An 81,067-nucleotide genomic window follows, 5' to 3' on the forward strand; every position below is an offset into this window, starting at 1 on the left:
GCTGCTGCATAGCGGCCGCGCGGCGTTCGGCGCTGCGGGCTACGCCCTTCGCGCCGCACGTCGCACAGAAGGATCAACTGAAACCACCGGCATCCGATTTCTGCACAACTTGACGCACACAACTCGATAAAACTTCCCAAGCCGCGATAACGGCACAACTCCGCGCGAAATTGAGCTCAGCGCGAGAACCTTCGGCTAGACGCGATGCGCGCAGCAAACTTAGTGGTTAAATATCGCGTGTCATCAGCCCTTTCCGCGCGACCCGTGCCCACCTTCGACCAACTCGCCGCCACCATCCGCGAGCGTTTCCCCGCCCTGAGCCCGCAGTTCCAGGCGGCCGCCGCCTTTCTGCTCGACAATCCCGACGAAGTCGCCGTCCTCTCGATGCGCAAGGTCGCCGAGCGCGCGCAGGTCCAGCCCGCCGCGATGGTCCGGCTTTCGCAGCAACTCGGCTTTCCCGGCTGGAACGAATTGCGCGAAATTTTCGTGAGTCGCGTGCGTACGCGTCCCGAGCCGCTGACCGCGCGCGCGCGTTCGCTCGTCAAAGGCGGATCGGACAATCAGTTGAGTCACGATCTCGCGCAGGCGCAGTCGCATAACCTCGATGTCACGCTGTCGCAGAATGCGGCCAATATCGTCGAGGCGGCGAAGGCGTTGCGCCGTGCGCCGCATGTGCATGTCGCGGGGTTTTGCTCGTGCTATCCGGTCGCGTTCGGCTTGTTGTACGGCTATCGGCTGTTTCGACCATCGGTGAGTCTGATCAACGGCGAAGCAGGCACGCTCGAAATGCAACTGCGCGGCATCGAGAAGAAGCATGCGACGGTCGTCGTCAGCTTCGCGCCCTATTCCGCCGAAGCCGTGCGCGTCGCGCAGGCGACCGTCGAGCGCGGCGGCAAGCTCATCGCGCTGACGGACAGCGCCGTGTCGCCGATCGCGCTGAACGCCGATCACACGCTGATCTTTTCGCACGATTCGCCGTCGTTCTTTCCGTCGCTCGTCGCGGCGTCGGCGCTGGCGGAAATGCTGGTCGCGCATCTGCTCGCGCTCGAAGGCAAGGATGCCGTCGCCTATCTCGAACAGGCTGAAGCCGCGCTGCACGCGCAAGGGGCTTACGCGGCAAGCTGAAAAATCGCACGTTGCCAAATATCACATGATTGACAACATATGTTGTTATCGGACTAAAATGGCGCATCGCGCGCCGTCGTGGGTCGCGCTCTTCGGAAAGGCTCAGACATGACCACGGTTTTTCATCGCGCGCCGCGCGCCAACTTGCCGGTCGCCGTGCGCGGCGATGGCATCGAAATCGTCGATTCGAACGGCAAGCGCTATATCGACGCCTGCGGCGGCGCGGCCGTGTCGTGCCTCGGCCACAGCCATCCGCGCGTGATCGAGGCGATCCAGCAGCAGGCCGCGCAATTGCCCTACGCACACACCTCGTTCTTCACCAGCGAACCCGCCGAAGCACTCGCCGATTTCCTCGTCGATGCCGCGCCGAAAGGCTTGGGCCACGTCTACTTCGTCTCCGGCGGCTCGGAAGCGATGGAAGCCGCGCTCAAACTCGCACGCCAGTATTTCGTCGAAAAAGGCGAACCGGCGCGACGGCATTTCATTGCGCGGCGTCAGAGCTATCACGGCAACACGCTCGGCGCGCTCGCCATCGGCGGCAATGCATGGCGGCGCGAACCGTTCCTGCCGATTCTGATCGAAGCGCATCACGTCTCGCCGTGCTTCGCGTATCGCGAGCAGCGCGCGGGCGAAACCGACGACGCCTTCGCGCAGCGTCTCGCCGACGAACTCGAAGCGAAGATCCTCGAACTCGGCGCGGAATCGGTGGCGGCGTTCGTCGCCGAAACCGTGGTCGGCGCGACCGCCGGCGCGGTGCCACCGGTGCGCGCGTACTTCCGCAAGATTCGCGCGGTGTGCGACAAATACGGCGTCTTGCTGATCCTCGATGAAGTCATGTCCGGCATGGGCCGCACCGGCCATCTGTTCGCCTGCGACGAAGACGGCGTCGCACCCGATATCCTCGCCATCGCGAAGGGTTTGGGCGCGGGCTATCAGGCGATCGGCGCGACGCTCGTGTCCGACGCGATCTACGACACCATCGTCGGCGGTTCGGGATTCTTCCAGCACGGTCACACGTATATCGGTCACGCGACGGCTTGCGCGGCCGCGCTGGCTGTGCAGAAGGTGATCGTCGAGGACGCGTTGCTCGACAACGTGAAGGCGCGCGGCGAGCAGTTGCGCGCGACGCTGCGCGAGCGGCACGCGGCGCATCCGCATATTGGCGATATTCGCGGGCGCGGGCTGTTCGTCGGCGTCGAACTGGTGCGGGATCGGGCGTCGAAGCAAGCGTTCGATCCGAAGCACAAGCTGCACGCCGTCATCAAGAGCGAAGCGATGAAGTTCGGCCTGATGGTGTATCCGATGGGCGGCACCGTCGACGGCAAAAACGGCGATCATGTGTTGCTCGCGCCGCCGTTCATCTGCACGAGCGCGCAGATCGAGACCATCGCCGAACGTCTGTCCGACGCGATCGACGGCGCGTTGAGCGTCATCGGCGCACGATAAAACCCGGAGCCCACCATGAGCCAACGACTTCCCGAATTCAAGATCGCCGATGCATCGCCGGAACAGAAAGCCGTGCTCGACGACATTCTCAAAGGCCCGCGCGGCAATCTGAACGGCCCGTTTCTCGGCTGGATTTTCAGTCCCGACCTGGCGCAGCACGCGCAGAAACTCGGCGCGTTTTGCCGCTACGAAACCGGTTTGCCGCTGCGTCTGTCGGAACTGGCGATTCTCGTGACGGCCGCGCGCTGGCGTTCGCAGGCGGAATGGCATATCCATCATCCGATCGCGCTGGCGGCGGGCGTGCCGGCCGACGCGGCCGAAGCCTTGCGCACCGGCGCCACGCCGCATTTCGACGATGCCGACGACGACCTGATCCATCGCTTCGCCACGCAGCTTTACGAAGACAAGCGCGTGTCCGACTCGACCTACGATGCCGCCGTGCAACGCTTCGGCCACGCCGTCGTGATCAATCTCGTCGGCCTGCTCGGCTACTACGCGCTCGTCGCGATGACGCTCAACACCTTCGAGATGCGCGCGCAAGGGCAAACGGCGTTGCCCTTCGCGGAATAACGGCGTGATCCGTTACTCGAACGCCTTGTCGTTCGGGCTCGCGTAGAGTTTCTGCATCGTCTCGTTCATCGGGAAATCGAAGTTGATGTGCTTCGGCGGTACGGGCTTCGTGAACCACTTGTCGTACATCGCCTTGATCTCGCCGCTCGTCATGACCTGAGTCATCGCGTCATCGACGAGCTTTTTGAATTCGGGATCGTTCTTGCGCATCATGAAGCCGTACGCTTCCGACGACTGCGGCGTGCCGACGATCACCCAATCCGCCGGATTCGCCGTCCACGTGCGCGCACCGGCAAGCAAGCACGTCGTCCATCATGTAGGCGACGGCGCGGCCCGTCTCCAGCGTCGCGCGCCCTTCGCCGTAATCCTTCGCGCTGATGATGCTCATGTTCATCTTCTTCTCCTCGTTCATCTTGCGGAGAATGCGCTCCGACGTCGTGCCCTGATTCGTCACGACGGTCTTGCCCGCGAGATCGGCGAAATCCTTCACGCCCGAGGTCTTCTTCGTCAGCAGACGCGTGGTGGCGACGAAGAACGTGTCGGAAACGCGACCTGATTCTGCCGCGCGGTGAGATTGGTCGTCACGCCGCACTCGAGATCGACGGTGCCGTTCTGCACCAGCGCGATGCGATTCTGCGACGTGACCGGAATGAAGCGCACGCGCAGATCGGGATGCTTCGTGCGCGCCTTCACGGCGTCGATCACCTTGTTGCAGAGATCCTGCGAGAAACCGATCACCTTGTTGTTCGCATCGACATATGAAAACGGCACCGACGTCTCGCGATGCCCGATGGCGATCAGATTCACGCCCTGAACCTTGGCGAGCGTGGTCTGGGCGTCCTGCGCGTGAACCGCGCCCACGACGAGCGCACCCGCCGCGAAGGCGAACAACGATTGGTGTTTCATGGTGATTCCCGGAGTGGTCGAAGGAGATTGATACACATGTTATCGTAAACAAAATAAAAACAACATCTGTAAACACCCTGACGGCCGGAAATCTCGCGATTTTTGCTTACAAATGTCACAGCTTGCGCGTGCACCGCGCGGCGCGGCGCGCGTTAAAGCAGGCAGGCACCTACCAGGAGTCGCTGCCATGAACGCCGTTCCCCAGATTCAAACGAAGCCGTCGCGTATCCATCCGCTGGTCGCGGGCGCCGCCGTGTCGATCATCCTCGCGTGCGGCACCGGCATCGCGGCCATGACAGGCTTGCTGCCGTCGTCGAAAGCCACGGCATCGGCGGTGACGGCATCGCCGCTGGTCGATTCGCAGGTCGCCAACGCGGGCGCGGTCGCATCGGCGCCGAAAGCCGTCGCTCAGCACGATGCGCCGCTGCCGCGCGCGGTGCGGGGGCATCACCTGAGCCCGGCCGTTACACGCAGCGTCGCGCAACCCGCTTATGGCGTGAACACAGTGACGAACCCAGCAGAAAACACCGCACCCGCTTACGATCCCTATGCGGGTCAGGTGACGGCCGTCAACGCCGTGCAATCCGCGCAGCCAACGACCGGCGTCGGCGCGATCGGCGGCGCGGTGGTCGGCGGGCTGGCGGGTACGCAGATCGGCAACGGGCGCGGCCGCACGGCGGCGACCATTCTTGGTGCGATCGGCGGCGGGCTGGCGGGCAACCAGATCTAGCATGTCGTGCACAAGACGACGACGTATCAGGTGCAGGTGCGCATGAACGACGGCAGCGTCCGCAGCTTCAACTACGAGGCCGCGCCAGCCGTGTCGGTGGGCGAACGGGTGCGCGTGTCCGGCGATTCGCTGACGCCGGCGTGAATTTCGCTGCGGAATCGCGTCCTGGCGGTCGCATTCCTGACTTAAGACAGCGCTAATTTTCGGATGCGATGATGCTTTCCATGCTCAACGCACCCCGCGTCCCGAGGCCATCGATTCAGCCGGACGCACCGTTTTTTCGGGAGACTTTTCCGTGAAGAAGAAATCGACGCAACACAAGGCCGGCCGCGCCGCGATGTCGCCGCTGCTGCGCGCGCTGACCTACAGCCGCGACGCGCGCGAACCGATGGTCAACGGCATGTTGATCCAGTGCTACACGGCGCTCGACGCGTTCCATCGCGGACACGGCTCGCAGGCGCTCTTCATGACGCTGTGCCGCCATCTGCTGGTCGCGGAGGAACTGTGTCAGCTGGGCCACGCGCCCGATTACGCCGACGACATCACCCGCGCGCACGAAGCGCTGGTCGGCGTCGATACGCGTCACACCGGCAACGACCAATGGACGCTCGACGCCAGCGACTACGCGCATCTTTGCGACGCGCTGACGATCCTCTCGGCGCAACTGGACGACGCATCGCTGGAGCATATCGCGCAGGCGGAAGCGCGCATGGTGACGCAATCGCTGATCGCGGCCAACATGCGATCGGGCCACAAGCCCGACGCGCGCGCGATGCACGAAGAACTGGCGTCGTCGATGCATTGAGCGAGTGTTGTTTTCTCGTCGCCCAGCGAAAAGAATGTTGGCAAGCGAACGGTACGACAATTCGGCTGCCGCGATACTCTTTTCACGCACGGGGGAAGCGCAGCACGCGCGAAGAGAGACCAAAAACAGGATGGGCGGCATTCGCCGAGCCGAGGGAAAAAGCACAGCGCAGTCTGACGCGGATGCGGTTACGCAATGCGGCGCACGCTTTTGCCAACGGCCTGGCGGGTAGCAGGCGGAACAGGCCAGCGCTCCACAATAGACGTTCAAAAGCCGGCATTCGCCGGCTTTTTCTTTTTATCACTCGCACGCCTCGCATCGACGCCACGCGCTACCGGTACGCCGCGAACACCGTTCGCGCGCATTCGGCGCACCATCGGCGCTGGGCATCGTGCGCATGGGCGCGCCATCGATGTCCGTAGGCGCATTGCCAAGCGTGAGGCGTCGTGGCATCGGTTTGCGCCTGCGTTTCGAGCGAGCCGCCGCGCACCTGCGCGATATCGCGCAGCCGCTTCGTTTCGTTCTCGCGCCGCTGCGATGCGCAATTCATGCAGCGAATGTTCTGCGCCTGATCGAGCGTATCGTCCCAGCGATGTCCGCGCCCGCAATCCCATAGCAGCGCGACGCCCTGAGCGTCGCCCAGCCCCGCGCGATCGCGAAAGCGCGCGGCCTCCTCCATCAATTTTTTTCTTTTGTCGTATCTCATCTCGCTCCTCAACCGCCTGATTCGTCAGCGCCCGCGACCGGCCCCCGTGTCGGAACGCGAAGTCGTCACAACAGTGCCGTCGGGCCCGAAATGCGCGTTGAACATCGCGTCGCGATTCACGCCGTCTTCGAGCCAGTGCCAGCTCCAGACGCGCTCCTTCTTGAGCGGGAATTCTGCGATCTGAGTCGGCTTGCCCAGCAGGCGGCGCACTTCGTCCATCGTCATGCCGAGCCGCACCTTGGCGATGTTCTGCGCGGTCAGCACCTGTGTCGCCGACACGAAGCGGCCGTTGCTGTCGAGATCGACAAACCAGGTCGTCGTACCCGCCGGGCCGCGCGGATATTCGAAGCGCTTCGAGCCGTCCGTGAAGGTGCGCTCGGTTTCGGGCTTGCCCATCTGATCGCGAATCTGCGCCTCGGTGGTTTCGCCGGGCTTCAGATCCTTGAGCAGCAGTTCGTCCGGCTTCACGGAGTTGAAGAACGCCTTGAGCTTGTTCATCGCTTCATCACTCTGCTGCTGGTCGCAGCCTGCAAGCAACGGCACCGCGAACGACACCGCGAGGCTCGCGGCGAGCACGATCTTTTTCATGTCCCTTTCCTTCGACGCATCGTTGCGCGATACGTCCGATCAGCCGCCCGCGCCGAGCAGCGGCACCGGATCGACCGCCGCGCCGGCCTTTCTGACTTCGAAGTGCAGCGCGGGCGTGCCGCTCGGGCCCGTGCCCATATCGGCGATCGTCGCGCCCTGCTTGACGCTGTCGCCTTCCTTCACCAGCAGCTTCTCGTTGTATGCGTAGGCGGTCAGGTAATCGTTCGGATGCTTCACGATGATCATCCGCCCGTACGAACGCAGCCCGCTACCCGCGTACACGACCTTGCCCGACGCCGCCGCCTTGACGGGCGCACCCACCTTCCCGGCGATATCGATACCCTTGTTGCCGCTCGCGCCGAACTTGCGCACGATGTCGCCGTGCACGGGCCACACGAAACTGCCCTTGCCCGCCGACGCGGTCGCGGCGGATTTCTGTTCGCTCTCGGCCGCTGCCGGCTTTTCGGCGGACTTCCCCGCGGGCTTTTTGGCCGGCGTTTCCGCGACCGATTTACCCGGCGTCGGCAACAACAGCGGCTGCGCCATCTTCGAACCGGACGCCGATGCACTCGCCGAAGCCAAAGCAGACGCCGCCGCCGACGACGCCACCGCGCTTCCCGGCGGCGCGACGCGCAGCACTTGCCCGACATTCACCTGCCTGCTTGCGGGAAGCGTATTCCACTTAGTCAGATCGTCCGGTTTCTGCTTGAACTGACGCGCGATGCCGTACAACGTATCGCCCGGCTTCACGCGATAGAAACCGGCCTCGACCGGCGCGGACGCCGCCGGCGATGCGGACATCGGCTCGAGCGGCGTCACCTGCGCGGGCGTCACGCCCGGCGCCGTGCCTTGCACGACCAGCTGCGCGCTTACCGCCGAACTTTCCACGATCGGAGCCGGCGTGCGGGGCGTCGAGGAGCATCCCGCCAACGTCGCCGCCATTGCCGCCGCCGTCGCTATTGCCGCGAGCTTGAGGCCCGCGATGGCCACGCCGGAACGCAAACCAAAATCACCTGTGCGATTCAACACCAACATTCCCATGCTTCCCGTTCTGGTCTTTTTTGCCTTCTCGCCGCGCGCCTGAAACCGGCTCGAGCACCGGACATTCACGCGCAGACACTCACCGCCACGCCGTACAGCGACGTGCCGCCGCATCGAAGTATGCCGCAACCCGACATCAGCAACATCGCCACGCTCGATGCCAGAACCGCGAGGCTCCGGCGAGCGGCCCATTGTCCCGGCGAGATCGCCCGGGACATTTTTTCGACAGCATAAAACATTACAAAATCCGACTAAACCGATGTGACTTCGACGATACAACCCGGCGCTTTGGCGTTCTAAATTTTTTCGCCCGCCAGCTTACGCGCAACGCACGGACCGGGCTTTCCCGTCCGTCTCGCTATGACAAACCTTGACAGAACGCGCGCCGCGCTTGGGCTACATTGAGCGCCGCCGAAAGCGGTTCCCACCGCATTTTCGCAGCGTTTATCTTTCATCAAGGTTCACAACATGCATATTCTGCAAAACGGCATTTTCCTCAGCCTGGTCATCGGCGGCGTGGCGGGCTGGCTCGCCGGGCTCATCATGAACGGCGCAGGCTTCGGCGTGCTGGTCGACATTCTCGTCGGCATCGTCGGCGGCGTGGTCGGCAACTGGCTGTTCGACATGATCCACTTCTCGTTCGGCGGCGGCATCTTCGGTTCGCTGCTTACCGCCGTCATCGGCGCAGTCGTGCTGATCTTCATTATCCGGCTGATTCGCCGCGGATTACACCGCGTCACGCGTCATCCAGACGACGAGGCCGTCGTGCGACGGCCTCTTTTCCCGCGTTCAATTCCCTCTTCGCGTCACGCCTTCGAACGGCGGCGCGTCATCTTCCACAGCGCGCCCAGCGCGATCGGCACCACGGCCGCGCCGATCCCCACCAGCACGATCACGTTCAGATATTGCTTGATGAACGGAATGTTGCCGAAGAAGTATCCGAGCAGCACCAGCAGCAATACCCAGATCAGCGCGCCCAGAATATTGAAGGTCTGAAAGCGGCCGTGATTCATCGCCGATGCACCCGCGACGAACGGCGCGAACGTGCGCACCACCGGCACGAAACGCGCGATCACGATGGTCTTGCCGCCGTGGCGTTCGTAGAAGTTATGCGTCTTCTGCAGCGCGGCGCGATCCAGAAAGCGCTCGAGCACGGGAATATTGGTGTCGAATACCTTCGGCCCGATTTTGCGGCCGATCCAGTAATTCACCGTATTGCCGACCACCGCCGCAACCAGCAGCAGCACGATCAGCGCACCGAGATCCATCTCATGACTGGCCGCGAACGCGCCGCCGATAAATAGCAGCGAATCGCCCGGCAAAAACGGCAGCACGACCAGTCCGGTTTCGCAGAACACGATCAGGAACAGGACCGCGTAGACCCATGCGCCGTAGTTCTGAATGAATACACCGAGCGACTTGTCGATGTGAAGAATGAGTCCCAGAAATTGCAGCAACGTGTCCAAAAGCTTTCCTCGAAGAATTAGGCCGGCCTTTCAGCAAACGGAATTGCCTTCGGCAAATAAAAAAGAGTCGCGCCATGATACCGAACCGACGCGTCGCGACGGTTAAAAACGGCGCATCCTGACGTCATCGTGCGGCGGGTTGGCGGACCAGTCGGCGCGACCGTCGCCCGGACGCGAATCGCTATAATTTCGATATGGCCGATCTCAACGAACCCACTGCCGGCGTGACCCGCGCTGACGCGACAGCCCCTTCGACAGCCGATTTCGTGCGCCGTTCGCGCGCCATCGCGCAACTGCCCGATCAGCTGATCAGCCAGATCGCGGCGGGCGAAGTGGTCGAACGGCCGGCGTCGGTCGTCAAGGAACTGCTGGAAAACGCGCTCGATGCGGGCGCGAAGACGCTGCGCATCACGCTGGACGAAGGCGGCGTGATGCGCATCGTGATCGCCGACGACGGCTGCGGCATTCCGCCGAACGAACTGCCGCTCGCGCTGCTGCGTCACGCGACCAGCAAAATCCGCTCGCTCGCCGATCTCGAAGCCGTCGCCACGCTCGGATTTCGCGGCGAGGCGATCGCGTCGATCGCGTCGGTCGCCGAGTTGTTCATCACGAGCCGCACCGACAACTGCCCGCACGCGACGCGCATCGACGCGCAGACCGGCGCGATCTCGCCCGCCGCCGGCACCGTCGGCACGACGATGGAAGTGCGCGAGCTGTACTTCAACACGCCCGCGCGCCGTAAATTCCTGAAGAGCGAGCAGACCGAACTCGGCCATTGTCTCGACGTGATCCGCCGCACGGCGCTGGCGCGCCCGGACGTCGCGATTTCGGTGATGCACAACGGCAAGGCCGTCGAACACTGGAACGCGACCGATCCGCAAACACGCGTCGCGAAGATTCTCGGCGAGGTGTTCGAGACTTCGCATCTGCCGCTCGACGAACGTGCTGGGCCGCTCGCCGTATATGGCTGCGCCGGTCTGCCGACCGCGAGCCGCGGCCGCGCCGATCAGCAGTATTTCTTCGTGAACGGCCGTTTCGTGCGCGACAAGTTGCTTACGCACGCCGTGCGCGCCGCGTACGAGGACGTGCTGCACGGCAATCGCTATCCCGCGTATGTGCTGTTTCTGGATCTGCCGCCCGAATCCGTCGATGTGAACGTGCATCCGTCGAAAATCGAAGTGCGTTTTCGCGATTCGCGCTCCATTCACCAGTATGTGTTTCATGCGGTGCAGCGGGCGTTGGCGCGGCATGCGGGGGCATCGCCGGAAACGACTTCTGGCCGACACGCGGCGCAATTGCAGCCGACCGGCGCAAGCTCGTTCAGCGCCAAGCCGTTCGCCGGCACGCCGGACGCGTTGCAGCTAAAGAGCGAAAACGGCACGAACTGGATGCGCCAGTCGCGCATGACGCAAGGCACGCTGCCCGTCGCGCAGCCGCTCGCCCTCTACGACGCCCTGTTCGGCCGCAAGGACACCGGCGCGGGCACGCCGAACGCGACGACGCATCTCGACGACCCGGCCATGGCGATCGCGGAACAGCCCGCGCCCGCATACAACGCGCCGCTCGAGCACGCCGACGAGCAGCCGCTGGGCTTTGCCATCGGGCAGATTCACGGCATTTACGTGCTCGCGCAGAACGCCCGCGGACTGGTGCTCGTCGATATGCACGCCGCGCACGAACGCATTCTCTACGAGCAGTTCAAGCACGCGCTCGCCGATCGCGCGATCGCCGTGCAGCCGCTGCTGATTCCCGTGTCGATGACGGCGGAACCGGTGGAAATCGGTATCGTCGAGGAAGAGCGCGCCACGCTCGATGCGCTCGGTTTCGATCTCGCGGTGCTGTCGCCGACGTCGATCGCGATCCGCGCCGTGCCCGCGCTGCTGAAGGACGCCGATCTGCAATCGCTCGCGCGCGCCGTGCTCGCCGATCTTCAGGCCTATGGCGGCTCGCGCGTGCTGACCGAGCGTCAACACGAACTGCTCGGCACGCTCGCCTGCCACAACGCGGTGCGCGCGAACCGGCGTCTCACGCTCGACGAAATGAACGCGCTGCTGCGTCAGATGGAGGCGACCGAACGCGCCGACCAGTGCAATCACGGCCGCCCGACCTGGTTCCAGCTCACGCTCGCGGACCTCGACCGGCTTTTCATGCGCGGACAATGAGTCAGCCGATGCTTCAGGTGGCGTGTTTGCTTGGCCCGACGGCATCGGGCAAGACGGCGGCCGCGCTGGCGTTCGCGGCGCGGCATCCGGTGGAGATCGTCAGCGTCGATTCGGCGCTGGTCTATCGCGAGATGGATATCGGCACGGCCAAGCCGAGCGCGGAAGAGCGCGCGGCGGCGCCGCATCATCTGATCGATGTCATCGATCCCGCGCAGTCGTATTCCGCCGCGCAATTTCGCGCCGATGCGCTGCGTCTGGTCGGCGAAATCGTCGCGCGCGGCAACGTGCCCTTGCTGGTCGGCGGCACGATGCTCTACTACAAGGCGCTGACGCAAGGCCTCAACGATCTCCCGACCGCCGATGCCGGCATCCGCGCGACGCTCGACGCCGACGCCGACGCCGCCCGCGATGGCTGGCCGGCGCTGCACGCACGGCTCGCATCGGTCGATCCGGCGACGGCCGCGCGGCTCGCGCCGAACGATTCGCAGCGGATTCAGCGCGCGCTCGAAATCTTCCTGCTGACCGGCCAGCCGATGTCGGCGCTGCTCGCCGCGCCGCGCGTCGCGTCTCCCGACGATGCGCCCTATCGCTTCGTGCCGATCGCGCTGGAACCGTCCGATCGGTCGGTGCTGCACGCGCGCATCGCGGCGCGCTTCGACGCGATGCTGGCGAACGGCTTCATCGACGAAGTGAAACGCCTACGCGCGCGCGGCGACCTCGATCTGTCGATGCCTTCGATGCGCTGCGTGGGCTATCGGCAAGCGTGGGAATATCTGGACGGCGCGTACCGCTACGACGAGATGCGCGACAAAGGCGTGTTCGCGACGCGGCAGTTGTGCAAGCGGCAATTGACGTGGTTGAGGGCGATGCCGGAGCGGGTGGTGGTGAATTGTTGCGCGGAGGAGGCGACGGAGCGGGTGGTGGGGGCGATGACTTCGCTGCTGACTTTAACTCGGAAACCAGCAGCAGTAATATAAAGAATAATTTCAATTTTTAGCCATTTCTGATTCTATTTTTTATGCCGCGTCGCTCGACCGCTGCTGACATGCTTCCCTCGCCCGCGTCCCGCGCGCTCGGCGCGCTCGGCGAAAATTTGCGTCTCGCCCGTAAGCGTCGGCGTGAAACGCTCGCCGACTTCGCGGAACGCATGCAGGTGTCCGTGCCGACGCTGCAGAAGATGGAGAAAGGCGATCCGACCGTGTCTATCGGCGTTTACGCGTCGGCGCTCTGGCTGATCGGCAGGGTTCAGTTTCTTGCGAGCATCGCCGATCCCGCGACTGACGAGACCGCGTTGATGCTGGAGTTGCACAATCTCTCCGGCAAGAAGAGCGGCAAATGAGCGACGAACTCCATGTCTGGTTTTACATGCCCGATGCGCTCGCTCCGCGCCTGTGTGGCACGCTTCGCCTGATCGGCGGACGCCGCTGTCTCTTCTCCTATGCGCGAAGCTGGCTCGACGACCGACAGGCAATCGAGCTATCGCCGGATCTTCCACTCCGTCCGGGCGAATTCGAGCCCGAGCAGGGACAGGAGCTTCATCCCATCTTCGACGATGCCGGACCGGACCGCTGGGGACGCCGCGTCATCGATGTCGCGTTCCGCCCCGTGCGCCGCTCGCCGATCGACTATCTCGCGCTCGCTGGCGAAGACCGCATCGGCGCGCTCGGGTTTTCGTGGTCCTCCGAGCGCTATGAGACGCCCGCCGATCAGGCGTTTCACGCAGCCGATCTCGACGCGTTGGCCAAGGCGGCCCATACCATCGAAGTGCACGATCCGATCGACGAACGTCTGCGCCGTCTGCTTCAACCCGGTCGCAGCGTCGGCGGCGCTCGGCCCAAGGCGATCATTCAGGACGAAGGGCGGATACTGGATTGCGAAGTTTCCCGCCGAGGGCGATGCCATCGATGTCAGCACGGTGGAGTACGCCTCGCTGCACCTCGCGCAGATATGCGGAATCGACGTGCCCGACTCGCGACTCGTCTCGATTCGCGGCAGAAACATGCTTCTCGTCGAGCGCTTCGATCGCACGCATTCGGGCCATCGACGACATCTCGCCAGCGGCAGAACGATGCTGATCGCCGAAAGCATCGACGTGGCCGCGGCAGCGTACGCGGATCTCGCGGAAATCGCGCGGCGCTACTCTGTACAGCCGCGAGAAGACAGCCGGCAGTTGTTTCGGCGGATGATCTTCAACATCCTGATGGAGAACACCGACGATCACGAGAAAAATCACGCCTTCCTCAACCACGACGGCAAATGGAAGCTGTCGCCCGCTTACGATCTTCAGCCTCAGATTCAGGGCATCGGCTATCAGCAATTGATCCTCGGCGTGCAAGCGCATGAACCGTCGATCGCCAACGCGTTATCGGAGGCGGGCCGCTTCATGTTGACGAGCAGCGAGGCGAATGCCGAAGTGGAACGGCTCATCGAAGTTCTGTCGCACTGGCCGAAAGCGTTCCGCGCGGCGGGCGTCAGCGAGCGTGACATCGAAACATGCCAGCGCTTCGTGCTGGTCGAACGGGAGCGTGACACGACATACGGAACGATGCCGGAATCGTCGATCGCACCGGACATGGCCGATGGGTACTACACCGGCGACGTCATTGCATTGCGAGCCAACACGGTGTTTCAGGATGCAGGCAACGGCGTAGTGATCGCTCACCCGCGTGCGGGCTTGAATCTGCCCGACGACGTCAAGATTGGAGCGAATTTGAACATCGCTTACAAGGACGGGCAATTGGTCACGATGCGTTCCGGCCGTAAGTCGCAGACCAAGACAAAACCAAAGTCACACTGATCCGCCCCAAAAAGCAAAAACCCCCGCCATCCGCGAGGGTTTTCGCTCATCGGCCGCTACAACCAGCCTCAAACCACCACCGTCTGCGCCTCTCCTGCCTGACTCTCGCGCACGACGCCAATCTGCCAGACCTGCTCGCCGGCCGCGGACAGCAAGCCCGTCGCCGCCTGCGCATCTTCGGCCGCGACGATCACCGCCATCCCGATGCCGCAATTGAACACGCGATGCATTTCCGCATCCGCGACGCCGCCGTGCTTCTGCAGCCACGCGAACAGCGGCGGCAGCGGCCACGCGCGATGATCCAGTTCCGCTGTCAGCCCTTCGCGCAGCACGCGCGGAATGTTCTCGACCAGCCCGCCGCCTGTGATGTGCGCCATGCCCTTCACCGTCACGGTCTGCATCGCCGACAGCAGCGGCTTCACGTAGATGCGCGTGGGCGCCATCAGCGCGTCCGCGAGCGAGCGGCCGTCGAAGTCCGCGTCGAGATCGGGATTCGCGCGCTCGATGATCTTGCGCACCAGCGAATACCCGTTCGAATGAATGCCGCTCGATGCCAGTCCGAGCACGACGTCGCCCGGCTTGATGGTCGAACCGTCGATGATCTTGCTCTTTTCCACCGCGCCGACCGCGAAGCCCGCGAGATCGTACTCGCCGTCCGGATACATGCCCGGCATTTCCGCCGTCTCGCCGCCGATCAGCGCGCAACCGGCCAGTTCGCAACCCGTCGCAATGCCCTTCACCACGTCCGCCGCCGTGTCGACGTCCAGCTTGCCGCAGGCGAAATAGTCGAGGAAGAACAACGGTTCCGCGCCCTGCACCAGAATGTCGTTGACGCTCATCGCGACCAGATCCTGGCCGACCGTGTCGTGACGGTTCAGCGTGAACGCGAGGCGCAGCTTGGTGCCGACGCCGTCCGTGCCGGACACGAGCACCGGCTCCTTGTACTTCTTCGGCACCTCGAACAGCGCGCCGAAGCCGCCGATGCCGCCCAGCACGCCATCCCGCAAGGTCTTTTTGGCAAACGGCTTGATGCGATCGACGAGCGCGTCACCCGCGTCGATGTCCACGCCCGCGTCGCGATACGACAAACCTTGGGCGTTGGAGGCGTTTTTCGGCTGATTCATGGGGGGAGTGCGAGAAGGTCGGTAAAATGTGATTTTACCCGATGACAGCCGGCCGGCTGCGTTCCCGCGATTCGCAAAATCGTCGAAAGCGCTTTTTTCGAGATCGGATGCGATCCGAAAAATGCCGTCGACGCCGATGCATGCGCCCGCCGGACGCCGCCCGGCGCGTGTTCGCGCGGCCAAACCGCCTGTTTTCGAGAAACACCCGACGTAACGCTTCGACGACATCTTTCCCGTGCAACGCCAACTGACGCTCGATCTCGGCACGCCGCCGCCCGCCACCTTCGACAATTTCTTCGCCACAGGCAATCACGAGCTCGTGACGCGCCTGCGCGAACTCGAAGGCGCGCTCGCGGCCGGCCCGCTCGCGGATCGCACGTTCTACGTGTGGGGCGAACCGGGCAGCGGGCGCAGTCATCTGCTGCATGCGCTGGTCCACGAATCGCACGGCGCGGCGCGGTTTCTGAGTCCGCAGAGCGCGCTGAATGCGTTCGGTTTCGATCCGCGCGTGACGCTGTATGCCGTCGACGACTGCGATCGCCTGTCCGCCGCGCAGCAGATCGCGCTGTTTAATCTCTTCAACGAAGTGCGCGCGACGCCCGCCGCCGCGCTGGTCGCCGCCGGCAATGCCGCGCCCATCGCGCTGGACGTGCGCGACGATCTGCGCACGCGGCTCGGCTGGGGACTGGTATTTCATCTGCAGCCGCTCACCGACGAATCGAAAGCCGCCGTGCTCAGGCACGCCGCGCACGAACGCGGCCTCGTGCTCGCCGACGACGTGCCGGACTATCTGCTGCGGCGCTATCGCCGCGACATGCCGAGCCTGATGGCGCTGCTCGACGAACTCGACCGCTTCTCGCTCGAAACCAAACGCGCGGTGAACACGAATCTGATCCGCGACGTACTCCAGACGCGCAGCCTGCCGTTTCCCGACGATCCCTACGCATCGCCGAACGATCTTTCCGGCGATCTGCTGACTCCCGGCAGCGGCTTTATTCCATCGGATAACGATCCGACCCGCTTCAAGTAAAATGCGCTCCCATGAACCTCGCCCTCTTTGATCTCGACCACACGCTCATCCCGACCGACAGCGACCACGAATGGGGTCGCTTCATGGTCAAGCTCGGCATCGTCGACGCGGATAGTTTCGCGCGCCAGAACGATGCCTTCTACGCCGACTACAAGGCGGGCGTGCTCGACATCAACGCGTATCTGCACGCCATGCTCGCGCCGCTGGCCCGATATTCGCGCGAACAACTGACGGACTGGCACGCGCAATACATGCGGGAGGTGATCAATCAGCGCATCGTGCCGGCGGCCGTTACGCTGGTGCGCGAGCATCAGGACAACGGCGATCTGTGCTGCCTCGTCACCGCGACCAATGCGTTCATCACCGCGCCGATCGCGGAAGCTTTCGGCATCGAGACGCTGATCGCGTGCGAGGTGGAAACCGTCGGCAACGAGCCGATGGGCGCGCTGACCGGCCGCCCGATGGGCACGCCGAGTTATCGCGAAGGCAAGATCGTGCGTGTGGAGCAATGGCTCGCGTCGCTCGGCAAGAGCATCAACGATTACAAGCACAGCTATTTCTACAGCGATTCCCATAACGACATTCCGCTGCTCGAGCGCGTGACCGATCCCGTCGCGACCAATCCCGACGACACGCTGCGCGCGCATGCGCAAGCCAAAGGTTGGCGCATTCTGAATCTTTTCGACACTCGTGATTAAAAAACTCATCCGCAAGCTGTTCGGACAAGAAAGCGCCGAGTCCGCCGAGGCGCCGGCGGCAACGCCCGAAGCCGAAGCAACGCCCGCACGCAAGGCGCCACGCAAGAAGACCGCCGCCGCTCCCCGTCGAGACCCGAACGTGCCGGTCATTCTGTCGTCGAACGTGCATGGCATCGATCCTTCGCTGATCTCGCGCAACGCGATCCGCGTCACCGATGGCCTGCAACAGGCGGGGCATCGCGCGTTCATCGTCGGCGGCGCGGTGCGCGATCTGCTGCTCGGCATTCCGCCGAAGGACTTCGACGTCGCGACCGACGCCACGCCCGATCAGGTGCAGAAGCTATTCCGGCGCGCGCGCATTATCGGGCGTCGTTTTCAGATCGTGCATGTGCAGTTCGGGCAGGAAATCATCGAGACGTCGACGTTCCGCGCGCTCGTCGATGCGCCCGCCGAACCGTCGCCGGAACCGCCGCGTCGTCTGAAGCGCGGCGAGCTCGACAGCCGCACGCACGCCGTCGACGCGAGCGGCCGCGTGCTGCGCGACAACGTCTGGGGCGAGCAGCACGAAGACGCCACGCGCCGCGATTTCACCATCAACGCGATGTACTACGATCCGGCCACGCAAACCGTGCTGGATTATCACGACGGCATGGCCGATGTCCGCGCGCGTCTGCTGCGCATGATCGGCGATCCGGCCACGCGTTATCGCGAAGACCCGGTGCGCATGCTGCGCGTGGCGCGTTTCGCGGCCAAGCTCGGCTTCGAGATCGACGACGCCACGCGCGCGCCGATCACCGAACTCGCCGATGCGCTGAACAGCGTGCCGGCCGCGCGTCTGTTCGACGAGATGTTGAAGCTGCTGCTGTCCGGCCACGCGCTCGCGTGTCTCACGCGTCTGCGTCAGGAAGGCTTGCATCACGGCGTATTGCCCTTGCTCGATGTCGTGCTCGAACAGCCGCACGGCGAGAAGTTCGTCACGCTCGCGCTGACCAGCACGGACGAACGCGTGCGCGCGGGCAAAGGCGTATCGCCGGGCTTTTTGTTCGCCACGCTCTTGTGGCACGACGTGCAGACGCGCTGGCAGCAATACACCGCGAACGGCGAGTATCCGGTGCCCGCGATTCATCGCGCGATGGACGACGTGCTCGACATGCAGACCGAGAAACTCGCCATCCACAAGCGTTACTCGTCGGATATGCGCGAGATCTGGGGCTTGCAGCAACGCCTCGAAAAACGCGGCCGCACCGCCTTCAAGGTGCTGGAACACCAAAGATTCAGAGCGGCGTATGATTTCCTGCTACTGCGTTGCGAATCGGGCGAGCTCGATGCGGAGATCGGTCAGTGGTGGACCGACTTCATCGACGGCGATCACGCGGCGCGCGAAGCGATGCTCACGCAAGGCGGCAAGGATCGCAATGCGCCGAAGAAGCGTCGTCGTCGCAGCAACGCCAAACGCAAGTCGGGCGATGGCGCGCCGGCCGAGCAACACGATGCGGGCGAAGCCGGCGAGTCGCACGATACGCACGATTCCGGCGCGCCGCACACACGCGAAGGCGCGGACAACGAGTAACGCGAGTTTTCGATACAGTAGCGGATAGCGGTTCACGTCTCGCCTGCGCACAGGTTGCTTTGCGTGCAAGCAAGCGCGCCGCCTTCCGCCTTCGATCACGCGTAGGACTTCTGCCATGACGATTGCTTATCTGGGACTGGGAGCGAATCTCGGCGATGCGCGCCAGACCCTGAAAGACGCCGTCGTGTGTCTCGCCCAACAGCACACGATCACGGTGCTCGCGAAATCCAGCGTCTATCGCACCGCGCCGATCGATTCCAGCGGTGACGATTATTTCAATTGCGTGGTGAAGCTCGAAACCACGCTGCCCGCGCGTTCGCTGCTGCGCCTGTGTCACATGATCGAGGAGCAGTTCGGGCGCGAGCGGCCGTATCGCAACGCGCCGCGCACGCTGGACCTCGACATCCTGTTGTACGGCGCGTCGAGCATCGATGAAATGGATCTCATCGTGCCGCATCCGCGCATGACGGAGCGCGCCTTCGTGCTGGTGCCGCTGATCGAACTCGAACCCGATCTGATCGTGCCGCAACGCGGCCGCGCCGATGCCTTTGTCGAGAGCGTCGCGGATCAGCGCATCGAGAAAGTCGCCGCCTGTCAGTGCATGGTGCACGGCACGCCCAAGACGGCAGAAGCCGCCGAAGCCACCTCAACCAAGAATAATTGCCGATGAGCGTTCCGCCACTCACCGTCACCGCGCCGCAGATGCGGCCGCCGCATCGATATATCGCGATCGAAGGACCGATCGGCGTCGGCAAGACCACGCTCGCGACGCTGCTCGCCGAACGCTGGTCGATGCGCACGCTGTTCGAACGTCCGCAGGACAATCCGTTTCTCGAACGCTTCTATCGCGATACCTCGCGCCACGCGCTCGCGACGCAACTGAGCTTCGCGCTGCAACGCGTGACGCAAACGCGCGAGGCCGCCGATCTGTTCGCCGCCGATACGCCGCTGATGGCCGACTTCATCACGCAGAAGAGCGAGGTCTTCGCGCGCCTCACGCTGGCCGACGACGAGTTCGCGTTGTATAGGGACATCGCGTCGCGGATCGGCACGAGCGGGCCCGCGCCGGATCTCGTGGTGTATCTTCAGGCGAGCCCCGAAGTGCTGTTCTCGCGTATCCAGAAGCGCGCGCTGCCGATGGAACTGCAAATTTCGGATTCGTATCTGCGCGCATTGACCGATGCCTACAACGATTTCTTCTATCACTACGACGGCGCGCCCGTGCTGACCGTGAACGCGGAAAATCTGAATCCGCTGGCATCGGAAGACGATCTCGCGCTGCTGGTCGAGCGTATCGAATCGATGCGCGGGCGCAAGGAATTCTTTGTCAAAGGCGTGTCGGTCTGACGCGCGCTTTTTTACCGAAACGATCATGACGTATCTGCAGGAAACGAATCGCTCGACGATCACCGTCCCCAAACTCCAGGCCATGCGCGAAGCGGGCGAACGCATCGCGATGCTCACCTGCTACGACGCGAGCTTCGCGGCGTTGCTCGATCGCGCGGGCGTCGACGTGATGCTGATCGGCGATTCGCTCGGCAACGTGCTGCAAGGGCACGGCACGACGCTGCCCGTGACACTCGACGATATCGCGTATCACACGGCGTCGGTCGCGCGCGGCAGCAAGAGCGCGCTGATCGTCGCGGACATGCCGTTCGGCACGCTCGGCTCGAAGGAAGAAACGTACGCGCACGCCGTCCGGCTGATGCGCGCGGGCGCGGCAATGGTGAAGATCGAAGGCGGCGAATGGCTCGCGGACACGGTGCGCTTTCTCGTGCAGCGTTCGATTCCCGTATGCGGCCATGTCGGACTGACGCCGCAATCGGTGCACGCGTTCGGCGGCTTCAAGGTGCAAGGCAAGTCGGAAGCGGCCGCCGAGCAGATGAAGCGCGATGCCGTCGCGTTGCAGGAAGCCGGTGCGCAACTGCTGGTGATCGAAGCGGTGCCGACGCTGCTCGCCCGCGAAGTCACGGCGAGCCTGGCGATTCCGACGATCGGCATCGGCGCGGGCATCGACTGTTCGGGACAAGTGCTGGTGCTGCACGACATGCTGGGCGTTTTCCCCGGTAAACGTCCGCGCTTCGTGAAGGATTTCATGCAGGGTCAGCCGAGTATTTTCGCGGCAGTCGAAGCCTTCGTGCACGCGGTGAAGGACGGCAGTTTCCCCGGACCCGAGCACACGTTCTGATCGTCTCCGGGCTTCGGGCAGTCGAAGGGCGCCAATCGGCGCCCTTTCGCTTTCTTGGCTTTCGCTTTCTTCGCTTAAGTGCGCGAACTGCGTTTTGTCGTACATACTGGTGAGCTTCTTGCGCTTACGCTTGGCGACAGTCACCCATAACAGAGAACAACCATGTGGCACGCCCTTCCCGATGAAACCCTTCGCGCCCAGCTCACGGTCGGCGCGCTCGTCGCATTCGGCGTGGCGCGCGTGGTCGCGGCGGCCATCGGCGCGCAGCGCGGCTGGCGTATCGCCACGGTGACGCAGTGGTTCCTCTGCGCGGCGTTCGTGTTCTGCCTGCCGCAGATTCTGCAGATCGTGTTCGCCGTCGATGTGCACACGGCTTATGTCGAACTGCAGGGGAAGATCGTCGGCTGCGCGCTCGGCTTGTTTTGCGCGCCGATCGTCAGTCATCGGATCGGGTACGAGTAAGTCCACGCGCACGATCGGAATTTTCGTATTGTCACCAGCGAGGTAGGCGCTCTATCGTCGAAGGTCGGCTTTCAATTCGAAAGAATTTGCACCGCGTTTAGTTCGGTATCCATAGCGTATGGAATCGGACCAACGGGTGAAAGCCGCGTCACTTTCGATTCCTGGAGTTGCCCATGTTTGGTGTTTCGAAGCAAGTGTGCAAGTTCGCGCTGATGCTTGCCGGTGCCGCCGTCATCGCGCCGGTCTCGGCCGCGCCCGATTGTTCGACGATGACCATGCCGGTCTATCAATCGGTCAATCCGCAGTCTCAGGCCAATCTGCTCACGCCGACATCGAGTGAAATCGACAGCGCGGCGCAGAGCTACGGTTTCACCGATAAGCGCGGCGTCGCGTTCCTGGCGGCATCGGGTCCGGCCAACGGGCTCGTGACGCTGTGGCGCATGTACCACCCCACAACGCACGACTTCTTCTGGACCACCAATCAGCAATCGGCGATCGCGGCGGGCTATCAACTGGACGGCGGCGGCTTCTTTGCATCGCCCGATAACGCGGCCGATTGCAACGTGCCGGTGTATCGCTTCATCCGAAACGGCATGCATCGCTATGCGGTCACGCCGGCCGACCAGTCGATGCTCAAAGCCGATGGCTGGATCAGCGAAGGCGTGATGTTCTGGGCGCGCGCCAACCCGAAGTTCAGCATCGCTGTGATGCCCGACACGCAGATGGAAATCGGCGTCGACGGCGGCGGTAAAGACGACAAACGCTTCGGCAATCGCACGCAGTTTCTGGTCGACGGCCACTACTCGCTGAACCTGCAATATGTGTTGCATAGCGGCAACGTCGTGAATTGGGGCGAGCGCGATACGCCCCAATACGACATGGCGAGCGAGGCGATCAAGCGGCTCGAACAGGTCAAACTGCCGTACTTGCTGAGCGTCGGCAACCACGATACGCGCGCCGTCTGCGCGGGCGGCTCCGCATGCCCCGGCGAAAAGACCTGGGAAACCGTGCGCCAATACCCAAACTTCAACGGCTATTTCAAAGGCCGGTTCAGCAACGGCAGCCTCGCCGGTCAATTCGCCTCGGGCGATCTGGCCAACGTCTACAGCACCTTCGAAGCAGGCGGTCTCAAGTGGCTGGTGGTATCGCTCGAACTGTGGCCGCGCGCAGACGCGCTGACCTGGGCCGATCAGATCATCAAGAGCATGCCGACGCGCAACGTGATCATCGTCACGCATTCATTTCTCAACAGCAGCGGCGCCATTCGTGCCGACAACGGCGGCTACGGCATCAGCAGCCCGCAGCAAATTTACAACACTGTGATCAAGAACAATCCGAATGTGCGCTTCGTGTTTTCGGGTCACGAAGGCGATGCGGCGCGCCGCGTCGTGTCGGCTGGAGGCAATAACGCCGTCGCCTATTTGCAGGCGTTCCACTCGACCACGACGAATCCCGTGCGGATCGTCGAAATCGATACGAGCGCGGACACGGCGACGAGCTACATCTGCGCGCCGTACACGAACCAGTGCTGGAATCAGTACTGGAGTCAGGACGTCAGCATGAAGTACGTGCGTTGAATGCGGCGGCTGGCGTCAGCCCATCATCGCCATGCCCGGCACGCTATGCGACAGCACCGATGCCGCCACGAACACGCCCGCCATCGACACGGCTTCGAGCCGCATCAGAGCGATGACCGCGTGGGCGTCGGCGGTCGAGCCGCTGCGTTGCAGCTTGGGCATGGCGCGCCAGCGGTTGATCGAGCCGATCGCCAGCGCGCCCATCACGAGCACGATCTTCACGACGAGCGCGTGACCCCACGTACTCGTCGTCAGCACCGACGCCGATCCGCCGATGCCCCGCCACGCGTTATATACGCCCGTCGCGATCACGAAGCCGATCGCGATCGTCGCCGCGCGCGACATGCCGGACACGATGCGCAAGAGGCTGGCGCGCGCGAGCGGCGCATCGAGCGCGGGCAATACGGCCAGCGCGCCCGCTATCACGAGGCCGCCCCACACGCCCGTCGCGAGCAGATGCACGGTCTGAACCGCTTCGGCGAAGGAAAACGCGCCGGCATCCGCCGCGTGACCGATCGCCGACTTGCCCGCCGCCGCGATCAGCGCGCCGACGAGCGCGAACATCATGCGCGACGACGTCATCGGGCCGCGCGCCGCCGCCGATGCCAGCAGCACACTGCCCGCCAGCGCCACCGACCAGCCGATGCCCGCATGCGTCGCCGTGCCGACGAGCCACAAGGACGCGCCGGCCTCGGCGATGGGCGAGCCGCTCATCGCCGCCGCCTGCAGCCACAGCGACACAAAATGACAAAACGCGAGCAGGATCGCCGCCAGAAACGTCGCGCGCGATGCCCGCCGCCACGCCCGCTGCGACGGCGAACTCGCCAGGAACGCCCGTTCATGGCACAGCCAGCCGTCGAGCAGCAACGCGCCGAGCGCGCACACAAGCGACATATCGCCCAGCGCGGCGAAGGCGATCTGCGCGAGATTGAGCGGATCGCCGGTCATGGCGTGCTATCCGGACCGGCGTCGGCGGGAATCGGGAGAAGAACCGTCATCGGGTGCGAAACATGCGCGTGTTCATGGCGGCGAAGTCTAAACGATGCGCTCACTCGCGGCATCTTCCGAATCGCCTTGATACTTTGGATCGCGCTTCCTAAGCTTGCGACACACGGGACGCAACGATCATCGCGATCGTCGGTTTTAGTCCAGCGTTTGTCGAAGAAGAACACGCCACCGCAGCGCAGCACAAACTGACGTGGCGGTCAAAGGCCGCGCGGCATATTGTCGCGACAAAGGCGCAAAACGCGTCGAACAAACACTTACAGATTGCATCAAATAGTCATCATCAGCCGACGATGATAGAATTCCGCGTCGCATCAGAGGCTCGTCGAGCCGCTGCGGCCGTGGTCCGCCACCCTCCGCCACTTTTGCGTGGCCGTGGTTCGCCACCTTCGCACCGAGCCGCACGAAGCTCGGCAGGACCCCGAATTTCATGGAGTGTCGCGTGTTTTCAAGACGCATTTTCCGTCCGCTGCTCGCTTTGGCACTGATCGGCAGCGCTGGCGCCTTCAGCGCGGCTCATGCACAAGCCCCGGCGCCGAATCAAATGATCGCGCCCGACACGATGGCCGCGCGCGTGCAGGGTTGCACGGCGTGTCACGGTGTTCATGGCGAAGGCACGGACAACGACTATTTCCCGCGTCTTGCCGGCAAACCTGCCGACTATCTTTACAACCAGCTCCAGAATTTCCGTGAAGGCCGGCGCAAATACCCGCCGATGAACTACCTCGTCACGTATCTCTCGGACGACTACCTTCACCAGATCGCGACGTACTTCTCGAATCAGCGTCCGCCGTATCCGCAGCCGGCCAAGTCGAACCAGTCGGCCACGACGCTCGCGCACGGCCAGCAGATCGTGCTGCACGGCGATGCATCGAAAAACATCCCCGCGTGCGCGGCCTGTCACGGCTCGGGTCTGACCGGCATGCAGCCGGCCATTCCGGGTCTCGTGGGCCTGCATTCGGATTACATCAGCGCGCAGGTCGGCGCATGGAAGTCGGGCACGCGTCACGCGAAGGCACCCGATTGCATGCAGCAGATCGCCTCGCGCCTGACCGACGACGACGTGACCGCCGTCGCCGCGTGGCTCTCCACGCAACAAGCACCCGTCAACCCGGTGCCCGCGCCCGCTGGCTCGTTGAAGATGCCGCTGACCTGCGGCAGCGAACCGCAATAAGGCGTCTGGAGCGACAACACAATGAAACGCAAGTCCCTGTTCGCACTTTCCTCGGCTGTCGTGGTGGCAGCCGTCGCAGCCGCCGCCGTCCTCTGGTCGGGCGGCGAAAACCTGCACTCGGGCGGCGCCGTCGCGGCGACGCCGGCCGACAAGGCCGCGCTCATCAAACAAGGTGAATACCTTGCGCGCGCCGGCGACTGTATCGCCTGCCACACGGTTCGCGGCGGCAAGCAATTCGCCGGCGGCCTGCCGATGGCTACGCCCTTCGGCACGATGTTCACGCCGAACATCACGCCGGACGATCAATACGGCATCGGCAAGTGGACCTCCGACGACTTCTATCGCGCGATGCACACCGGCCGTTCGAAAGACGGTTCGCTGCTTTATCCGGGCTTCCCGTTCACGAGTTACACGAAGGTTTCGCGCGCCGATTCGGACGCGATCTACGCGTATCTGCGCTCGGTCGCGCCGGTCTCGGAACCGAGCCGTCCGCATGAACTGCGTTTCCCGTTCAACAACCGCAACCTGCTGATCGGCTGGCGCACGCTGTTCTTCTCGGAAGGCGAGTACAAGGCTGATCCGACCAAGTCGGTCGAGTGGAACCGTGGCGCGTATCTGGTCGAAGGCCTCGGCCACTGCGGCATGTGCCACACCTCGATCAACGCGATGGGCGGCCCGGTCAGCTCGGCGGCCTTCGCCGGCGGCCTGATCCCGCTGCAGAACTGGTACGCGCCGTCGCTGACGTCGAACAAGGAAGCCGGCCTGGGCGACTGGGACATCAAGGACATCAACGATCTGCTGAAGACCGGCGTGTCGCAGCGTGGCGCGGTGTTCGGCCCGATGGCCGAAGTCGTCCACAACAGCTTGCAATACATGACCGACGCGGACATCAACGCGATCTCGACGTACCTGAAGTCGATCCCGCAGAAGAAGGAAGCGCCGGAATCGATCCAGCTGGAAACGTCCGAAAAGTTCGGCGGCGAACTGCTAACGATGGGCAAGAAGGTCTACACCGAGAACTGCGCGAAGTGCCACGCGGAAAACGGTCTGGGCAAGCCGCCGGCGTATCCGCCGCTGGCGAACAACCAGTCGATCCAGATGCCGTCGGCCGTCAACCCGATCCGCATGACGCTCAACGGCGGTTATCCGCCGAGCACGGAAGGCAACCCGATGCCGCACGGCATGCCGCCGTTCGCGCAAGCGCTGTCGGACACGGAAGTGGCGGCGGTCGTGACGTACATCCGTATGTCGTGGGGCAACCACGGCACGCCGGTGTCGCCGCAGCAAGTGAGCAACCTGCGTTCGGCGCCGCTCGACTGATGACTTTCTAGTCCATCGGCGGGACAGCGTACAATACGCGTCGGGGCGCAGCCTTCAAGTCGGGGCCGCGCCCCTTGTCTTTTGTGCCGCCGCGCGCCGAAGTATTAAGTTGTCGGTTCCCGCAGCCTGTCCTGGAAGGTCGTATGCATGTCGGTGAGCGCTTCAACAGCATCAGCCATCTGATCGGCGCGGTGCTGGCCGTCGCGGGCCTGGCGGCGCTCGTCACGATGGGCGCGCTCGATCGCGATCCGTACAAGATCGTGAGCTTCGCGATATACGGCGCGATGCTCTTTCTGCTGTATCTGATTTCGACGCTGTATCATTTAGCCCGCACGCCGCGCGTCAAGGCGATCCTGCAGAAGTGCGATCATTCGGCTATCTATCTGTTGATCGCCGGCAGCTATACACCCTTTACACTGGTGACCTTGCGCGGTCCGTGGGGCTGGTCGCTCTTCGGCGTGAGCTGGGGGCTCGCGGTCTTCGGCATCGTGCAGGAACTCACGCTCGGGCGCCGAACCCGCAGCGTTTCGATGGTGCTCTACGTGTTGATGGGCTGGCTCGCGCTCGTAGCCGTCCGTCCACTCGTGGTGGCGCTGCCGCCCGCAGGCACGGCATGGCTCGTGGCGGGCGGTGTGATCTACAGCGCCGGTATCTACTTTTTCATCAACGACGAGCGCATCCGGCACGGCCACGGTATCTGGCATCTGTTCGTGCTCGCAGGCAGTCTTTGTCAGTTCGTGAGCGTCGCGCGCTACGTCGCGTGAGCTTCCTGAATTCCGACATTGCACGCGCATCGTTCATGTCGATGCAACTTACAGCCAGCCGGCGTGTCTTGATAGCGCGTCGATTCTCGCGGTGATGCCAGGCGCCTGACACGCGCCGACAATGGCCGCCGCCCGATTATTTCCGAGCGTCGCGCGTGCAGGATTGCGACCGAATCCCGATTCGCCGTCGGCATCGCTGACATGCGCACCGCTCGCCAGAACGAATACGAACATCCTTTATGTCTTTTGATTCACTCGGCCTGTCCGAACCTCTGCTTCGCGCCGTCAACGAACTGGGCTACTCGAGCCCGACTCCGATTCAGCGCCAGGCCATTCCCGCCGTGCTCAAGGGCGGCGACCTGCTCGCCGGCGCGCAGACCGGCACCGGCAAGACCGCCGGCTTCACGCTGCCCATTCTTCAACGTCTCTCGCAACTCGCGCCGGCCGCGACCGCGAAGCGCCCGGTGCGCGCCCTGATCCTCACGCCGACGCGCGAACTCGCCGCGCAGGTCGAGGAAAGCGTGCGCGCCTACGGCAAGTATCTGAAGCTGAAGTCCACCGTGATGTTCGGCGGCGTCGGCATCAATCCGCAGATCGACGCGTTGAAGCGCGGCGTGGATATCGGCGTAGCGACGCCCGGCCGGCTGCTCGATCACATGCAGCAGCGGACCATCGATCTGTCTCAGCTCGAGATTCTCGTGCTCGACGAAGCCGATCGCATGCTGGACATGGGCTTTATCCACGACATCAAGCGCGTGCTGGCCAAGCTGCCGCCGAAGCGTCAGAACCTGCTGTTTTCGGCCACCTTCTCCGATGAAATCAAGGCGCTCGCCGACGGCCTGCTCGATTCGCCCGCGCTGATCGAAGTCGCGCGCCGCAACACGACGGCGGAAACGGTCGACCAGAAAATCTATCCGGTCGATCGCGATCGCAAGCGCGAACTGCTGACGCACCTGATCCGCGCCAACAACTGGTTTCAGGTGCTCGTCTTCACGCGTACCAAGCACGGCGCGAACCGTCTTGCCGAGCAACTGACGCGCGACGGCATCAGCGCGCTCGCGATCCACGGCAACAAGAGCCAGTCGGCGCGCACGCGTGCGCTCGCGGAGTTCAAGGATCAGACGCTGCAGGTGCTGGTCGCGACCGATATCGCGGCGCGCGGCATCGATATCGATCAACTGCCGCACGTCGTCAATTTCGATCTGCCGAACGTGCCGGAAGATTACGTGCATCGGATCGGCCGCACGGGCCGCGCGGGCGCGGAAGGCGAAGCGGTGTCGCTCGTTTGCGTCGACGAACATATTCTGCTGCGCGATATCGAGCGCCTGATCAAGCGTAAAATCGTGCGCGAAGTCGTGCCGGGTTTCGAGCCCGATCCGCACGCGAAGCCCGAGCCGATCCTGCGTCGCAGCGGGCAGCAGCAACGAGGCGCGCCGCGCGAAGGCGCACCGCGTCGTGACGGCGGTCAGGGTCAAGCGCGTCGCGAAGGCGAAGGCCGCCGCGAAGGCGAATCGCGACGCGACGGCGCGCCGAAGGGACAATCGCGCGATGCGCGCGCGAGTAACGGCGCATCCGGCAACGGTCAACCGTCGCGCGATGGCCGTGGTCACAAGCCCGCCGCCGCGAAGCCGAATCACGGCGCAGGCTCGGCGCCCCGCCGCTCCGGCGACGCATCGACGGCCGGCCACGCTGCCGCGCCGCGCGGCAAGGGCGGCAATCCGGGCGCGTTGCTCGGCGGCAAGCCGCGCATCGATGGCGCGCCTGCGCGTCGCGATCGCGTGCGTTCGGAGGAACGCGGGCGCTAAGCGCCGGTTGTCGTTTTAGGCTGGAATTGTTTCGATGTCGCCCGGATCGCTCTCGCAGTGATCCGGGCGATTGTTTTTGGGCGGCAACTTCAGGCGGCAGCGCGTGCCGCCTGCCTCAGCCATTCGATCTGATCGCGCCAGCGCGCGAGCACGTCGGGCTCATCGACGAGTTCGAAACGGATGCCGCTCGTCAGCCGCGCATAGCCGACGCGTTGCGCTTCGCCGCTTTCGATCGTGCCGACGAAGCACGCGACCGGCACGCCATCCATCATCACGCGACGCGTGCTCAACTGCACCTGATAAAAGCACTCGTCCGCGACGAACGAAAGCGTCGCGCGACCGCGCTCGGCAATCGCGTGCGCGGTGCGCGAGGTCGGCCAGAGCGCGAAGCACAAGGTCCGGGCACCGGGCGCGAGCAATTCGCCGGCGCTCAGCAGCGCGGTCCGAACGCGCCCGGCATCGTCGACGCCGTGCAGCGACGCGGTGAAACCGTCCGGTGCGGCCGACAACGTGCCGTCGAAGAGCGTGCGAAGCTCAAGCGGCCATTCGTCGAATGCCGTCTGCGAGGTCGAAGCTTGGGAATCGGTCATGAACTCACGATGCCGGAGCGCGCCCCGGCATCTCCTGATCGGGAAGCAATCAGCGGAAGAACAACTGCGTCATCTTGGCCAGCGGATATTGCACGCCGGGCAGAATCTTCGCCGGCAGATCGAGCGGCTTGAGCAGCATCTTGATGCATTGATCCGCCGACAGATTGCGCCGAACGAGCGCATTGACGCGCGCGGACAGTTGGCGATTGTAGTCGGCGTCCTGCGCGCGTTCGGGATATCGAATCGCGAACACATGACGCAACGCGATTTCAGAATCTTCGCTCTTGAGTTCGGCCACGCGCCGGATCAGGGCGCCGAGCACCGCGAACCGGCCATTGCCTTCGATCTTGTTCCACTTCTTGAAAAAGTGGAAAAAGTGCTTGTAGTGGCGCACTTCGTCGGTACGGATATTGTCGGTGATCTCCTTGAGCACCGGCTCGTCCGAACACTTGTTGATGGCGCGATACAGCGTGGCCGTACCCGTTTCCACGACGCAACGCGCCACCATTTCGAGCGCGCGCTTCTTCTCGAACGCCTCGTACGAGCACGTCTTCGAATATTCGTCGAAAAAATTCTTGAAGGCCGTGTCCCAGTCGAAGGTGGGCCACACATGATTGATGTAGGTCTTGAGCGCGAACCCGTGCTGCATTTCTTCGGGCTCCCACTCATTATTCAGCCATGCCGCGATCTCGGGATCGTCTTGAAAATAAGTGCTGAGATTGCTGGTGTAAAGATCGGTGCCGCTCTCGATAAACGAGCAGGCACACAACAACAGCAAAAGATCTTCGTTCGACGCCGCCTTTTGACGATCTATTCGATTGAGATCGATGTCTTCGATGCGCCAGGGCATCACATAAGTCCGATCTGCGTGCATGTATCGCGCTCCCTTGCTGGAATGAACGCGCCATCGGCCAAAAAGGACGGCCGAGGTTCAAAGGTGAAGCCGCGTGTGGTTCGATTCCAGCTTGCCTGTCAGCTTGGTTTCCTGTCCTTGGCGGCCTGTTAGACAATCTTAGCCGTCCCGCAACGAGTTTGCAGACATCAAGGGACAGACTTCCGCCGTGCGGCGCAGTTCCGTGCCCGGCAAATCTTTACGACTCGTCCAGACGGCTATCAGGCGCAGATCAGAGCAGGAATTGTGCCGTTGCTGCGGGCGCGCGTCGGCTCGTGCTCAAGCCATGCGTTGCGCACGCTTCATTCGCCACGCGACGATGACGAGCGACAGTACCGCTGCAAGCAACACGTAATCTCGGTGCGAGCTTGTCGCCGGTGACGTGGATGAACGTCTCGACGATGGTCGGCGCAAAGCCGCCGAACAGCGTCACGCCGAGCGCATAGCCGATGGACAGACCCGTCGAGCACACGCGCGTGGGAAAGATTTCGGACATGAGCGCGGGCATCGGACCGGAATATGCCGCCTTGAGAATGCCCGCGCCGGCTTGCAGCACGACGAGCGACGCGACGGTCGGATGCGTTTGCAGCCAGGCAAACATCGGATAAATCGTGACGCCCATCACAATCGACGTGCCGAGCATGATGCGGATACGCCCGAGCCTATCGGACAGCGCGCCCATCACCGGCGAAAAGATGAATTGCAATCCGCCATTGAGCACGACCACTGCGAACGATGCCGTGGCCGGCAGATGCAACTGCTTGACCGCGTACATCGGCATGTAGAGTTGCAGCACATACACGCCCACCGTCGACTGCGCGACGATGCCGATCGCCAGCAACAAATTGATCCATTGCTTCGAGAACGACACACCCGGCTCGGCGGTTTGCGGTTTGGCGCGGTTGGCGAGAAACTCCGGCGTTTCGTCCAGATGCGAGCGGATGTAATAGCCGACCGGCCCGATCAGCAGGCCGAACACGAACGGAATGCGCCAGCCCCAGCTTTCGAGTTGCGGTTGCGGAAGCCAGGCGCTGAGAATCGAGCCGAACGCCGCCGCCATGATCGCCGCGAGCCCTTGGCTGGCGAACTGCCAGCTCGCGTAGTACCCGCGTTTCGACGCGCTGTGCTCGACCATGAAGGCCGTCGCGCTGCCGAATTCGCCGCCGACGGCAAAGCCCTGAATCAGGCGCGCGAGCAGGATCAGCAACGGCGCGGCGATGCCGATCCGCTCGTAGGTCGGCATGATCGCCATCGTCAGCGTGCCGGGCGTCATCAGAAGGATCGCGACGGTCAGCGCTGCCTTGCGGCCTTTCCTGTCGCCGTAGACGCCCAGCACGATCGCCCCGAGCGGCCGCATGAAAAACGAGATGCCGAAGGTGCCGATGGCGAGCATCGTCGACAGCCATTCGTCGTGCGACGGGAAGAACGCCCGCGCGATCATCGACGCGAAGTAGCCGTAGACGAGGAAGTCGAACCATTCGAGCGCATTACCCACCGACGACGAAAACACGATGCGACGCACCATCGCCTTCGAAAGCGGTTGCGTGTGCGTCTCGTGCGCGGCCGAGCCGTGCGAAGTGTCCATGATATCTCCTGCTTTTTTCATATCGTCGCGCGTCGCGTGCCGTTTCGCGCGGACGTGCGTCGCCCGTTCGCTTGCGCCGTGGCAGCGAACTTGACGAAGATGTTAGGTCGAAGGCGAGCGCCGGATCAGCGCTCGCCGGATCGGTCGATCGGCCTCAGAAGCCGGCTGCGAGCCCGTCGCGCCGGCTGTCGCTCGCCGCGACGTAGCCGCGATCGGGATCGTTGCGGTCGAGTTTCCAGATGTACTGGCCCGAGCCGAAATCCATATACGGGTCGTCGATCGACTTGATCGTGTGGCCAAGTCCTTCCAGCGCGCGCGCCGTTTCCGGATCGAGCGTCGACTCGACGTCGATGGTGAAATCGCGGTTGACCTTCCAGCGCGGCGCATCGCACGCAGCCTGCGGCTGCTGGCCGTAGTCGAGCATCCGCACGATGGACTGCAAATGCCCTTGCGGCTGCATGTCGCCGCCCATCACGCCGAAGCTCATGACGGCTTCCTGCTTGCCGTCGACCTGCTGCGTCAGGAACGCCGGGATGATGGTGTGGAACGGGCGCTTGCCGCCTTCGACCACGTTGGCCGACTTCGGGTCCATCGAGAAGCCGCTGCCGCGGTTCTGCAGCGAAATGCCCATGTTCGGCACGACCACGCCCGAACCGAAGCCCATGTAATTCGACTGGATGAAGCTCACCATCATGCCGCGCTCGTCCGCCACCGACATGTAGATGGTACCGCCGGCCTTCGGCATGCCGAAATCGAACTGCGTGGCCTTCGACGGATCGATCAGTTTCGCGCGCTCGGTGAGATACGCGTCGTCGAGCATCTGCTCGGGCGTCACTTCCATCGAGCGCGGATCGGTGACGTAGCGGTAGACATCCGCGAATGCGAGTTTCATCGCCTCGATTTGCAGATGCTGAGACTCGATGCGATCGACCGTCAGCGTGTCGATGTCGAACTTGTCGAGAATGCCGAGCGCGATGAGCGCGGCGATGCCCTGCCCGTTCGGCGGAATCTCGTGCACCGTATGGCCACGATAATCCTTGCTGATCGGCTCAACCCAGTCCGCGCGATAGTTGCGCAGATCGTCCAGCGTCATCGCGCCGCCGCCTTCGCGCGAATAGGCCGCGATGCGCTCCGCGATTTCGCCTTCGTAGTAAGCGCGCGGGCCGTGCTTCGCGAGCAGGCGCAAGGTGTTGGCGTGACCGGGAAAGCGCACGAGTTCGCTGACTTCGGGCGCGCGGCCGCGCGGCATGAAGGTATCCGCGAAGCCCGGCTGATCTTTCAGTTCCGGCACGGCCGCCGCCCACTTGTACGCGACGATGCTCGCCACCGCATGGCCGCGCTCCGCGATCTCGATGGCCGGTTCCATGAGGTCCGCAAACGGCAGGCTGCCGAATTTGGCATGCAACGCTTCCCAACCCGCGATGACGCCGGGCACCGTCACCGAATCCCAGCCGCGCTTCGGCTGTTGCGCAAGACCGCCTTCCTCGCCGTACTTGCGACGGAAGTAATCGACATTCCACGCCGCCGGCGAAACGCCCGACGCATTCAACCCATGCAACTTTTTGCCGTCCCACACGAGCGCGAAGGCATCGCCGCCGAGACCGCACGACACCGGTTCGCCACGGTGATGGCGGCCGCCGCGATGGCCGCATCGACTGCATTGCCGCCCTTCCAGAGCATGCGCAGGCCGGCCTGAGCCGCGAGCGGGTGAGACGTGGACACGATGTTGCGTGCGAATACGGGCAGGCGCGGTGTCGGATACGGGTTTTGCCAGTTGAAGCGAGTCATGTATGAAGTCCGGAATGCGGGTGGTCGATGCCACCTCACGATGCGAAAAGGCTTGATGAAGCTGTCAGGCAAAACCGAAAGTTTGCATTGCGAGTCAAAGCTTAAACAAATTCATTTATTGTATGAATTGATGCAACGAAGGCATGAATAAGCCGCTGCTGAGTTTGTGTGCACTGCGGTAGGAACCTCAAGTAAATTCTGCAAACCTCCGGCCACATCTACCCGCCGTCCCGCGCTCGAAAAGTCAAAGTGAAAATTTTTCTCGCGCATTTGGCACTCGTCTGACGCTTGCCTACAATCCCAATTCCCGGCATTCGCAGCACAAAAATTCTGGCGTGTGCCCGGCAGTTTTCAGTATCCCCGTACAACGTTTCGAAGCTTAAAGATCCGGCTCACAAAGCCGGTTGCTTATGCCGTTCGGTCGTCATGGAGAACACGATGCTGAGTCCGCACGAATTTGCCACGCTGCTATTGGTTCAGGAAGCTCCGAATCAGGTCGAGATGGAACGCGAGGAACTCGACGCCTTGCTGGAACACCAACTCGTACAACTCGAAAATCTCGCCTCGGGACGGCAGCAATGGCGTCTCACCGAATCCGGCGATTCCACCGTCAAGGCTTTCAAGCGCTTCTCGTAGCAAATTCCGCAGGACTCCGGACGCGGCGCTCCAGCCGCGTTACGGCTTCACCCTCTACCCTATCCCGCACGCAAGGTCGGATCGACCGACGCACGCCAGGTAAGCGCCTGCGCACGCTGATCCAGGAAGAAATTGGCCCATGCACTTTGCGCATCCGGGCCGGGACTCGCCTTGTACGCACGGTATCGCTCGGCGATCGACGCCTGGAAGCCGCAAAAGCGCTCCTTCGACACGCCGCCGCGCTTTTGCGCGACATAGGCATCGAAAAACGCCGAGTAGACCGACTGCGCGTCCGCGCCGTAGTCGACCGGCGTGCTCGCGCACATCGACTGCAAGGCATCGAAGGACGGCGCGCCTAGCGAGCCGTCGAGATTCGGCGTGCCAACGCAGGCGGCCAGCGCGACCGCGCCGAACACGCCTGAAAGAATCAGAATCCACATTCGCATTGCATTCACCTGTGGTCGATTCGAGCCGCCAGTATCGGTCGATCCCAAAGTTCGCGCCACTCGGCCGAACGGCATAGGCCGAATGGCATCTTTTCGCGGACACGATGGAATCTGCCGATTTGCCTATGCCATTCGGCCAGGTTGTCCGCGATCCTCGCCTCCGATAGATTGTTTGCACAGGCGGACGGTCATCGTCCGAGCCATGCAGCCCACGCGTCTGTCCAACCGGAGAAGACCATGCAGGATCAGTACGTCCTGGCGCTCGACCAGGGCACCACCAGTTCTCGCGCCATGCTGTTCGACAGGAACGGCAATATCGTGTCGGTCGCGCAGAAGGAGTTTCAGCAGATTTATCCGCAGGCGGGCTGGGTCGAGCACGATCCGCAGGAAATCTGGTCGACGCAAGCGGGCGTGGCCGCCGAAGCCGTCACGCGCGCGGGCTTGCGGTCGACGTCGCTGGCGGCGGTCGGCATCACCAATCAGCGCGAAACGACCATCGTCTGGGACCGCGACACCGGCAAGCCCGTTTATAACGCGATCGTCTGGCAGGACCGGCGCACCGCGTCGATGTGCGACGGGTTCAAGGCGCGCGGGCTCGAAACGCTGGTCCGCGCGAAAACCGGCTTGCCGATCGACGCGTATTTTTCCGCGACGAAGATTCGCTGGATTCTCGACAACGTGGAAGGCGCGCGCGACAAGGCCCGGCAAGGACGGCTCGCATTCGGTACGGTCGATAGCTGGCTCGTGTGGAACTTCACGCAAGGCGCCATGCATATCACCGATGTCACCAACGCATCGCGGACCATGCTGTTCGATATCCACGCGCGCCGCTGGGACGACGAACTGCTGGAAGCTTTCGAGATTCCGCGCAGCATGCTGCCGGAAGTCCGCAGCTGTTCCGAGGTGTACGGAAAGACTCAGGGCACGGTGTTCGCCGCCGACGTGTCGCTCGCGTCCATTGCGGGCGATCAGCACGCCGCGCTGTTCGGACAGATGTGCACGGACGTCGGCATGGTCAAGAACACTTACGGCACCGGCTGTTTCCTCGTGATGAACACGGGCGATGCGCCGATCGAGTCGCGCAACAATCTCGTCACGACGATCGCATGGCAGATCGGCGACCGCGTGAACTACGCGCTCGAGGGCAGCATTTTCATCGCGGGCGCGGTCGTGCAATGGCTGCGCGACGGGCTTGGTCTGATTTGCCACGCCAGCGAAGTGGAAGCGCTCGCGCGCAGTGTCCCGCACAGCGACGGCGTCTATCTCGTGCCTGCGTTCGCGGGGCTGGGCGCGCCGCACTGGAATGCGCGCGCACGCGGCACACTGTTCGGCGTGACACGCGGCACGACGTCGGGGCATATCGCCCGGGCGGCGCTCGATTCGATCGCGTATCAGTCGCTCGACGTGCTGCGCGCGATGGAAGCCGACTCCGGTCTGCGAATCGCGCAATTGCGTGTCGATGGCGGCGCGTGCGCGAACGATCTGCTGATGCAGTTTCAGGCCGACATCCTCAGCGTCGATGCGGTGCGTCCGCGCATCGCGGAGACGACTGCTCTCGGCGCGGCGTATCTCGCGGGGCTGGCGGTGGGCTACTGGAAGGACATCGAAGAATTGAAGGCGCAATGGCAACTGGAAAAGCAGTTCGCGCCGTCGATGGCCGCGCCGGAAATCGACGCATCGCTGGCCGGCTGGAAACGCGCGGTGAACGCCGCGAAGGCCTGGGCGGACGCATAGCCGTGCGCAGCCCGCACCTATCAGGACATGACGTCCCCGAATTCCCCGCGCACACCCGCTTCGACAAACGCAGGCAGCTCATCCATATGCTTCATGATTCGCGTCACGCCCATGTCGCCCAACACCTGCGCATAACCGCCGGGAATGTGGCTCGCGCCCACGAACGCGACGGTTTTCATGCCCGCCGCGCGCGCGGCCGAGAGGCCCGCGATGCTGTCCTCGATCACCAGACAGCGCGCCGGATCGACGCCGAGCGCTTTCGCCGCGAAAAGGTACACGTCGGGAAACGGCTTCGGACGCTCGACCTGCTGCGCGCTGAAAACCCGCTCGCGCACGATTTCCTCCAGCCCCGCGCGACGAACCGACGCCTGAACCCGCTCCATCCGGCTATTCGACACGACCGCGACTAGCAAGCCGCATCGTTCGAGCGCCGCACGCACGCCCGCGATCGGCCCGACGGATTGTGCAAGCTCGCGCGACACGCGCGCCTCGATCGTTTCGACGAATTTCTACGGCATGACAATGCCGAAGCGGCTCTCCAGATCGGCGAGAAAGCGCGACGTCTGCTGGCCGAAGGCGGTTTTCACGACCGGTTCGAAGTCAATGCCGGGGAAAGTCTCCGTCAGGACCTCCAGCATGACGCGGTCGACGATGACTTCGCTGTCGACGAGCACGCCGTCGCAGTCGCAGATGAGGAGATCGATCATGATGTTTCGTATGACATGGAACCGTGATGATAAGCGCTCGCGAACTCGCCGCCGCCCGAGCATCGTGGAGAGCGTGGAAAACTGACGCCGGCGCTATAATATTGGGTTCAATTACAGTAAAAAGCGGTGCGGATCGGCAGAAATACGCGCTAAAGCGCCACCGTCCGCGGCGAATCCCTCAATCTCTTTTTTACGCCCCCAGATTAACCACTGTGACCGGCGACGATTCATGACCAAGAAAGTTTATGTAAAGACCTTCGGCTGCCAGATGAACGAGTATGACTCCGACAAAATGGTCGACGTGCTCGGCGCGGCGGAAGGACTCGTCAAGACGGACACGCCCGAAGACGCGGACGTCATTCTGTTCAATACGTGCTCGGTGCGCGAAAAGGCTCAGGAGAAGGTGTTCTCCGATCTCGGCCGCGTGCGCGAATTGAAAGAAGCAAACCCGAATCTGCTGATCGGCGTCGGCGGTTGTGTCGCGAGCCAGGAAGGCGCGTCGATCGTCTCGCGCGCGCCATATGTGGATATTGTGTTCGGTCCGCAGACGCTGCATCGGCTGCCCGCAATGATCGACAAACGCCGCGCCACGGGCCGCGCGCAAGTCGACATTTCGTTTCCGGAAATCGAGAAGTTCGATCATCTGCCGCCCGCGCGCGTCGATGGTCCGAGCGCGTTCGTGTCGATCATGGAAGGCTGCTCGAAATATTGCAGCTATTGCGTCGTGCCCTACACGCGCGGCGACGAGGTTTCGCGACCGCTCGACGACGTGCTGACCGAAATCGCCGGTCTCGCCGATCAGGGCGTGCGCGAAGTCACGCTGCTCGGCCAGAACGTGAATGCGTATCGCGGCGCGCTGACTGTCGGCTCGAGCGAAATCGCCGACTTTGCGACGCTGATCGAGTACGTCGCGGAAGTGCCGAGCATCGAGCGCATTCGTTATACGACTTCGCATCCGAAGGAATTCACGCAGCGTCTGATCGACACCTACGCGAAGGTGCCGAAGCTCGTCTCGCATCTGCATTTGCCGGTGCAGCACGGCTCCGACCGCATTCTGATGGCGATGAAGCGCGGCTATACCGTGCTCGAATACAAGTCGGTGATTCGCCGTCTGCGGGCGATTCGCCCGGATCTGTCGCTGTCGACGGACTTTATCGTCGGCTTCCCCGGCGAAACCGAAGACGATTTCGACAAGATGATGGCGCTCGTTGACGAGATGAGCTACGACACCAGCTTTTCGTTCATCTACAGTCCGCGTCCCGGCACGCCCGCCGCGAATCTGCACGACGACACGCCGCGCGAAGTGAAACTCAAGCGCCTGCAACATTTGCAGGCCACCATCGAGGAAAACGTGCAGCGCATCAGCGAGTCGATGGTCGGGAAGATCGAGCGCATTCTGGTCGAACGTCCGGCGCGCAAGGATCCGAACGAGCTCGCCGGGCGCACGCAGAACAATCGCGTCGTGAATTTCCCCGCGCCGGCGGCATCGCACGCGCGGCTGATCGGTCAGATGATCGACGTGAAGATCGTCCACGCGTATCCGCATTCGCTGCGCGGCGAGTTGGTGATGACGCCGGAAACGGCATCGCCCGCGCTCAATTAAAGGACACCCGGTTCACTTTGAAGAACGCACCCACGCAGCATCTGGAGTTCACCGCCCCGCGCGAAGACAACGCGCGGCTCGCCAACCTGTGCGGCCCGCTCGACGAAAACCTGCGCCAGATCGAGCAGGCGCTCGATGTCACGTTGTCGCGTCGCGGGCACAAGATCGCGATTCGCGGCCGAGGCGCAAAAGTGGCGCTGGCCGCGCTCGAAAACTTTTACAACCGCGCGCGCGACCCCATTTCCGTCGACGATATCCAGCTCGCGCTGGTGGAAGCGCGTCACGCCACGCGCCGCGCGCGCGATGCGCGTGAAGCCAACGGCGACGAAGCGCAGGTCGATCCGCGTTTTCGCGGCGATCCGGATCATCCGTTCGACGAACCGAGCGCAACGATCGATCTCGGCGAAGACGAAGACCACGGTCCGAAGCTCTACACGCGTCGCGCCGATCTGCGTGGCCGCACGCCGGCGCAGCGCGAATATCTGAAGCAGATCGTCGCGCACGACGTGACTTTCGGCATCGGGCAGGCAGGCACGGGCAAGACCTATCTCGCGGTGGCCTGCGCGGTCGATGCGCTCGAACGCGATCAGGTCAAGCGCATTGTGCTGACGCGCCCCGCCGTCGAAGCGGGCGAGCGTCTCGGTTTCCTGCCGGGCGATCTCGCGCAGAAGGTCGATCCGTATCTGCGTCCGCTGTACGACGCGCTTTACGATCTGCTCGGTTTCGACAAGACCGCGAAAATGTTCGAGCGCCAGATGATCGAAATCGCGCCGCTCGCCTACATGCGCGGCCGCACGCTGAATCACGCGTTCATCATTCTGGACGAGGCACAGAACACCACGCCCGAACAGATGAAAATGTTTTTGACGCGTATCGGCTTCGGCTCGAAAACGGTCGTCACGGGCGATACGACGCAGGTCGACTTGCCGCGCGGCCACAAAAGCGGGCTGATCGAAGCGCAGCATGTGCTGTCGGAAGTGCGCGGCATCGCGATCACGCATTTCACCTCGGCCGACGTGGTGCGGCATCCGCTGGTCGCGCGCATTGTCGAGGCTTACGACGCGCAATCGCAGAAAGACGCGGCGCTCGCCGAAGCGTCGTCGCGGGCAGCGCAGCAATCGCAGAAGCCGGAATGAAGCATCAGCTGAATCTCTCGTTGCAGTTTCCGGCGGCGAAGGCGTATCCGTCGCACAAGGCGATCGTGTCGCGTGCGACGGTGACGCGCTGGATCAAGGCGTCGCTGTTCGCGGATGCCGAGTTGACCGTCCGCTTCGTCGACGAGGATGAAGGGCGCGCGCTAAATCGCTCGTATCGTAAGAAAGATTACGCGACCAATGTGCTGACGTTCGCCTACGCGGAGTCCGAGGACGATCCGGTAACGGGCGATCTGATCCTCTGCTGCCCGGTTGTCGAGCGCGAGGCCAACGAGCAGGGCAAGCCGCTGGAGGCGCATTACGCGCATCTGATCGTGCACGGCACGCTGCACGCGCAGGGCTACGATCACGAAATCGAAAGCGAAGCGCAAGAGATGGAATCGATAGAGACGGATATCATGCAGTCTCTGGGCTTTTCCGATCCGTATGTGCCGGTCATCGACGATTGACGCATCGGCCGGAGCCCGATTCGATCCCCTGAACGCGCCGTGAACGACAAGTTGCCCGACCCCACGCCCGTCCCCGAACCCAACGACGCCGCCGACGCCGACACGCCGCCGGTCCTGCCCTGCACCGTCTACCCGCCGACGCTCGGCGATTCCGCCCTGCTGACGGACGACGAACTCGCCGCGTCGCGCGAAACCACGCTCGCTCGCTGGGACCGGAAATCGGACCTTTGGCTGTTCGGCTATGGATCGCTGATCTGGAACCCCGGCCTGCCGACGCTCGAAGCCGTGCGCGGCAAGGTGCACGGCTATCATCGCGGGATTTGTGGTCGCGGGTGAATCGCGGCACGCCGGAGCAGCCGGGACTCGTGCTCGCGCTGGATCGCGGCGGCTCGTGCACCGGCATGGCGTTCCGGCTAGCGGGCGACGGCGCGATTCCGCATCTCGAAGTGCTCTGGCGCCGCGAAATGGCGATGGCGTCGTATCGGCCCGCGTGGCTGCCATGCACGCTCGCGGACGGCCGGCGCGTCGATGCGCTCGCCTTCGTGATGCGGCGCGACGCGACGTCCTATACCGGCAAGCTGGCCGATCCCATCGTACGGACCGTGCTTGGCTGCGCGAGCGGGCGTTATGGCACCACGCTGAATTACGTCAGCCGAACGGTCGAGGCGCTGCGCGAGAGCGGCATGCCGGATCGGGCGCTGGAAGGCTTGCTCAGGCGATGCCGGGCGCAGGCCGCGAATGAATAAGCCCTCTGCCGTTCGGCCAATGCGCCGAGCCGGACACACTTCTCGCATATTTTTGGGCTAACGTACTTTCTCGACGATGCATAACAGCCCGCGAACTTCGCATATTGAGAAGTTCGCGTTTTGCGAATATGATCAGCTCTGGTCGGGGTGACACCATGAATAAGGCGCGATCGGTCAGGAAAGAACGGCAGGATGCGGGTGATTTCCAGAAAGGTGCTCGAGGCGTTTATTGAACAGCACCCCGCTGCGAGAAGTTCTCTTGTGACCTGGTATAGATTGGCGAGTCAGTGTCAGGCGGACGACCTGAGCGGTCTAAAAAAGACTTTCGGTTCGGTCGATTACGTCCCGCCGCAGTACTACGTCTTCGATTCCGGCGGCAACCATTTTCGTGTCATAGCCGCCATCCATTTCAACCGTCAAATGCTGTTCGTCCGACACGTATTCACGCACAGCGAGTATGACCACTGGACCCGAGCGAATCGACGCAAATGAAAGCTTCTAGCCATTCGGGCGATGTTTCCGAGTTCGCGAAGACCTGGTCGACGCTGCAAGATCAGGTGTTCCTGAAACCGATCCGCAGCGAGGACGACTATCGCAAGATGGTGGCGCTCGCGAACGAACTCGCCGATCACATCGAGGATGAGGAAAGCTCGCTCGCCGACCTGTTCGGCGTCGTCACCGATCTCATCGAAGTCTGGGAGTCGCATCATCCGGATTTGCCGAAGGCCGAGCCGAAAGACGTACTGCGCTATCTGCTCGACGCCCACGACCTGAAGCAGAAAGATCTCGCCGATATCGCCTCGCCCGCGCTCATCAGCGATATCCTCGCCGGCCGCCGCGCGATCAGCAAAGGCGTGGCGAAGGCGCTGGCCGAGCGCTTCGGCACCGATATCGGCGCGTTCATGTAATTGCAACGCATCGTGCTCCGATCAACCCCATCACCAGTCGATCCATGCGCGCCTCCCCACGCAGCCCGCATTTTGCCTTGGTGTATGCTTAACTTTCCGTCAAAACGCGCCCGGGAAATGCCGGGCGCTCCGCTATGAACGAACCCTATCCCAGTCGACGCCATTCCGAGAAACCCACCGAAAAGCGTTCGCTTCTCGAACGTCTGACCGATTTCATCTCGCACGAACCCGAATCGCGCGACGAACTGCTCGAAGTGCTGCAGGACGCCCACGAGCGCAATCTGCTCGACGCCGATTCGCTTTCGATGATCGAAGGCGTCTTCCAGGTGTCCGACCTTTGCGCGCGCGACATCATGATCCCGCGCGCGCAGATGGACGCCATCAACATCGCCGACACGCCGGCCGAGTTCATCCCTTTCGTGCTGGAAAAGGCGCACTCGCGCTATCCCGTGTACGAGGGCAATCGCGACAACATCATCGGCGTGCTGCTCGCGAAGGACCTGCTGCGCTATTACGCCGAAGAAGAATTCGACGTGTGCGGCATGCTGCGCCCGGCCGTGTTCATCCCCGAGTCCAAGCGGCTCAATGTGCTGCTGCACGACTTCCGCGTGAATCGCAATCACATCGCGATCGTCGTCGACGAGTACGGCGGCGTCGCGGGCCTGATCACGATCGAGGACGTGCTGGAGCAGATCGTCGGCGATATCGAGGACGAATACGACTTCGACGAAGAAGCCGGCAATATCATCGCGACGCCGGACGGCAAGTATCGGGTGCGCGCGCTGACGGGCATCGAACAGTTCAACGAACAATTCGGCACCGATTTCTCCGACAAGGAAGTCGATACCATCGGCGGACTCGTCACGCATCGCTTCGGACGCGTGCCGCATCGCGGCGAGAAAGTGCGTATCGACGATTTCGTGTTCGAAATCCTGCGTGGCGATGCGCGGCAAATTCATGTCCTGCTGGTGCGGCGCGCGCCGAATCTGCTGCAGCAGCAACATCATCGTATCGACGGTGACGACGAGGACGAACTGCGCGACTGACGCGCCGCACGCCCACGCCAGTACGACGGTGAAGCGCGCCCGCGTTTCACCGCATCGCAAGCCATCGCCGTGGACGCCGCCAATCCAGCGTCACTCGATCGCTTTATCCTTTCACTCCTCCCCTTCCCCGCCGACTGCCTGACCAATGGCCGATTCATCGTCTCTTTCCCGTCAACGCGACGTTTCCGCGACGTCCGCCTCGCCGCGCGCGCTGCCGTTCTGGCATTACCTCGTCGCGGCCGTGCTCGGCGCCGCGAACACGTTCTCTTTCGCGCCGACGCCGCACGGCGGCTGGCTCGAACTCGTGATCTTCACGCTGTTTTTTGCGTGGCTGTCGCGCACGCGCGGCTGGGCGAGCGCCGCCGCGACCGGCTGGGCATTCGGCTTCGGCAACTTCGTGACGGGCGTGTGGTGGCTCTACGTCAGCATGCACGATTACGGCGGGATGGCCGCGCCGCTCGCCGCCGCCGCGGTCGCGCTGTTCTCGCTCTATCTGGCGATCTATCCGGCACTCGCGAGCGCGGTGTGGTCGCTGGTCGCGGGCCGCGCGCGCTTCGGCGACGAAGACGCCGCCACCGCGCGCGATATCGACGCCGCGCCGCGCTTCGCGCCGACCTGGCACGGCGCGTTCGCCTTCGCGAGCGCGTGGGCGCTCGGCGAGTGGTTGCGTGGACTCGTCTTCACCGGCTTTCCGTGGCTCGCGAGCGGCTATGCGCAAGTCGACGGCCCGTTGTCCGGTTTCGGCTCGGTGGTCGGCGTGTACGGCGTCGCGTGGGTGCTCGCGCTGGTCGCGGCACTCATCGTGCAGGCTGTGTCCACGCGCGCGTTGATTCCGGCGGCGAAGGCGGTCGTGGTCGTCGTCGCGGGCATGCTGCTCTCGCTCGTGCAATGGACCACGCCCGCCAACGCGCCGCTCACCGTGCGGCTGCTGCAGGGAAATGTGAAGCAGGAGATGAAGTTCGAGCAGGCGGGAATCGATGAATCGCTGGCGCTGTACAAGCGGCTGATCACCGAAAAGCCGGCCGATCTGATCGTCACGCCCGAAACCGCGTTGCCCGTGCTGTCGGTGCAAGTGCCGCGCGATTTTGCCAAAGCGATGCGCGAGTTTTCCGATCGCACCGGTTCGTCGATCCTGTTCGGCGCGGTCGGCGTGACGCTGCTGCCGGACGGCCGCGCCGCCGATTACACCAACAGCCTGTTCGGCATGACGCCGGGCATCGCGGATATTTATCGCTACGACAAGCATCATCTGGTGCCGTTCGGCGAGTTCGTGCCGACGGGCTTCCACTGGTTCGTGCGGATGATGGGCATTCCGCTCGGCGATCTCTCGCGCGGCCCGATCGCGCAGAAGGCGTTCTTCGTGAAGAACCAGCCGATCGCCGTCGACATCTGCTACGAGGACATCTTCGGCGAGGAGATCGCGCGCACGATCCGCGATCAGGAAACGCCCGCCGGCATTCTGGTCAACTCGACGAATCTCGCGTGGTTCGGCAATACGATCGCGCTCGATCAACACTTGCAGATCGCGCGGATGCGCTCCATCGAAACCGGCCGTCCGATGCTGCGCGCCACCAACACCGGCATGACGGCGGTGATCGCGGCGAACGGCGATGTCGTGTCGAAGCTGCCGACCTTTACGACCGGATCGCTCGAAGCGCGCGTGCAGGGGACGTCGGGCAGGACGCCTTATGTGACGAGCGGGAATATGACGGTGATCGCGGTGTCGTTGTTGTTGCTGGCGTTCGGGTTTGCGTTTGCGCCAAGGCGGAAGCGGTAGTTTGCCAGGGAGAGCTAATTAGAAAGACAGGCAACATCGCGAAGGGTATTGCCTAACACGATTGGCTCTTCGTGGCCGCCCATTTCCGCAACTCATCCACGACGCGCTCTATCACCTCGCCCCAATTCCCCGGCACGCGCTGCCGGAACAACCGCGCCGACGGATACCACGGCGAGTCGTCGCGATCGCGAAGCCAGCGCCAACATCCGTCATGGCGCGACAAAATCCAAACGGGCATGTTCATCGCGCCAGCGAGATGCGCCGTCGACGTGTCGACGCTGATCACGAGATCGAGCGATGCAATGATAGCGGCCTTATCGGCGAAGTCGGTCACGTCTGGCATCGGATCGAACGGCCGCATGGCAGCCGGCAGTTCGGCGAGTTGCACGTTGGCCGCGTCACCCTTCTGCAAGCTGATGAACGTAATGCCGGGAATCGACAGTAGCGGCAAGAAGTCGACAGCGCGCATCGAACGGAGTCGATCCACTTCATTCAGTTGGGGCGACGATGCACGCGGATCGCCCGCCCACACCAGACCGACCTTCGGCGCACTCTCCGGAAGACGCCGTGGCCAGATCGCGACATCGCCCGGCAGCGGCGCAAGATACGGCATCGAGGAAGGAATCGAGTCGAACGTCGTTCCGAAGCAAAGCGGAAGACTCAAGGAGCAACACCAGTAGTCATGCGGCGCGATGCCGTCGTTCATGTCGACACACTGATCGACGCCCGACATGTTCGAGAACAGCCGAATCAGCGGACGCCAACAGACCAGCGTCACGCGTGCCGCGCCCCGCGCCTTGAGCAACGGAAAGTAGCGGCTGAACTGGATACCATCGCCCAGGCCCTGCTCGACGATCACGACAATTCGCTTGCCCTGCAACGACTCGCCCTGCCATTGCGGATACGTCAACTCCGGCAGTCGAATATCCTGATATGGCAACGTTGGATCGAGCCGCGATTCGTGAAGCTGCCAGCCTTCTTCACAGCGTCCCTGGCTCAGCAGCAACAAGGCCAGATGGAATCGCGCGTTGGCGTGGCGCCCGTCCGACGCGAGCGCCCGACGATACATCGCCTCGCTTTCCTCGAGCCTGTCTTGCGCCGACAGCACATTCGCCAGATTGCACAATAACGACGCTTCACCGGGCCGCAGCGCCACGGCCGCTCTCAATGCCGATTCCGCTTCGACCGGTCGAATCATCCTGAGCAACAGATTGCCAAGGTTGTTGTGTGCCTCGACGATTTCGGAATTGAGTGCAACCGCGTTTTTGTATGCCTCGATTGCGCCATCGAACGCATCTTGCCGCTCCAGCGCAAAACCCAATTTGAAACGGAGCCAGCCCAGATCGGGATGACGCTTCATAGCATCACGGCATGTTTGCTCGACGCGCCCCCATCGCGCAACTCTCCCGCGATTTCGATGAGTTTCCAGAGCGCCGTCTCGTCCTCCGGACGCAGACGAACGACATGCTCGTAGCACACCAGCGCATCGGCGGACGTTCCAGCGCCTCGAGCGCCTTGCCGCGATGCCGATGTGCATCGGCGTGATCGCCGGACAGTTCGATCGTCCGCGCCAGTTCGGCTTCTGCTTCCGCCCAGCGTTCCTGTCGCACGTACAGCAAGGACAGGTTGAATCGCGCTTCGACGGAGCTCGGCTGAATCTCGATTGCCCGGCGATACGCCGTCTGCGCTTCCTCATATTCGTTCAGGCGCGTAAGCAGATTGCCGAGGTTGCTCGGAATGCCGGCGTCGTACGGACGGGCGATCATGGCACGATGCCATAGCGCCCGCGCTTCATGAGGTCGATCGAGCTTGAGCGCGCAAATTGCAGCCAGATTCAGCACATCGGCGTGAGCGTCCGGCGCGTTTAAATCGGGCGCAAGCTCGGACAAGGCATGTTCGAACCGGCCCTCATGATAATGAGCGACCGCAGCGCTATAGCGGACTTGTGCAGCTTGCATGATTCGATGAATCCATCGCGACGGAAAGAACGTCGCGCATTCTGTCATCGGAAGCATACTCCGATCGTCAAAATGCATGGACGGCCCGATCCCGAACCACGCCCACCCCGCCAGCCGCCTCTCCCCGCGCCATACGCTAGAATGAGGGGTTTCAGCACCTCCGCCCTGCCTCGGAGCCGCGTCCGTCATCGCTCGAGAAGACACACGCGCTCCGGTCCGCATTCAAGGCCATCATGCTTACTTTCCAGCAAATCATTCTGACGCTGCAGTCCTACTGGAACGAAAAGGGCTGTGCCCTCCTCCAGCCGATCGACATGGAAGTCGGCGCGGGCACTTCGCACGTCCACACGTTCCTGCGCGCAATCGGTCCCGAGCCGTGGCGCGCCGCCTATGTCCAGCCGTCGCGCCGCCCGAAGGACGGCCGTTACGGCGAGAACCCGAACCGTCTGCAGCATTACTACCAGTATCAGGTCGTGCTCAAGCCCGCGCCTGAGAACATCCTCGATCTGTATCTCGGCTCGCTCGAAGCGCTCGGCTTCGACCTGAAGCAGAACGACGTGCGCTTCGTCGAAGACGACTGGGAAAATCCGACGCTCGGCGCGTGGGGTCTCGGCTGGGAAGTGTGGCTGAACGGCATGGAAGTGACGCAGTTCACGTACTTCCAGCAGGCGGGCGGTCTCGACTGCAAACCGGTGCTCGGCGAAATCACCTACGGTCTCGAACGTCTCGCGATGTATCTGCAAAAGGTCGAGAACGTCTACGACCTGATCTGGACCGAGTGGGAAGAAAACGGCCCGAACGGCAAGGTGCTGCGCCGGCTGACCTATGGCGACGTCTATCACCAGAACGAAGTCGAACAGTCGACATACAACTTCGAACACGCCAACGTCGATCTGCTCTTCACCTTCTTCAAGAGCTACGAAGAAGAAGCGAAGAAGATGATCGACGCGAAGCTCGCGCTGCCCGCCTACGAACTCGTGCTCAAGGCCGGCCACACGTTCAATCTGCTCGATGCGCGCGGCGCGATCTCCGTGACGGAGCGTGCGGCGTATATCGGCCGCATTCGCACGTTGTCGCGGCTCGTCGCGCAGACTTACTACGAATCGCGCGAAGCGCTCGGCTTCCCGATGCTCGGCAATCCGGTCAAGGGCGATCGCGATCTCGTCACCGCTCAGGAAGAAGCCGCGCGTCCCGCATGGGCGCCGCCGCTCAAGCCGGAAAGCACGCCGCCCGGCGAACGCAGCAACAACGAACAGGTTTGACGAGGCCCGATAGAACAATGACGCAATCCACCCATGCATCGCTCCTCGTCGAGCTTCTGACCGAAGAATTGCCGCCGAAGGCGCTCGCGCGTCTCGGCACCGCTTTCGCCGATGGCATCGTCGAGCGTCTGGCCGCGCGCGATCTGATCGACGGCGCGCCCGCCTTCGAAAAGTACGCGACGCCGCGCCGCTTCGCCGTGCTCATCAAAAACGTGCGCGATGTCGCGCCGGAAAAGCAGGTGCGCGAAAAAGTGCTGCCCGTTTCCGTCGCGCTCGACAAGGAAGGCAAGCCCACGCCACCGCTCGCCAAGAAGCTCGCTGCGCTCGGTTTCCCCGACTTTCCGCTCGAAGAACTGGAACGCGCGCAGGACGGCAAGGCCGAAGCCTTCTTCCTGCGTTACGCAGCACCGGGCGCGATGCTCGCCGAAGGTCTGCAAGCTGCGCTCGACGAAACGCTCGCCAAGCTGCCCATTCCGAAGGTCATGACGTATCAGCGTCCGGACGGCACCAGCGTGCAGTTCGTGCGTCCGGTGCAGCGTCTGATCGCCATGCACGGCCGCACTGTCGTGCCGGTCAGCGCGCTCGGCGTCGATTCGGGCGATACCACCGTCGGCCATCGTTTCATGTCGGAAGGCTTTATCGCGATTGCGAACGCCGATGACTACGCCGACACGCTGCGCGACAAGGGTCGCGTCGTCGCGAATTTCGACGATCGCCGCGAATCGATCCGCACGCAACTGCAGGCGTTCGCGGGCGAAGATCGCGTCGTGATGCCCGAATCGCTGCTGGACGAAGTGAACGCGCTGGTCGAATGGCCGGTCGTCTACGAATGCCGCTTCGACGAGGAATTCCTGCAAGTGCCGCAGGAATGTCTGATCCTCACGATGCAGACCAACCAGAAATATTTCGCACTGACCGATCAGAACGGCAAGCTGCGTTCGCGCTTCCTGATCGTGTCGAATATCGATACGAAGACGCCGGGCGAGATCGTCGAAGGCAATCAGCGCGTGGTGCGTCCGCGTCTCGCCGATGCGAAGTTCTTCTTCACGCAGGACAAGAAGAAGCGCCTCGAAGATCGCGTGCCGCTGCTCGCGAACGTCGTCTATCACAACAAGCTCGGCTCAGCCTTGCAACGCGTCGAGCGTCTCGAAGCGCTCGCGGGCGAAATCGCGCCGATGGTCGGCGTCGATGCCGCGCTCACGCGCCGCGCCGCGCGTCTCGCGAAGGCCGATTTGCTGACCGACATGGTCGGCGAGTTCCCCGAACTGCAAGGCACGATGGGCACGTACTACGCGCGTCACGACGGCGAGCCGGAAGACGTCGCGCTCGCGTGCTCCGAGCACTATCAGCCGCGCTTCTCGGGCGACGACACACCGTCGACCGGCGTCGGCGCGGCGGTCGCGCTCGCGGACAAGCTGGAAACGATCGTCGGCATCTGGGGCATCGGCCTGTCGCCGACGGGCGAAAAAGATCCGTTCGCGTTGCGCCGTCACGCGCTCGGCGTGCTGCGCATCCTGCTGGAAAAGAAGCTGCCGGTCGATCTGCGCGAACTCGTCGCGGCGGCGCAGCGTCAGTTTGCGAACGTCCCGCAAGTCGCGGATTCGCAGGAAGCCGTGTACGCGTTCTTCATGGATCGCCTGCGCGGTCTGCTGCGCGAACGCGGTTTCGAAGCGAACGATATCGAAGCCGTGCTGAGCCTGAACCCGACGCGTCTCGACGATATCGTCGCGCGCCTCGACGCGGTGCGCGAATTCGCGACGCTGCCGGAAGCGGCGGCGCTTGCGGCGGCGAACAAGCGTATTTCGAATATCCTAAAGAAGTCGGAGCAAGGCGCGCCTGCATCGGTGAACAAGGAATTGCTCGTCGAAGCCACCGAGAAAAACCTGTACGCGCAGATCGAAGCCGTCACGCCGCGCGTGCAGAGCACGCTCGCCGCACGCAATTACACGGAAGCGCTCACGGCACTGGCCGCGTTGCGCGAGTCCGTCGACACCTTCTTCAACGACGTGATGGTGAACGCCGAGGATCCCGCGCTGCGCAACAATCGTCTCGCGCTGCTCAATGCATTGCATCAGCAGATGAACTGCGTCGCGGATATCTCCAAGCTCGCCGCATAAAAGCGAACTCATGGTCACGAACAGAAAACTCGTCATCCTCGATCGCGACGGCGTCATCAACGTCGATTCCGATGCGTTCATCAAGTCGCCGGACGAATGGGTCGCCATTCCCGGCAGTCTCGAAGCCATCGCGCGGCTGAATCAGGCGAGCTATCGCGTGGCCATCGCGTCGAATCAATCGGGCATCGGGCGCGGTCTGTTTGACATGGCCGCGTTGAACGCGATGCATCAGAAGATGAATCGCGCGGTGGCCGCCGTGGGCGGTCGCATCGACGCGGTGTTCTTCTGTCCGCATACGGCCGAGGATCAATGCGAATGCCGCAAGCCGCGGCCCGCCATGTTGCAGCAGATCATCGACCGTTTCGAGATCGATCCGGAAGATACGCCGGTCGTCGGCGATTCGCTGCGCGATCTGCAGGCGGGCGCGGCGCTCGGTTTTCCCGCGCATCTCGTGCTCACCGGCAAAGGCGAAAAAACCCTCGCGGAAGGCAATCTGCCCGAAGGCACCGTCGTGCATAAAGACCTGCGCGCGTTCGCACTCAACTTCCTCGCGCGACAACACGACTGACCGCGAGCCCGACCGACACCATGCGCTTCATCCGTTCGTTGCTGTTGATGTTTTATTTCGTCGTGTACACGGTACCGTACGCGATCGCCTGTTTTATCGCGTTTCCGTTCATGCGCGCTGACAAGCGCTACTGGATGGCGGCAGGCTGGTGCAAGTCGACCATCGTCGTGTTGCGGCATCTGATCGGCATCCGTTACACGATTCAGGGCATGGAGAATCTGCCGAATGGTCCGGCGGTGCTGTTGTCGAAGCATCAATCGGCCTGGGAAACGCTGGCGTTTCCCGCGCTGATGCCGCGGCCGCTCTGCTATGTCTTCAAGCGCGAACTGCTCTACGTGCCGTTCTTCGGCTGGGCGCTCGGTCTCTTGAAGATGGTGCACATCGACCGCAAGCAAGGCCGCGATGCGTTCGTTTCCGTCACGCGTCAGGGCCGCGCGCGCATGGACGAAGGCGCGTGGGTCATCATGTTTCCCGAAGGCACGCGCACGCGCGTGGGCACGCAGGGCAAGTATAAGACGGGTGGCGCGCGCTTTGCGGTTGCGACCGGCGCGCCCGTCGTGCCGATCGCGCACAACGCGGGTCATGTGTGGCCGCGTAATTCGTTCATCAAATATCCGGGTATAGTCACGGTGTCGATCGGCACGCCGATCGAGACTGCCGGCCGCACGCCCGAGGAAGTGAACGCGCTCGTCGAGCAGTGGATCGAAGCCGAAATGCGTCGCATCGATCCACGCGCTTACGGCGCGCCGAACACATCACCGGGCCGGGCCGACGCGGCGAGCGCGAGTCGCTGATGCGGGGAGTTTCGCTGTCCGCATCGATCGATGTAGCGAGCTAGCGCGTGCCGTACTCGTTCTTCTCGTCATTCCTGCGCCGTGAGCGCAAAGCCGAACCGATGCAGAAGCCTCCTTCGCGGCAGCGTCCCGCCGTCGCGCTCGACAATTCGCAACTCGATCTTCCGTTCGAGCATGCGCCGGTGTTCTCCTCGCCCGCCCCGCTGCGCGGCGACGTGCCGCCGACCGAGCCCGCCGCGCCGCCTTCGCCCGTATCGAAACCGCTGCCCGACGGCACGCGTCAGCGGCGCATCGTGCTGGGCGCACGCGCGCTCGATTACCGGCTGAAGCGTTCGTCGCGACGCACCATCGGCTTTTGCATCGACGGAACGGGTTTGTCGATCACCGCGCCGCGCTGGGTGACGATCGCCGATATCGAAAGCGCCATCGGCGACAAACAGAACTGGATTTTCCGCAAGCTGACCAAATGGCAGACGCGCGTCGAGCAGCGCGCGCTGCCGCGCATCGAGTGGAAGGAAGGCGCGGAGTTTCCGTTTCTCGGCAAGACCATTCGCGTGTCGCTGGCGGGCGCGAGCACGCTTTCCTTCGATCAACAAACGAACGTGCTGTCGCTGCCGCTGCCCGCGCTCGCCGATGCGCAGCAGATCAAGGATCGCGTTCAAGGCTGGCTGCAATCGAAAGCGAAGCGCATTTTCGGCGAGCGGCTAGTGGTCTATGCGCAAAAGCTCGGCGTGGAGTTCCGTTCGCACGCGCTGTCGTCGGCGGCGACGCGTTGGGGCAGTTGTTCGAGCGACGGCAAGATTCGCCTGAACTGGCGGCTGATCCATTTTCCGATGTCGATCATCGATTACGTGGTCGCGCATGAGCTCGCGCATCTGCGCGAGATGAATCACAGCCCGCGTTTCTGGCAGACGGTCGAGTCCATCTTCCCCGAGTTCCGCGAAGCGCGGCACACGCTCAAGCATCATCCGCCCGACTTGCTGCCGGCGCTCTGAACGCAGCGTCAGCGCGCGAAAAGCGCGAACGGTACAATTTTGGGCACGACCACCCGCGACACCGCCGCGCGGGCGCTTCATACAAAAGGCCCCCTCATGCGACTCCTCCACACCATGCTGCGCGTCGGCGACCTGCAGCGCTCCATCGATTTCTACACGCGCATTCTCGGCATGAAAGTGCTGCGTCAAAGCGAAAACACCGAGTACAAATACACGCTCGCCTTCGTCGGCTACGGCCCGGAAAGCGAGAACAGCGTGCTCGAACTGACCTACAACTGGGGTACCGAAAAGTACGATCTGGGCACGGCGTACGGTCATATCGCGCTGGAAGTCGACGACGCCGCCGACGCCTGCGAACGCATTCGTCAGGCCGGCGGCAAGGTCACGCGCGAAGCGGGTCCGGTCAAGGGCGGCACGACGGTGATCGCCTTCGTCGAAGATCCGGACGGCTACAAGGTCGAACTGATCGAAAAGCATTCGTGATCCGCTGAACGCATCCTCCGCGCGCCGCACGTTCGATGCGGCGCGCAAACACCTTCCATCGACTGCGGTTTTCTCGTCACGCCGCGCTTTCGCTGGCATAATCGACGCTCCAAATCAGTGCATCGCCGATGGGTGAGCGCATCACGTCATCGGTATCCTTCGTCGATTCCGCCGAGACCGATCGCCCACGATGAGCACCCTCGCCCTGCGCCGCGCCCCCGACACCACCGCCGTCGTCGCGATGATCCTGCTATGCGGCGCGTGGGGCTTTCAGCAAGTCGCCATCAAGGAAGCGAATGCGTCGATTCCGCCGATTTTGCAAGCCGGCATTCGCTCGCTGATCGCGACATTGCTCGTATGGATCTGGACGCGCACGCGCGGCATCGCGCTGTTTCAACGCGACGACACGCTGCCCGCCGGGCTGATGGCCGGTGTGCTGTTCGGCGGCGAAATCGCCTGCATTTTCTTCGGCCTGAGTCTCACGACCGCGACGCGCATGGCCGTGTTTCTGTACACCGCGCCGTGTTTTACCGCGCTCGGGCTGCACTGGTTCGTCGCGGGCGAGCGTCTGTCGCGCGTGCAGTGGAGCGGCATCGTGCTGGCGTTTTGCGGCATCGCGCTCGCCTTCGCCGATGGCTTTCTGCAAGGCAGCGCCGCATCGTCGACCTGGCAAGGCGTCGCGAGCGATGCGCTCGGCGTGCTCGCCGGCCTGCTGTGGGGCTCGACGACGGTGCTGGTGCGCGGCTCGTCGCTGGCACATGCGAGCGCGAGCAAGACGCTGTTCTATCAACTGGCGGTATCGGCGGTATTGCTGCTCGCGCTGGCGGCGGGCGCGGGTCAGACGCATATCGACGCGCTGCCGCCGCTCGCGCTCGCCAGCCTCGCGTATCAGGCGATCGTCGTCGCGTTTATCAGCTATCTGATGTGGTTCTGGCTGCTCACGCGCTATATGGCGTCGCGGCTGTCGGTGTTTTCGTTTCTCACGCCGATCTTCGGTGTGACCTTCGGCGTGCTGTTGCTCGGCGAGGCGTTCTCGGCGCGCTTCATGATCGCCGCCGCAATGGTGCTGGCGGGCATCGCGCTGGTCAATCGTCCGACGCGCACGGCTGCTTCGGCCTGAACGCCGACGCCGTTATTCCGGCGCGGTCACGCGGATCGTGATGGTATCGCCGCTGATTTTGCCACCAACGTCGCCGCCCATTTCGTCGCGCTCGTGCCGCGCGTGCGTCGGGTCGAGCGGAATCGATTCGACGGGATAACCGTGCTTCTCCCACGCGTCCAGCCCGCCCTTCAGCGGACGCACATGCCGGAAGCCTTTCGCGTGCAGACGCCGCGCGATAGGCTTCGCCGTCGCCTCGTTCGGGCACACGCAATACACGACGACCTCGTGCTCCGACAACAACTGATCGACGCGATCCGGCGAATCGAGATCGAGCGCCACCGCGCCCTTGATCCGATACGGCTCCTCGCGGCGAATCTCGGCGGGACGCGCATCGTAGATGACGGGCGGCGAGTCGGAACGCATCATCGCGTCGAGTTGATCGGGCGTGATGCGATGGGTCGCGAGCCACTGCCGGAACTGCACGCGGCGAATCCATCGATATAAAACGAAGCCGATGCACGCCAGCACGAGCACATCGACGACCGTCGCGCCGTTCGCGCGCACGAGCGCGAACAGACGGCCGATCTGCTCCTGAAGCGCCGCGCCTCCGAGCATCCACGCGCTCGCCCACGCGGTCGCGCCGATCAGGTCCCACAGCACGAAGACGCGCACTTCGATCTGCGTCGTGCCGAGCAGCGGCGCGGACACGGGTCCCAAGCCCGGCACGAATTTCGACAACGCAAGCAGCGGCACGCCGAAACGCTCGAACCAGGCGCGCGCGGTGCGCAAGGTCGAATCGATCGATAGCGAAAAGCGCACAAGGGAATTGAGAAATTGCCGTCCGTACAGACGCCCGGCCGCGAACCACAATGAATCCGCGATCAGCACGGCGAGGACGGCGGCGAGCAGCATCTGCCAGAACGGCACCGTGCCCTGCGCGATCAATGTGCCGGCGAGGATCAGCATCGGCGCGGCGGGCACCGGCACGCCCAGCTGCGTCGCGAGCACGCTGACGAACACGGCCCACGCGCCCCACGACGAGGCCAGCGAAGTCGGGACGTGCGGCATTGCTTTCCTTGATGAGCCTGACGGGTTTCGAAGACGGGTGGACAACGCAGGACGTGCCGCGCCGGACATCAGAGATTACACTGGATCGATATCGGCAGCAGCGGCGGCCACCGTTGCACGATTCGCCGTCTTGTGAACGCGCGCCGTCTGCCGGACTCCAACGAAAACAGACCGACGCGTGCGTTATCCGGGAGATTCGCGTGACACCCACCGTTCAGCCTTTCTACGACCTCAACACCGGCACGATGACCACGTGGTCTACGAGCGCGCGGGTTCGGCCGCCGCCGTGGTCGATCCACGATCCGAAGGCCGCGCGCACGTCCACGCAGTCCGCCGATGCCGTCATCGCGTTCGTGCGCGAGCAGCGTTTGTCCGTCGAGTGGATTCTGGAGACGCATGCGCACGCGGATCATCTGTCGGCGGCGCCGTATTTGCGGCGCGAGCTCGGCGGCAAGATCGCCATCGGCGAATCGATTCGCACGGTGCAGGGCGTGTTCAAGAAGATCTTCGATCTGGAACCGGAATTCCGCCTCGACGGCTCGCAGTTCGATCATCTGTTCGCGGATGGCGAAGCGTTCCGCATCGGCGCATTCGATGCGTCCGCGATCTACGTGCCGGGCCACACGCCCGCCGACATGGCCTACCGCATCGGCGATGCGCTGTTCGTCGGCGATACGCTGTTCATGCCCGATCTCGGCACCGCGCGCTGCGATTTCCCCGGCGGCGACGCCCGCGCGACGTATCGCTCGATTCAGCGCCTGCTCGCACTCGATCCCGACACGCGCGTCTTCGTCTGCCACGATTACCCGCCCGACACGCGCGGCCCGCAATGGCAAAGTTCGGTGCGCGAGCAACGCGCGCAGAATGTTCACGTGGGCGGCGGCAAGAGCGAGGACGAATTCGTCGCGATGCGCGAAGCCCGCGACGCGACGCTCGGCGTGCCGACGCTGATCCTTCCGGCGATTCAGGTGAATATCCGCGCGGGACAGTTTCCCGATGCAGCGGGCAACGGCACGACCTTCCTCAAGATTCCGCTGAACTCGATCTAGGCTTCGATGCGTTTGCGCGTCACGCCGAGCAGATCGGACATCGCGCGGCGGGCGGCTTCGGCATCGCGCGCGACGATGGCGTCGAACACCGCCGTATGCTCCGCCAGCGACGCGTTGAACACATCGGCGCGCTTCGCGTTCAGACGCAATTGCGCCTCCAGCGTGCGATCGATCAGCGTGCCGAGCGGAATCAGCAATTCGTTGCTGCACGCCGCCAGCACGCACAGATGGAAGTCGAGATCGGCGCGCACCCATTCGTCGACGTTCTGCGCCGCGGCTATCGCGGCATGCGCTTTCGTCAGACGCTCGCGTGTGGCGGTTTCGTGGTTATCGGCCGCGAGCGCCGCCGCGTAAGGCTCGATCATCTCGCGCATTTCCTGAAGCTTGAGCGCGAAGTGCATCGGCGCGGCGACGCTCGAATACCATTCGAGCACATCGCCATCGAGCAGATTCCACGCGTCTTTGGTGCGCACGCGCGTGCCGACCTTGGGCCGCGATTCGATCAGCCCTTTCGATGTCAGCGTGCGCAACGCCTCGCGCAGCACCGTGCGGCTGACGCCGAAGCGCTCCATCAATTCGGCTTCGCGGGGAAGCGGCGTTTGCGGCGCAAAGTCGCCGCGCAAAATGGCGGTGCCGAGTTCGTAGGCCACGCGGCCGTGCAGATCGCGAAGGATGGCGGTCTCCTGAGTTGATTCGGCACGATTATCAGCCATCGACCTGTCGATCCGAAAGGCGGCTGTTACTTCAAATAATACTATTAATAGCACTAGATATCGCGTCTGCTAGTATGAGCGTTCCTGTCAGGAGACATCGCATGAAAATCACGAAACTCGAAACTTTCATCGTTCCGCCGCGCTGGTGCTTCCTCAAGATCGAAACCGACGAGGACATCACGGGCTGGGGCGAACCCGTCGTGGAAGGCCGCGCGCATACGGTCGCCGCCGCCGTCGACGAACTCGCGGATTACCTCGTCGGCAAAGATCCGCGTCATATCGAAGATCTCTGGCAGGTGATGTACCGCGCCGGCTTCTATCGCGGCGGCCCGATCGGCATGAGCGCGATCGCGGGCGTCGATCAGGCGTTGTGGGACATTCTCGGCAAGTTCCACGGCGTGCCGGTGCATGCGCTGCTCGGCGGCCAGGTGCGCGACAAGATCAAGGTGTATTCGTGGATCGGCGGCGACCGTCCGAGCGATGTCGCGAACAACGCGCGCGCCGTGGTCGATCGCGGCTTCAAGGCCGTGAAGATGAACGGCTCGGAAGAGCTGCAGATCATCGATACCTTCGACAAGGTGCAGGGCGTGATCGACAACGTGCGCGCGGTGCGCGAGGCGGTCGGTCCGAACGTGGGCATCGGCGTGGACTTTCATGGCCGCGTGCACAAGCCGATGGCGAAGGTGCTCGCGAAAGAGCTCGATCCGTTCAAGCTGATGTTCATCGAAGAGCCGGTGCTGTCGGAGAACGTCGAAGCGCTGCGCGATATCGTCAATCAGACCAGCACGCCGATCGCGCTTGGCGAACGGCTGTATTCGCGCTGGGATTTCAAGCACATTCTGGCGGGCGGTTACGTCGATATCATTCAGCCGGACGCATCGCATGCGGGCGGTCTGACCGAATGCCGCAAGATCGCGACGATGGCCGAAGCCTACGACGTCGCGCTGGCGCTGCACTGCCCGCTCGGCCCGATCGCGCTCGCGACGTGTCTGCAAATCGACGCGGTGAGCTACAACGCGTTCATTCAGGAGCAGAGCCTCGGCATCCACTACAACAAGGGCAACGATCTTCTCGATTACATCAGGAATCCTGAAGTCTTCAAGTACGACGACGGCATGGTGTCGATCCCGCAAGGGCCGGGACTGGGTATCGAAGTGAACGAGGAGAAAGTGCGCGAGATGGCGAAGGTCGGGCATCGCTGGCGCAATCCCGTGTGGCGGCACGCGGACGGCAGCGTCGCCGAATGGTGATGCACGCGTGAATCGTGCGAGGGCGGTTCGGCCGCCCTCGACTTGCGGTATCGAAACTGCGCTATGCGCTCGCGCCGCCCGGGCCCGCGACGCCCGACCAGATCTTCTTCGACAGCATCATTTTGCCTTTCGGGCCGTTGTCGTTGATGACCTCGCAGCGCATCACGCCCTGCCGCTGGAAGAAGTAGTTATCCTGATTCGAGAACAGCCAGTCGCCCGCATGCATATGCTCGCGGATGATATCGTGCCCGGCCGGCGTGAACTTCTGATTGGCGAGCAACAAGTCGATTTCGCCCTGCGTGACTTCGTGCGAAACGGGAAAGCCGTAACTGTTCCAGAACGAGCCGTCGATGTTGTACACGTTCATCTTCGACGGACGCACGCCAGCCAGATAATCCGCTTTCGGCACCAGTTCATGGATGAAGACGTTGTTGCCCGACGTAAAGCCGTCGAGCCGCACGCGTCCGTTCGCATCCGTGACCCCGAGCCGTGTGATGCCGTCGAGCCTGCGGTCCGGATTGGTCGGGTCCGTGAAATTGAGCCACGCATCCGTGCCGAGAAACAGCACGCCTTCCTTGCGCCCTTTTCCGCCGCTGAACTGCTTTTCGATCTCCACGCACACCGATTTGTTGAACCCGACCACCGTCAGAATCGTGTCGCTCAACGCAATCGTGAAAGGCACGGCGCCATCCGAGTCGTCGAGCGGCGCCGTGCTTCTGCCGTCGATTTCGGCCGTAAAGTCCCAGCCGTTTCGCCGCGTGTATCGTAGCGAACCGTCGTCGTTGCGGCCGATCACGAATTCGTACAGCCAGTAATCGCCGGGCGCGAGCGCAAGCTCCAGTTGATCCGCGCCGACGACCAGTAGCACGCCGCCGATCAGTTTGCTGACATCGACCGTGCCGTCCGAGTTGGCCAGATCGCTGTAGTGCGTGCCGGCGGGAACCACGCCGAATGCATACTAAATCGTGTCGGCTGGATCGCAGCAGCCTTTCGGGTCCCAATTCTGCGATCCCGTCAATATTTGCTTCGTCATCCTGAATACTCATTGCCTGGTTTGAACCATCGTCTTCGCTTGAGCAATTGCTTCGGTTGAGTGACTGCCGATTTCCTGACTGAGCCGATGGCCAACCGCGGCCGTCGCGCTCCGAGCGATTAAAGGTCAAAACGCCGGGCGCGTCCACGGTATTCCGGGCGATGCGACACGATGCCGCCACAACAATCGAGATTCGCAGCGGAGATGGTCGGCTCGCGTCAGCGCTGCAAGAACATACGCTGCAAAAAGCCGTGGGGATAATGGAAAAGCAGGAATGACTTAGATGCGAACGAGCCGCGCTTTCACGCCGCCGCGCAACGCGTTGCTGATCATCAGGTCTTCAGCGCGATCGAGATCGTGCGATGTCAGCGCGCGCGTTTGCGCATCGAGTGCTTCGATCAGCACGGCGCGCATGACGCCTGGCAGCACGCCCGCGTCGATGGGCGGCGTGAACCACGCGCCATCGAGCTTGACGAACACGCTCGAACGGCCGCCTTCGGTGAGTTCGCCGCGCTCGTTGGTGAACAGCATGTCGAACGCGCCTGCGGCTTCGGCGGCTTTCCACGCGCGATCGTAGTCCGCGCGACGCGTGGTCTTGTGTCTGAGCAACGGATCGCTCGAAGTCTGTGCTTCGAAACCGTGCTCGGACGCGAGCAACACATCGACGCTATCGGACGACAACGGCGCGAGCGGTGCGCTCGTGATCGCGATGCGTCCGTCCTTGTTCAGCGCGACGCGGATTCTGTGCGCCTGGCCGGTCGCGAGTGTCGCGCCATGCTGCGCGATCAGCTTATCGAGAGCGGATTCATCGAACGCGAAACCGAGATACGCCGCGCTCGATTTCAAGCGCGCAACGTGACGCGCGTAGTGGCGCACGCCTTCATCGCACGTGGCGTAACACGTCTCGAATAGCTCGATGCCCGGATCCGCGCCGGTCAGAAAACGCGCCTTCAAGCGACACTCCTCGTATTCGTCCGCCGCGACGCTATCGAGCACGATGCCCGCGCCGATCCCGAGCTCGCCGCGCGCGCCCGATGCATCGATTACCAGCGTGCGAATCGCGACCGACAGACAGAAGTCGCCGCTCGCATCGAGCCAGCCGATCGCGCCGGTGTACAAACCGCGCGGCGTGGTTTCGAGCGCGTCGATCAGTTGCATCGTCCGATACTTCGGCGCGCCGGTGATCGAACCGCACGGGAACAACGCGCGCACGATATCCGCGAACGACGTGCCGGACATCACGCGCGCCTCGATCGTCGACGTCAACTGCCACACCGACGCATACGCCTCGACCGAAAACAGCGCCGGCACTTTCACCGAACCGGTCGCCGCGACGCGCGACATGTCGTTGCGCAGCAAGTCGACGATCATCACGTTTTCGGCGCGGTTCTTCGGATCGTCGTGCAGCGCTTGTGGATCGGTCTCGCGCGGCGCGGTGCCTTTCATCGGCCGCGCGCGCAACACGTCGCCGTGCTTTTCGACGAACAACTCCGGCGAACACGACACGACGGCGCGCCCGTCCGGCAACGCGATAAACGCGCCATAGCGCACCGCCTGCCGTTCCCGCAAGCGCCGATACAGCGCGACCGGCGCGCCGAACACATCGAAATTCAGCCGATACGTGTAGTTGATCTGATACGACTCGCCTTCGCGCAACGCGTCCTGCACTTGCGCGATGGCGCGATCGAACGCATCGCGCGTGACGCTAGGTTCGATGCCGGCGATGCCGGCGATGCCAGCGATGCCCGCCGCCTCGTTCGTCGCGTCCTGCGATGCGAGCCACGCGCTCGCTTCGTCGTGCGACAACAGCGCGCAATCGCGGAACATCAGCACGCGAAACACCTGGTCGCCGCCGCGTCCGATCGTGTCAAATTGCAGATTGCGCCCGAACTCGTAATCCGCGACGACAACTGCATGCAGTCCGTCTTGCAGATCGCGCGCGATTTCATCGCAGACGCGATCCAGCCCGGACGCGCCAAAGCACACCCGTTCGCGCACGAATCCGGTGTACAAACGACTCGACCGCCTTTCGGCGGTCGAGTTGCAATCGTCGAGCAGCGCGACAATCGCGCCGCGTGCTTCGGTTTTCATCGTCATGCCCGCACGACGTCGAACAACGACCGCATCAATCGAAGAAGCTCTTCACGCGGTCGAACCAGCTCATGCTTTGCGGACTATGCCGCGCGCCGCCTTCCGACAAGGACTTCTCGAATTGCTTGAGCAGTTCGCGCTGATTGTCGGTGAGCTTGACCGGCGTTTCCACCTGCACATGCACATACAGATCGCCCGGAATGCTGGAACGCAAACCCTTGATGCCCTTGCCGCGCAGACGGAACGTCTTGCCCGACTGCGTGCCTTCCGGCACCGTGAAGCTCGCGCGGCCCGCCAGCGTCGGCACTTCGATTTCGCCGCCGAGCGCCGCCGTGGTGAACGGAATCGGCATCTGGCAATGCAGATCGTCGCCGTCGCGTTCGAAGACCGAATGCTGCTTGATGTGGATTTCCACGTACAAGTCGCCGCTCGGACCGCCGTTGATGCCCGGCTCGCCGTTGCCAGCCGAACGGATCCGCATGCCGTCGTCGATGCCCGCCGGAATCTTCACTTCCAGCGTCTTGGTTTCCTTCACCTTGCCCTGACCGTGGCAGTTCGTGCACGGATCGGGAACGTAGGTGCCGGTGCCGTGGCACTTCGGACACGTTTGCTGAATGCTGAAAAAGCCCTGCGACATGCGCACCTGGCCCTGACCGTGACACGTCGGGCAGGTTTCGGGCTTGGTGCCGGGCTTCGCGCCCGAGCCTTTACAGACGCCGCAGTTCACCCAGCTCGGCACGCGGATTTGCGTGTCGTAGCCGTGCGCGGCCTGCTCCAGCGTGATTTCCATGCTGTAGCGCAAGTCCGCGCCGCGATACACCTGCGGGCCGCCGCGTCCGCCGCGACCGGCGCCGGCGCCCGCTCCGGCCGCCTGACCGAAGATGTCGCCGAAGATGTCGCCGAATGCATCGGCGAAACCGCCAAAGCCCTGTGCGCCCGCGCCCGCCATGTTCGGATCGACGCCCGCATGACCGTATTGGTCATAAGCGGCGCGCTTCTGCTGGTCGGAGAGCATTTCGTAGGCCTCTTTGACCTCCTTGAAACTCTCTTCCGCCTTCTTGTTGTCCGGATTGCGGTCAGGGTGATACTTCATCGCGAGCTTGCGATACGCCTTCTTGATCTCGTCGTCGCTCGCGTTTTTCGCGACGCCCAGAACCTCGTAGTAATCCCGTTTCGCCATGTCGGTTCGATGCCGCCGCGCTTGAGCGCAAGCGGTTCCTGTCAGATGCGACGAGTCGAATGACCCGTGCTGATACCTCGTGCGTCACGCCCGAAGATGCTGTCGAACATAACGCCTCAAAAAAACAACGTGCCCGGGGAGCCGTCAGGCTCGCCAGGCGCGTTCCACGTCAGACGCGTCCGCGTCCCGGTAAAAAACCGAGGGCGCGCGAAAGTTGCCCTTCGCGCGCCCGCCGGCTTAGTCCTTCTTCACTTCCTTGAAGTCGGCGTCGACGACATCGTCGTGCTGCTGGCTAGCGCCCGCTTCCGCCGATGCACCCGCGCCCGCCGCACCCGCAGCCGCGCCTTGCTGTGCCGCCATGTCGACGTACATCTTCTCGCCGAGCTTTTGCGACACTTGCGACAGCGCTTCGATCTTGCCTTCCAGCGTGGCCTTGTCCGATCCGTTGTCCTTCAACGCATCTTCCAGTTCCTTCAACGCCGCTTCGATCTTTTCCTTCTCGTCCGCGTCCACCTTGTCGCCGTATTCGGCGACGGCCTTCTTCGTGCTGTGAACCAGTGCGTCGCCCTGGTTGCGCGCGTCGGCCAGCTCACGCAGCTTGTGATCCTCTTCCGCGTTCGCTTCGGCGTCCTTCACCATCTTTTCGATTTCGGCGTCCGTCAGGCCCGAGTTCGCCTTGATGGTGATCTTGTTTTCCTTGCCGGTCGCCTTGTCCTTCGCGCCGACGTGCAGAATGCCGTTCGCGTCGATGTCGAAGGTCACTTCGATCTGCGGCATGCCGCGCGGTGCGGGCGGAATGCCTTCGAGGTTGAACTCGCCGAGCAGCTTGTTGCCCGACGCCATTTCGCGCTCGCCCTGGAACACCTTGATCGTCACGGCCAACTGATTGTCGTCCGCCGTCGAATACACTTGCGAGTGCTTCGTCGGGATCGTGGTGTTCTTGTTGATCATCTTCGTCATCACGCCGCCGAGCGTCTCGATACCGAGCGAAAGCGGCGTCACGTCCAGCAGCAGCACGTCCTTGCGGTCGCCCGACAGCACCTGACCTTGAATCGCGGCGCCGACTGCAACGGCTTCGTCCGGGTTCACGTCACGGCGCGGGTCCTTGCCGAAGAACTCCTTCACCTTTTCCTGCACCTTCGGCATACGCGTCATGCCGCCGACGAGAATCACGTCGTCGATGTCGCCGACCTTCACGCCCGCATCCTTGATGGCGGTGCGGCACGGTTCGATCGTGCGGTCGACCAGTTCCTCGACCAGCGCTTCGAGCTTGGCGCGCGTGAACTTGAGGTTCAAGTGCTTCGGGCCCGATGCGTCCGCCGTGATGTACGGCAGGTTGATGTCGGTCTGAGCCGTCGACGACAGTTCGATCTTGGCCTTTTCAGCGGCTTCCTTCAGGCGTTGCAGCGCGAGCACGTCCTTCGACAGATCGACGCCCTGCTCCTTCTTGAACTCACCGATGATGTAATCGATGATGCGCTGGTCGAAGTCTTCGCCGCCGAGGAACGTATCGCCGTTGGTCGAGAGCACTTCGAACTGCATTTCGCCGTCGACGTCCGCGATTTCGATGATCGAAATGTCGAAAGTGCCGCCGCCCAGGTCGAACACGGCGATCTTGCGGTCGCCCTTTTCGGCCTTGTCGAGACCGAACGCCAGCGCTGCCGCCGTCGGCTCGTTGATGATGCGCTTGACTTCCAGACCGGCGATGCGGCCCGCGTCCTTGGTTGCCTGACGCTGGCTGTCGTTGAAGTACGCCGGAACCGTGATGACGGCGTCCGTCACCGGCTCGCCGAGGTAGTCTTCAGCGGTCTTCTTCATCTTGCGCAGCACTTCGGCCGACACTTGCGACGGCGCGAGCTTTTCGCCGTGCGCTTCGACCCATGCATCGCCGTTGTCGTGCTTGACGATCTTGTAGGGCATCAGGCCGATGTCCTTCTGCACTTCCTTCTCTTCGAAACGGCGGCCGATCAGGCGCTTGACCGCGTACAGCGTGTTGCGCGGGTTGGTGACCGACTGACGCTTCGCCGGCGCGCCGACGAGAATTTCGTTGTCGTCCATGTACGCGATGATCGACGGCGTGGTGCGCGCGCCTTCAGCGTTTTCGATGACCTTGACCTGATTGCCTTCCATCAGCGCCACGCACGAGTTCGTGGTGCCGAGGTCGATACCGATGATTTTGCCCATTTGTTATCACTCTCCTAACTTTTGATCGCAGTGGCGTTGCGGCGGGATTGCGCCGGCTGGTGCCGCCGAGTTACCGGGCCGAACGCCCAAAATTCATATCTGTCTGCAAGATAAGAACGCCGCTTTCGTTTTCAAGACCCTGAACACGATGCGTGTCTATATCTTTTTTGCATCAGGCGTGGCGTTTTTTGCGCCAAACACCTCAAATTCGCGCGATATCGATCTTTTCGCGCGCCGCCGCGACGGCTGCTTCGAACTGCGCGAGGCCATGCCAGCCGGTCGCCCGGCCCAGACGCCTGCCGCGATGGAAGAAGAACCACGTCGGCACGCCGTGCAGCACGAAGCGGCGCGCCAGTTCGCGCTGTTCGTAGACGTTGCTGTGGAACCACTTCAGATTCAACGCGCGGATTTCGTCGGGCTTCGCGAGCATCGCCTTCTTGGCGACTTCGCAGTTGAAGCAGTCGAGGCCCCAGAAAAACACCACGGCCAGTTCGTCCCCCGCCGACGCCAGCGCGGCGTCGAAACCAGCGGCGTCGAGTTCCTGCATGTCGAAGACGCCGAAAGCGGTCGAATCGACGGGAACCTGGCTCATGATGCGTTCGTGAACCTTGGCGTCGGCCTTACTTCGGCGCGGCGACGGTCACCAGCGCCGGACGCAGCACGCGATCGGCGATGACGTAACCCTTCTGCAGCACCGTGACGATCGTGTTGGCATCCTGCTCCGCCGGCACCATCGATATGGCCTGATGGCGATGCGGGTCAAACTTCTCGCCGACCGGATTCAGGGCGACGACGCGGCCCTTTTCCAGCGCGCCGGTCAACTGGCGCAGCGTCAGTTCGACGCCCTCGCGCACCTTGGCCAGATCCGACGACTGATCGGCCAACGCCGCTTCCAAGCTGTCGAGCACGGGCAGAAGGTTTTCCGCAAAGTTTTCGATGGCGAATTTATGCGCCTTCGATACGTCTTCCTGACTGCGGCGACGCACGTTTTCGGTTTCCGCCTTGGCGCGCAGGAAGTCCTCCTGAAGCTGGACGATCTTGGCTTGCGCGTCGGCGAGCGCGGCTTCGGCCGGATGCGCGCCTTGCGCGTCATCCGCCGCGGCGGCGGCCTGAGTCGGGTCTGCGGCCTGGCGCGCGGTCTCGTCGGCGGGCGTCGGGTTCTGGCTCGCTGAATTGTCTTGCGTGTTTTCCATGTCGCTGAATATCTGCTGAAGGTGAAATCGGATGCGAAGTGCAATCCGGACGGTCGGACGCGTCAGCCTGGATTCTGGCAGCGCGCGACGTCGAACTCTGCGTTTTATCGCACTAGGCGCGGAAATATGGGCGGCGATGCGGTTTTCAAGCTTTCCGGAGCAATTTTTCGGACGATATCGGCCGCCGGACGATTGACCTTGACGTCAACCGGCCTATCCGCCGGATGGCCACAAAATGGCTGCATTTGAACGCTAAAACAATCAGTAACTAGCAACTTGCCGCAGTGCGAAAATTCAGATTGAGGGAATCGACGCGCCCGCCTACACTTCGAACAAGTGTCGCAGGAACAGGTTAACCCTAATCTTACGAAACTTCACACCTCCCAGTCTTTGCCCGTTTCCTGAGCCGGCCCCGCGCCGGATTCGCCCATTTCCGGGGGTAGCATGAAACTGACTATTGCCATTGGAGTGGTCGCCCTGGTACTGGTTGCGGGAACGACCACCATCTGCGCTTCGGGCGCCGTCACGGACAACAACTCCGAGTACGGCGGCATTCACGCGACCATCGAGGCGTTCGTCAATCCAGACCCGAAAGCTTGTCGATGACGCGCCGGTCGCGTTTCGTCGGCCTGCCCTGCATTGGCCGCCGGTTCGCGGAAGTTCTTGCGGCGCTCGGTTTCGGCCGTGCGCCTGGCGCGGCCTTCCGCCGTTTCCGCATAAAGCGTCTGCGCCACCGGCGCGGGCCCGCGCACGTCGCACAGGCCCAGCACTTCGACTTGCCAGACGACCCGCTCGATATCGATCTCCACGAGATCGCCCACGCGCACGTCCTTCGACGGCTTCACGTTCGCGCCGCCGATCTTCACGCGGCCTTTTTCGACCGCATCGCTCGCAAGCGACCGCGTCTTGAAGAAACGCGCCACCCACAACCATTTATCGATGCGCAAACGCGCGCCGGGTTCCGTCGAAATCTTGTAGTTCATGCGTCAAAGCTTCAAAAATGCGTCACGCGACCGCCGACAGCGGCTGCGGCACCTGCACTGGCCAGCCCTGCAAGTGCTGCGCCGCGATCTCGCCGAGCGCCTTGATCCAGGCCGGCGATGCGTTCAGGCAGGGAATGCGGTGGAAATGCTTGCCGCCCGCCTTCAAAAATTCGTCGCGCACCTCGATGCCGATTTCCTCGATCGTCTCCAGACAATCCGCCGTGAAGCCCGGGCAAAACACGTCCACGCGCGACACCCCACCCGCGCCGAGTTCGGCGAGCGTGGGCGCGGTATAAGGCTGAAGCCACTCCGCGCGGCCGAATCGCGACTGGAACGTCACGCGGCATTCGACCGGCGTGAGGCCGAGCGCCGACGCCAGCAACGCGCCGGTCTGCTGACATTGATCGTGATACGGATCGCCGAGGTCCATCGTGCGCTTCGGCACGCCATGGAAGCTCAGCACGAGCTTGTCGCCGGCGGCAAAATCCGGCGCGCCGTGATGCCGCCAGTAATCGCGCACCTGTTCCGCGAGCGCGCCAATATACGCCGGATGATCCGCGTAATGCCGAATGGTGCGGATTTCGGGCTGATTGCGCACACGCTTGAGCGCGGCGAAGGCGTCGTCGAATGCGGTGGCGGTCGTGGACGACGAATACTGCGGGTACATCGGCACGATCAGAATGCGGTCCGCGCCTTCGAGCTTCAGCTGATTCAGCATGGTGCCGATGCCCGGCGTGCCGTAACGCATCGCGTATTCGACGATCACCTGATAGTCGTTCGCCGCGAACAGCCGCCGCAAGCCGTCGACCTGCCGCTCTGTATACACACGCAAGGGCGAGCCTTCGGCCATCCACACCTGCGCATACTTCTTCGCCGATGCTCGGCTGCGAAACGGCAAGATTGCGCCGCGCAGAATGATCTGCCAAACGAGCGCCGGGATTTCGACCACGCGCGGGTCGGATAGGAACTGCGCGAGATATTTGCGGACCGCTCGCGGCGTGGGCGCGTCCGGCGTGCCGAGATTGATCAGCAGCACCGCGACACGATGCGAAGCGCTAGGCTGCGAAGGCAACTCGAGGTCGAAACGCATAGGGAATGGCCGCGATAAAGGTCGTCGTAAAGTTGAAACCCATTATAGCGGCGCGTTCCGAAGCGCATCACTAGCCGAATGGCCTAGTCGGATGCGGGTTTTACGGCTCGGCCTATGACGAATGGCCGAATAGCGGCGCGCGCGGCGCCGGCGCAAGATGTCACTGTTGACTGAGCGACATCGACAGCAGGCGCGCGGTGATATCGACGATGGGAATCACGCGGTTGTAGGCCATGCGCGTCGGGCCGATCACCCCGAGCGTGCCGACGATCTTGCCGTTCACTTCATACGGCGCGGTGACGACGCTCATTTCCTCGATCGGCACGAGATTCGATTCGCCGCCAATAAAAATTTGCACGCCCTGAGCGTGACTCGACACATCCAGCAATTGCAGGAGGTTGGTCTTTTGATCGAACAAATCGAACAGTTTGCGCAGCCGCGCCATGTCGGACGAGAGGTCCGCCACTTCGAGCAGGTTGCGCTCGCCGGAAATCAGCACGGTGTCGTTGGGATCGGTCTCGGCCGTGCTCGCGACGACGGCCGCGTGCATCAGCGTGGTCATGTCGCCGCGCAGTTGATCGATTTCCTCGCGCAGTCGGCGGCGTACCTCGTCGAAGGACAGGCCCGCGAAATGCGCGTTGATATAGTTCGACGCCTCGATGAGTTGCGCAGGCGAATAATCGCGCTGCGTCGCGACGATACGGTTCTGCACGTCGCCCTCGGGCGTGACGATGATCAGCAGAATGCGCTTGTCCGACAGCCGCATGAACTCGATCTGCTTGAACATGTGACTGCGGCGCGGCGTGAGAATGACCCCGGCGAACGACGACAGACTGGACAGCACGCTGGCGGCGGCCGCGACGATCTTCTGCGGCTCCTCGCCCTGCAGACGCGTCTTGACGGCGGTGGTCATCGCCTCGTCCTGCGGCACTTCGACGGTCAGCATGGTGTCGACGAACAGCCGGTAGCCGCGCGGCGTGGGAATGCGCCCCGCCGACGTGTGCGGACTGGCAACCAGCCCGAGGTCTTCGAGATCCGACATGACGTTACGGATCGTCGCGGGACTCAGCTCCAGGCCGGAGTGGCGTGATAACGTGCGCGAACCGACCGGCTGACCTTCGGCGATGTAGCGCTCGATCAACGTCTTCAGGAGGGTTTGTGCACGTGGGTCTAGCATGGGCAAATTCTAGCGCAAGGGATTGTCACGCGGCGCACCGCACGGCGGCGCGCGACGCGCCAACACATTCGGGACCGGCTCATGCACTGTTCAATGTTTGCTCCATTCTAACGACAAACCGTGCGTCTGCTCCGCGCGCCTGCCAACCGAACGCCGTACATGACTCTGTTATGACGTGCGGGCGCCGCGCACACGGTTCTTTTCGCCTTGTACCTATGGTGTAATGCCGGCATGGAAATTGGACAGTTCAAGACCGTCGCCCTCGTGGGACGCACCAACACGCCCGGCATCGAGACGCCGTTGCGATCGCTCGCCGATCTGATCGCGAAGCAAGGCTTCGAAGTCGTCTTCGAGGCGGGCACCGCGAAAGACGTCGGCGTGACGGAATACCCGGCGCTTTCGATCGCCGAAATCGGCGCGCGCGCGGACGTTGCCGTCGTGCTCGGCGGCGACGGCACGATGCTCGGCGTCGGCCGGCAGCTCGCGCCGTACAAGACGCCGCTCATCGGCGTGAATCACGGGCGGCTCGGCTTCATCACCGATATTCCGCTCACGGACATGCGCGAACTCGTGCCGCAGATGCTGGCCGGCCAGTTCGAGCGCGAGGAGCGCAGCCTGCTGGAGGCGCGCATCGTCCGTAACGACAAGCCGATCTACCACGCGCTCGCGTTCAACGACGTCGTAGTGAATCGAAGCGGCTTCTCGGGCATGGCGGAACTGCGCGTGTCGGTCGACGGCCACTTCATGTACAACCAGCGTTCGGACGGTCTGATCGTCGCGACGCCGACCGGCTCGACCGCGTACGCGTTGTCGTCGTCGGGGCCGATTCTGCATCCGCAGTTGCAGGGCTTCGTGCTGGTGCCGATCGCGCCGCACTCGCTGTCGAATCGACCGATCGTGCTGCCGGACGATTCCAAGGTCGTCATCCAGATCATCGGCGGGCGAGATGTGAACGTGAATTTCGACATGCAGTCGTTCACCGCTGTCGAGCTGAACGATTCGATCGAAGTGCGGCGCTCGCGGCATACCGTGCCGGTGCTGCATCCGGTCGGCTACAGCAGTTTCGCCACGCTGCGCAAGAAGCTGCACTGGAACGAGCATCCGTCGCAGGACGCCGTCTGATCCGCCCGACCCCCTTCCCCGAAGCGTCCATGCTCCGTCATCTGTCCATTCGAGACTTCGTCATCGTCGCCACGCTGGATATCGAGTTCGATTCCGGCTTCACGGTTTTTTCGGGTGAAACCGGCGCGGGCAAGTCGATTCTCATCGACGCCCTCGCCCTCACGCTCGGGGCGCGCGCCGACGCCAGCGTGATCCGCACCGGCGAATCGCGCGCCGATATCATCGCCGAATTCGATGCCTATCCGCAAGTCGCGCGCTGGCTGGAAGAACACGCGCTCGGTCAGGACGGCGACGTGGTGATGCTGCGCCGCGTGATCGACGCAGGCGGGCGCTCGCGGGCGTTCATCAACGGCACGCCCGCGACGCTCACGCAGTTGCGCGAAGTGGGCGAGATGCTCGTCGATATCCACGGCCAGCACGCGCATCAGTTATTGATGCGTCCGGACGCGCAGCGCGAACTGTTCGATACGCATGCCGGTTTGACCGATAGCGCCGCCGGCGTGAATCGCGCGTGGCGGGCGTGGCGCGATGCGCAGCACGCCATCGACGAAGCGCAAAGCCGCGATCGCGAATTGCAACTGGAGCGCGAGCGTCTTGCCTGGCAGTTGAGCGAATTCGACAAGCTCGCGTCGCAACCGGGCGAATGGGAAGAAGTGAGCGCGGAGCATCATCGGTTGTCGCATTCGGCGAGTCTGATCGACGACGTGCAAGGCGCGCTCGGCGCCTTGTCCGAATCCGACGACGCGATGATCTCGCAGCTCGGCTCGATCATCTCGAAGCTGCGCGGTCTCGCCGATATCGATCCCGAACTGAACGATGCGCTCGCCGCGCTCGAACCGGCGGAAATCCAGTTGCAGGAAGCGTCGTATTCGCTGTCGCACTATGCGCAGCGGCTGGAACTCGATCCGGACCGGCTCGCGCAGGTCGAAAAGCGCATGGAACAGTTGCATTCGACGGCGCGCAAATTCCGCCTTCTGCCGGAAACGCTGCCGGAGGAACACGAGGCGCGTCGCCGTCAACTGGCCGAACTCGATGCTGCCGCGGACCTCGATGCGCTGAACGCGGCTGTCGAAAAAGCCAAAGGCGCGTACTTCGATCAGGCGAAGGTGTTGTCGAAGGCGCGCGCCAAGGCGGCAAAGGCGTTGTCGAAAGCCGTCACCGAAGGCATGCAGGAGTTGTCGATGGCGGGCGGCAGCTTCGACGTCGCGCTCGTGCCGCTCGCCGATGGCGGCGCGAACGGGCTGGAGCAGATCGAATTCCGCGTTGCGGGTCACGCAGGCGTGGCGCTCAGGCCGCTCGCGAAAGTTGCATCGGGCGGCGAACTGGCGCGGATCAGTCTCGCGCTCGCCGTGATCGCCAGCGCCGCGAGCCCGACACCGACGCTGATCTTCGACGAAGTGGACACGGGTATCGGCGGTGGCGTGGCGGAAGTGGTCGGGCGTCTGCTGCATCAGCTCGGACGCGATCGCCAAGTGCTGTGCGTCACGCACTTGCCGCAAGTCGCGGCGCGCGGCGATCAGCACTTCCAGGTCGCGAAGTCATCGGACGATGCGGGCGGCACGGTCAGCACCGTCACCGCATTGAGCCGTGCCAAGCGCGTCGAGGAAGTGGCGCGCATGCTCGGCGGGCTGGAGATTACCGCGACCACGCGCAAGCATGCGAAGGAGATGTTGGCGGCGTGACGTGGATCAACCCACCGAAAACACCCGCTCCCACAACGCCGTCACCAGCTCCCGCTCGCGCACCTGATCGGGCTGAACCCGCGCCTTCTCCATCCCGTCCAGCCGCAGCGTGTGCTGCAGCTTGCGGTAATGCCGGTACACCGCGCCGATTGCATCCGCCTCTTCTTCCGCGATCAGCCCGCTCTTCGCCGCGATCTTCAGCAGCGTGATATTCCCCGCGTTCCGTACGAACTCGCGATGCTCCCGCGAATGCAGCAGCACCCAGTACTGCACGATGAACTCGATATCGACCATCCCGCCGCGATCGTGCTTCAGATCGAACAGATCGCTGCGATTCGGATGCCCCGTATAGACGCGTTCACGCATCGCGACGATCTCGCGCGCCAGCGCCGCCGCATCGCGTTCCATCACGAGCACATCGGCGCGGATGGCTTCGAACTGCGCGCCGATCTCCGCATCGCCGGCGCAGAAACGCGCGCGCGACAGCGCCTGATACTCCCACACCCAAGCCGTATTCGCCGACGCGCTGCTCTCGCGAATCTGGTACTGACGGAACGAATCGAGACTCGTCACCAGCATCCCCGATTCGCCGTTCGGACGCAGACGCAAGTCGACGTCGAACAGCGTGCCCGCGCCGGTCGCGGCCGTGAGCCAGGTGATCAGACGGCGCGTGAAGGTCGTGTAGATATCGGATGCATCGGGATGCGGATCGTCGAAGAGGAAAATCAGATCGAGGTCGGACGCGTAACCCAGTTCCTTGCCGCCGAGCTTGCCGTACGCGATCACCGAGAAACGCGCCACGTCCTGATGGCGCTTCGGGAACTGCTTCCACACGGTCCGCACGGTGACGTCGAGCACGGCATCGGCGAGTTCGGACAGGCGATCGCTGACATGCTCGACCGTGAGATGCCCAGCGAGATCGATCAGCAGAATGCGGAACACTTCGGCCTGATGCGCGTGCCGCAGCAAATCCATCTGATGTTCCGCGTCCTCGGTGACATCGAGGCGATGAGTCAGCGAACGCTTGAACGCTTCCCAGTCGAACGGGCTGGCGATGGCTTCGTCGTCGAGCAATTCGTCGAGCAATTGCGGATGGCGGATCAGATAGCCCGACGCCCAGCGCGAGCCCGACAACACCGACAACACGCGCTCCAGCGCCGCCGGATATTCCGTCAGCAGCGCGAGATACGCGCCGCGCCGCCCGACCGCTTCGAGCAGATCGAACAGGCGCGCGATGGTCTCGCCGCGCCGCGCCGCGTCGATCGACTGCGCGGCTTCGAGCGCGCGCTGCGCGACCACGTCGAAGCGCTCGCGGTTCGGCTCCGGCAAGCTCGCGTAGCGCGACGAATTCCACACGCCGGTCAGGCGCGCGCGCGCCGGCGCCGGGTCCGCGAAGCCGAGTTCGACGAGCCGCGCGCTCAAGTCGTCCTGAGCGGAATCGTCGGCGAGCGCGCTGCTCCAGATCTGCGATGCCGCCGAATCGTCGGCGACGCCGCAGCCGTTTTCGCCGCCGATCTTGTCCGCGAAAATCTCGTCGAACTGTTGCTCGACGAACTCGCGATGCGCGTCCAGCGTTTCCATCAGGGCCGCGTAGTCGGCAAAGCCGAGCGACTTCACGAGCAGCGCGCGCTCGTCATCGGCGACGGGCATCGCGTGCGTCTGCGCATCGTTGCGATATTGCAGCCGATGCTCGATCGTGCGCAAAAACAGATAAGCCGCGTGCAGCGCATCGCACACGGAACGCGCGAGCAGACCGTGCACGGCGGCGCGTTCGAGCACGGCGAGCGTCGGCCGCACGCGAAAATCCGCTGCCTGCCCGCCGCGAATCAACTGAAATACCTGCGCGCTGAACTCGATTTCGCGAATACCGCCGCGCCCGAGCTTGATGTCGTCGGCCTTGTCGGGTCGCATGCTGACGCGCCGCCGCGCTTCCTGCCGAATCTGCTGATGCAGCGAACGAATCGCCGAAATCACGCCGTAGTCGAGATAGCGCCGATAGATAAACGGCGTCGCGATCGCTTCGAGCTGCTTGACGAGTCGCTGCGCCGAGTCGCTCGCGGTCTCCGACACGATGCGCCCCTTGATCCACGCATAGCGCTCCCACTCGCGGCCCTGCACGTAGAAATACTCTTCGAGCATGCCGAGGCTGCACACCAGCGGACCCGAATCGCCGTTCGGCCGCAGCCGCATGTCGACGCGGAACACGTAACCGTCCTGCGTGATTTCGGCGAGCGCGCCGATCAGCCGGCGTCCGAGACGTGTGAAGAATTCCTGCGTCGTGAGCGGCGAGCGTTTGCCGCCCGCGGTCTCGCCATCGTCTTCGTAGACGAAGATCAGATCGATATCCGACGACGCATTCAGCTCGCGCCCGCCCAGCTTCCCCATCCCGACGACACCGAGCGTCAGCCGTTCGCCTTCGGGCCCGCGCGGCTCGCCGAAGATCGCTTCGAGGTCGGCGGACAACACCGCGATGGCGCGCTGGATCGTCACTTCGGCGAGATCGGTCATCGCGCCGGTGACCTCGGCTACACTCGCGGACCCGGCGAGGTCGCGTTCCATCACCGTGCAGAACACTTCGGTGCGCAAACGGCGCAGCGCGGTCTTGAGCGTGGCTTCGTCGAGCGCGCCGGCCGTCACGCACTGCGCGCAGTGTTCGTCGAGACGCGCTTCGATCCACGCGCGCGTGACCGGCGCCTCGCGCCATTGCGCGACGTTCGTCGCCAGTTCGGGACGCGCCGAGTAAGCGCGCGCTGCATAGTTGGAATAGTCGGAACTGAGGAGAGTCGTATCAGTCATGAAAGGTTGGGCTCGCACATTGCTCAATGTCGCTGCTCGATGTCCAGTGTCCCCGCGCAAACCGCCGTCACGCTTTTGACACCGTGTTACATTGCAACGTCAATCACACAAAACTACCATATCGCCCGAACGCCGCAGCATGTCCGACAGCAGACGATCCGTCGACCCGACCGAAGTTGGACAAGCCAAGCCCAGCGGCAACGCCGAGCGCGTCCTGTCGCGTGTCCTGAAAATCCTGCTCGTCATCGCCGCCGTGATTTACTTCGCGGTGGCGGGCATTTATATCGTGCTGCGCTTCGTCGTGCTGCCGCAAGCCGATGCGTTTCGTCCGCGCATCGAGCAGATGGTGTCGTCGAAGATTCACGCGCAGCTGCATATCGGCCGCATTTCCACGCGATGGTCGGGACTCCAGCCGACGCTCGATATCGACAATCTGCGTATCGATGCCGCCGACGGTTCGCCCGGACTCGCCGTGCCGCACGCGAGCGCGCGCGTCGCGTGGTCGTCGCTGTTGCATCTTCAGCCGCGCCTCGCCGATCTCACCGTCGATGGTCCCGATGTGATCATCGCGCGCGATACGCACGGGCAGATCAGCGTCGCGGGCGTGCCGATTCCGGCGCATCGTTCGAACTCGAATGCGTTCACGTCGTGGCTGCTCGGGCAGCAACATATCGTGCTGCGCGACGGCACGCTGCGCTGGCGCGATGCCCAGCACGCCGCGCCCGAAGTCGCGTTCAAACGCCTGCAACTCGCGATCGAAAACGACGGCACGCGGCATCGGCTCGCCTTGAAAGCGCCCGCCGACGGCGATCTGCTGCACGGCCCGCTCGACTTTCGCGCGGACTTCCGCCACGAGCCCTTCACCGCGATGGGCGCGCCCGCCAACTGGACCGGCCGTCTCTATCTGTCCACCGGCCCGCTCGATCTGCCGACCCTCGCGCGCTATGTGAAGCTGCCGTTCACGATGTACGGCGGACGCGTCGATAACCGCATCTGGCTCGACTTCGCGCGCGGGCAATTGCAGAGCGCGTCCGGTCAACTGACGGGCGCGGATGTCGGCCTGCGCGTGCGCGCGACGCAGCCGCGTCTCGACATGCCGGTCGCGCACATGAACTGGACGATCGGTCACCAGGAAGGCACGTACACGCTGTCGCTGTCCGATGTCTACGCCGAACTCGGCCAGCCGCCCGCCGCCGATGGCACGCCCGTATCACGTCTGCTGGCCTCGCATACGCTGGAAGGCGTGTATCGGCCGGCCGCCGTCGGCAAGGGCCAAATGTTCCGCGTGTCGGGCGATCGCGTCGACCTCGGCATTCTCGCGGACTTTCTGCGCGCGCTGCCGTTGCCGTCGCGCGTGCTCAACGAACTGGTGCGCTACAACCCGCACGGCCAGATCGCCGACTATACGATCTACACCGAACGCGCCGCGCCGAAGACCGACGAGGAAGCACAACGTCAGCGCGAAAAAGGCGACGTGCCGCTGCTGCATTACGCGTTCAAGGGCAAGCTCGAAGGCATCAGCGTGCAGGCGCAGGAGCCGCCGCCGGGACTCACGATCAACAATCATCCGCGGCCGGGCATTCCGGGCATCGAGAATCTGTGGGGTTCGGTCGATGCCAACGAAGCGAAGGGTTCCATCGATATCGACACGAAGAACGCGGCCGTTACGATTCCCGGTGCCTTCGACGATCCGCGCCTGACCTTCGATTCGATCCAGGGTCACGCGAGCTGGACCGTCGCCGATGCGATCGCGCCCGGCCAGTTGCGCCGCGCCTTCACGATCCAGCTCGATACGCTGCGCGTGAAGAACGCCGACACCGAAGCCGAAGCGACCGCGACATACTGGAACCAGGGCTCGGGACGCGGCAATCTCGATCTGAAGGCGAATATCGATCATCTGAAGGTGACGAGCCTCGTGCGCTATCTGCCGACGAGCCTCAACGAGCGCGTGCGGACCTATATCGGCCACGCGTTGCAGGCGGGCACGGCGCGTCACGGCACGATCGAAGTGCACGGCGATCTCACCAAATTCCCGTACTCGAAATTCCCCGACGCGGGTCAGTTCAAAATCGTCGCGCCGTTCACGGGCGGCCGATTCGATCCGACGCCCTTCCCGCCGCGCAAGATGATGAACGGCACGCCGCAAATCTGGCCGGGCTTCGACGGCATCGACGGCACGTTTCATCTGGCGCAGAACAAGCTCGGCTTCGATATCCAGCGCGGACACTATCGCGGCGTGCGCGTATCGACGGTGACGGGACGTATCGACGATCTCGGCAATCGCGAAGGCAAGCTGTGGATCGACGGCCGCGCGCACGGGCCGCTCGCCGACATGCTGCATTACGTCGACGAGAGCTCGCTCGGCATCATGGCCAAGCATGCGACGCGCAAGATCGACACGAAGGGCGACGCCGCGCTGGCGCTCACGCTCGGCATTCCGCGTTACCGGCCGCCCGCGCCGCTGTCGCCGATCAAGACCGACTACAAAGGCTCGCTCACCTTCGCCGACGACGAAATCCGCTACGGCAATCTGCCGCCGCTCACGCATCTGCACGGCCGCGCGGATTTCGCCGAAAAAACCGTCACGCTCGATGCCCTCACCGCGCAACTGCTCGGCGGCGACGTGCGCGCGAAAGGCGGCGTGAAGCCCGACGGCAGCTATACCTTCGATGTCAACGGCCGCGTCGGCGCGGATCTGGCTCAGCGGCTCGAGGCGCGCATCACGCCGCAGACCAAGGCGTTCCTGCAACGCATCACCGGGACCGCGCCGTATGAACTGCATGTGCATGGCATCAAAAAGGCGCTGCCAGTCGTGCAGGCCAGTTCGGATCTGACCGGCATCGGCTTCGATCTGCCCGCGCCGTTTGGCAAGGCGCAAGGCGAGCCGATGCCCTTTTCGTTCACCTTCAAACCCTTGCCGCAAGGTTCCGACGATCCCAACGCGCCGAACGATCAGGACAATCTGCACGACGCGCGTCTGACGCTCGGCCCGTTGCAGGCGCATTACCTGTTGCAGCAGATCGGGCAGGCGCGCGTCAATGTCGATCCGCAAAATCCCGCGCAGCCGATGGACCTGCGCGCGCGCCTGAAGGTCGTGCGCGGCGCGATCGCGGTGAACAAGCCGGCGGATTTGCCGTCGCAAGGCGTGGCGGCCGTCGTCGATCTGAACGAGCTCGATGCCGACGCGTGGCGCAAGGTGTTCGCCTATATCAGCGCCGACGCGCAAGCCCAGTCGCCCGCCGCCGACGTCAATGCGCCGCGTCCGCCGATCCCGGAGACCGTGCGCCAGTTCCTGCCCAAACGCGCCGCGATCCACTTCACGACGCTCAAGCTCGCCAATCGCCGCTGGGAAAACGTCGCGATCGGCGCGACCGAAACCGATCGAAAGTGGCAGGCGAACGTGGCATCGAATCAGGTGTCGGGCTATCTCGCGTGGACGCCGGGACCGACGCCGCAAAGTCCCGGCGCATTGCAGGCGCGTTTCGCCAAGGTCGTGATTCCCGAGAAAACCGAGGACGATCTGCTCGGCCGGGTGGTGCGCAAGCCGCCGCGCAACATGCCGTCGATCGATCTGATCGTCAACGAACTGGTGTATCGCAACCGCGATCTGGGCCGCCTCGAAGTCGACGCGCACAACGATTTCGTCACCGACGATCCGGTCTGGACGCTCGACAAGTTCGAACTCGCCAACGACGACGCGACGCTCTCCGCCAACGCGACCTGGCGCGATCTGCCGGGCGCGACCGTGATGCGCGCCGCCCAGCAGGAAACCATGCCCTACGACACCGACGACGACATTCCGCGCCGCACGTCGCTCGATTTCAAACTCGACGTGAAGAACGGCGGCCAGTTGATGGATCTCTTCGGCCTGCCGCGCACGGTCAAGGGCGGCAGCGGCACGGTGACGGGCCACGCGGGCTGGAACGGCGGCCCGACCAATATCGACATGACGACGCTCGACGGCAACGCCGATGTCGAGCTCAAACACGGGCAGATTCTGCGCGCCCCGGGCGCGGCGAAGTGGCTCGGCATTTTCAGCCTGCGCAGCCTCGCGAATCTGCTGACGCTGCATTTCGAGGATGTGGTCGGCAAGGGGTTGCCGTTCGAGAAGATCACCGGCCACGCGAAGATCGACAACGGCATCGGCCGCACCGACGACTTCACGATGATCACCTCGCCCGCGCGCGTGCGGATGCAAGGCCTCGTCGATCTGCCGAAGCAGACGCAGGATCTGAACGTGAAGGTGATCCCGACCGTCGGCGCGGGGACGCTCGCGATCGGCGCGGCGGTAATCAATCCGCTGCTCGGACTCGGCGCGCTCGCGGCCGATGTCGCGCTGTCGAAGTCGATCCAGAAGGCCTTCGAAATCGACTATTCGATCACCGGTTCGTGGCAAAAACCGGTCGTCCAGCGACTGCACGGCGATCAGGGTAAGATCGAAACACCTGCCGCCACGCCTATTCCGTCAGTGGCTCAATAAAAGCGTCGTGGCCGGACTCCGCCCTATTTTCGTCACCTTTTTGCAATCTCAGCGAGAAACATGAGCGAAAAATCGAGCGAAAGCGCGTCGGCCGCGCCGTTTCAGGTCGCCGCGCTGCAAATGGTCAGCACGCCGGATCGCGATCGCAATCTGGCCGACGCCGGACGGCTGATCGCCGAAGCCGCGCGCGGCGGCGCGCAACTCGTGCTGCTCCCCGAATACTTCTGCTTCATGGGCTACAAGGACACCGACAAGCTCGCCATCCGCGAGATGCCCGGCGACGGCCCGATCCAGCGCTTTCTCTCCGACGCCGCGCGCGAACATCGCGTGTGGATCATCGGCGGGACGCTGCCGTTGCAGTCGCCGGAAGCGAATCGCGTGCTCAACACGACGCTCGTGTTCGATCCGGCGGGCAAGCAGATCGCGCGTTACGACAAGATTCATCTGTTCAATTTCGAGCGCGGCGAGGAATCGTTCGACGAAGCGCGCACCATTTGTCCCGGCAGCGACGTGCAGACCTTCGATGCGCCGTTCGGACGCGTCGGTTTGTCGGTCTGCTACGACCTGCGTTTTCCGGAGTTGTATCGCAAGCTCGGCGATTGCGCGCTGATGGTCGTGCCGTCCGCGTTCACGTACACGACCGGCCGCGCGCACTGGGAGACGCTGCTCAAGGCGCGCGCCGTCGAGAATCAGTGCTACGTGCTGGCGGCGGCGCAAGGCGGCACGCACGAGAATGGCCGCAAGACGTGGGGCCACAGCATGCTGATCAATCCGTGGGGCGAAATTGTCGCCGTGAAGGACGAAGGCGCGGGCGTCGTGGCGGGCGGCATCGATTTGCAACGCATCGCGGCCGTGCGGGCGAGTTTGCCGGCGTATCGGCATCGCGTTATCGGCTGACGGCTTGAAGTGGCCGCTTGTGCGCCGCACATGGCGACATCGCGCCAGAGATTAGAATAATCCGAACTATGACCCCGAACTTTGCAACAGGCACCGCATGAACATCATCGAACCCGGTATTCGTAATCTGGTCACGGCGAAGGACGTGCTGCTGACGCCCTACGGACTCGACGAAGGACTCATCACGCGCACGCTCGCGGATATCTTCACGCATCGCGTCGATTACGCCGATCTGTATTTTCAGTCCACCCGCAGCGAGACGTGGAGTCTCGAGGAAGGCATCGTCAAGTCGGGCAGCTTCAGCATCGATCAGGGCGTCGGCGTGCGCGCCGTGTCCGGCGAGCGCACGGCGTTCGCCTATTCCGACGACCTGTCGGCCAAATCGATCCGTCAGGCCGCGCTCGCCACGCGCGCGATCGCCAAATCCGGCGGCGGCAAGCACAAGATCAAACCGGCGAGCACGCTGACCGGCGTGTCGGGCCGCGATCTGTATCTGCCCGCCGATCCGCTCAATTCGCTCGATGCCAACGCCAAGGTGAAGCTGCTCGAACGCGTCGAGCAGATGGCGCGCGGCAAGGACCCGCGCATCTCGCAGGTGATGGCCGGCATGGCCGCCGAATATGACGTCGTGCTGGTCGCGCGCAGCGACGGCGCACTCGCGGCGGACGTGCGTCCGCTGG

The 81,067-nt window shown here is 63.4% G+C and carries 69 protein-coding genes and 9 pseudogenes; 48 read left to right on the forward strand and 30 right to left on the reverse strand.

Going from position 1 to position 81,067, the window contains the following annotated elements:
* Positions 1 to 264: 264 nt before the first annotated feature.
* From BVER_RS01845 to BVER_RS01855, 3 genes are all read left to right on the forward strand, one after another.
* On the forward strand, positions 265 to 1,125 hold the full coding sequence (locus tag BVER_RS01845; protein ID WP_050451840.1) for a MurR/RpiR family transcriptional regulator: 861 nt from the start codon (positions 265 to 267) through the stop codon (positions 1,123 to 1,125).
* Positions 1,126 to 1,233: 108 nt separating this feature from the next.
* Positions 1,234 to 2,571: an aspartate aminotransferase family protein gene (locus tag BVER_RS01850; RefSeq protein WP_050451841.1), complete on the forward strand. Its 1,338-nt coding sequence runs from the start codon at positions 1,234 to 1,236 to the stop codon at positions 2,569 to 2,571.
* Positions 2,572 to 2,586: 15 nt separating this feature from the next.
* A complete protein-coding gene (locus BVER_RS01855) occupies positions 2,587 to 3,141 on the forward strand; it encodes a carboxymuconolactone decarboxylase family protein (protein ID WP_050451842.1) in 555 nt (184 codons plus the stop codon).
* Positions 3,142 to 3,153: 12 nt separating this feature from the next.
* Here the strand turns inward: BVER_RS01855 and BVER_RS01860 are convergent.
* Positions 3,154 to 4,047, reverse strand: a pseudogene (locus BVER_RS01860) (glutamate/aspartate ABC transporter substrate-binding protein).
* Between the two features lie 187 nt (positions 4,048 to 4,234).
* Between BVER_RS01860 and BVER_RS01865 the strand changes: the two are divergent.
* Positions 4,235 to 4,921: pseudogene (locus BVER_RS01865) on the forward strand (glycine zipper 2TM domain-containing protein).
* 151 nt (positions 4,922 to 5,072) lie between these two features.
* Entirely contained in the window at positions 5,073 to 5,582 is a 510-nt protein-coding gene (locus tag BVER_RS01870; protein WP_083452004.1) for a hypothetical protein, read from the forward strand.
* A gap of 331 nt (positions 5,583 to 5,913) precedes the next feature.
* Here BVER_RS01870 and BVER_RS01875 read toward each other — a convergent pair whose 3' ends face one another.
* From BVER_RS01875 to BVER_RS01885, 3 genes are read right to left on the reverse strand one after another with little or no spacing between them, the layout of a single operon-like run.
* Positions 5,914 to 6,261: a hypothetical protein gene (locus BVER_RS01875; protein WP_232316334.1), complete on the reverse strand. Its 348-nt coding sequence runs from the start codon at positions 6,259 to 6,261 to the stop codon at positions 5,914 to 5,916.
* 51 nt (positions 6,262 to 6,312) lie between these two features.
* A complete protein-coding gene (locus BVER_RS01880; RefSeq protein ID WP_050451844.1) occupies positions 6,313 to 6,876 on the reverse strand; it encodes an outer membrane protein assembly factor BamE in 564 nt (187 codons plus the stop codon).
* Between the two features lie 39 nt (positions 6,877 to 6,915).
* Positions 6,916 to 7,764 (reverse strand): peptidoglycan DD-metalloendopeptidase family protein, encoded by an 849-nt coding sequence (locus BVER_RS01885; RefSeq protein WP_232316335.1) that lies wholly within the window; start codon positions 7,762 to 7,764, stop codon positions 6,916 to 6,918.
* A gap of 13 nt (positions 7,765 to 7,777) precedes the next feature.
* Between BVER_RS01885 and BVER_RS32205 the strand changes: the two genes are divergently transcribed.
* Positions 7,778 to 7,960 (forward strand): hypothetical protein, encoded by a 183-nt coding sequence (locus BVER_RS32205; RefSeq protein ID WP_198155120.1) that lies wholly within the window; start codon positions 7,778 to 7,780, stop codon positions 7,958 to 7,960.
* Positions 7,961 to 7,982: 22 nt separating this feature from the next.
* On the opposite strand, the gene BVER_RS32210 is transcribed toward BVER_RS32205, so the two are convergent.
* The gene (locus BVER_RS32210; protein WP_198155118.1) at positions 7,983 to 8,135 is read right to left on the reverse strand and encodes a hypothetical protein; all 153 of its coding nucleotides are present in this window, start codon (positions 8,133 to 8,135) and stop codon (positions 7,983 to 7,985) included.
* 226 nt (positions 8,136 to 8,361) lie between these two features.
* Complete coding sequence (locus tag BVER_RS33225) at positions 8,362 to 8,550, reverse strand: hypothetical protein (RefSeq protein WP_232316337.1); 189 nt, start codon at positions 8,548 to 8,550, stop codon at positions 8,362 to 8,364.
* On the opposite strand from BVER_RS33225, the pseudogene BVER_RS29750 reads away from it, so the two are divergent.
* Positions 8,461 to 8,643 (forward strand): annotated as a pseudogene (locus BVER_RS29750) (GlsB/YeaQ/YmgE family stress response membrane protein); the annotation flags it as partial. The gene BVER_RS33225 and the pseudogene BVER_RS29750 overlap by 90 nt on opposite strands.
* A gap of 80 nt (positions 8,644 to 8,723) precedes the next feature.
* On the opposite strand, the gene BVER_RS01895 reads toward BVER_RS29750, so the two are convergent.
* Positions 8,724 to 9,383 carry a DedA family protein gene (locus BVER_RS01895; protein ID WP_050451850.1) on the reverse strand — a complete coding sequence of 220 codons (660 nt, stop codon included), beginning with the start codon at positions 9,381 to 9,383 and terminating at the stop codon, positions 8,724 to 8,726.
* Between the two features lie 194 nt (positions 9,384 to 9,577).
* Here BVER_RS01895 and mutL point away from each other — a divergent pair, with 194 nt between their 5' ends.
* The 5 genes and pseudogenes from mutL (at position 9,578) to BVER_RS29755 (ending at position 14,342) form a co-directional block, all read left to right on the forward strand.
* Positions 9,578 to 11,545, forward strand: coding sequence for a DNA mismatch repair endonuclease MutL (mutL, locus tag BVER_RS01900; protein ID WP_050451851.1), 1,968 nt, complete (start codon positions 9,578 to 9,580; stop codon positions 11,543 to 11,545).
* The gene (gene miaA, locus BVER_RS01905; protein WP_050451853.1) at positions 11,542 to 12,522 is read left to right on the forward strand and encodes a tRNA (adenosine(37)-N6)-dimethylallyltransferase MiaA; all 981 of its coding nucleotides are present in this window, start codon (positions 11,542 to 11,544) and stop codon (positions 12,520 to 12,522) included. Before mutL ends, miaA begins: the two co-directional genes overlap by 4 nt.
* Positions 12,523 to 12,590: 68 nt before the next feature.
* Positions 12,591 to 12,884, forward strand: coding sequence for a helix-turn-helix domain-containing protein (locus BVER_RS01910; protein ID WP_050451906.1), 294 nt, complete (start codon positions 12,591 to 12,593; stop codon positions 12,882 to 12,884).
* 26 nt (positions 12,885 to 12,910) lie between these two features.
* Positions 12,911 to 13,156: pseudogene (locus BVER_RS33230) on the forward strand (HipA N-terminal domain-containing protein); the annotation flags it as partial.
* Positions 13,157 to 13,235: 79 nt separating this feature from the next.
* Positions 13,236 to 14,342 (forward strand): type II toxin-antitoxin system HipA family toxin, encoded by a 1,107-nt coding sequence (locus BVER_RS29755; RefSeq protein WP_232316336.1) that lies wholly within the window; start codon positions 13,236 to 13,238, stop codon positions 14,340 to 14,342.
* A 68-nt stretch (positions 14,343 to 14,410) separates the two neighbouring features.
* Here the strand turns inward: BVER_RS29755 and purM are convergent, their stop codons facing one another.
* Positions 14,411 to 15,466 carry a phosphoribosylformylglycinamidine cyclo-ligase gene (gene purM / locus BVER_RS01925; RefSeq protein ID WP_050451907.1) on the reverse strand — a complete coding sequence of 352 codons (1,056 nt, stop codon included), beginning with the start codon at positions 15,464 to 15,466 and terminating at the stop codon, positions 14,411 to 14,413.
* Between the two features lie 235 nt (positions 15,467 to 15,701).
* Here purM and hda point away from each other — a divergent pair, with 235 nt between their 5' ends.
* The 8 genes from hda (at position 15,702) to BVER_RS01965 (ending at position 22,991) form a co-directional block, all read left to right on the forward strand.
* Complete coding sequence (gene hda, locus BVER_RS01930; RefSeq protein WP_050451856.1) at positions 15,702 to 16,496, forward strand: DnaA regulatory inactivator Hda; 795 nt, start codon at positions 15,702 to 15,704, stop codon at positions 16,494 to 16,496.
* A gap of 11 nt (positions 16,497 to 16,507) precedes the next feature.
* The gene (locus tag BVER_RS01935) at positions 16,508 to 17,194 is read left to right on the forward strand and encodes a histidinol-phosphatase (RefSeq protein WP_050451857.1); all 687 of its coding nucleotides are present in this window, start codon (positions 16,508 to 16,510) and stop codon (positions 17,192 to 17,194) included.
* Positions 17,187 to 18,764 carry a polynucleotide adenylyltransferase PcnB gene (pcnB, locus tag BVER_RS01940; protein WP_050451858.1) on the forward strand — a complete coding sequence of 526 codons (1,578 nt, stop codon included), beginning with the start codon at positions 17,187 to 17,189 and terminating at the stop codon, positions 18,762 to 18,764. The genes BVER_RS01935 and pcnB overlap by 8 nt, the downstream gene beginning before the upstream one ends.
* Before the next feature lie 115 nt (positions 18,765 to 18,879).
* Complete coding sequence (gene folK, locus BVER_RS01945) at positions 18,880 to 19,434, forward strand: 2-amino-4-hydroxy-6-hydroxymethyldihydropteridine diphosphokinase (protein ID WP_050451859.1); 555 nt, start codon at positions 18,880 to 18,882, stop codon at positions 19,432 to 19,434.
* Positions 19,431 to 20,111 (forward strand): deoxynucleoside kinase, encoded by a 681-nt coding sequence (locus BVER_RS01950; protein WP_050451860.1) that lies wholly within the window; start codon positions 19,431 to 19,433, stop codon positions 20,109 to 20,111. Before folK ends, BVER_RS01950 begins: the two co-directional genes overlap by 4 nt.
* Positions 20,112 to 20,136: 25 nt before the next feature.
* Positions 20,137 to 20,952, forward strand: coding sequence for a 3-methyl-2-oxobutanoate hydroxymethyltransferase (panB, locus tag BVER_RS01955; protein ID WP_050451861.1), 816 nt, complete (start codon positions 20,137 to 20,139; stop codon positions 20,950 to 20,952).
* A 162-nt stretch (positions 20,953 to 21,114) separates the two neighbouring features.
* Entirely contained in the window at positions 21,115 to 21,414 is a 300-nt protein-coding gene (locus BVER_RS01960) for a hypothetical protein (RefSeq protein ID WP_050451862.1), read from the forward strand.
* A gap of 173 nt (positions 21,415 to 21,587) precedes the next feature.
* Positions 21,588 to 22,991 (forward strand): metallophosphoesterase, encoded by a 1,404-nt coding sequence (locus BVER_RS01965; RefSeq protein WP_050451863.1) that lies wholly within the window; start codon positions 21,588 to 21,590, stop codon positions 22,989 to 22,991.
* Positions 22,992 to 23,006: 15 nt separating this feature from the next.
* Here BVER_RS01965 and BVER_RS01970 read toward each other — a convergent pair whose 3' ends face one another.
* Positions 23,007 to 23,939 (reverse strand): CopD family protein, encoded by a 933-nt coding sequence (locus BVER_RS01970; RefSeq protein ID WP_050451864.1) that lies wholly within the window; start codon positions 23,937 to 23,939, stop codon positions 23,007 to 23,009.
* Between the two features lie 487 nt (positions 23,940 to 24,426).
* Here BVER_RS01970 and BVER_RS01975 point away from each other — a divergent pair, with 487 nt between their 5' ends.
* The 3 genes from BVER_RS01975 (at position 24,427) to trhA (ending at position 27,254) form a co-directional block, all read left to right on the forward strand.
* Entirely contained in the window at positions 24,427 to 25,170 is a 744-nt protein-coding gene (locus BVER_RS01975) for a c-type cytochrome (RefSeq protein ID WP_050451865.1), read from the forward strand.
* A gap of 21 nt (positions 25,171 to 25,191) precedes the next feature.
* Positions 25,192 to 26,490: a c-type cytochrome gene (locus BVER_RS01980; protein ID WP_050451866.1), complete on the forward strand. Its 1,299-nt coding sequence runs from the start codon at positions 25,192 to 25,194 to the stop codon at positions 26,488 to 26,490.
* Positions 26,491 to 26,633: 143 nt separating this feature from the next.
* Positions 26,634 to 27,254: a PAQR family membrane homeostasis protein TrhA gene (gene trhA / locus BVER_RS01985; protein ID WP_050451867.1), complete on the forward strand. Its 621-nt coding sequence runs from the start codon at positions 26,634 to 26,636 to the stop codon at positions 27,252 to 27,254.
* Positions 27,255 to 27,302: 48 nt separating this feature from the next.
* Here the strand turns inward: trhA and BVER_RS01990 are convergent, their stop codons facing one another.
* Positions 27,303 to 27,488: a hypothetical protein gene (locus BVER_RS01990; RefSeq protein ID WP_050451868.1), complete on the reverse strand. Its 186-nt coding sequence runs from the start codon at positions 27,486 to 27,488 to the stop codon at positions 27,303 to 27,305.
* Between the two features lie 5 nt (positions 27,489 to 27,493).
* Between BVER_RS01990 and BVER_RS01995 the strand changes: the two genes are divergently transcribed.
* On the forward strand, positions 27,494 to 29,059 hold the full coding sequence (locus BVER_RS01995; RefSeq protein WP_050451869.1) for a DEAD/DEAH box helicase: 1,566 nt from the start codon (positions 27,494 to 27,496) through the stop codon (positions 29,057 to 29,059).
* Between the two features lie 89 nt (positions 29,060 to 29,148).
* Here the strand turns inward: BVER_RS01995 and BVER_RS02000 are convergent, their stop codons facing one another.
* From BVER_RS02000 to BVER_RS02015, 4 genes and pseudogenes are all read right to left on the reverse strand, one after another.
* Positions 29,149 to 29,649 (reverse strand): hypothetical protein, encoded by a 501-nt coding sequence (locus tag BVER_RS02000; protein WP_050451870.1) that lies wholly within the window; start codon positions 29,647 to 29,649, stop codon positions 29,149 to 29,151.
* 49 nt (positions 29,650 to 29,698) lie between these two features.
* Positions 29,699 to 30,523, reverse strand: coding sequence for a ferritin-like domain-containing protein (locus tag BVER_RS02005; RefSeq protein WP_050451871.1), 825 nt, complete (start codon positions 30,521 to 30,523; stop codon positions 29,699 to 29,701).
* Positions 30,524 to 30,820: 297 nt separating this feature from the next.
* A pseudogene (locus BVER_RS02010) lies at positions 30,821 to 32,126 on the reverse strand (MFS transporter).
* Positions 32,127 to 32,280: 154 nt separating this feature from the next.
* Positions 32,281 to 33,914, reverse strand: a pseudogene (locus tag BVER_RS02015) (gamma-glutamyltransferase family protein).
* A gap of 438 nt (positions 33,915 to 34,352) precedes the next feature.
* On the opposite strand from BVER_RS02015, the gene BVER_RS02020 reads away from it, so the two are divergent.
* Positions 34,353 to 34,550, forward strand: a complete 198-nt coding sequence (locus BVER_RS02020) for a hypothetical protein (RefSeq protein ID WP_050451908.1) — start codon at positions 34,353 to 34,355, stop codon at positions 34,548 to 34,550.
* Between the two features lie 59 nt (positions 34,551 to 34,609).
* On the opposite strand, the gene BVER_RS02025 is transcribed toward BVER_RS02020, so the two are convergent.
* Complete coding sequence (locus tag BVER_RS02025) at positions 34,610 to 34,996, reverse strand: hypothetical protein (RefSeq protein ID WP_370444167.1); 387 nt, start codon at positions 34,994 to 34,996, stop codon at positions 34,610 to 34,612.
* Between the two features lie 237 nt (positions 34,997 to 35,233).
* Here BVER_RS02025 and glpK point away from each other — a divergent pair, with 237 nt between their 5' ends.
* The gene (gene glpK / locus BVER_RS02030) at positions 35,234 to 36,730 is read left to right on the forward strand and encodes a glycerol kinase GlpK (protein ID WP_050451873.1); all 1,497 of its coding nucleotides are present in this window, start codon (positions 35,234 to 35,236) and stop codon (positions 36,728 to 36,730) included.
* A 20-nt stretch (positions 36,731 to 36,750) separates the two neighbouring features.
* Here the strand turns inward: glpK and BVER_RS02035 are convergent.
* A pseudogene (locus BVER_RS02035) lies at positions 36,751 to 37,437 on the reverse strand (HAD family hydrolase).
* A 229-nt stretch (positions 37,438 to 37,666) separates the two neighbouring features.
* Between BVER_RS02035 and miaB the strand changes: the two are divergent.
* From miaB to lnt, 8 genes and pseudogenes are all read left to right on the forward strand, one after another.
* Positions 37,667 to 39,040, forward strand: a complete 1,374-nt coding sequence (miaB, locus tag BVER_RS02040; protein WP_050451874.1) for a tRNA (N6-isopentenyl adenosine(37)-C2)-methylthiotransferase MiaB — start codon at positions 37,667 to 37,669, stop codon at positions 39,038 to 39,040.
* 17 nt (positions 39,041 to 39,057) lie between these two features.
* Positions 39,058 to 40,176: a PhoH family protein gene (locus tag BVER_RS02045; protein ID WP_050451875.1), complete on the forward strand. Its 1,119-nt coding sequence runs from the start codon at positions 39,058 to 39,060 to the stop codon at positions 40,174 to 40,176.
* Positions 40,173 to 40,643 carry an rRNA maturation RNase YbeY gene (gene ybeY / locus BVER_RS02050; RefSeq protein WP_050451876.1) on the forward strand — a complete coding sequence of 157 codons (471 nt, stop codon included), beginning with the start codon at positions 40,173 to 40,175 and terminating at the stop codon, positions 40,641 to 40,643. Before BVER_RS02045 ends, ybeY begins: the two co-directional genes overlap by 4 nt.
* Positions 40,644 to 40,757: 114 nt before the next feature.
* Positions 40,758 to 41,389 (forward strand): annotated as a pseudogene (locus BVER_RS02055) (gamma-glutamylcyclotransferase).
* A gap of 192 nt (positions 41,390 to 41,581) precedes the next feature.
* On the forward strand, positions 41,582 to 41,881 hold the full coding sequence (locus BVER_RS02060; RefSeq protein ID WP_050451877.1) for a type II toxin-antitoxin system HigB family toxin: 300 nt from the start codon (positions 41,582 to 41,584) through the stop codon (positions 41,879 to 41,881).
* Complete coding sequence (locus tag BVER_RS02065) at positions 41,878 to 42,297, forward strand: helix-turn-helix domain-containing protein (RefSeq protein WP_050451878.1); 420 nt, start codon at positions 41,878 to 41,880, stop codon at positions 42,295 to 42,297. Before BVER_RS02060 ends, BVER_RS02065 begins: the two co-directional genes overlap by 4 nt.
* A gap of 134 nt (positions 42,298 to 42,431) precedes the next feature.
* Complete coding sequence (locus BVER_RS02070; RefSeq protein WP_050451879.1) at positions 42,432 to 43,343, forward strand: CorC family transporter; 912 nt, start codon at positions 42,432 to 42,434, stop codon at positions 43,341 to 43,343.
* A gap of 145 nt (positions 43,344 to 43,488) precedes the next feature.
* On the forward strand, positions 43,489 to 45,120 hold the full coding sequence (gene lnt, locus BVER_RS02075; RefSeq protein ID WP_050451880.1) for an apolipoprotein N-acyltransferase: 1,632 nt from the start codon (positions 43,489 to 43,491) through the stop codon (positions 45,118 to 45,120).
* Between the two features lie 52 nt (positions 45,121 to 45,172).
* On the opposite strand, the gene BVER_RS02080 is transcribed toward lnt, so the two are convergent.
* Positions 45,173 to 46,480 carry a tetratricopeptide repeat-containing glycosyltransferase family protein gene (locus tag BVER_RS02080; protein WP_050451881.1) on the reverse strand — a complete coding sequence of 436 codons (1,308 nt, stop codon included), beginning with the start codon at positions 46,478 to 46,480 and terminating at the stop codon, positions 45,173 to 45,175.
* A gap of 4 nt (positions 46,481 to 46,484) precedes the next feature.
* Positions 46,485 to 47,009 (reverse strand): tetratricopeptide repeat protein, encoded by a 525-nt coding sequence (locus BVER_RS32215; RefSeq protein WP_198155119.1) that lies wholly within the window; start codon positions 47,007 to 47,009, stop codon positions 46,485 to 46,487.
* 302 nt (positions 47,010 to 47,311) lie between these two features.
* On the opposite strand from BVER_RS32215, the gene glyQ reads away from it, so the two are divergent.
* The 7 genes from glyQ (at position 47,312) to BVER_RS02120 (ending at position 54,417) form a co-directional block, all read left to right on the forward strand.
* Entirely contained in the window at positions 47,312 to 48,340 is a 1,029-nt protein-coding gene (glyQ, locus tag BVER_RS02090; protein WP_083452007.1) for a glycine--tRNA ligase subunit alpha, read from the forward strand.
* Positions 48,341 to 48,357: 17 nt separating this feature from the next.
* Positions 48,358 to 50,457 (forward strand): glycine--tRNA ligase subunit beta, encoded by a 2,100-nt coding sequence (glyS, locus tag BVER_RS02095; protein ID WP_050451883.1) that lies wholly within the window; start codon positions 48,358 to 48,360, stop codon positions 50,455 to 50,457.
* 10 nt (positions 50,458 to 50,467) lie between these two features.
* Entirely contained in the window at positions 50,468 to 51,025 is a 558-nt protein-coding gene (gmhB, locus tag BVER_RS02100; protein WP_050451884.1) for a D-glycero-beta-D-manno-heptose 1,7-bisphosphate 7-phosphatase, read from the forward strand.
* A 20-nt stretch (positions 51,026 to 51,045) separates the two neighbouring features.
* A complete protein-coding gene (locus BVER_RS02105; protein WP_050451885.1) occupies positions 51,046 to 51,819 on the forward strand; it encodes a lysophospholipid acyltransferase family protein in 774 nt (257 codons plus the stop codon).
* Between the two features lie 101 nt (positions 51,820 to 51,920).
* On the forward strand, positions 51,921 to 52,814 hold the full coding sequence (locus BVER_RS02110) for a M48 family metallopeptidase (protein ID WP_050451909.1): 894 nt from the start codon (positions 51,921 to 51,923) through the stop codon (positions 52,812 to 52,814).
* A 96-nt stretch (positions 52,815 to 52,910) separates the two neighbouring features.
* Entirely contained in the window at positions 52,911 to 53,297 is a 387-nt protein-coding gene (gloA, locus tag BVER_RS02115) for a lactoylglutathione lyase (protein WP_050451886.1), read from the forward strand.
* Positions 53,298 to 53,487: 190 nt separating this feature from the next.
* Positions 53,488 to 54,417: a DMT family transporter gene (locus BVER_RS02120; protein ID WP_050451887.1), complete on the forward strand. Its 930-nt coding sequence runs from the start codon at positions 53,488 to 53,490 to the stop codon at positions 54,415 to 54,417.
* Between the two features lie 12 nt (positions 54,418 to 54,429).
* Here BVER_RS02120 and BVER_RS02125 read toward each other — a convergent pair whose 3' ends face one another.
* Positions 54,430 to 55,467 (reverse strand): DedA family protein/thiosulfate sulfurtransferase GlpE, encoded by a 1,038-nt coding sequence (locus tag BVER_RS02125; RefSeq protein WP_050451888.1) that lies wholly within the window; start codon positions 55,465 to 55,467, stop codon positions 54,430 to 54,432.
* A gap of 200 nt (positions 55,468 to 55,667) precedes the next feature.
* On the opposite strand from BVER_RS02125, the gene BVER_RS02130 reads away from it, so the two are divergent.
* Positions 55,668 to 56,516 (forward strand): MBL fold metallo-hydrolase, encoded by an 849-nt coding sequence (locus tag BVER_RS02130; protein WP_157055897.1) that lies wholly within the window; start codon positions 55,668 to 55,670, stop codon positions 56,514 to 56,516.
* On the opposite strand, the gene BVER_RS02135 is transcribed toward BVER_RS02130, so the two are convergent.
* A complete protein-coding gene (locus BVER_RS02135) occupies positions 56,513 to 57,229 on the reverse strand; it encodes a FadR/GntR family transcriptional regulator (protein ID WP_050451890.1) in 717 nt (238 codons plus the stop codon). The two genes, BVER_RS02130 and BVER_RS02135, sit on opposite strands and share 4 nt — an antisense overlap.
* A 101-nt stretch (positions 57,230 to 57,330) precedes the next feature.
* Here BVER_RS02135 and dgoD point away from each other — a divergent pair, with 101 nt between their 5' ends.
* On the forward strand, positions 57,331 to 58,479 hold the full coding sequence (dgoD, locus tag BVER_RS02140; RefSeq protein ID WP_050451891.1) for a galactonate dehydratase: 1,149 nt from the start codon (positions 57,331 to 57,333) through the stop codon (positions 58,477 to 58,479).
* A 61-nt stretch (positions 58,480 to 58,540) separates the two neighbouring features.
* Here the strand turns inward: dgoD and BVER_RS02145 are convergent, their stop codons facing one another.
* From BVER_RS02145 to hrcA, 9 genes and pseudogenes are all read right to left on the reverse strand, one after another.
* On the reverse strand, positions 58,541 to 59,425 hold the full coding sequence (locus tag BVER_RS02145; protein ID WP_050451892.1) for a hypothetical protein: 885 nt from the start codon (positions 59,423 to 59,425) through the stop codon (positions 58,541 to 58,543).
* A 366-nt stretch (positions 59,426 to 59,791) separates the two neighbouring features.
* Complete coding sequence (pabB, locus tag BVER_RS02150; RefSeq protein ID WP_050451910.1) at positions 59,792 to 61,603, reverse strand: aminodeoxychorismate synthase component I; 1,812 nt, start codon at positions 61,601 to 61,603, stop codon at positions 59,792 to 59,794.
* Positions 61,604 to 61,637: 34 nt separating this feature from the next.
* Positions 61,638 to 62,783: a molecular chaperone DnaJ gene (gene dnaJ / locus BVER_RS02155; protein WP_050451893.1), complete on the reverse strand. Its 1,146-nt coding sequence runs from the start codon at positions 62,781 to 62,783 to the stop codon at positions 61,638 to 61,640.
* Positions 62,784 to 63,020: 237 nt separating this feature from the next.
* Positions 63,021 to 64,967 (reverse strand): molecular chaperone DnaK, encoded by a 1,947-nt coding sequence (gene dnaK / locus BVER_RS02160; RefSeq protein WP_050451894.1) that lies wholly within the window; start codon positions 64,965 to 64,967, stop codon positions 63,021 to 63,023.
* A 202-nt stretch (positions 64,968 to 65,169) separates the two neighbouring features.
* Positions 65,170 to 65,559: a thioredoxin family protein gene (locus BVER_RS02165; protein WP_050451895.1), complete on the reverse strand. Its 390-nt coding sequence runs from the start codon at positions 65,557 to 65,559 to the stop codon at positions 65,170 to 65,172.
* Positions 65,560 to 65,587: 28 nt separating this feature from the next.
* Positions 65,588 to 66,160: a nucleotide exchange factor GrpE gene (gene grpE / locus BVER_RS02170; protein ID WP_050451896.1), complete on the reverse strand. Its 573-nt coding sequence runs from the start codon at positions 66,158 to 66,160 to the stop codon at positions 65,588 to 65,590.
* Positions 66,161 to 66,737: 577 nt separating this feature from the next.
* A pseudogene (locus tag BVER_RS02180) lies at positions 66,738 to 67,143 on the reverse strand (RNA-binding S4 domain-containing protein).
* A 22-nt stretch (positions 67,144 to 67,165) separates the two neighbouring features.
* Positions 67,166 to 68,233 (reverse strand): ferrochelatase, encoded by a 1,068-nt coding sequence (gene hemH, locus BVER_RS02185; RefSeq protein WP_050451898.1) that lies wholly within the window; start codon positions 68,231 to 68,233, stop codon positions 67,166 to 67,168.
* A 160-nt stretch (positions 68,234 to 68,393) separates the two neighbouring features.
* Complete coding sequence (gene hrcA / locus BVER_RS02190) at positions 68,394 to 69,410, reverse strand: heat-inducible transcriptional repressor HrcA (protein WP_050451899.1); 1,017 nt, start codon at positions 69,408 to 69,410, stop codon at positions 68,394 to 68,396.
* A gap of 231 nt (positions 69,411 to 69,641) precedes the next feature.
* Here hrcA and BVER_RS02195 point away from each other — a divergent pair, with 231 nt between their 5' ends.
* Positions 69,642 to 70,532, forward strand: a complete 891-nt coding sequence (locus tag BVER_RS02195; protein ID WP_050451900.1) for an NAD kinase — start codon at positions 69,642 to 69,644, stop codon at positions 70,530 to 70,532.
* Between the two features lie 29 nt (positions 70,533 to 70,561).
* Entirely contained in the window at positions 70,562 to 72,214 is a 1,653-nt protein-coding gene (gene recN / locus BVER_RS02200) for a DNA repair protein RecN (protein WP_050451901.1), read from the forward strand.
* A gap of 6 nt (positions 72,215 to 72,220) precedes the next feature.
* Here the strand turns inward: recN and glnE are convergent, their stop codons facing one another.
* Positions 72,221 to 75,010, reverse strand: coding sequence for a bifunctional [glutamate--ammonia ligase]-adenylyl-L-tyrosine phosphorylase/[glutamate--ammonia-ligase] adenylyltransferase (gene glnE, locus BVER_RS02205; RefSeq protein WP_050451902.1), 2,790 nt, complete (start codon positions 75,008 to 75,010; stop codon positions 72,221 to 72,223).
* Between the two features lie 139 nt (positions 75,011 to 75,149).
* Between glnE and BVER_RS02210 the strand changes: the two genes are divergently transcribed.
* The 3 genes from BVER_RS02210 to BVER_RS02220 all read left to right on the forward strand — a co-directional run.
* Positions 75,150 to 79,490 carry a YhdP family protein gene (locus tag BVER_RS02210; RefSeq protein WP_050451903.1) on the forward strand — a complete coding sequence of 1,447 codons (4,341 nt, stop codon included), beginning with the start codon at positions 75,150 to 75,152 and terminating at the stop codon, positions 79,488 to 79,490.
* A 60-nt stretch (positions 79,491 to 79,550) separates the two neighbouring features.
* The gene (locus BVER_RS02215) at positions 79,551 to 80,387 is read left to right on the forward strand and encodes a carbon-nitrogen hydrolase family protein (protein ID WP_050451904.1); all 837 of its coding nucleotides are present in this window, start codon (positions 79,551 to 79,553) and stop codon (positions 80,385 to 80,387) included.
* A 97-nt stretch (positions 80,388 to 80,484) separates the two neighbouring features.
* Positions 80,485 to 81,067, forward strand: a 583-nt coding sequence (locus BVER_RS02220) for a PmbA/TldA family metallopeptidase (RefSeq protein WP_332309056.1), incomplete at its 3' end; no start/stop codon positions are given.

It is taken from the genome of Candidatus Burkholderia verschuerenii, from assembly GCF_001189365.1.
GTDB lineage: Bacteria > Pseudomonadota > Gammaproteobacteria > Burkholderiales > Burkholderiaceae > Caballeronia > Caballeronia verschuerenii.

Coding starts and splice junctions, on each gene's coding strand:
- BVER_RS02195 (WP_050451900.1), top strand. CDS start 69,642: ATGGAAATTGGACAGTTCAAGACCGTCGCCCTCGTGGGACGCACCAAC.
- BVER_RS01980 (WP_050451866.1), top strand. CDS start 25,192: ATGAAACGCAAGTCCCTGTTCGCACTTTCCTCGGCTGTCGTGGTGGCA.
- BVER_RS01875 (WP_232316334.1), bottom strand. CDS start 6,261: ATGGAGGAGGCCGCGCGCTTTCGCGATCGCGCGGGGCTGGGCGACGCT.
- trhA (WP_050451867.1), top strand. CDS start 26,634: ATGCATGTCGGTGAGCGCTTCAACAGCATCAGCCATCTGATCGGCGCG.
- gloA (WP_050451886.1), top strand. CDS start 52,911: ATGCGACTCCTCCACACCATGCTGCGCGTCGGCGACCTGCAGCGCTCC.
- BVER_RS29755 (WP_232316336.1), top strand. CDS start 13,236: ATGAGACGCCCGCCGATCAGGCGTTTCACGCAGCCGATCTCGACGCGT.
- hemH (WP_050451898.1), bottom strand. CDS start 68,233: ATGCGTTTCGACCTCGAGTTGCCTTCGCAGCCTAGCGCTTCGCATCGT.
- BVER_RS01975 (WP_050451865.1), top strand. CDS start 24,427: ATGGAGTGTCGCGTGTTTTCAAGACGCATTTTCCGTCCGCTGCTCGCT.
- gmhB (WP_050451884.1), top strand. CDS start 50,468: ATGGTCACGAACAGAAAACTCGTCATCCTCGATCGCGACGGCGTCATC.
- BVER_RS01990 (WP_050451868.1), bottom strand. CDS start 27,488: ATGTTCGTATTCGTTCTGGCGAGCGGTGCGCATGTCAGCGATGCCGAC.
- folK (WP_050451859.1), top strand. CDS start 18,880: ATGACGATTGCTTATCTGGGACTGGGAGCGAATCTCGGCGATGCGCGC.
- BVER_RS02060 (WP_050451877.1), top strand. CDS start 41,582: ATGCGGGTGATTTCCAGAAAGGTGCTCGAGGCGTTTATTGAACAGCAC.
- grpE (WP_050451896.1), bottom strand. CDS start 66,160: ATGGAAAACACGCAAGACAATTCAGCGAGCCAGAACCCGACGCCCGCC.
- dnaK (WP_050451894.1), bottom strand. CDS start 64,967: ATGGGCAAAATCATCGGTATCGACCTCGGCACCACGAACTCGTGCGTG.
- BVER_RS02165 (WP_050451895.1), bottom strand. CDS start 65,559: ATGAGCCAGGTTCCCGTCGATTCGACCGCTTTCGGCGTCTTCGACATG.
- glpK (WP_050451873.1), top strand. CDS start 35,234: ATGCAGGATCAGTACGTCCTGGCGCTCGACCAGGGCACCACCAGTTCT.
- BVER_RS01855 (WP_050451842.1), top strand. CDS start 2,587: ATGAGCCAACGACTTCCCGAATTCAAGATCGCCGATGCATCGCCGGAA.
- BVER_RS02065 (WP_050451878.1), top strand. CDS start 41,878: ATGAAAGCTTCTAGCCATTCGGGCGATGTTTCCGAGTTCGCGAAGACC.
- BVER_RS02105 (WP_050451885.1), top strand. CDS start 51,046: ATGCGCTTCATCCGTTCGTTGCTGTTGATGTTTTATTTCGTCGTGTAC.
- recN (WP_050451901.1), top strand. CDS start 70,562: ATGCTCCGTCATCTGTCCATTCGAGACTTCGTCATCGTCGCCACGCTG.
- BVER_RS02215 (WP_050451904.1), top strand. CDS start 79,551: ATGAGCGAAAAATCGAGCGAAAGCGCGTCGGCCGCGCCGTTTCAGGTC.
- BVER_RS02025 (WP_370444167.1), bottom strand. CDS start 34,996: ATGCGAATGTGGATTCTGATTCTTTCAGGCGTGTTCGGCGCGGTCGCG.
- BVER_RS02005 (WP_050451871.1), bottom strand. CDS start 30,523: ATGCACGCAGATCGGACTTATGTGATGCCCTGGCGCATCGAAGACATC.
- BVER_RS01995 (WP_050451869.1), top strand. CDS start 27,494: ATGTCTTTTGATTCACTCGGCCTGTCCGAACCTCTGCTTCGCGCCGTC.
- BVER_RS01965 (WP_050451863.1), top strand. CDS start 21,588: ATGTTTGGTGTTTCGAAGCAAGTGTGCAAGTTCGCGCTGATGCTTGCC.
- glnE (WP_050451902.1), bottom strand. CDS start 75,010: ATGACTGATACGACTCTCCTCAGTTCCGACTATTCCAACTATGCAGCG.
- BVER_RS01970 (WP_050451864.1), bottom strand. CDS start 23,939: ATGACCGGCGATCCGCTCAATCTCGCGCAGATCGCCTTCGCCGCGCTG.
- ybeY (WP_050451876.1), top strand. CDS start 40,173: ATGAAGCATCAGCTGAATCTCTCGTTGCAGTTTCCGGCGGCGAAGGCG.
- BVER_RS01910 (WP_050451906.1), top strand. CDS start 12,591: ATGCTTCCCTCGCCCGCGTCCCGCGCGCTCGGCGCGCTCGGCGAAAAT.
- miaA (WP_050451853.1), top strand. CDS start 11,542: ATGAGTCAGCCGATGCTTCAGGTGGCGTGTTTGCTTGGCCCGACGGCA.
- BVER_RS02080 (WP_050451881.1), bottom strand. CDS start 46,480: ATGAAGCGTCATCCCGATCTGGGCTGGCTCCGTTTCAAATTGGGTTTT.
- BVER_RS32210 (WP_198155118.1), bottom strand. CDS start 8,135: ATGTCCCGGGCGATCTCGCCGGGACAATGGGCCGCTCGCCGGAGCCTC.
- dgoD (WP_050451891.1), top strand. CDS start 57,331: ATGAAAATCACGAAACTCGAAACTTTCATCGTTCCGCCGCGCTGGTGC.
- mutL (WP_050451851.1), top strand. CDS start 9,578: ATGGCCGATCTCAACGAACCCACTGCCGGCGTGACCCGCGCTGACGCG.
- BVER_RS01960 (WP_050451862.1), top strand. CDS start 21,115: ATGTGGCACGCCCTTCCCGATGAAACCCTTCGCGCCCAGCTCACGGTC.
- glyQ (WP_083452007.1), top strand. CDS start 47,312: ATGCTTACTTTCCAGCAAATCATTCTGACGCTGCAGTCCTACTGGAAC.
- BVER_RS02020 (WP_050451908.1), top strand. CDS start 34,353: ATGCTGAGTCCGCACGAATTTGCCACGCTGCTATTGGTTCAGGAAGCT.
- BVER_RS02070 (WP_050451879.1), top strand. CDS start 42,432: ATGAACGAACCCTATCCCAGTCGACGCCATTCCGAGAAACCCACCGAA.
- panB (WP_050451861.1), top strand. CDS start 20,137: ATGACGTATCTGCAGGAAACGAATCGCTCGACGATCACCGTCCCCAAA.
- lnt (WP_050451880.1), top strand. CDS start 43,489: ATGGCCGATTCATCGTCTCTTTCCCGTCAACGCGACGTTTCCGCGACG.
- hrcA (WP_050451899.1), bottom strand. CDS start 69,410: ATGCTAGACCCACGTGCACAAACCCTCCTGAAGACGTTGATCGAGCGC.
- BVER_RS02125 (WP_050451888.1), bottom strand. CDS start 55,467: ATGCCGCACGTCCCGACTTCGCTGGCCTCGTCGTGGGGCGCGTGGGCC.
- pabB (WP_050451910.1), bottom strand. CDS start 61,603: ATGAAAACCGAAGCACGCGGCGCGATTGTCGCGCTGCTCGACGATTGC.
- BVER_RS02210 (WP_050451903.1), top strand. CDS start 75,150: ATGTCCGACAGCAGACGATCCGTCGACCCGACCGAAGTTGGACAAGCC.
- BVER_RS02000 (WP_050451870.1), bottom strand. CDS start 29,649: ATGACCGATTCCCAAGCTTCGACCTCGCAGACGGCATTCGACGAATGG.
- BVER_RS01850 (WP_050451841.1), top strand. CDS start 1,234: ATGACCACGGTTTTTCATCGCGCGCCGCGCGCCAACTTGCCGGTCGCC.
- BVER_RS01880 (WP_050451844.1), bottom strand. CDS start 6,876: ATGAAAAAGATCGTGCTCGCCGCGAGCCTCGCGGTGTCGTTCGCGGTG.
- dnaJ (WP_050451893.1), bottom strand. CDS start 62,783: ATGGCGAAACGGGATTACTACGAGGTTCTGGGCGTCGCGAAAAACGCG.
- miaB (WP_050451874.1), top strand. CDS start 37,667: ATGACCAAGAAAGTTTATGTAAAGACCTTCGGCTGCCAGATGAACGAG.
- BVER_RS02135 (WP_050451890.1), bottom strand. CDS start 57,229: ATGGCTGATAATCGTGCCGAATCAACTCAGGAGACCGCCATCCTTCGC.
- glyS (WP_050451883.1), top strand. CDS start 48,358: ATGACGCAATCCACCCATGCATCGCTCCTCGTCGAGCTTCTGACCGAA.
- purM (WP_050451907.1), bottom strand. CDS start 15,466: ATGAATCAGCCGAAAAACGCCTCCAACGCCCAAGGTTTGTCGTATCGC.
- BVER_RS02110 (WP_050451909.1), top strand. CDS start 51,921: ATGCAGAAGCCTCCTTCGCGGCAGCGTCCCGCCGTCGCGCTCGACAAT.
- BVER_RS01935 (WP_050451857.1), top strand. CDS start 16,508: ATGAACCTCGCCCTCTTTGATCTCGACCACACGCTCATCCCGACCGAC.
- BVER_RS02120 (WP_050451887.1), top strand. CDS start 53,488: ATGAGCACCCTCGCCCTGCGCCGCGCCCCCGACACCACCGCCGTCGTC.
- BVER_RS01950 (WP_050451860.1), top strand. CDS start 19,431: ATGAGCGTTCCGCCACTCACCGTCACCGCGCCGCAGATGCGGCCGCCG.